Origin of the sequence: Streptococcus sp. DTU_2020_1001019_1_SI_AUS_MUR_006 (assembly GCF_032340315.1) — a bacterium.
Lineage (GTDB): Bacteria > Bacillota > Bacilli > Lactobacillales > Streptococcaceae > Streptococcus.
Genome location: NZ_CP135436.1, coordinates 345,737 through 461,079 on the forward strand (window position 1 = coordinate 345,737; position 115,343 = coordinate 461,079).

The 115,343-nt window shown below is 38.6% G+C and carries 105 protein-coding genes, 5 tRNA genes, 3 rRNA genes, 1 other RNA gene and 2 pseudogenes (2 of these 116 running past the window's edge); 64 read left to right on the forward strand and 52 right to left on the reverse strand.

Translation table 11 applies throughout. The annotated features are described in order from the left end of the window. The 4 genes from RRU92_RS01765 to RRU92_RS01780 all read right to left on the reverse strand — a co-directional run. On the reverse strand, positions 1-220 hold the start of the coding sequence (locus tag RRU92_RS01765) for an NUDIX hydrolase (protein WP_194251812.1). It extends 236 nt beyond the left edge of the window; the window shows 220 of its 456 coding nt (coding positions 1-220); its start codon is at positions 218-220; its stop codon lies off the left edge, out of view. A 140-nt stretch (positions 221-360) separates the two neighbouring features. Further along, a complete protein-coding gene (gene mnmA / locus RRU92_RS01770; RefSeq protein WP_315640162.1) occupies positions 361-1,482 on the reverse strand; it encodes a tRNA 2-thiouridine(34) synthase MnmA in 1,122 nt (373 codons plus the stop codon). A gap of 22 nt (positions 1,483-1,504) precedes the next feature. After that, the gene (locus RRU92_RS01775) at positions 1,505-1,639 is read right to left on the reverse strand and encodes a hypothetical protein (RefSeq protein WP_315640935.1); all 135 of its coding nucleotides are present in this window, start codon (positions 1,637-1,639) and stop codon (positions 1,505-1,507) included. 6 nt (positions 1,640-1,645) lie between these two features. Continuing rightward, positions 1,646-1,852 carry a hypothetical protein gene (locus RRU92_RS01780; RefSeq protein ID WP_315640896.1) on the reverse strand — a complete coding sequence of 69 codons (207 nt, stop codon included), beginning with the start codon at positions 1,850-1,852 and terminating at the stop codon, positions 1,646-1,648. A gap of 845 nt (positions 1,853-2,697) precedes the next feature. On the opposite strand from RRU92_RS01780, the gene RRU92_RS01785 reads away from it, so the two are divergent. Beyond that, positions 2,698-3,561 (forward strand): helix-turn-helix transcriptional regulator, encoded by an 864-nt coding sequence (locus RRU92_RS01785; RefSeq protein WP_315640163.1) that lies wholly within the window; start codon positions 2,698-2,700, stop codon positions 3,559-3,561. Positions 3,562-3,613: 52 nt separating this feature from the next. Here the strand turns inward: RRU92_RS01785 and RRU92_RS01790 are convergent, their stop codons facing one another. Next, positions 3,614-4,240, reverse strand: a complete 627-nt coding sequence (locus tag RRU92_RS01790; protein WP_000843474.1) for a LysM peptidoglycan-binding domain-containing protein — start codon at positions 4,238-4,240, stop codon at positions 3,614-3,616. A 241-nt stretch (positions 4,241-4,481) separates the two neighbouring features. Between RRU92_RS01790 and sdaAB the strand changes: the two genes are divergently transcribed. The 3 genes from sdaAB to RRU92_RS01805 are packed head-to-tail and all read left to right on the forward strand — an operon-like array spanning position 4,482 to position 6,699. Beyond that, positions 4,482-5,153 carry an L-serine ammonia-lyase, iron-sulfur-dependent subunit beta gene (gene sdaAB, locus RRU92_RS01795; protein ID WP_001191178.1) on the forward strand — a complete coding sequence of 224 codons (672 nt, stop codon included), beginning with the start codon at positions 4,482-4,484 and terminating at the stop codon, positions 5,151-5,153. Between the two features lie 8 nt (positions 5,154-5,161). After that, positions 5,162-6,034, forward strand: coding sequence for an L-serine ammonia-lyase, iron-sulfur-dependent, subunit alpha (gene sdaAA, locus RRU92_RS01800; RefSeq protein ID WP_315640166.1), 873 nt, complete (start codon positions 5,162-5,164; stop codon positions 6,032-6,034). 23 nt (positions 6,035-6,057) lie between these two features. Then, on the forward strand, positions 6,058-6,699 hold the full coding sequence (locus tag RRU92_RS01805; protein WP_153224677.1) for an HAD hydrolase-like protein: 642 nt from the start codon (positions 6,058-6,060) through the stop codon (positions 6,697-6,699). Positions 6,700-6,791: 92 nt separating this feature from the next. Here RRU92_RS01805 and RRU92_RS01810 read toward each other — a convergent pair whose 3' ends face one another. The 4 genes from RRU92_RS01810 to RRU92_RS01825 form a co-directional block, all read right to left on the reverse strand. Next, entirely contained in the window at positions 6,792-7,208 is a 417-nt protein-coding gene (locus tag RRU92_RS01810; RefSeq protein WP_315640167.1) for a DUF805 domain-containing protein, read from the reverse strand. Positions 7,209-7,383: 175 nt separating this feature from the next. Beyond that, entirely contained in the window at positions 7,384-7,818 is a 435-nt protein-coding gene (locus RRU92_RS01815) for a DUF805 domain-containing protein (protein WP_315640168.1), read from the reverse strand. A 144-nt stretch (positions 7,819-7,962) separates the two neighbouring features. Continuing rightward, complete coding sequence (locus RRU92_RS01820; RefSeq protein ID WP_315640169.1) at positions 7,963-9,816, reverse strand: nucleoside-diphosphate sugar epimerase/dehydratase; 1,854 nt, start codon at positions 9,814-9,816, stop codon at positions 7,963-7,965. A 70-nt stretch (positions 9,817-9,886) separates the two neighbouring features. Next, a complete protein-coding gene (locus tag RRU92_RS01825) occupies positions 9,887-10,687 on the reverse strand; it encodes a glycosyltransferase (RefSeq protein WP_410530772.1) in 801 nt (266 codons plus the stop codon). A 248-nt stretch (positions 10,688-10,935) separates the two neighbouring features. Here RRU92_RS01825 and RRU92_RS01830 point away from each other — a divergent pair, with 248 nt between their 5' ends. The 5 genes from RRU92_RS01830 (at position 10,936) to RRU92_RS01850 (ending at position 15,093) form a co-directional block, all read left to right on the forward strand. Beyond that, the gene (locus tag RRU92_RS01830; protein ID WP_315640173.1) at positions 10,936-12,102 is read left to right on the forward strand and encodes an MFS transporter; all 1,167 of its coding nucleotides are present in this window, start codon (positions 10,936-10,938) and stop codon (positions 12,100-12,102) included. Between the two features lie 139 nt (positions 12,103-12,241). Continuing rightward, complete coding sequence (locus RRU92_RS01835) at positions 12,242-12,568, forward strand: PadR family transcriptional regulator (protein WP_000273853.1); 327 nt, start codon at positions 12,242-12,244, stop codon at positions 12,566-12,568. Further along, the gene (locus RRU92_RS01840; protein ID WP_315640176.1) at positions 12,555-13,148 is read left to right on the forward strand and encodes a DUF1700 domain-containing protein; all 594 of its coding nucleotides are present in this window, start codon (positions 12,555-12,557) and stop codon (positions 13,146-13,148) included. Before RRU92_RS01835 ends, RRU92_RS01840 begins: the two co-directional genes overlap by 14 nt. After that, positions 13,141-14,088, forward strand: coding sequence for a DUF4097 family beta strand repeat-containing protein (locus RRU92_RS01845; RefSeq protein ID WP_315640179.1), 948 nt, complete (start codon positions 13,141-13,143; stop codon positions 14,086-14,088). The genes RRU92_RS01840 and RRU92_RS01845 overlap by 8 nt, the downstream gene beginning before the upstream one ends. A 30-nt stretch (positions 14,089-14,118) precedes the next feature. Then, complete coding sequence (locus RRU92_RS01850) at positions 14,119-15,093, forward strand: DUF6574 domain-containing protein (RefSeq protein ID WP_315640180.1); 975 nt, start codon at positions 14,119-14,121, stop codon at positions 15,091-15,093. A gap of 157 nt (positions 15,094-15,250) precedes the next feature. On the opposite strand, the gene RRU92_RS01855 is transcribed toward RRU92_RS01850, so the two are convergent. The 11 genes from RRU92_RS01855 to RRU92_RS01905 form a co-directional block, all read right to left on the reverse strand. Next, a complete protein-coding gene (locus RRU92_RS01855; RefSeq protein ID WP_153224670.1) occupies positions 15,251-16,108 on the reverse strand; it encodes a DUF4299 family protein in 858 nt (285 codons plus the stop codon). A 122-nt stretch (positions 16,109-16,230) separates the two neighbouring features. Continuing rightward, positions 16,231-17,217, reverse strand: coding sequence for a rhodanese-related sulfurtransferase (locus tag RRU92_RS01860; protein WP_315640183.1), 987 nt, complete (start codon positions 17,215-17,217; stop codon positions 16,231-16,233). Between the two features lie 132 nt (positions 17,218-17,349). Further along, entirely contained in the window at positions 17,350-18,039 is a 690-nt protein-coding gene (locus tag RRU92_RS01865) for a CPBP family intramembrane glutamic endopeptidase (RefSeq protein WP_315640184.1), read from the reverse strand. Positions 18,040-18,197: 158 nt separating this feature from the next. After that, complete coding sequence (locus RRU92_RS01870) at positions 18,198-19,682, reverse strand: ABC transporter substrate-binding protein (RefSeq protein ID WP_315640186.1); 1,485 nt, start codon at positions 19,680-19,682, stop codon at positions 18,198-18,200. Positions 19,683-19,791: 109 nt separating this feature from the next. Further along, complete coding sequence (locus tag RRU92_RS01875; protein ID WP_311522884.1) at positions 19,792-20,712, reverse strand: carbohydrate ABC transporter permease; 921 nt, start codon at positions 20,710-20,712, stop codon at positions 19,792-19,794. Positions 20,713-20,725: 13 nt separating this feature from the next. Next, positions 20,726-21,655 carry a sugar ABC transporter permease gene (locus RRU92_RS01880; protein ID WP_315640188.1) on the reverse strand — a complete coding sequence of 310 codons (930 nt, stop codon included), beginning with the start codon at positions 21,653-21,655 and terminating at the stop codon, positions 20,726-20,728. Between the two features lie 214 nt (positions 21,656-21,869). After that, positions 21,870-22,985, reverse strand: coding sequence for a DUF4767 domain-containing protein (locus RRU92_RS01885; RefSeq protein ID WP_153224666.1), 1,116 nt, complete (start codon positions 22,983-22,985; stop codon positions 21,870-21,872). A 219-nt stretch (positions 22,986-23,204) separates the two neighbouring features. Next, positions 23,205-25,085 carry a beta-N-acetylhexosaminidase gene (locus tag RRU92_RS01890; protein WP_315640189.1) on the reverse strand — a complete coding sequence of 627 codons (1,881 nt, stop codon included), beginning with the start codon at positions 25,083-25,085 and terminating at the stop codon, positions 23,205-23,207. Next, positions 25,079-25,948 (reverse strand): ROK family protein, encoded by an 870-nt coding sequence (locus RRU92_RS01895; protein WP_315640190.1) that lies wholly within the window; start codon positions 25,946-25,948, stop codon positions 25,079-25,081. The genes RRU92_RS01890 and RRU92_RS01895 overlap by 7 nt, the downstream gene beginning before the upstream one ends. Positions 25,949-26,031: 83 nt before the next feature. Beyond that, on the reverse strand, positions 26,032-28,677 hold the full coding sequence (locus RRU92_RS01900; protein WP_315640192.1) for an alpha-mannosidase: 2,646 nt from the start codon (positions 28,675-28,677) through the stop codon (positions 26,032-26,034). Between the two features lie 241 nt (positions 28,678-28,918). Beyond that, positions 28,919-30,199: a glycoside hydrolase family 125 protein gene (locus tag RRU92_RS01905; protein WP_315640193.1), complete on the reverse strand. Its 1,281-nt coding sequence runs from the start codon at positions 30,197-30,199 to the stop codon at positions 28,919-28,921. Between the two features lie 171 nt (positions 30,200-30,370). Between RRU92_RS01905 and RRU92_RS01910 the strand changes: the two genes are divergently transcribed. Both RRU92_RS01910 and RRU92_RS01915 read left to right on the forward strand, forming a co-directional pair. Next, entirely contained in the window at positions 30,371-32,455 is a 2,085-nt protein-coding gene (locus RRU92_RS01910) for a GH92 family glycosyl hydrolase (protein WP_315640194.1), read from the forward strand. 426 nt (positions 32,456-32,881) lie between these two features. Continuing rightward, on the forward strand, positions 32,882-34,330 hold the full coding sequence (locus tag RRU92_RS01915) for an APC family permease (protein ID WP_315640195.1): 1,449 nt from the start codon (positions 32,882-32,884) through the stop codon (positions 34,328-34,330). Positions 34,331-34,447: 117 nt separating this feature from the next. Here the strand turns inward: RRU92_RS01915 and polA are convergent, their stop codons facing one another. From polA to RRU92_RS01960, 9 genes are all read right to left on the reverse strand, one after another. Next, the gene (gene polA / locus RRU92_RS01920; RefSeq protein WP_315640197.1) at positions 34,448-37,081 is read right to left on the reverse strand and encodes a DNA polymerase I; all 2,634 of its coding nucleotides are present in this window, start codon (positions 37,079-37,081) and stop codon (positions 34,448-34,450) included. A gap of 64 nt (positions 37,082-37,145) precedes the next feature. Further along, positions 37,146-38,279: an N-acetylmuramoyl-L-alanine amidase family protein gene (locus RRU92_RS01925; protein WP_315640199.1), complete on the reverse strand. Its 1,134-nt coding sequence runs from the start codon at positions 38,277-38,279 to the stop codon at positions 37,146-37,148. 100 nt (positions 38,280-38,379) lie between these two features. Further along, complete coding sequence (locus tag RRU92_RS01930; RefSeq protein ID WP_000128621.1) at positions 38,380-38,646, reverse strand: Veg family protein; 267 nt, start codon at positions 38,644-38,646, stop codon at positions 38,380-38,382. Continuing rightward, complete coding sequence (gene dnaB, locus RRU92_RS01935; protein WP_315640201.1) at positions 38,643-40,001, reverse strand: replicative DNA helicase; 1,359 nt, start codon at positions 39,999-40,001, stop codon at positions 38,643-38,645. The genes RRU92_RS01930 and dnaB overlap by 4 nt, the downstream gene beginning before the upstream one ends. A 42-nt stretch (positions 40,002-40,043) precedes the next feature. After that, entirely contained in the window at positions 40,044-40,496 is a 453-nt protein-coding gene (gene rplI, locus RRU92_RS01940) for a 50S ribosomal protein L9 (RefSeq protein WP_000864205.1), read from the reverse strand. Then, entirely contained in the window at positions 40,493-42,466 is a 1,974-nt protein-coding gene (locus RRU92_RS01945; protein WP_315640203.1) for a DHH family phosphoesterase, read from the reverse strand. The genes rplI and RRU92_RS01945 overlap by 4 nt, the downstream gene beginning before the upstream one ends. Positions 42,467-42,614: 148 nt before the next feature. Then, positions 42,615-43,157: a ribosome hibernation-promoting factor, HPF/YfiA family gene (gene hpf / locus RRU92_RS01950; protein ID WP_045762429.1), complete on the reverse strand. Its 543-nt coding sequence runs from the start codon at positions 43,155-43,157 to the stop codon at positions 42,615-42,617. A gap of 79 nt (positions 43,158-43,236) precedes the next feature. Then, on the reverse strand, positions 43,237-43,899 hold the full coding sequence (locus RRU92_RS01955) for a ComF family protein (protein WP_315640204.1): 663 nt from the start codon (positions 43,897-43,899) through the stop codon (positions 43,237-43,239). Further along, complete coding sequence (locus tag RRU92_RS01960) at positions 43,896-45,194, reverse strand: DEAD/DEAH box helicase (RefSeq protein WP_281335419.1); 1,299 nt, start codon at positions 45,192-45,194, stop codon at positions 43,896-43,898. The genes RRU92_RS01955 and RRU92_RS01960 overlap by 4 nt, the downstream gene beginning before the upstream one ends. 55 nt (positions 45,195-45,249) lie before the next feature. Here RRU92_RS01960 and RRU92_RS01965 point away from each other — a divergent pair, with 55 nt between their 5' ends. From RRU92_RS01965 to cysK, 3 genes are all read left to right on the forward strand, one after another. Continuing rightward, positions 45,250-45,885 carry a YigZ family protein gene (locus RRU92_RS01965; protein ID WP_315640205.1) on the forward strand — a complete coding sequence of 212 codons (636 nt, stop codon included), beginning with the start codon at positions 45,250-45,252 and terminating at the stop codon, positions 45,883-45,885. A gap of 16 nt (positions 45,886-45,901) precedes the next feature. After that, positions 45,902-46,345 (forward strand): PH domain-containing protein, encoded by a 444-nt coding sequence (locus tag RRU92_RS01970; RefSeq protein ID WP_281335421.1) that lies wholly within the window; start codon positions 45,902-45,904, stop codon positions 46,343-46,345. Positions 46,346-46,441: 96 nt separating this feature from the next. Then, positions 46,442-47,368, forward strand: coding sequence for a cysteine synthase A (gene cysK, locus RRU92_RS01975; RefSeq protein WP_315640206.1), 927 nt, complete (start codon positions 46,442-46,444; stop codon positions 47,366-47,368). A 124-nt stretch (positions 47,369-47,492) separates the two neighbouring features. Here cysK and tsf read toward each other — a convergent pair whose 3' ends face one another. From tsf to yfmF, 12 genes are all read right to left on the reverse strand, one after another. After that, entirely contained in the window at positions 47,493-48,533 is a 1,041-nt protein-coding gene (gene tsf / locus RRU92_RS01980) for a translation elongation factor Ts (RefSeq protein ID WP_000808094.1), read from the reverse strand. Between the two features lie 78 nt (positions 48,534-48,611). Beyond that, positions 48,612-49,394: a 30S ribosomal protein S2 gene (gene rpsB / locus RRU92_RS01985; protein ID WP_000268462.1), complete on the reverse strand. Its 783-nt coding sequence runs from the start codon at positions 49,392-49,394 to the stop codon at positions 48,612-48,614. 610 nt (positions 49,395-50,004) lie between these two features. Beyond that, positions 50,005-51,210 (reverse strand): peptidoglycan hydrolase PcsB, encoded by a 1,206-nt coding sequence (gene pcsB, locus RRU92_RS01990; protein WP_153224650.1) that lies wholly within the window; start codon positions 51,208-51,210, stop codon positions 50,005-50,007. Positions 51,211-51,301: 91 nt separating this feature from the next. Beyond that, positions 51,302-51,796 (reverse strand): rod shape-determining protein MreD, encoded by a 495-nt coding sequence (mreD, locus tag RRU92_RS01995; RefSeq protein WP_153224649.1) that lies wholly within the window; start codon positions 51,794-51,796, stop codon positions 51,302-51,304. After that, on the reverse strand, positions 51,793-52,614 hold the full coding sequence (gene mreC / locus RRU92_RS02000) for a rod shape-determining protein MreC (protein ID WP_315640208.1): 822 nt from the start codon (positions 52,612-52,614) through the stop codon (positions 51,793-51,795). Before mreC ends, mreD begins: the two co-directional genes overlap by 4 nt. A gap of 21 nt (positions 52,615-52,635) precedes the next feature. Continuing rightward, positions 52,636-53,430: an energy-coupling factor transporter transmembrane protein EcfT gene (locus RRU92_RS02005; protein ID WP_315640209.1), complete on the reverse strand. Its 795-nt coding sequence runs from the start codon at positions 53,428-53,430 to the stop codon at positions 52,636-52,638. After that, positions 53,423-54,262, reverse strand: coding sequence for an energy-coupling factor transporter ATPase (locus tag RRU92_RS02010; protein WP_315640211.1), 840 nt, complete (start codon positions 54,260-54,262; stop codon positions 53,423-53,425). Before RRU92_RS02010 ends, RRU92_RS02005 begins: the two co-directional genes overlap by 8 nt. Next, on the reverse strand, positions 54,247-55,074 hold the full coding sequence (locus RRU92_RS02015) for an energy-coupling factor ABC transporter ATP-binding protein (RefSeq protein WP_315640212.1): 828 nt from the start codon (positions 55,072-55,074) through the stop codon (positions 54,247-54,249). The genes RRU92_RS02010 and RRU92_RS02015 overlap by 16 nt, the downstream gene beginning before the upstream one ends. Positions 55,075-55,076: 2 nt before the next feature. Further along, positions 55,077-55,616: a CDP-diacylglycerol--glycerol-3-phosphate 3-phosphatidyltransferase gene (pgsA, locus tag RRU92_RS02020; RefSeq protein WP_061863869.1), complete on the reverse strand. Its 540-nt coding sequence runs from the start codon at positions 55,614-55,616 to the stop codon at positions 55,077-55,079. Between the two features lie 12 nt (positions 55,617-55,628). Further along, positions 55,629-56,453, reverse strand: coding sequence for a cytoskeleton protein RodZ (rodZ, locus tag RRU92_RS02025; RefSeq protein ID WP_315640213.1), 825 nt, complete (start codon positions 56,451-56,453; stop codon positions 55,629-55,631). A 37-nt stretch (positions 56,454-56,490) separates the two neighbouring features. Then, positions 56,491-57,774, reverse strand: coding sequence for an EF-P 5-aminopentanol modification-associated protein YfmH (gene yfmH, locus RRU92_RS02030; RefSeq protein WP_315640214.1), 1,284 nt, complete (start codon positions 57,772-57,774; stop codon positions 56,491-56,493). Further along, positions 57,771-59,021, reverse strand: a complete 1,251-nt coding sequence (gene yfmF, locus RRU92_RS02035) for an EF-P 5-aminopentanol modification-associated protein YfmF (protein WP_315640215.1) — start codon at positions 59,019-59,021, stop codon at positions 57,771-57,773. The genes yfmH and yfmF overlap by 4 nt, the downstream gene beginning before the upstream one ends. A 161-nt stretch (positions 59,022-59,182) precedes the next feature. Between yfmF and yaaA the strand changes: the two genes are divergently transcribed. Beyond that, entirely contained in the window at positions 59,183-59,551 is a 369-nt protein-coding gene (yaaA, locus tag RRU92_RS02040) for a S4 domain-containing protein YaaA (protein ID WP_153224640.1), read from the forward strand. 2 nt (positions 59,552-59,553) lie between these two features. Next, on the forward strand, positions 59,554-60,645 hold the full coding sequence (gene recF / locus RRU92_RS02045) for a DNA replication/repair protein RecF (protein WP_153224639.1): 1,092 nt from the start codon (positions 59,554-59,556) through the stop codon (positions 60,643-60,645). 52 nt (positions 60,646-60,697) lie between these two features. Here the strand turns inward: recF and guaB are convergent, their stop codons facing one another. Continuing rightward, on the reverse strand, positions 60,698-62,176 hold the full coding sequence (gene guaB / locus RRU92_RS02050) for an IMP dehydrogenase (protein ID WP_153224638.1): 1,479 nt from the start codon (positions 62,174-62,176) through the stop codon (positions 60,698-60,700). A gap of 162 nt (positions 62,177-62,338) precedes the next feature. Then, on the reverse strand, positions 62,339-63,364 hold the full coding sequence (trpS, locus tag RRU92_RS02055) for a tryptophan--tRNA ligase (RefSeq protein WP_001039667.1): 1,026 nt from the start codon (positions 63,362-63,364) through the stop codon (positions 62,339-62,341). Positions 63,365-63,569: 205 nt separating this feature from the next. Here trpS and RRU92_RS02060 point away from each other — a divergent pair, with 205 nt between their 5' ends. Together RRU92_RS02060 and RRU92_RS02065 are read left to right on the forward strand one after the other, a co-directional pair. Continuing rightward, complete coding sequence (locus RRU92_RS02060) at positions 63,570-65,192, forward strand: ATP-binding cassette domain-containing protein (RefSeq protein WP_000958799.1); 1,623 nt, start codon at positions 63,570-63,572, stop codon at positions 65,190-65,192. Positions 65,193-65,253: 61 nt separating this feature from the next. Beyond that, complete coding sequence (locus RRU92_RS02065) at positions 65,254-67,803, forward strand: YfhO family protein (RefSeq protein WP_153224636.1); 2,550 nt, start codon at positions 65,254-65,256, stop codon at positions 67,801-67,803. A 31-nt stretch (positions 67,804-67,834) separates the two neighbouring features. Here RRU92_RS02065 and RRU92_RS02070 read toward each other — a convergent pair whose 3' ends face one another. Further along, on the reverse strand, positions 67,835-70,495 hold the full coding sequence (locus tag RRU92_RS02070) for a YhgE/Pip domain-containing protein (RefSeq protein ID WP_153224635.1): 2,661 nt from the start codon (positions 70,493-70,495) through the stop codon (positions 67,835-67,837). Between the two features lie 130 nt (positions 70,496-70,625). On the opposite strand from RRU92_RS02070, the gene RRU92_RS02075 reads away from it, so the two are divergent. After that, positions 70,626-71,168, forward strand: coding sequence for a TetR/AcrR family transcriptional regulator (locus tag RRU92_RS02075; protein WP_061863863.1), 543 nt, complete (start codon positions 70,626-70,628; stop codon positions 71,166-71,168). Between the two features lie 235 nt (positions 71,169-71,403). On the opposite strand, the gene RRU92_RS02080 is transcribed toward RRU92_RS02075, so the two are convergent. The 6 genes from RRU92_RS02080 to rlmH all read right to left on the reverse strand — a co-directional run bounded on the left by RRU92_RS02080 (position 71,404) and on the right by rlmH (position 74,584). Next, a tRNA-Asn gene (locus RRU92_RS02080) sits at positions 71,404-71,477 on the reverse strand. A gap of 119 nt (positions 71,478-71,596) precedes the next feature. After that, entirely contained in the window at positions 71,597-72,349 is a 753-nt protein-coding gene (gene comE, locus RRU92_RS02085) for a competence system response regulator transcription factor ComE (protein WP_049530388.1), read from the reverse strand. Beyond that, the gene (comD, locus tag RRU92_RS02090; protein WP_315640220.1) at positions 72,346-73,665 is read right to left on the reverse strand and encodes a competence system sensor histidine kinase ComD; all 1,320 of its coding nucleotides are present in this window, start codon (positions 73,663-73,665) and stop codon (positions 72,346-72,348) included. The genes comE and comD overlap by 4 nt, the downstream gene beginning before the upstream one ends. Positions 73,666-73,687: 22 nt before the next feature. Further along, positions 73,688-73,822, reverse strand: a complete 135-nt coding sequence (locus RRU92_RS02095) for a ComC/BlpC family leader-containing pheromone/bacteriocin (protein WP_315640221.1) — start codon at positions 73,820-73,822, stop codon at positions 73,688-73,690. 165 nt (positions 73,823-73,987) lie between these two features. Then, positions 73,988-74,061: transfer RNA gene (locus tag RRU92_RS02100), tRNA-Arg, on the reverse strand. A 43-nt stretch (positions 74,062-74,104) separates the two neighbouring features. Beyond that, positions 74,105-74,584: a 23S rRNA (pseudouridine(1915)-N(3))-methyltransferase RlmH gene (gene rlmH / locus RRU92_RS02105; RefSeq protein WP_153224633.1), complete on the reverse strand. Its 480-nt coding sequence runs from the start codon at positions 74,582-74,584 to the stop codon at positions 74,105-74,107. Between the two features lie 183 nt (positions 74,585-74,767). On the opposite strand from rlmH, the gene RRU92_RS02110 reads away from it, so the two are divergent. The 26 genes and pseudogenes from RRU92_RS02110 (at position 74,768) to ffs (ending at position 100,878) form a co-directional block, all read left to right on the forward strand. Next, entirely contained in the window at positions 74,768-75,952 is a 1,185-nt protein-coding gene (locus tag RRU92_RS02110; RefSeq protein WP_315640222.1) for a S1C family serine protease, read from the forward strand. A 56-nt stretch (positions 75,953-76,008) separates the two neighbouring features. Next, positions 76,009-76,767 (forward strand): ParB/RepB/Spo0J family partition protein, encoded by a 759-nt coding sequence (locus tag RRU92_RS02115; protein ID WP_153224631.1) that lies wholly within the window; start codon positions 76,009-76,011, stop codon positions 76,765-76,767. A 221-nt stretch (positions 76,768-76,988) separates the two neighbouring features. Then, the gene (gene dnaA / locus RRU92_RS02120) at positions 76,989-78,344 is read left to right on the forward strand and encodes a chromosomal replication initiator protein DnaA (protein ID WP_153224630.1); all 1,356 of its coding nucleotides are present in this window, start codon (positions 76,989-76,991) and stop codon (positions 78,342-78,344) included. A gap of 157 nt (positions 78,345-78,501) precedes the next feature. Beyond that, positions 78,502-79,638 carry a DNA polymerase III subunit beta gene (gene dnaN, locus RRU92_RS02125; protein WP_248035104.1) on the forward strand — a complete coding sequence of 379 codons (1,137 nt, stop codon included), beginning with the start codon at positions 78,502-78,504 and terminating at the stop codon, positions 79,636-79,638. A gap of 66 nt (positions 79,639-79,704) precedes the next feature. Further along, positions 79,705-79,899 carry a DUF951 domain-containing protein gene (locus RRU92_RS02130; RefSeq protein ID WP_000285188.1) on the forward strand — a complete coding sequence of 65 codons (195 nt, stop codon included), beginning with the start codon at positions 79,705-79,707 and terminating at the stop codon, positions 79,897-79,899. Between the two features lie 85 nt (positions 79,900-79,984). Next, a complete protein-coding gene (gene ychF / locus RRU92_RS02135; protein WP_045762398.1) occupies positions 79,985-81,100 on the forward strand; it encodes a redox-regulated ATPase YchF in 1,116 nt (371 codons plus the stop codon). A gap of 72 nt (positions 81,101-81,172) precedes the next feature. Next, positions 81,173-81,742, forward strand: coding sequence for an aminoacyl-tRNA hydrolase (gene pth / locus RRU92_RS02140; RefSeq protein ID WP_281335679.1), 570 nt, complete (start codon positions 81,173-81,175; stop codon positions 81,740-81,742). After that, the gene (gene mfd / locus RRU92_RS02145) at positions 81,735-85,238 is read left to right on the forward strand and encodes a transcription-repair coupling factor (RefSeq protein ID WP_281335680.1); all 3,504 of its coding nucleotides are present in this window, start codon (positions 81,735-81,737) and stop codon (positions 85,236-85,238) included. Before pth ends, mfd begins: the two co-directional genes overlap by 8 nt. A 63-nt stretch (positions 85,239-85,301) precedes the next feature. After that, positions 85,302-85,568: an RNA-binding S4 domain-containing protein gene (locus tag RRU92_RS02150; RefSeq protein ID WP_001234970.1), complete on the forward strand. Its 267-nt coding sequence runs from the start codon at positions 85,302-85,304 to the stop codon at positions 85,566-85,568. Next, a complete protein-coding gene (locus RRU92_RS02155; RefSeq protein WP_075228438.1) occupies positions 85,561-85,929 on the forward strand; it encodes a septum formation initiator family protein in 369 nt (122 codons plus the stop codon). Before RRU92_RS02150 ends, RRU92_RS02155 begins: the two co-directional genes overlap by 8 nt. 6 nt (positions 85,930-85,935) lie before the next feature. Beyond that, the gene (locus tag RRU92_RS02160; protein WP_045762396.1) at positions 85,936-86,058 is read left to right on the forward strand and encodes an SP_0009 family protein; all 123 of its coding nucleotides are present in this window, start codon (positions 85,936-85,938) and stop codon (positions 86,056-86,058) included. After that, entirely contained in the window at positions 86,051-87,319 is a 1,269-nt protein-coding gene (locus RRU92_RS02165) for a serine hydrolase (protein WP_315640224.1), read from the forward strand. Before RRU92_RS02160 ends, RRU92_RS02165 begins: the two co-directional genes overlap by 8 nt. Continuing rightward, positions 87,316-88,590, forward strand: coding sequence for a tRNA lysidine(34) synthetase TilS (gene tilS / locus RRU92_RS02170; RefSeq protein ID WP_315640225.1), 1,275 nt, complete (start codon positions 87,316-87,318; stop codon positions 88,588-88,590). The genes RRU92_RS02165 and tilS overlap by 4 nt, the downstream gene beginning before the upstream one ends. An 8-nt stretch (positions 88,591-88,598) precedes the next feature. Next, entirely contained in the window at positions 88,599-89,141 is a 543-nt protein-coding gene (gene hpt, locus RRU92_RS02175) for a hypoxanthine phosphoribosyltransferase (protein ID WP_000890190.1), read from the forward strand. A 16-nt stretch (positions 89,142-89,157) separates the two neighbouring features. After that, positions 89,158-91,116: an ATP-dependent zinc metalloprotease FtsH gene (ftsH, locus tag RRU92_RS02180; RefSeq protein WP_315640227.1), complete on the forward strand. Its 1,959-nt coding sequence runs from the start codon at positions 89,158-89,160 to the stop codon at positions 91,114-91,116. Between the two features lie 498 nt (positions 91,117-91,614). Further along, positions 91,615-91,686 (forward strand) — tRNA-Glu (locus RRU92_RS02185). A gap of 241 nt (positions 91,687-91,927) precedes the next feature. Further along, a 16S ribosomal RNA gene (locus tag RRU92_RS02190) occupies positions 91,928-93,473 on the forward strand. Positions 93,474-93,523: 50 nt separating this feature from the next. After that, positions 93,524-93,596, forward strand: a tRNA-Ala gene (locus tag RRU92_RS02195). Between the two features lie 125 nt (positions 93,597-93,721). Next, positions 93,722-96,625, forward strand: a 23S ribosomal RNA gene (locus tag RRU92_RS02200). A 77-nt stretch (positions 96,626-96,702) separates the two neighbouring features. After that, positions 96,703-96,818, forward strand: a 5S ribosomal RNA gene (rrf, locus tag RRU92_RS02205). Together the 16S, 23S and 5S rRNA genes with 3 tRNA genes alongside form the textbook arrangement of a ribosomal RNA operon. Positions 96,819-96,823: 5 nt before the next feature. Then, positions 96,824-96,897, forward strand: a tRNA-Asn gene (locus RRU92_RS02210). Between the two features lie 218 nt (positions 96,898-97,115). Next, positions 97,116-97,474, forward strand: a pseudogene (gene tnpA / locus RRU92_RS02215) (IS200/IS605 family transposase); the annotation flags it as partial. A gap of 614 nt (positions 97,475-98,088) precedes the next feature. Continuing rightward, positions 98,089-98,325, forward strand: coding sequence for a sigma(X)-activator ComW (gene comW, locus RRU92_RS02220; RefSeq protein ID WP_315640228.1), 237 nt, complete (start codon positions 98,089-98,091; stop codon positions 98,323-98,325). Between the two features lie 231 nt (positions 98,326-98,556). Then, a complete protein-coding gene (locus tag RRU92_RS02225) occupies positions 98,557-99,843 on the forward strand; it encodes an adenylosuccinate synthase (RefSeq protein ID WP_311522515.1) in 1,287 nt (428 codons plus the stop codon). A 437-nt stretch (positions 99,844-100,280) separates the two neighbouring features. Next, complete coding sequence (gene tadA / locus RRU92_RS02230) at positions 100,281-100,748, forward strand: tRNA adenosine(34) deaminase TadA (RefSeq protein WP_315640230.1); 468 nt, start codon at positions 100,281-100,283, stop codon at positions 100,746-100,748. Positions 100,749-100,781: 33 nt separating this feature from the next. Beyond that, an RNA gene (gene ffs / locus RRU92_RS02235) (signal recognition particle sRNA small type) lies at positions 100,782-100,878 on the forward strand. A gap of 308 nt (positions 100,879-101,186) precedes the next feature. Here the strand turns inward: ffs and RRU92_RS02240 are convergent. Beyond that, entirely contained in the window at positions 101,187-102,353 is a 1,167-nt protein-coding gene (locus RRU92_RS02240; protein ID WP_315640232.1) for an IS30 family transposase, read from the reverse strand. A 209-nt stretch (positions 102,354-102,562) separates the two neighbouring features. Between RRU92_RS02240 and RRU92_RS02245 the strand changes: the two genes are divergently transcribed. The 8 genes from RRU92_RS02245 to RRU92_RS02280 all read left to right on the forward strand — a co-directional run bounded on the left by RRU92_RS02245 (position 102,563) and on the right by RRU92_RS02280 (position 108,604). Further along, positions 102,563-103,006 (forward strand): dUTP diphosphatase, encoded by a 444-nt coding sequence (locus RRU92_RS02245; RefSeq protein WP_000701995.1) that lies wholly within the window; start codon positions 102,563-102,565, stop codon positions 103,004-103,006. Further along, positions 102,966-103,523, forward strand: a complete 558-nt coding sequence (locus RRU92_RS02250) for a histidine phosphatase family protein (protein WP_315640234.1) — start codon at positions 102,966-102,968, stop codon at positions 103,521-103,523. The genes RRU92_RS02245 and RRU92_RS02250 overlap by 41 nt, the downstream gene beginning before the upstream one ends. A gap of 16 nt (positions 103,524-103,539) precedes the next feature. Continuing rightward, positions 103,540-104,031 carry a hypothetical protein gene (locus tag RRU92_RS02255; RefSeq protein WP_315640236.1) on the forward strand — a complete coding sequence of 164 codons (492 nt, stop codon included), beginning with the start codon at positions 103,540-103,542 and terminating at the stop codon, positions 104,029-104,031. Positions 104,032-104,072: 41 nt separating this feature from the next. Further along, positions 104,073-105,437, forward strand: coding sequence for a DNA repair protein RadA (radA, locus tag RRU92_RS02260; protein ID WP_315640897.1), 1,365 nt, complete (start codon positions 104,073-104,075; stop codon positions 105,435-105,437). Positions 105,438-105,508: 71 nt separating this feature from the next. Then, positions 105,509-106,204, forward strand: coding sequence for a TIGR00266 family protein (locus RRU92_RS02265; protein WP_153225591.1), 696 nt, complete (start codon positions 105,509-105,511; stop codon positions 106,202-106,204). Positions 106,205-106,364: 160 nt separating this feature from the next. After that, a complete protein-coding gene (locus RRU92_RS02270; protein WP_315640238.1) occupies positions 106,365-106,859 on the forward strand; it encodes a carbonic anhydrase in 495 nt (164 codons plus the stop codon). Positions 106,860-107,075: 216 nt separating this feature from the next. Continuing rightward, on the forward strand, positions 107,076-108,044 hold the full coding sequence (locus RRU92_RS02275) for a ribose-phosphate diphosphokinase (RefSeq protein ID WP_000010179.1): 969 nt from the start codon (positions 107,076-107,078) through the stop codon (positions 108,042-108,044). A gap of 122 nt (positions 108,045-108,166) precedes the next feature. Then, positions 108,167-108,604, forward strand: a complete 438-nt coding sequence (locus RRU92_RS02280; protein WP_315640239.1) for a CoA-binding protein — start codon at positions 108,167-108,169, stop codon at positions 108,602-108,604. A gap of 28 nt (positions 108,605-108,632) precedes the next feature. On the opposite strand, the gene RRU92_RS02285 is transcribed toward RRU92_RS02280, so the two are convergent. Beyond that, positions 108,633-109,643, reverse strand: a complete 1,011-nt coding sequence (locus tag RRU92_RS02285; RefSeq protein ID WP_315640240.1) for a YeiH family protein — start codon at positions 109,641-109,643, stop codon at positions 108,633-108,635. 153 nt (positions 109,644-109,796) lie between these two features. Here RRU92_RS02285 and RRU92_RS02290 point away from each other — a divergent pair, with 153 nt between their 5' ends. The 11 genes and pseudogenes from RRU92_RS02290 to RRU92_RS02345 all read left to right on the forward strand — a co-directional run. Continuing rightward, complete coding sequence (locus RRU92_RS02290) at positions 109,797-110,966, forward strand: pyridoxal phosphate-dependent aminotransferase (protein WP_315640241.1); 1,170 nt, start codon at positions 109,797-109,799, stop codon at positions 110,964-110,966. Next, positions 110,963-111,733: a DNA repair protein RecO gene (gene recO, locus RRU92_RS02295; RefSeq protein WP_311522407.1), complete on the forward strand. Its 771-nt coding sequence runs from the start codon at positions 110,963-110,965 to the stop codon at positions 111,731-111,733. Before RRU92_RS02290 ends, recO begins: the two co-directional genes overlap by 4 nt. After that, positions 111,730-112,722 (forward strand): phosphate acyltransferase PlsX, encoded by a 993-nt coding sequence (gene plsX, locus RRU92_RS02300; RefSeq protein ID WP_311522408.1) that lies wholly within the window; start codon positions 111,730-111,732, stop codon positions 112,720-112,722. The genes recO and plsX overlap by 4 nt, the downstream gene beginning before the upstream one ends. Before the next feature lie 5 nt (positions 112,723-112,727). Beyond that, the gene (locus RRU92_RS02305) at positions 112,728-112,964 is read left to right on the forward strand and encodes an acyl carrier protein (RefSeq protein ID WP_311522409.1); all 237 of its coding nucleotides are present in this window, start codon (positions 112,728-112,730) and stop codon (positions 112,962-112,964) included. A 447-nt stretch (positions 112,965-113,411) separates the two neighbouring features. Then, positions 113,412-113,555, forward strand: a complete 144-nt coding sequence (locus RRU92_RS02310; RefSeq protein ID WP_075229712.1) for a class IIb bacteriocin, lactobin A/cerein 7B family — start codon at positions 113,412-113,414, stop codon at positions 113,553-113,555. A 17-nt stretch (positions 113,556-113,572) separates the two neighbouring features. Then, on the forward strand, positions 113,573-113,722 hold the full coding sequence (locus tag RRU92_RS02315; protein ID WP_311522410.1) for a class IIb bacteriocin, lactobin A/cerein 7B family: 150 nt from the start codon (positions 113,573-113,575) through the stop codon (positions 113,720-113,722). A 12-nt stretch (positions 113,723-113,734) separates the two neighbouring features. Further along, positions 113,735-113,911, forward strand: a complete 177-nt coding sequence (locus RRU92_RS02320) for a hypothetical protein (RefSeq protein ID WP_000793176.1) — start codon at positions 113,735-113,737, stop codon at positions 113,909-113,911. 208 nt (positions 113,912-114,119) lie between these two features. Then, positions 114,120-114,275 (forward strand): hypothetical protein, encoded by a 156-nt coding sequence (locus tag RRU92_RS02325; protein ID WP_162837517.1) that lies wholly within the window; start codon positions 114,120-114,122, stop codon positions 114,273-114,275. Positions 114,276-114,592: 317 nt separating this feature from the next. Next, positions 114,593-114,781: pseudogene (locus tag RRU92_RS02335) on the forward strand (hypothetical protein). A gap of 24 nt (positions 114,782-114,805) precedes the next feature. Continuing rightward, entirely contained in the window at positions 114,806-115,015 is a 210-nt protein-coding gene (locus RRU92_RS02340; protein WP_315640242.1) for a bacteriocin immunity protein, read from the forward strand. 106 nt (positions 115,016-115,121) lie between these two features. Then, positions 115,122-115,343: the 5' portion of a hypothetical protein gene (locus tag RRU92_RS02345; RefSeq protein WP_315640244.1), read on the forward strand. The gene runs 15 nt beyond the window's last position; 222 of the gene's 237 nt are visible here — the first part of the coding sequence; its start codon is at positions 115,122-115,124; its stop codon lies beyond the right edge, outside the window.

Here is a 115,343-nt window from a genome sequence, read left to right on the forward strand (position 1 = left end):
AAGCTAGTTGCCCAGCTTGAGCTTTGACACCCAGTTCTTCCTTCACTTCACGGACTACCGCATCTTCCGTTCTCTCATTGACTTGAATCGCACCACCAATAGTGTAATACTTGCCCTTGTCTTTGGTAACTAGAAGCTTGTGATTTTGGACAATCAAGGCTGTCGCCCGAACTCCAAAAACCGTATTTTCTACTTTTGTCCGAAAGTCTTGTTGAATCATCTTTTTCCTTTCCTCTAAACGACACAAAAACAGTCAAAACTCCAAAGAAGTGCAGGACAAAAAAGCCTGCAACATCCATGAGCTTTGACCATCATTTCTATTGCTTTTATTATTGTAGCAAATTGAGAAAATTTGTCAATCTAAATGTACTGACAAACCTTACCATCGCGGTAGGCATTGTCAATCAAACCACCACCGAGACATTCTTCACCATCGTAAAAGACAACTGCCTGTCCTGGTGTGATCGCACGCTGTGGCTCCGCAAAGATGACCTCTGCCTTGTCTCCTTTGACATGTACTGTCACCTTAGAATCAGGCTGACGATAGCGGAATTTGGCTGTGCATTCTAGCGTAAATTCCTCTGGCATGTCACGGGTAAAGTGGACTTGACTAGCCTCAAGGCTGGTTGACATGAGCGAATCATGGTAGAATCCTTGGCCGACATAGAGGATATTCTTGCTCAGATCTTTTCCGACAACGAACCAAGGGGCATTGTCACCACCGTGTTGACCACCGATACCGAGTCCCCCACGCTGACCAATCGTATAATACATCAGACCAGCATGCTCACCCATATCGCGACCATCCACAGTCATCATTCGACCAGGTTGAGCTGGCAGGTAGTTGCTGAGAAATTCTTTAAAGTTCTTTTCTCCGATAAAGCAAATCCCTGTCGAGTCTTTCTTCTTAGCCGTCGCAAGTCCTGCTTCTTCAGCTATTTTTCGTACTTCAGGTTTTTCCAAATGTCCCAGTGGGAACATGGTTTTTTGGAGTTGTTCTTGCGAAAGTTGACTGAGGAAATAGGTCTGATCCTTGCCATTGTCCACACCACGAAGCATGTGAACGATGCCATCCTCATCACGCACAACTCGAGCATAATGCCCAGTCGCTACATAGTCTGCGCCTAAGGTCATAGCATAGTCCAAAAAGGCCTTGAACTTGATTTCCTTGTTACACATAACATCTGGATTTGGCGTGCGCCCTGCACGGTATTCCGCTAGGAAATACTCAAAGACGCGGTCCCAGTACTCTTTTTCAAAGTTGACAGAGTAGTAAGGAATGCCCAGTTGGTCTGCCACCGCAGCCACATCCTTGTAATCTTCGGTCGCCGTACAGACGCCGTTTTCATCTGTGTCATCCCAGTTCTTCATGAAGATACCGATCACATCGTAGCCCTGCTCCTTAAGCAAAAGAGCCGTCACTGACGAATCGACACCACCACTCATCCCCACGACAACACGTGTTTTAGAGTTATCACTCATGGTAGTTCTCCCATCTATTCGTTTATTCACGATTGAAGGTCGTGTGTGCTTCACGATTGAAGGTCGTTTGAGCAGTTTTCATTATAACATGCTTGGTTGGAGAAGACAAGGAAGAGGCTGATAATCTACCAAGCTCTAGCATAAGACACTTTTTCATTCCAAACTATTCTTTATAGAAAAAACACCTATAAATTCGTGCAATAGTTAAAATACAAACAAATATAATTCCCAAAATAGATAACACTATTTTCATAAAACTCATTTCAGAACCTATAACATATATATGAAAAAGAGGGGCTAGTCCTACACATAGAGACAATAGATAACTAATAAATCTTATCTCACCAATTCCTGCAAAAAAATGTTTCATTTTAAATATCCCAATTTTACCTTCCATCTTTATAATCCACAAGCAAATCAATTGACTTCTCTTTTTTGAAAAATCTTGATAGCAAATTTACTCCACTTAAAGCCACTAAGATTTCAATCGTCAGAATTTCTCCAAGAAAAAATGCAAACTGACAAAATTCCTGCTAAAATACTATCCTCCCAGCAAATAGAGAGTCATCAAAAATAAAATAACCGAAATTGGCAGGAAAGCAGCTCGATTTGTTTTACAAAAAATGGCATAACAAAGACTACCTATCGAAAACGACAGAATAACTTCAATAGTTATCTTTAGAACAGGATAATATATATTTTTAATAAAAAGAATTAAAAGGATAAACAATACCAATGAACAAAGAACGGATTTGATATAAAATTTTAAATGAGTCATAATTTTTTTTTAGATTCTACCTACTATAGATAAAATCACCTTTCTTATTTTCTTCTCATGATATCCACTTTACTTTCTTGACTAGAATTTCTATGAATATAAATATGGTAAATAAAAAATCGGACTTCTAACTAAAAGAAATTGATGAAACATGTAAAGATTTGAGATCCTAATGAATCTACTCAATGCAGATTTTATTTTGACAGTAGTTCTATAACAACTCTAAATAACACTGGGGTTGCTAGAATCAACATAACCCCTACCACAAAGACAATGATTACCCGAAATATATCTCTATTTTTACGCATTGAAACAACCTCCAATCTATTATTTTCTAGCTACATGATACCCCATATTTACTTTCTATATTCTTATGATACAATATGTTTAATAGAATTCTATTTACTGTTAACTTTTTTCACGAAAAGGAGGAAATCATGCGCTATGATTTCGGAAAAGTATATAAAGACATCCGTGAGTCAAAAGGATTGACCCAAGAAGAGGTCTGTGGAAAGGTCCTTTCAAGAACCAGCCTTTCCAAGTTTGAAAGTGGCAAGGCGACTCCCAAATATGAAAACATGGAGTTTCTTCTCCGTCAAATCAATATGAGTTTTGAAGAGTTTGAATACATCTGCCATCTCTATCAGCCAAGCCAGCGAACAGAAATCATGCAAACCTATCTCAATACGAGTTCCATCTTTGGTACTAGGAGTCTAGTCAATTTATTTGAAACATGCCAAGACTATCTCAAGATTCATCACGATCTCCCTATAGAGGAAATCAGAGATATGCTGGAAGTTGTCATTTATATCCGTCAACATGGAACAGGACAACTTTCAATCCAAGTGGAACAAACAGTCAAAAAGCTTTGGGAAAAAATTGAAAAACAAGATACATGGTATGAAAGCGACCTAAAAATCCTCAACACCATACTTTTTAGCTTTCCCATCGAACACCTTCACCTCATCACTGAACAAATCTTGCAGCGCTTGGAAGAATATAAAAACTATCAACATTTATATGAACTGCGAATGACAATCCTACTCAATCTGTCCACCATCTACTTGTACAATCAAGATAAAAATACCTGTCAACAAATCTGCTACACCTTACTAGAGGATGCTAAGAAAAAGAAAAGATACGATATTTTGGCAATCACTCATGTTCGAATAGGTATTTGTACTAGTAATGATCATCTTATTCAAAAGGGCTTCTCCCTTCTGGAGTTAACTGATGAAACCTCAATGCTATCTCACCTCAAAAAGGAAGTAGAGACCTGTTATCAAGCAAAGGAAATATAAAAAAAGTCGAGGAAATCCCTCGACTTTTGCATCTTATTCTGCTAGTTGGTTCTTAGTACCAACCGTTGTTAAGCCAGAAGTTCTTAGCTGCAGTCCATGAACCGTAACGTCCTGCAACGTAGGCATCTGCTACACGTTCTTGGTTTTCTGCTGAATAGTCACCGTTCAAGTATGAATCTGTCAATTGGTAACGTCCGATGTAACGTCCGTTTGTAGCTGTGTAGCTACCGCCTGATTCTTTTTGAGCAATCCATTCTTTAGCTTCTGCTTCAGATCCGCTTACAGTTGAAGTTGATGCTGAAGTTTCTGTTGTAGCAACAGTTTCTTCTGCTACAGTTACACTTGCTGCTGGCGCTTCATAAGTTGTGGTTTCAGTAGCTGCAGGTGCTGCTACTGGAGCTTCTGCTGTCGCAGCTGAAGTAGTTGAAGTTGCTGGTGCTTCACCATCAATAACCAATACTTGGTCTACATAGATCAAATGAATATCTTTAATCTTATTTTTTTCTGCCAATTTTTCAACAGTTGTATTGTATTTTTCAGCGATTCCTGATAGAGTGTCACCTGATTTTACTGTGTAAGTTGTTGTTTCTTGTGCAAAAGTAAGTGATGGTGCAAGGAAAGCAAGCGCTGCTGCTACTCCTACAAGTCCTGTTTTAATTTTGTTAGTTGTTGATTTCATATTAAAAGATTCTCCTTCTTTCTTATATTTCCATCATATCCTACTATTATTACTGTTTCTTGACGGTTTTATGTAGAAATGTTACAAGACTATGTTTTATTTCGCTTAAATAGCCTCTTTTTGTTACAAAAGGCCTGATTTTATAGGCTTTATGGGGATTTTAGATATTTTACCATGGAATTGAGCGCTTGCATCTAATCTTTGATATAATAGAGTTAAGAATCTTTTTAAGGGGAAACAGATGCAATCACTTCGTTTTCAATCTGTCTTTGATATCATTGGCCCAGTCATGATTGGCCCATCTAGTAGTCACACGGCAGGAGCTGTTCGTATCGGTAAAATCGTCTCTTCTATCTTTGACGATACTCCAACCGAGGTCGAGTTCCAGCTTTTTAATTCTTTTGCAAAAACCTATCGAGGGCACGGAACTGATCTCGCCCTGGTCGCTGGAATCTTAGGAATGGATACAGATGATCCAGAAATTCCAAATAGTTTAGAAATTGCCCACAAGCGTGGCATCAAAATTGTTTGGACCATCCAGAAAGACAGTAACGCCCCTCACCCAAATACTACGAAAATCACTGTTAAGAATGAGCACAAGACCATCAGTGTGACAGGGATTTCAATCGGTGGTGGTAATATCCAGGTGACAGAGCTCAATGGCTTTGCCGTATCCCTCAACATGAACACCCCTACCATTATCATCGTTCATCAGGATGTTCCTGGTATGATTGCTCATGTAACAGAGGCCCTCTCTCGCTTTGACATTAACATCGCCCAAATGAATGTAACCCGAGAAAAAGCTGGTGAGAAAGCCATTATGATTATCGAAGTTGATAGTCGCAACTGTGATGAATCTATCGAAGAGATTCGTAAAATTCCTCATTTGCATAATGTCAATTTCTTTCAATAGGAGAAAATATGTTTTACTCTATCAAAGAATTAGTCGAACAAGCCGAACTTGATTTTAAAGGTAATGTTGCTGAGCTCATGATTAGGACTGAGTTTGAATTGACTGGTCGTGAACGCGAAGAAGTTCTCCTTCTCATGGAACGCAACCTTGAAGTCATGAAAGCTTCAGTTGAGCTTGGTCTTAGTGAAAAAAAATCTCGTAGTGGCTTAACAGGTGGAGATGCTGCCAAGCTCGACCACTACATCAAAAAAGGAAAGACCCTATCAGACTTCACTGTCTTGTCTGCAGCCCGTAATGCTATCGCAGTTAATGAACACAATGCCAAGATGGGACTGGTCTGTGCAACACCTACTGCTGGTAGTGCAGGCTGCCTTCCAGCAGTTCTCACTGCTGCTATTCAAAAGTTGGATTTAACTCATGAACAACAACTAGACTTCTTATTCGCTGCAGGTGCTTTTGGACTCGTGATTGCTAACAACGCTTCTATCTCGGGAGCCGAAGGTGGCTGCCAGGCCGAAGTCGGTTCAGCTTCAGCCATGAGTGCCGCTGCCCTAACCCTAGCTGCAGGCGGAACGCCTTATCAAGCTAGCCAAGCTATTGCCTTCGTTATCAAAAACATGCTCGGTCTCATTTGCGACCCAGTTGCAGGCTTGGTTGAAGTTCCTTGCGTCAAGCGGAATGCCATGGGAGCAAGTTTTGCCTTCATCGCAGCCGATATGGCTCTGGCTGGTATCGAATCAAAAATTCCAGTTGATGAAGTCATTGACGCCATGTATCAAGTAGGATCTAGCTTACCAACTGCCTTTCGTGAAACTGCTGAAGGGGGGCTCGCTGCCACACCTACAGGTCGTCGCCTTCAAAAAGAAATCTTCGGCGAATAATTTCATCATTATGAGGAGAATCAATGTCATCTATATCTGCTATCTTTTTTGACTTAGATGGAACGTTAGTTGATAGTTCTATCGGTATCCATAATGGTTTCACCTATACCTTTGACCAACTTGGAGTTTCTAGTCCTGGTGCCAAAACCATTCGAGGTTTTATGGGGCCCCCACTAGAAACCAGCTTTGCTAGTTGTTTGCCAGCTGAGCAGATAGAGGAAGCCATCCAGCTCTATCGTTCTTATTATAAGGAAAAGGGTGTGTACGAAGCCCAACTCTTTCCACATATCAAAGATTTACTCGTAGAACTAGCTGAGCATTATCCTCTTTATATCACTACTACGAAGAATACACCAACCGCAGTTGACATGACTAACAATTTTGGGATTGACCACTTCTTTGATGGCATTTATGGTTCAAGCCCTCAAGCCCTACACAAGGCAGATGTCATCCGTCAAGCTTTGACAACTCATAACTTGGAGCCAGAAAAAGTGGTTATTATCGGAGATACCAAGTTTGATATGATTGGTGCCCAAGAAACTGGCATTAAGAAATTAGCGGTAACCTGGGGATTCGGTGATGAGAAAGACCTCATGGGCTATAATCCTGACTGGATCGCTCACCAAACAGAGGATATTTTAAATCATTTACAAAAGAAAGATTAAGCAAAAGACCCCCAAATCTAGCATCTCCTAGACTTGGGAGTCTTTTTGTTTGTACTTGACTAGGAAAAATGCCTTTCACCACACTGGTTACATTACTCAAAGGGGGAAACTTCTTCGGTTTCAACTTCTTTAGATCTGTCGATAGTGACTATTTCTACTTCCTTAGTGGGCATAGCTAACAAGACTAGTAAAGCAATTCCTCCAACCACGGGAATAAAATGTACAAAAATCAGAGCCCAGTGAAAACCAGCATCACGGAGACGGCGAACTGTCAAAGCTAACATAGGTAAGATTAGGGCAAGACCGAAAATCATATAGACAATAGCGAGTCCACCCAAGGCAAGAAAAGCACCCTCTTCTCCTTCGCTAAATATAGCATTAAAGTATGCTGAATAAAGAGGGATAAGAAGTAGTATGTTTGTTAGCCAAATCCACCAATACTCTGAACGTGTTGAACGGCCTGTAAAATCTACATAACCTTTAAAGAAATTTTTATATGCCTGAATCATAAGTTACTCCTAATTGTTTAGTTGTATATTTTAGTCTATCAGATACTGCTAGAAATCACAAATATTTACAAAATAAAACACTCCTCAATCCACAAATGGATATGGGAGTGTTAGTGATTTACCTACTAGTAGGAAGAATGCTAGTCAGCTAAATAGATGGTAAAGTTTGACTATCCTATTTGTTGTCTGGTTCTTCGAAAGGTGAAACTTCCACAACTTCTTCAACTTCTTCAGCTTTATTAAGGATTACTACCTCTACTTCCTTGCTTGGCATAGCTAACAAGACTAGTAAAGCAATTCCTCCAACCATTGGGATAAAGCCAACGAAAATGAGTGCCCAATGGAAACCAGCGTCACGGAGACGACGAACTGTCAACGCAAGCCAAGGCAAGAAAAGTGCCAGACCAAAAATCATGTAAATAATAGCAAGGCCACCCAAGGCAAGAAAAGCACCCTCGCTTCCTTCGCTAAATATAACATTAAAGTATGCTGAGTAGAGAGGGATAAGAAGTAGTATGTTTGTTAACCAAACCCACCAAAACTCTGAACGTGTTGAACGGCCTGTAAAATCTACATAACCTTTAAAGAAATTTTTATATGCTTGAATCATAAGTTACTCCTAATTTTTTATTTACTATATCTATTCAATAACAAGTTTGTTCAAAAAACTCTGAAAGTCTCTCCAAATCTAGAAAAAAGATACTATCCCTTCCCTCCTGTCAAAAAGAATTCTAGGGATAATACCTTACTTTTATTATGAATCAGCGTGAGTTGTTTCATTGGCAAAACCGATAATGGCTTGCTTCAACTCTGAACCTTGCAAGGCACGGAATTCTTCAATCTTTTGATTGATGACTTCAAGTGGCATGACATTAACCTTACCAACAAAAATCTTATCCATGACTTGATTATCAACCAATTCAGTAGATACCAACAACTCCTCATAGAGTTTCTCACCTGGACGAATTCCCACTTCTACAATCGGAATTTCATTTTCAGTACGTCCGCTGAGAAGAACCATTTTCTTGGCCAAATCATAAATCTTAACTGGTTTGCCCATATCAAGGATAAAGACTTCCCCATCTTTAGCATAAGCTCCTGCATGGATCACCAAACGGCTAGCTTCTGGAATGGTCATAAAGTAACGAGTCATACGGAAGTCCGTCACAGTCACTGGACCACCCTCTGCAATCTGACGCTCAAAGACTGGAATCACACTACCACGGCTACCAAGAACATTCCCAAAACGAACCGCACAATAGGTAGACTGACTACGTTGGTTGAATCCTGTAACAATCAACTCTGCCACACGTTTGGTAGCTCCCATTACGTTTGGTGGATTAACGGCCTTATCGGTCGAAATCATAACCATCTTCGGTACCTTAGCGGCGTCAACTGCCTTGGCAACATTGTAAGTTCCAAGGATATTATTTTTAAAGGCTTCTTTGGGATTGCGTTCCATCATTGGCACGTGCTTGTGGGCAGCAGCATGGTAAACAATGGCTGGTTGGTACTGCTCAAATACTTGAAGCAAGCGATCGTAGTCTTGGATGTCTGCAATCACAGGAACATAGTCAATTCCTTGGAAGCTACGAATCAATTCATGATAGATCAGATAAATAGAGTTTTCCCCATGCCCCAAGAGAACCACGCGCTCTGGATTAAAGCGACTAACCTGACGGCAAATCTCAGACCCGATAGAACCTCCTGCACCTGTCACTAAGATGGTTTTTCCAGTAATTTCTGAGCCTAGGCGTGACTCATCTAGTTGAATTTCTTTACGTCCCAAAAGGTCAGTAATATCGATTTTTTGGAAACCACCTACCTGAGGATGCAATCCTTGTACAACTGACTCAATCTTGGGCATCTTATAACACTTCAAGCCAAGTTGGTTACACATTTTTAGGATACGCTCATACTCGGATGGATCAAGAGAAGGAATCGCAACGATAACTTTTTCAATCTGATGACGTTTTGAGAGTTCTGGTAACTGTTCATAAGATCCTAAGACTGGGATTCCACCTAGTTTTTGACCTTTTTTCTTCTCATCATTATCCAAAATACCCACTAACTCAAGATCACTCGTAGGATGTTGGTAGCTGTTCATAAAGAGAGCTCCACCGTCTCCCGCACCAATCAAGAATGTACGACGATGTTCCCCTTCTCCATCACCCTTTTTGCGTCTTGAATAGATCAACTGCCAAGTAATACGTGGGAGCAAGATCAAGAAGGTGCTGAGCAAGATAAAGAGAACGATGAAACGCACTGAGAAAAGTGGCAAGAAGGCATAGCAAAGGAGGTAGGACAAGACACTGCTGACACTTACTCCAATGAATATCTTCATAAAGTCTGTGATTTTGCTATAACGACTAATGCTAGCATTGAGCCCCCAGAATCCAATCATGATTTGATAGAAAAGGAAGGTCAAGCTTGTATAGATGACATAGTCCACAGGAGCTGGATTGATCAATCCATAAAACAGGATATAAGAAACAATGATAGAGGAAATCATGCTGGCAGCATCAAAAATCCCCCAAAAGACTTGTTTTTGTTGTTTATTTAGTACTTCAACCAGATCAATTACATAATCTGTCATTTTTTTGTTCATGTGAATGGAATCCTCCTACACAAAATCACATTTTCTAGTAATTACAAGACGTTTTTTTCAAACTGATTAGCTATTTACTTTTTCTCAATAGTTTTAAAAATATAAACTGTCGGACAAATCCTGGGCAGAGGGCAACAACAACTTGGATTAAGACACTTTTCAGATATTCACCGTAAGAAATCTGTCCACGCTCGTGCATTCTCTTTCGTGCCTGGCGATAGAGTTTGAGATAGCGAAGGCCACCACGGCGTTCAAACATCCCCGCTCCCACGCGCACCTTACAAAGAATCTGATCCACATTCCCAGTTCGAGCTCCAGCGCTAATCATATTGAGCCAAAGCAGGTCATCTTCCATATACAGACCATCTTCGTAGTTGCCTGCCTTTAGAACCATCTCTCTTTTGAACATAACAGTCATGTGATTAAAGGCACTTCTCATACGTTGGTAAGCAATGATATCCTCATGCTTAATTGGTACACGACGGTAAGACACAATCTCGTCAGGTTGGTCGATAAATTCTGCGATATGACCACCCAGCAAGTCCAAGTTTTCCTTTTCCATCAAGTCAAACTGTTGTTCAAAACGATCTTCAACAGCGATATCGTCAGTATCCATACGGGCAATAACATCATACTGACACTGCAAAACACCATACTGTAGTGCCAAGCCCAGGCCACGGTTTTGCTCCAGTGGACAACGTTTGATTGGAATACTTGACTGTGCTGCCAAGTTTTCCAACACTTGATATAGTTCAGGTGTCAGTGGACCGTCTTCAACGATAACCACTTCACTAGGTTTGAGCGTTTGATGTAAGATACTTTTTACAGCCTCTTCTAAAAAGACAGGATTTTCTTTGATGTAGACTGACATCAAGACGCTAAATTTCCTATTTTCAGACACAGTTTTTCTCCAATGTATATATTTTCTTTCACTATTTTATCACAATTTTTCAGACTTTCCTATTTTTATTTGAATCCCAGAAAAAAACTAGTAAATCTCTCCTTCTTTTTACCCATGATTTCACTGAGCTAAATAGCCGATTCCCTCACACCATCTTGACATCTATGGGAAAAAGCCTTAAAATAAGCTGTTATCAAAATCAGTTTATTGAGGTGCACATGAACAAACGATCACTCTTTTTTATTCTAGGAATTATCTTAATCGGAGCGGTCTTAAGAGCTCCTTTTACGGCCTTACCAACTGTTTTGGGAGATATTGCTCAAGGTTTAGGAGTTGAGGTCAGTTCACTTGGGGTTTTGACCAGCCTTCCTCTCTTGATGTTTGCTCTTTTCTCCTCTTTTGCGACGCGTTTGGCTCAAAAGATTGGACTTGAGCATCTTTTTACCTACAGCCTCCTCGTCTTAACCATCGGTTCAGTGATTCGTATCTTCAATCTTCCCCTTCTCTATCTGGGAACCTTACTCATCGGAGCAAGTGTCGCTATTTTTAACGTACTTCTTCCTAGTATGATTCAGGCAAACTACCCACAAAAGATTAGCTTCCTGACAACGGTTTATGTTACGACTATGGGAATCGCGACAGCACTAGCTTCCTACCTCTCTGTACCCATTACTCAGGCAACATCTTGGAAGGGGCTGATTCTCTGCCTGTCCATGGTCTGCCTGCTAACCTTATTGGCCTGGTTCCCCAACCATGGCCACAATCATTTTCTAGAAGGGCATGAAGAGAAAACAGAAAAAGAGAATATCCTAAAAAGCAAGCAAGTTTGGGCTATTATTGTCTTCGGTGGACTACAGTCCTTACTCTTCTATACCAGTATGACCTGGTTACCAACCATGGCCATCAGTGCAGGGCTAGCTCATACGGACGCTGGTCTTCTGGCTTCTATCTTTTCACTGATTAGTATCCCCTTCTCGATGACCATTCCAAGTTTAACAACTCATTTGTCCAATCGTCACCGTCAAATCATGCTGACAGTCATCTCTCTGGCTGGTATGTTAGGAATTGCCATGCTTTTATACCCAAGCAATAGTTTCCTTTACTGGTTAGTAGCCCATCTCTTGATTGGTACTGCTTGTAGCGCTCTTTTCCCTTACCTCATGGTTTGTTTCTCCATCAAAACCAGCTCTCCTGAAAAGACAGCCCAATTATCTGGGTTTGCCCAGACTGGTGGTTACATTCTAGCCGCCTTTGGTCCTACCTTGTTTGGCTATAGTTTTGACATGTTCCAATCTTGGGTCCCAGCTGTAATGGCTCTCCTCATCATTGATGTCATCATGACGGTCGCCCTCTTTATGGTGGATAAAACTGAGAAAATCCTCTAATCTTCTAGTTTTCACTAGAAGATTTTTTATATATAAAATTTTTACACATATTGCTTGACAGGGCTTACATTTAGATGTATGATGTATGTGTAGAATAATTATATATAAAATTTTTACATACTAAAAAAGGAGGTGCCCCATGTATTTTCCAACATCATCGGCTTTGATTGAGTTTCTCATCTTGGCCATCCTAGAACAAGGGGATTCCTATGGTTATGAGATTAGCCAAACCATTAAACTCATCGCCAAAATCAAGGAATCTACCCTCTACCCCATCTTAAAAAAACTGGATACCAACCGCTATTTGACTACATACTCTCGCGAATACCAAGGTCGGATGCGGAAGTACTACTCCTTGACAGAGATTGGGGAGGAGCAACTATTTGTACTCAGAGAAGAGTGGACACTCTACACTGACACGATCAATGGCATCATAGAAGGGAGCATTCGCCATGACAAGAACTGAATATTTGAATCAGCTTGAAGCCTATCTGATGAAGCTGCCTCAATCTGATCGCATCGAAGCCATGGATTACTTCAAAGAACTCTTTGATGATGCTGGTCCAGAAGGTGAGGAGGAGCTAATGACTAGTCTGGGAAGTCCAAAAGAGGCTGCCCATGACATCCTGACCACTCTTCTTGATAAAAAGATCAATGAAGAAAAGTCCCCTAAAAACGACCGCCATATTTTACGTATCGCTCTACTAGCCCTTCTTGCAGCTCCTATCGGAATTCCGGTCGGGATTGCTATTATCATGGCTATCATCGGGATTTTTATCGCTGCTGTCAGTATACTTATAGCCTTCTTTGCTGTATCAGTAGCTGGACTAATCCTAGGAGGCATTCTCCTATTTGAAAGCTTCTACGTTCTGGCTGAATCTACATCTGCCTTTGTGCTGATTTTTGGGGGTGGTTTACTGGCGATTGGAGCTTCATCCCTAGTCTTACTAGCCACTTCCTACGTAACCCGTTTCTTTGGATTACTAGTTCTTCGACTCATCCAATGGATTCTTAATAGAGGAAAGAGAGGTGAAAGACATGCGTAAATGGACAAAAGGATTTCTTATCTTTGGTGTTGTTACCAGTATCATCGGTTTTTCAATGATGATCATCGGTATCCAAACAGATGGTGTCAGAAGCCTCCTTGCAATGTCTCAAAATCCAGTATTTGAAAGTCGAATGGAAGAGCTCGTTTTTGACCAAGATATTGAAAATCTAAACATCTCACTAACAGAACATTCGCTCGTCATTACGGAGTCAAACGATGATAAGATTCACATCCAGTATCATCCAACCATCTCTGAAAAAGAAAATCTTCAACACTCTATCAAAGAGAAAAGTCTTGAAATAACTGATACCAAATCAACTACACGTCGCTCTATAGGTTCTAGTATCGAAGGTATCCTCTATATCGCAAGCGGAATTTCCAGCCGCAATGATGAAGTTGTTCTCTCATTACCAAGAGGAAAAGACTTAAAAAATCTAACTGCCCAGGTAAACCATCGTATCCTTTCAATTGCCAATGCAAAACTCAGCAATGCCAAGATTCTGTCAAATGGCTATCTTCTTCGTATCACTGATAGCGAGATTAAAAATAGCCAACTGATCACAACTGGAATTGTCAATGTATTTGAAACCAGTCTAACAGATAGCCTCATCCAAGCAGACCATGAACATATCTCTGCTGAGGATATTCAAGTACATGGTAAGGTAGAGCTAAAGTCAAAAAAAGATATGGTCATCAAACTAGCTAAAAAAGAACTTGAGAGAATTAATGTAGAACTTTCTTCTGACCATGGTTCCATCTATCATCGTAGTCGGGAAGGATATAATCCAAACGAGGAAAACAAGGAAGATGAAGAGTTCTCTAATCCTTACAAATCAGAGAAAAAAGATACACAAGATTTACTTGTCGCAAAAGCTAGTCAAGACATCAATCTACCAAAAGAGGGTGTTCGCTCGCCTTCTTATAGACATCATGAATAAAAAGTTACTAATCAAAAGGGAGGTCTCATCATGACTCAAGAATGGTTCGAAAGTGCTGATTTCGAGAAAACAGCCAACAATGATAAAAAAGATAGCCCATCCGACTCAGTTCTCCTTGAAGAAGATTCAGATACAAAGGAAGAATCACCAGTAGTCGAGGAAAATTCCCAAGCTATTCCAGAAGATAAAGATGCTGATTTAGAAAAAGTAGAGGCTGAAGAGCAAGAAGAAACTGAAGAAGAACTGGCAACAAAAACAGATAAGTCAGAAGAACCTGTTAAAGAAGTTTCTCAGATCAGCAAACCTTTAACCAGCAAATCTTTGGAAAGCCCATTTTTACCAGATCCTACACCTACAAAAACTGCAATCTTCAAAGAAGAATTGGCTGATTTTTGGACTTGGCTACTAGGTGCTCTTAAAGAGCCGACAGCTCGTTTTGATACAGATAAAAAACATAGTTATAATGCCTTTGCACTCCTAACTATCTTTTCTACTACGAGTTTCCTCTTTACTGTTTACCATGCCAAACATAGCTACTACGGCCGTATGGTAAGTATCGATGCTCACTTCGTGGAACAATTCCCATCTCTCAATCTCTTTTCTATCTTCTCTATCTTAGTAGCGACAAGCCTCTTCTTCTTTTCAATCCTCATGGGTGGATTCGTAGTCAAACGTTTTGTCGATCAGGACAGCGATTGGACACTGGAAAGAGCCTTTCAAGAGTATGGCAGGCTCTTCGCCCTTCCTATCCTACTGACAGGCGTCTCTAGCTTCTTTGCCTTCTTTAACGGCCTACGCTTTGCGGCTCTTCTCTGTCTCATTAGTATTGGTATGGTTCTACTTGGCAACCTCTACATCATCTCAAGACCGAGTAAGGATAGTAAAACTGATCCTTTCTACCGTCTTCTCTTCGCAGTCCTCGTCAACGGAAGCGTCCTATTTCTCTTTTTCCTAGCAGAAATGGCACTGGTTTTTGATTATCTCCGAATTCTAGCTTTTATGTAAGATAAAGGTAGCGAGATAGAAAGATATTAGCTTTAGAGGATCATTACTATAAAATTTTAGAAACAAAAAAGCGAACTAGACAGAATTCTGATAATCAGAAAACTAATCTTGTTCGCTTTTTAACTTTATAGAAACTTTTGTTTCACAGATTCCTTATTTATCTATTTGCTAAGACTTCAAAATCCTCTCCTGAAACTGGTCCTACCTCTATTTGGTTAGCGTCCAAATCCTGACAAAGTTCCTTTGGAAGAGCTTCTAAGAAGGCTTGATAATCCAGTCTAGCTACTGCTTCATAGTCTTCTGGTTTTGAGCCATCTCCAGAGATTTTCACCAAGTCAATCTCCCAAACAAGCTCCTTGCCAACCAATTGCTCCACGTAAGGAGCTGGAATCACCGGCTCTTTTGGTAAAATGGTTTTTACTCCCTGAGCCAGGTGGTAGATACCATGAACCTTACCTTCACCATCTGGATAGAATTTAGCGCTGGAAGGATAGGCATCTGACCCTTGAACTCTCTTAACTAGCTCTTCAAAACGTGTCAAGCCATCTTCTTCTAAGAAACTTTCCAAATCTTTCTTATCAAAGTAGACAGGTGATAGAATACCCTGGCAGAAACCTAAACGAGCAGCTTTATCAGCTAGATAATTCTTAACAGTTTCTTGGAAATAGTTTTCCAAATCAAAGTCTGCCAAGCCTTCAACTGCTTCACCAACCTTGCTAGACAAAGCTCGTAAGAGTCCTTCTACAATCTCCCAGTCAGCTCTTGTAATCAAGTCAGGAATGATTACTTGATAGCCTTCTTGAGTATCTAGATATCGAACTTTAAAGAGAAATTGAGACTTGCCTACGATTCCACACTCGATATATTCAAGGCGATTGAGAGGTTGACGGAGGTAAACAGCATCATAACTATGGGACTCTAAGCCTTCTATCAAACCTAAAATTGATTTAGCTGTAAGAATCTCCTGTTGTCCTAAAATACTTTGTTTATTTGGAATAAAAAATATTTTAACCATAATGGTCTCCTTTGAAATCGTTTACATATAGTATACACCATTTTCCTGAAAGATGCAGAAACAAATTTAAGATTTTTTAGTCAAAAGCATAGAAAAAACAGCCCATCAGGACTGTTTGCTTTTTATACTGCTGTTGCTTGATCTAAGCTCTCGCCAATCGCCGCAAGACGCTCGATAACTTGATCTTGTGTCAATTCATGTTCTAAAACATAGCGATTACGTGGGTGAACACGACACTCGTGTGAGCAACCACGAAGATATTTGTCTTCGTTGTCTTCTGATGCCAAGATACGGCGGTTACAGAAAGGATTTCCACAGTTGACATAACGTTCACATGGTGTTCCATCAAACCAGTCTTTCCCTACGATAGTTGGATTGACATGGTTGACATCGACTGCAATACGCTCGTCAAAGACGTACATTTTCCCATCCCAAAGCTCTCCTTGAACCTCTGGATCTTTCCCATAAGTGGCAATTCCGCCGTGTAATTGACCGACATCTTTGTAGCCTTCACGGACCATCCAACCTGAGAATTTCTCACAACGGACTCCACCAGTACAGTAAACTACGACACGTTTGTCCATGAATTTTTCCTTGTTATCACGGACCCATTGTGGCAACTCACGGAAGTTGCGGATGTCTGGACGAATAGCCCCACGGAAGTGTCCAAGGTCGTACTCATAGTCATTACGAGTATCAAGGACAACTGTATCTTCGTCTAGAAGAGCTTCTTTAAATTCTTTTGGAGACAAGTAAGCACCTGTTGTTTCAAGAGGGTTGATATCATTATCAAAGTTATCATCCTCTAAACCAAGGTGGACGATTTCCTTTTTATAGCGAACAAACATCTTCTTGAAGGCTTGCTCACTTTCCTCGTCAATCTTGAACCAGAGATCTTCCATACCTGGAAGGCTGTGGACATAGTCCATGTATTTTTGCGTAGTCTCATAGTCACCAGAAACAGTTCCATTGATCCCTTCGTCTGCGACTAGGATACGGCCCTTGAGACCAATCGACTTACAGAAAGCCAAGTGGTCTGCAGCAAATTGTTCCGCGTTTTCGATTGGAACATATTTATAGTAAAGTAAAACTCGAATATCTTTTGACATAAGATTGATTCTCTTTTCTAAGATTAAATTATCAGAATTTTTCATTCAACTACACCAGTATACTCCCTCAAGAAAGCGAATGCAATTTATTTGACCGAAAAATGAAAAACAAGACCCAGTTTCAGATCTTGTTTAGCCGAATATTCGCTGAAGAAAGGTTACCAAAAACGGTAAGGTTGCGACAATATTATTGATAACATGAACGATATAACCAGGATAGATACTCTTTGTATAGCGAGTTAAACCCGCATAAAAGATTCCAAATGACGAAAAAACAAGAATATCTAGGAAATTGGGAAAGCTTGAAAAGTGAGGAAGAGCAAACAAAACCGAAGGAAGAATCAGGTCAAGCCCAAATTTCGAATCTTTAAAAAAGCCATGTTGGAACAAGCCCCTATATATCAACTCTTCCATCAGAGGACCTAGGAAAAATAAGGTCAAGTAGAGACCCAACTCAGCAAAATTTGTCCCGCTATAGCCGATTAGTACAGCCCACCCTTCAGAAGTTGATTGTACATGTCTCGCAATTTTAAAATTAAAAGATATGGAAAGTACAGTTACGAGAATCGTCAAAACTGTATACCATAGCCATTTTTTCTTTGGAATAACAAAAAGGTAGCCATGTCCTGTCTTGACTAAAATCCATATCATGAGGCCAATAAAGACAAGACTGATAAGATTTTTAATCCAGAAAAAATTGCCAATCTGAGAAGAAAATTGCCAGTAATTTTGAACCACCAGTGTTAGCTGAGAGAGTCCATATACGAAAAATAAGTAAGATAAGATTGCACTGATTTTAAAGAGTAGATGGTATTTTTTCATATGTCTGTGTCCAACGTTATATGTAAGAGTAAATATCTGATTCTAAATACAGATAATTATATGCAAATACTAAAAAAAGAATCACCACCTTATCTAGAAGACTCTAGACAAGGCAGTGATTGCAATTTTTAGGAATGAATACACGAAATCAATTATTCTTATGATTTTTTGCTTTTCAAGAATTCGTCGTATTGTTTTTGCATTTCATCCAATACTTTTTGGTAAGCACCTTCAGATTTAAGTTTTTCCATCAATTCTGGAATAGCTTTTTCTGGGTCTACAGTACCAGTGTTGATAGCTGTATCGAATTGTTGCATAGTGTTAGTGATAGCTGAAATTTCAGATTTCACGCTGTCAGTGTTAAAGATGAATCCAAGAGCTGGAGATTCTTTTGCAGTTTCCAAGTCTTTCTTAGATTGTGCGATTTGCTCATCTGTAACGTTTTCATTGATGTAAAGAATCCAGTTGTTACCAGTGTTCCATCCTGACATGTGAGTGTTTCCTTTGTATCCATCAAGGACTTTAACACGGTTTTCTTTACCTGCAACTTTTTCCCAGTTCTTGCCTTCTGGTCCATAAACAAGTCCGTTCAAGAGTTCTGGGTTAGTGTTCAAGAGGTTCAACACTTCCATTGCTTTTTCTTTGTTCTTAGAGTTGTTTGAAATTACAAAGTTTGCAACTTGAGTTGTTTGGTTTTTCTTGATGAAGTTAGTAAATGGTTTGATTTGGATGTCTCTGTTAGCAACACGAGAAAGCAAGCTGCTACCGTAGTCAGCTGGTCCTACTGTCTCTTCGCGAACAAACCAAGTATCTTGAGTAAGGTCATATGAAGTATCGCTAGTTGCTACGTCTTTTGGAATGTATCCTGCTTCATAGAATTTGTGAAGAGTCTTCAAGTGTTCTACGAAACGAGGAACTTCGTAACGGTTAACGATCTTAGTAGTATCGCCTTCAAGGTCGATGACGAATGGAAGTCCGTTTGCAACTGGGTAGTCAAAGTTTTCTGATGGGATAAAGTTTTTACCAACAGCGAATGGCATTACATCTGGAGCTTTTTCTTTGATTTGTTTCAATACTGGTTCAAGTGTTTCGTATGAAGTTACACCTGAGATATCAATTCCATATTTTTCAAGAAGTGGGCCGTTGAAAGCAAAGTTTTGTGAAGATGCAACATTGGCTGCAACTGGAACAGAATAAATCTTACCGTTTACAGTGTTACCTTTGATGTAAGCTGGGTCAAGCGCTTTATAAAGATCAGCCCCTTCTTTCTTGTACAATTCTGTCAAGTCAGCATAAGCACCTTTTTGAGCGTTTACTACGTAGTTATCTGCAAATGCGATATCATAGTTTTCACCTGATGAAGTGATAACTGACATTTTCTTACCGTAGTCACCCCAACCAAGATATTGGATATCCAATTTAGCACCAACTTTTTCTCCGATGATTTTGTTTGCATTTTCTAGCAATTCATCCAAGTTATCTGGTTTGTCACCGATTTGGTACATTTTGATAACAGTTTTGTCACCTGATGCTGAGTCAGCAGCTTTTTGGTTGTTTCCTTTAAGGTTTCCACAAGCTGCAAGGCTAGCAGCTAAAGCGACAAGGCTAGCAGATGCAAAAGCATATTTTTTCCAGTTTTTCATTATAAAAACTCCTTTTTTTATTTTTAAAGTTATTAACAAATTGAGATTGTTGATTTTCCTTTGCCAGAAAAATCAGCGTTAGAGAAGAAACATTGTTTCTTAGACTTCCTTATTCTTTAACACCACCGATAGTCAAACCTTTTACAAAGTAGCGTTGGAAGAATGGGTAGAGGATCGCAATCGGAACAGTCGCAACAACGACCATGGCCATACGACCTGTTTCTTTTGGTAGGGCAACCGCAAGTTGTCCTGACATACCAACTGACTTGGCAATGTAATCCATGTTGTTTTGGATTTGCATGAGCAAATATTGCAATGGATACAAGTTATCACTCTTGATGTAAAGAAGGGCGTTAAACCAGTCATTCCAGAACCCAAGCGCTGTCAATAGGGTAATAGTTGCGATACCTGGTAGTGAGAGCGGTAAACAGATTTGGAAGAAGATACGAGCTTCACTAGCTCCATCGATACGAGCTGATTCGAGGATTGCTTCTGGGATGGTCTTCTTGAAGAAGGAACGCATCAACATGATATTGAATGGTGATAGAAGCATCGGAACAATCAAGGCCCAAATGGTATCACCAAGGTGAAGCAACTGAGTTACCACGATATAACCTGGTACCAAACCAGCATTGAACAACATACTAAGCAAAGCGAAGATTGTAAAGAATTTACGATACTTAAATGTTGAACGTGAGATGGCATAGGCGTAAGTTGTAGTGATAAAGACGTTTGTCAATGTACCTACAACTGTCACAAACACTGAGATAAAGAGCGCTTGTAAAATCTTATCTTTAAACTGAGTCAAAAACTCAAAACCATCTAATCCAAATTGTGATGGGAAGAAGCTATATCCATATTGAACAATACTCTTCTCATCTGTAACTGAGATAATGATGACAAAGATAAAAGGCAAGATACAAGAGAAGGCTAGCAAACCAGATATGATACTAAAGAAGATATCTGCTTTCTTGCTGAAGGAGTGTATGCCAACATTATCAATTTTTTCTTTTTGAATTTTTTTTGCCATATGCTCCTCCTTTCTAGAATAGGGCTGAGTTAGGATCTACACGTCTTGCAAGTAAGTTTGATAGGATAACCAGAATCAAACCGACAACTGACTGATAGAGACCCGCTGCTGAAGCCATACCGATATCTGCTGTCTGAGTCAAACCGTTAAAGACGTAGACGTCCAATACGTTTGTTACACTATAGAGCTGACCAGCGTTGTGAGGGATTTGATAGAAAAGACCGAAGTCTGCACGGAAGATGTTTCCGACTGCAAGGATGGTCAATACTGTCACAAGTGGTGTCAACTGAGGAATCGTTACGTTGCGGATACGTTGCCATTTGCTAGCACCGTCCACTGTCGCTGCTTCGTAGTAAGTTGGATCAATCCCCATGATTGTTGCGTAATACATAACACTACTATATCCAAACCCTTTCCAGATACCTAGGAAGAGGAGAAGATAAGGCCAGATACTGATGTCAGCGTAGAAGTTAATTCCCTTTATGCCAAGAGTTTCCAAGGTGTGGTTAATAAGCCCTTTATCGATATTTAGGAAAGCATCTGTAAAGAAACTGATGATAACCCAAGATAAGAAGTAAGGGAATAACATAGATGTTTGGTAGATTTTAACCATTTGCTTAGAGCGAAGTTCACTAAGGATAATGGCGATACCAACTGACACAACCAAACCGATAAAAATAAATCCAAGGTTGTAAAGCACAGTGTTTCGAGTGATGACAAAGGCATCTTTCGAACTAAACAAGAATTTAAAGTTATCTAGTCCAACCCATTTACTATTTATAATACTGTGGACGAATCCTTCACCAGTCATATGGTAGTCTTTGAAGGCAACCACATTTCCAAATACTGGGATGTAGAAGAATAGAGTCAACCAAAGTGTCCCTGGTAAAACCATTAAGAGAAAAATCCAATTATCTCTCAAAGTTTTTGAAAACTTGTTCATAATTTCCTCCCTTTTTATTTTTCTAAAACTTAATAATCTCACAATTTTTAGATTTGATAACGTTTACAAAAATAGTATACTCTTATTTTAAGGATAGTTTAAACTACTAATTATAGAAAAAACTCCACAAATTATTTTATGTGGAGAACTTTTTTATATAAGAAGGATGTTTCACGAGAAACGTCTTGCTTGCAAGAGGAGTTGCCCATCTCTACTAATTGAAAACTCCTTCCAATATCGGTTGGTGAAAACTAGCAAAATGAACCTGGGCATTTATAATGGTACCTGCTTCGTTTTTCTCAATCTCCGGTTGCCCCTCAGTATGTAAAATAGTAGGGCGACCATCTTTGTATCCAAATAGAATCACCTCTGTCCCTGCTTCATTCAGATAGCAGGCTAAGATTTCAAACCGTTTTTCACCAACACCAGCAATATAGTCGAGCCATTTAAAAGTATAATTCTCTCCATCCACTTGCCCAAATTGCATAATCTGATCTGGGACTGCAAGCCCATAATAACGACCATATGTTGCTAGGTTAGTCGACTTAAATTTTTCACCTTTACTATCTGAATAGGATTCCATGGCTATTTTTATCTTGTCTGTTAGAGCACTATAGTCTGTATCTGGCTCATCATCTGTAGATACGCCCGTTTTTAAGAGAAATTCCTTAAAACCTTGCGCTAAATCTGTGTTTTCAGTCTCTTCAAAATTCGCAGCACTGATAGTTTCTAGTGTCTTATCAGCATACAAAACCTGCGCTTGCCCATCCTTGAGTGTAAATAGGTAGAAATGTCTGGCTTGATCGTCATAGTAGGCATCCAAAACCAAGTAATCATAGGCGTTGTCACTGGATACCCCGAAAATATTCCATCTGACTTTTTTCTGAGAAACAGTTGTTATTTTTAATTTTTCAATGAGTTCATTTTTTTCATCAAAGTTTCTATGATCTAGTCTATGATAGGACTGCCCCATAGAAGAAGCCCAGCTTACAAACTCTTCCTGCCACTTTTCGGTATTGTACTGGACCAGCTTCTGAAAATCTGAGTAATTCTTCATAATCAAGGCTTGGTCAGTAGGATGAGATAACTGGAGTTCTTCCATGGCTACAAGAGTAGCAGCCATAGGTGATTGAACAGTTGCGTCCTTGACTTCTTTTTCGTGCGAAAGAGCCTTCTGATAGGAATCTGCTAGGTAGTGAAAATAGTTGGTTACTTCTTTTGCTTGTTGTTCCCTCGCTGTTGATGGACTAGTTGCGCTATCTTCTGTCGTCTTTTGACAAGCAGATAAAACTAGCATACTCGCACCTAGGACTAGTAGTAGCTTTTTCATGGCCAGACCTCCAAACTATCCTTATACTCAATGAAAATCAAAGAGCAAACTAGGAAGCGAGCCGCAGGCTGTACTTGAGTACGGCAAGGCGAAGCTGACGTGGTTTGAATTTGATTTTAGAAGAGTATTATACCTTCATTATACTCCTTCCCAACCTCCAAATCAAAAAACATCTCCATTTATTTAAAAGGAGATGTTTAGCTATCTGTTATAAATTTCCTATGTTGTATAAATAGTCGAAGCTGTCGCAATAGTATGCCACTGGTTGGCTGTTGTTGCTGCGAAGTCCTTGTCTCCGTAGAAATCATTGAATGGCAAGATGTCTACTTCTAGTTCTTCGATGCGGTCAATTTGACCAGCAAGATAAGCCTCAATACGACTCTCTGCTCGCTTGATCCGCTGCAAGAGTCCACCCATACGGATGTCCACTGTATCCAAGCCAAAGACCTTGTTCTCTTTTAGCCATTGTTGGCTAAAGAGCTTGTGGAAGTTTTCAATCTCGCTTCGGAGTTTTGGTAATTCTTCTCTAGCAATTTGTTGCAAGCTCTCTTTATCGCCTGCTTGATAGGCTTGACGGATACGTCGTCCCACATCAACCTTACTACTTAAAATGGCATTCAACTGTGCCTGAGTTTCGAAAAGATAAGCGTAGGCACCAGCTTTTTCTTTGATTTCAGCAAGCGTCTCAGCGGCCTGTACGAAGTGCGGCTTGTCCTGTTCAGGTGTCATGTGCTTATCAAGAATCGGGCAGAGAACATCCTGATAAAAAACATAGCGGTTGGGGTTGATCCCGCTGAGATTACCTGGTAGGTCTGGTAAGAGGTTGGCAAGATCAAGTTGCATAAAGTCCTCAACGGATAGACCTGTATTAGTCTTGAAGTGATCTGACAAACGCTCTAAATCATTGCGATAGCTGAGTTCTGCCCAGATTTGTAAGCTCGGTAGGATCGAGAACTGGGCTGTTTCACCACCATTATCTCCCCAACCAGTCACAATGACTTCTTTGATCTGATTGGCACGGCAGGCTTTGTTTGCTTCAAGAGCAATGAGACGGCTGAAATGGTTATGAGGTGTAAAGCCAATCCACTTCCAAGCACCACCTGCAAAGGCGATATCCTGGCTAATCTTGTGGTGGTTACTGAAGTTACGATTGTATTTTTCTTCGCTATCCTGATAATAATCCCAGTAAACCAAGTTCACACGGTCTTTGAGACGTTCTAGATAAACTCGTGTTTCCTCTGGAATTTCCACATCTCGGTCGTACTGGCCGTCTGCTGACATGAGTTTGAAGAACATATCGCTCCACATCTGGCAGTGGAAACCATACTTGTCTGCAATATCCAGCACGCGCTCCAAGTGTTGGCACATGAGGAGACTACGATCAACCACACCGTTCAGGATAAGATAACGCCCCAAACCAACCAAGTGAGCTTCGTCCATTCCGATGTTGACCTTGCGAGTTTGCAGTTTAGATAGAGTTGCAAACATACCGTCAATCAGGTCATAGACTTTTTCCTCACCGATGAGGAGAATGTCTTCTACATCACGAAGTTGCTGGACTTCTTTGACTCCCCATTTGACAAAGGCTGATAAGTGAGCCAAGGTCTGGATACATGGGACAAAAGTCATATCAAACTGCTGGGCGTATGCTTCAATTTCCTGTAACTCTTCAGCTGAATAAGCCCCGCGGAAATAACCAAAATAAGGTTGCCCTTCAATCTGATAGGTGTCTTCCATGTAGAGCTCAAAGGTTGAATAACCCATGAGAGCCAAGACCTCAATCATCTGCTTGGCAGATGCAACATTTAGAACTGCATTTCGCGAACAGTCAGCCATGTAGGCTAAATCTTCGTAAGCAGCCTGTTCTTCAATCTCGACCTTGTCTCCTTCTGCTAAAGCTGTTGCTAGCACAGACAAGGCACGGTAGAGTTGATGAGGTTTTCGATAGGTCAATTGATACTGCCCCTTCTCACCCTTGATAGAGATGGAGGCTTGGTCAGACTGAGCGACTGCCACTTCTACATCCGGTAGGGAGATGTGATTTTTTAATACTTCAACAGCTTGCGCTTGTTTGGGACTAAGTCCTGTAAATCTTACCATTGGTTTTCCTCCTGTAACCAGTTGACAAGGGCACCGTAGAGATTGGCATCTGCGTGATAGGTGCAAGCTTGAATGACTGGAGCAATTGTATATTCTTCATATCTTTCCACAAAGGTATCTACTGCTTCTTGCACACCCTTAATAAAATCAGGGTTCTGACTGATAGAGCCACCTAGGCTAATGACATCTGGGTCGATCAGGTACTGAATATTGAGTAGTCCTTGAGCTAGATTACGATTCATACGCTCAATGGCTTCTTGGCAAAGGACATTGCCTGCTGCAGCCTCTTGGTAAACCTTACGGCCATCCCAGTCTGACTGACCAGACTTTTCGATCACATAGCGAACCATATTTCCTGTAGAAGCTAGTTGTGACCAGTTATTGAGTTTTTCTGCTGGTTCGATGGTGGTCATGTAGCCAAACTCACCACCCAAGCCATGGCGACCACGGTGAAGCTTGCCATTGATAATCATGGCCCCGCCAATCCCTGTGCCAATGACAACACAGGCGGCATTTTCAATTTCAGGATGAGCTAGCAGTTCACTAAGTCCAACACAGTTGGCATCATTTTCTAGATGGACAGGTAGATGGTGATGAGCAAGGGCCTGGTACCATGAAAATCCATGAATGTAAGGAATGGCACTAATTCCCTCAACCACTCCTGTTTCTTGATTGACCGCTCCTGGAACACTCATAGCAATCCCACGATAGTCCTGTTCTGACAAGCGTTGGTCCAACCAAGCCAATAAATCTTCTAGAGTTTCTGGAGTTGGAGTGCTGGTCTTATCTAAAATCTTTCCATCAGAAGTTAGACTAGCAAACTTAATGCCAGTCCCTCCGATATCAATCGTTGCAATGGTCATTGCTTTCACCTGCAAAAGGAGCGAATCAGCAGTTGGTTCTTACTTTTTCGCTCCTCCTTTCTGTTTATGTTTACTTTTTGAAACTAAATTTCTTCTTTTTGAATCAATTCTGTACGAATTTCTTGTGGTGCCAATAGTCCTGAATGGACTGGGTATGGGCGTTCCAACAAGTCAAGAATGGTTTGTTGTTTTTCAGACACACGGATATTTTCTTGACTCATGTTGTAGTAACGAAGGACATAACCTTCTTCATTCTCAGCTACCTTAAAGGATGTCGGGCAGACTTGTGGCAAGTTCAGTGCCGGATGGTTAAAGAGGCTACCCGTTGCTGCAACGCTCCCCTCTTGTTTTGCAACTTGAAGAGCTGTAAATGGCACCTGGAAGGCTTTGGCACGACGGAAAGCGGAGAAGCGTTCCCCTGCTTGGTGACATTCTACTGCAAACTCAACTTCGATAGCTCGCAAGCACTGAGCTTCTGGTGTTGGGAAATAGCCCCAGTCACCGAGTTCGCCTGAAGCACGAAGAAGGGTTACAGCCATGGTGTCATCTCCAAGAATTTCATATTCGTGCAATCCTTTATTGGATACGGTCACTCCTTTAACATCATCATACAAGCTGACAAAAGCTTGTTGGTGTTGTGGATTTTCAGGATTTTCCCAAGAAGCTGCTGGTTTATTTGGTCTTGTCACAACTTCATAGATGCTTTCAGAAGCATTGCTTGGACGAGTGTTATGAGTTTTCACCAAGAGACGAATGCGGTGGTCTTTGGCTGTATTAGTAAAGCGAGTCTTGAAGCGAATCTGTGGATTGTCCACAAAGACAGTCATTTCTGTTTCAAGAGGAATGGTTGTCAACTCTTCTGAACGACCTGCATCTCGTTTCATGAACTCGATGATACCTCTTTGTTCTGCATCCAATTTTTCATCTGCGCTAACTGGAACAGTCAAGTCATGTTTGAGCAAGATTTTGGCATAGCGAGCATTGTTTTCTAAGACTTCATAACCTTTCAGTTGAGCATAAATTGGCTCAGTTCCTTTCGGCTGGAAGTAAATGTACTCGTTACCAATATCTCCACGGTCCTCGAATTGGATGAAATCTTCGTAGGCTTCATTCGTAGTCTTGTCGTAAACTGTAATTCCTTCATCTACACTCACTGTTACGAATGGGGTATCAATGACTCCATTTTGATAAATACCATCTCGGTATTCTACTTGGCCTTCAACTAATTGGAAGCTTGCCCAAGAAAGCGGAGCAAGGTGGACCGGGATTGTCACGCGCACTTGACGAGCAATATAGGGTTGGCGGAACTTGTCTTTTGGTAAAGTATAACCAAAACTTGCTCCCAAGTCTTCAATCTTAGCTTCAATGACATGACCATCCAAATCTTCAACATGGTAGGTTGGTAAGGTCACGGCTGCCATCTTCTTGTAACCTTCAGTCGGATGCAATTCTTTGAAATCACAAGTAGCCACATCCACTACAACACTAACTGTATCAACCTTGTCATGTAAAGCTGTGTTGACAACGGTAAAGAGGTAGTCGCTTTGCGCATTTTGAGTAGCTAATTTACCCTTCCATTCGTTAAGAAGATTGGTCTTAACAAAATTCCCGACTTGATTAACCTTGGCAAAACGAACTTCCATTTCACGGTGAACTTCGTCAATACTACATCCACAGATGCTATCGTGTGGCGCATTTTGCAAGAGCACTTTCCATGCATAGGTCAATTGATCCTTATGGTTATGACCGCCAGTGATGATGGTCAACGGTTCCACAACCTGCTCTAACAAGTTGCTATTTTCTTGAAAGGCTTGTTTGAGGTAAATACGGGATGAAGAGGTGTTAGCAAGAGTATACCAACCATCCGTTTCCTGACTAGTCAACTCACCTGTAACCGTTGATAGGTGTTCAGGAAGTGCACTTTCCACTGCTTGCACATATTCGTCAAAAGAACTGTGAATAAAGGTCACGTCAGGGAAGAGTTCGTTTGCCACACGAATCGCTTCGCTAATATTTCTCTGTACAGGCTGGTGGTCACAGCCGTTCATCATCAACCATTGGTTGGTCGATGCATAGTCACGGACATCTGCTAATTTTTGCTTCCAGAAAGTCAAAGCCTCGTCTTTATCCACTGGAATTTCATTCCCGTTACTGTACCAGTTAGCAAAAAGAATGCCGAGTACACGGCTACCATCAGCTCCCTGCCAGTACATCTCAGAAAATTGAGAGGTAAACTGTTCATCTTCAAGGACTTGATTGTCAAATCCGATTGGCTTCACACCACGTCCAAAGGCTGCGACGTGAATACCTGATTTTTGAAGGATTTGAGGAGCCTGCCCCATATTTCCAAAGGTGTCTGGGAAGTAACCAATTTGAGTAGATTTGCCCCATTTAGCACATTCCGCTTGTCCAATCAAGGTATTGCGGACGTTAGCTTCACTGGAAATCAAGTAATCATCCTGCAAGATATAAAAAGGACCAATCTTCAATTTGCCTTCGTCGATATAACGCTGCACCTTGTCACGGTTTTCAGGACGAATTTCTAAATAGTCATCGAGGACGATGGTTTGTCCATCCAAGTGGAAGCTCTTGAATTCAGGGTCATTTTCAAAAAGATCAAACAGATTGTCAAAAAGTTCCACCAATTGCATACGGTGACTTTCAAAAGGTAGATACCACTCACGATCCCAGTGGCTGTGAGAGATGATATGTACAACAACATTTTCCATGAGTAAAACCTCATTCTAACTTAAATTTTTAATGTTTTAAATATAAACTTGTAATTCTAACAAGAATCAGTGAAGCTAAAGCGTGCTCCTTATACTCAATGAAAATCAAAGAGCAAACTAGGAAGCTAGCTGCAGGTTGCTCAAAGCACTGCTTTGAGGTTGTAGATAGAACTGACGAAGTCAGTAACATATATACGGCAAGGCGAAGCTGACGTGGTTTAAATTTGATTTTCGAAGAGTATTAGCGAATATCCAAGTAATCCAAGACTAATTCGCAGAACATCATGTTGGCCCATGAGAACCATTCGCGTGAGTAGAGTGTCGGATCGTCTACGTGGAAGCTTTCGTGCATCACACCTGTTCCACCATCACAGGCAACCAACTGATCTAGCAAGAATTTCTTCTCTGCCTTATCCGTTGTTGTCAATCCTTGGATAGAAAGGGCAATCGGCCAGATATAGCGGTAGAAGGTATGAGAACTTCCAAGTCCACTTGCGTACTCTCCTTGGTAGAAGTATGGATTTTCAGGGCTCAGGATAGTGCGACGAGTTGCTTGATAGACTTCATCGTTAACATCACAGTAACCCAGATACGGAGCGGCTAATAAGCTTGGTACGTTTGGATCATCCATGATACTAGCATTTCCTAAACCATCTACCTCAAAGGCATAGATTTTCTCGCCCTTGCTGTTTGTTGTGTAGGCATAATTTTCGATTCCTTCTTGAATCTCAGCTTGGAGTCGTTTGGCATCAGCAATAATACTTTCGCTATCTACTAGATTTAATTCTGCAAAGATTTCCTGGACATAACCCAAGACAACCACTGCAAACATATTTGACGGAATCAAGTAACTGTATTGACAGCAGTCATCACTTGGACGAAAGGCTGACCAGGTCATCCCTGTCACAGCAAAGTCTGGCCCAAAGCCGTCATTTACCAAGGTATCTTCCTTGCGATCAGTATCACGAACAAAGCGATAAGGAGAGTTCCTGTGATCTTGCTCCACCGTCCAAAGATGAAGGATTTCCTTAGTCGCTGTAACAAAAGTCTCATCAAACTGGCTAGTCTCACCAGTTTCCTTCCAAAGGAGATAAGCCAATTGCAAGGGATAGCAAAGCGAATCCACTTCATATTTGCGCTCCCAAATCCAGCCATTGAGGTCTGTATGATCTGTCTCGTGGTGACCCTTCCAGTTCTCTTCAATGTTGAAGGAGTTGGCATAGGGATCTTTGAGAATCAAAGTCATCTGACGTTTGACCAACCCAGCAATGGTTTGACGTAAACGAGGATCTCTTTTAGCCACATGGAGGTAAGGTCTCAGCTGAGCAGTTGAGTCACGAAGCCACATGGCTGGAATATCTCCTGTCAGTACAAAAGTTGAGCCGTCTTCTAAGATCTCAACTGTATTGTCTAAAGTGTCTGTGTAGCAACGTTCAAAGACATCTACCCATTCAGGATGATCTTTAGCACGCTCTGCCACCTCATCTAGCCACTCTCTGACAATTTCTTTTGAATATACCATAAACTATTTTGCCTCTTTCAAACAAATTTTCATTTTCAGTATATAGCTTTTAGTCCAGAAAATATATACACAAATGTTAGTCATTATTCTACAAAATTGTTATATTTTGAAGTCGCTTTCTAAAAGTCTCCTTTTTCTGATATAATGTAGAAAACTACTGAAGGAACTGCTATGAAACCCATACTTGAAACCATTGATACGCGTTTTGGAACAGCCAGTAAACATGCATTTTCACGAGGTAATACACTACCATACACTGGAGTGCCTTTTGGGATGAATTACTTCGTTCCACAAACTAGTGACCAGGAAGGTTCTTGGTTTTTTGATCCCCATCTTCCCATATTTCAGGGTGTTCGACTAACCCACCAGCCTAGTCCTTGGATTGGCGATTATTCTTGGTTACTACTGACTCCTGTTACAGGAGAAATCAGTGGTGACACTCTCTTCCATCGTCAGTCTTCCTATAACCTTGGTCGTGCTATTTTCAATCCCCATTATCTCAAAATTTTTTCTGAGCGTTATCAGATTGAAACTCAGTTAACTCCTACTTGCTACGGTGCTTCTGCCCAACTAAGACAGACACAAGGAAAAGCCCTATCCATCTATCTGCATGCGAATGATGATTTGACAGTGGAGCAAGTGGATGAGCGTACTGTCAGCCTTGGCCAAAGCGGATTAACCGAAACAAATAAGAGCCCTCTCGCCATGTTCACCGCCCTCGCATTCTCTAAGGACATTCTATCTGTCAATCAAGTGGGGCAAGACTGGCGTATTGACTTGGCTGGAGCGGAAGTTCAAGTTCAACTGGCAACTTCTTTTATTTCCAAAGAACAGGCCCTCTTTAATCTTCCTAAACAGGATTTTGAAGAAACAAAACAAGACGCCAAGACAAGTTGGGAAAACCTTCTAGGCCGCTTTGATGTCGTGGAAACCGGCTCAGTAGACCGAACATTTTTTGACCACTGTCTTTATAGACTCTTTCTCTTCCCGCAAACATTTTATGAGGTAAATGAGCAGGGTGAAAACATCCATATGGACCTTGCTTCGAGAACTATCAAGCCTGGTCTACTCTTCACCAACAATGGTTTTTGGGATACTTTCCGCACTTCATTCCCACTCTTTGCCTTGATTATTCCGGAATACTATCGCCAGTTTCTCGAAGGCTTCCTCAATAGCTACCGTGACACCGGATACCTCCCTAAGTGGCTGGCTCCTGACGAACGAGGCATGATGCCTGGTACTTTGATCGATGGTCTTATTGCAGATAGCGCCTGCAAAAACATGGCTCCTGAACTTGAGGAGGAATTTCTCAAAGCCATGCTTGAAACTGCGACCAAGGCAGATCCAAAAGCTATCAACGGACGACACGGCCTGGCACAATACCAAAAGCTAGGATATCTATCCACAGACCACCACGAAAGTGTCAGTCACACACTAGACTATGCTTACAGTGATTTTTGTATCTCTACTTGCGCAGCAAAATTAGATCAAGCAGATCTAGCTCAGACCTATACTCAATATTCTAAGAACTATCAAAACCTATTTGACCCTGAGACAGGTTATATGAGGGCGCGTGATGTAGATGGTAACTTCCGTCCTGACTTTTCTCCTTACAGTTGGGGCCGTGATTATGCTGAGTGTTCAGCCATTCAAGCAAGCCTAGGCGTCTTACATGACATTTCTGGACTTAGTCAACTAATGGGTGGAAAAGAAGCCTTTAGCAACTATCTCTTAAAAGCTTGTCAAAGTATCCCACTCTTTGAAACGACGGGTTATGGATATGAAATTCACGAGATGAGTGAAATGGCAACAGCGCCATTTGGTCAACTAGCCATTTCAAACCAGCCAAGTTTCCACATCCCTTATCTCTTCCGCTACAGTAATTATCCCCAATATACCAGTCTCTTAATCAAGACTCTCCGTCAAAAAGCCTTTCGAGCTGGCTGGGATGCTTATCCAGGAGATGAGGATAACGGTAGTTTATCGGCTTGGTATGTCTGGTCCACTCTTGGGCTTTACCCAACCTGCCCAGGAAAAGCAAGCTATGATCTTGGGATTCCGCTCTTTGATCACCTTCGTGTCTATCTTGCAGAAAAAAAACAGTGGTTGGATATTCGTACTCAACAAAATCATGAACACTTCCACTTTGTACAAGACTGTCATCTTGACGGAAAAGAAGTTCAGAGTATTGGTCACCAGGATTTGCTAAACGCCCAATCTCTCGACTTTACCCTCAGCTGGTTACCAAATCACTAATAGTTCAAATCCCTTTGTCATGTACAAGGGGATTTTCTAATTTATACCAAATCCTCCACAAAGTTATCCACAGATTGTGTATAACTTTCAATCAACTTTCAAATCAATTTCATATACTTTCAAACGATTTCTCTCAACTATTTTTTTGACATCCTAAACTAAAACACCCTCAATATCCTGTTCTATCAATCTTTATAACCGACTAGCTTAGTACCCAACTCACACATTCTATCTCTTTTTTCTAAACTAACATTTGGAAAACAATTTTTTATTTCACAAAGTTATCCACAGATTGTGTATAACTTTTACTCAAGTACAAACTCCATCTGATAAATTCCCCCCTACATTTTTTATAGTAAATTTCAAATTTTGTTAGGCGCTTTCAAAAAATCATGATATACTGAAATTATAAGAAAAGGAGACATTATGAAAAAAGATCAACACCAACTTAATTGGCTGATGGTTTCTCTGATTGCCTTCAACATGGTTTGGGGGCTAGGAAACGTCGTCAACAACTATTCTCAACAGGGAATTTCAGTCGTCGTATCTTGGATTTTAATCCTCACACTCTACTTTATCCCCTATTCCCTCATCGTTGGACAACTAGGTTCTACCTTTAAGGAAAGCGGAAGCGGTGTTAGTGACTGGGTTGAAAAAACATCAACCAAACGTTTAGCCTACTTTGCTGCTTGGACCTACTGGGTTGTACATATCCCGTATCTCGCACAAAAACCTCAAGGAATCCTTATTCCGCTTGGTTGGGCCTTGCAAGGTAACGGACAATTCCTTAAACAAATCGACATCCACTGGATCGTTATTCTCTGCTTGCTAATCTTTGGACTTTTCCTCTACCTTTCTACAAAGGGATTGGCAACTCTAAAAGTCATTGGTAGCTTGGCAGGAAGTGCTATGTTGATTATGTCTTTACTCTTTGTGCTTTTGGCTGTCGGTCTGCCTTTCATTAAACCAGACATCCAATTTGCGACACCGCACATGGATCAACTGAGCACCTACATTCCAAATTTTGATTTTTCTTATTTTACAACGATTTCACTACTGGTCTTTGCCGTTGGTGGTTGTGAAAAAATTTCCCCCTATGTTAATCAAACCCGCAACCCTGCGAAAGAATTTCCAAAAGGTATGATTGTCATGGCCATCATGGTGGGTCTATCTGCTATCCTCGGATCAGTTGCCATGGGAATGCTATTTGATGGCAATAACATCCCTGAAGACCTCATGCGTAATGGCGCTTATCAAGCCTTCCAAATGTTAGGAAATTCTTGGGGAGTTGGAAACCTCTTTGTCGTGATCTACGCTCTTACAAACATGGTCGGACAAATCGCAGCACTTGCCTTCTCTATTGATGCACCATTACAAATCCTTCTCAATAATGCTGATGAGAACTATATCCCAAGCTGGCTTCGTAAACGTACTGAGAAAGGTGTCCTCATTAACGGCTACCTTCTTACAGGTGTCCTCGTTAGCCTTATCATCATCCTTCCAATTTTTGGTATTCAGGAAATTGACGGACTTGTAAAATGGATGACCAACCTCAATTCTATCGTGATGCCGATGCGTTATCTCTGGGTATTCCTTGCCTATATGATGCTCAACCGTGCTTGGAAAACATACAAAAATGCCGAATACAAGTTTGTGAACAATCCTAAACTTGGCTTTGTTATTGGTACTTGGTGCTTCCTCTTTACTGCCTTCGCTTGTATCCTTGGTATGGTTCCAAAAATTAACTATGCTGAGAATCCAACTGCTTGGCAATTCTCTCTTCTTACAAACATCTTAACCCCAATTATCCTGATTGGATTAGGTGTGATTCTACCAGTACTTGCCAAAAAAGAACAAAAGAAACAAATCAAATAATGCTACTATTAGTTAGATAAAATCGATTTTATCTTTGCTTACAAAAATTTTCTCACCAAAAATCCCCTTTGAACCATGATGTTCAAGGGGATTTCTTTTTGTTTAATAGTCTATTTTTTACTTGGCCTCATACCAAGTTACGCCTTCATTTTCATCAGCAATCAGTGGCACACTAAGTTGAATGGCTCCTTCCATGGTTTGCTTGACGAGTTTTTTGATGGCAGCTAATTCTGACTTAGGCACTTCAAGAACGATTTCATCGTGTACTTGTAACAGCATCTTGGTTTTATAACCACCCTCTACCAAGGCTTTATCTAGCTGAATCATAGCGATTTTGAGAATATCTGCAGCTGATCCTTGGATAGGTGAGTTGATGGCTGTACGTTCCGCAAAACCACGAATGTTAAAGTTGCGCGAATTGATATCTGGCAACTCACGACGACGTTTAAAGAGGGTCTCCACATAGCCCTTATCACGCGCCTCACGCACCACTTCATCCATGTAGTTTTTAATACCTGGGAAGCGTTCAAAGTAAGTATCAATATAGGCTTTTGCTTCCTTACGGCTGATGCCCAGATTATTAGACAAGCCAAAGTCGGAAATCCCGTAAACCACTCCAAAGTTAACCGCCTTGGCATTACGACGGTCGTTTGGAGTCACATCCTCAGGACGTTCAATTCCAAAGACCCGCATGGCTGTTGAGGTATGGATGTCAGCTCCCTCTTGGAAGGCCTTAATCAAGTGCTCATCTTTAGAAATATGGGCCAAAACTCGTAGCTCAATCTGTGAATAGTCCGAGCTGAGAAGGACACTGTCCTCCCATTCTGGCACGAAAGCCTTACGAATGAGGCGCCCTTGTTCCAAACGAACAGGGATATTTTGCAAGTTTGGATCGACACTAGACAGACGACCTGTCTGAGTCAAATCTTGCACATAGCGCGTGTGAATCTTGCCATCAGCTAAAATCCAATCCTGCAAACCAATCACATAAGTGGATTGAATCTTAGCAATCTGACGGTAGTCGAGGATTTTCTTGACAATCGGCGCAATAGGAGCTAGACGCTCCAATACATCCACGGCTGTCGAATAACCTGTCTTGGTTTTCTTGGTATATTCGAGAGGGAGACCTAGTTTTTCAAAAAGAAGGACACCCAACTGTTTAGGTGAATTGATATTAAATTCCTCACCTGCTAGGTCATAAATCTCTTGCGTCAGCTTTTCAATGACAAGCTCATTTTCAGCCTGCATCTCAAGCAAGGTTTCTTTTTTGACCTTGATCCCAGCGATTTCCATCTTAGCAAGGACAAAGGCTAGAGGTTGCTCCATATCATAAAGAAGGTCAAGTTGTCCGTTTTCGCTTAATTTTTCAAGTAAAACAGGCTCTGTCTCAACCAATACAGCAACCTTACGAGCCAAGTGTTCCAAGAGTTTCTCTCGCTCTGGAATAGCTTTTTTGACACCTTTACCGTAGAAGGTTTCATCATCGACTAGGTAAGTTTGACCATAGAGACTAGCAATAGTTGAAATTTCATTATTCTCGACAGTAGAGAGAAGGTATTTGGCCAAACGACTGTCAAAAGCAGGAGCCTGCAAGTCCAAACCAAAGCGATTTAAGAGGACTTTTGCTTTCTTAAAGTCGTATACTTTCAGAGGTGTTTTTTCTAGAAAATCCTTAAGAATCGGCTCCTGCAGAAGTTCCAGCTTATCTGTAGCATAGAGTTTGTCTCCGCAAGACCAGGCAAAGCCAATCAAGTCATCTGTATGGTAGTTTTCTCCAAAGAGTTCAAAGTGGAAGATGGAGTCCGCACTTAGCATATCTTGACTGAATTTGTCAACCATAGTAAAGTCCAAACTCTCAGCCACATCAGCTGATGATACATTTAAAGCCTGCTTGAGTTGTTTGAAGCCCATCTCATCGTAGAATTTCCCAAGATTTTCCACATCTGGACCGCTATAAAACAAGTCATCCAGTCCAATCTCAATCGGCGCTTTCGTGTCGATGGTAGCCAGTGTTTTAGATAGGAAGGCTTGTTCCTTGTCATTAATGAGATTTTCCTTCATCTTCGATGCCTTCATCTCATCAATATTTTCATAAATACCTTCAAGCGAGCCATATTCTAACAATAGCTTGATACCCGTCTTTTCACCAATCTTAGTTACACCAGGGATATTATCCGACTTATCTCCCATGAGGGCTTTAAGATCAATGAACTGAGCTGGTGTGATGCCCATCTTTTCCATGAGATATTCTGGTGTAAATGCCTCAAACTCAGCTACACCTTTCTTAGAAATCTCAACCACTGTATGTTCATCTGTCAACTGGATCAAGTCCTTGTCTCCACTGACGATAGTTACATCAAATGAATCCTTTTCAGCCAAACGACCAAGAGTCCCGATGATATCATCTGCTTCATACTGGGCTAACTCATAATGGCGAATTCCAAGATGGTCTAGCAACTCACGAATAAAAGGAAATTGTTCTCTAAACTCATCTGGAGTTTTAGCACGACCACCCTTATAGTCTGCATACATCTCTGTACGAAAAGTCGTCTTCCCCGCATCAAATGCCACCAAGATATGGCTAGGCTCAACACGCTCTAGCAAATGATTCAACATAAGTTGAAAACCATAGATAGCATTTGTATGAAGACCGTTAGCATTTTTAAAACGATCCAGTTGCTGGTAAAGTGCAAAGAATGCCCGAAAAGCAACTGAAGATCCGTCAATTAGTAATAATTTTTTCTTGTCCATACACCCATTATAAAGGAAAGCAGGGAAAAATACCATTAGGAAGAGCCCAAATACTGAATAACACTTATGATGCTGGATTTTCTACTCGTGCACCACTGCTATCAACTTGGAAACCATCGATAGTCGTATTGACTGCTAAAGCTCCCGATGCATTCACATAGTAATATTTCCCTGAAACCTGAAACCACTGGCTAGCCTTCATAGCACCTGAGCTTTCAAGATAGTACCATGTTCCATTATCCTTTAACCAGCCTGTCTGCATTTCGCCAGACGACTTCAGATAATACCACTTAGAACCATCTTTTAACCAGCCTGTCGTCATTGTACCATCAGCTTGCAAATGATACCAGTTTCCATTAATCTTCTTCCAACCGACTGCTTTCTGACCATTTTCATAATAATACCAAACAGTTCCTTCTTTTTCCCAACCATTTTTAGAGCTACTTGTTTTAGTTAAGGGGATATAACGTCTGTTCCCGCTTCGTGAAATATAACTAATCCATTTATGCCCATCTTTTTCAAGAGTTTGATCATAATGAACACTTTCTCCCGCATAGTAATAATCGATAATCGTTGCTGTTAGTGATGGCTGATCCATAATGGCTGCTTTTTCTGTAAAAATATGTGTCCCGCTAGAGACAGGAGCAGACTGATAATTCCCTGCGCTAGCATTCCCCACGTCTTTAAAATGAATGAATCCAGTCATAGAATTGGCCTTTACCGTTCGTCGATTGTACCTTTCTCTGACTCCATAATTGTATTCTTCAATTTCAATCATATCACCAAAAACATTGGATACCCAAGCGACATGACCATACTGTCCACTCGTATCCCAAGCGATAGAACCAATTGCTGGGCGCTGATCTACGCGATAACCTTCTCGTTTAGCACGATATCCCCATTCATTAGCATTTCCATAAGCCGCCGGAATTTCAAAACCATTGATATTGCTCAAACGAAAGGCTGCAAAAGAAGTACACTGACGAGAATACATGCGCCATTTATCAATCTCCTGACTCCCATTTTTATAATAAGTAGGATAATCATCTCCTCGTGCTAGTGATCCATTGTTTGCCTGGTTGGCATGAACAGTTCCTCCACTAAATAAAAAAATACCTGCTAAAACTAGTGAAGCTGAGCCTACAGCTGTCTTTCTGAGAAAAGTTCCCTTTTTATGTCCTGCTTTAGTAAATGTCATGCATTCTCCTTCAAATAATTAGATTTTTGAGGTTGACCTCATCTATATCATTCGAAAGAAAAAGAAAAAAGTGAGAAACTTCCCACTTTCATGAATATCCTTAATCTAAATAATGAATTAAGTTCTTTTCCGTTAAAATATCTGAATAAGTGAAAGATTCAACATAGACATTAGCCTGTTTGTCTCCTTCAACATTTCCAAACTCAACGATGAAGAGCGATGGGTAAACCTCAATTAGTTTTCCTAAACGATTTTTTTGGCGTTTACGACCATTTTCTAAGGTCATTTCTACCACTTGTCCCTCATGCGCCTTAATTTCTTCTTTGATTTTTTTCATTTTAGCCACATCTGTAAATGCGTCTGTCATCTTGGTTCCTCCATCTTCGAAATACTTGAAAATTTATTATATTCTTTTTGGAAAATCAATTCTACCGTTCCGCGAGCACCGCTACGGTTTTTCTCGATAATCACTTCTACTTTATTATTTGGAATGCCTTCCTCCTCTTCACCACCGCGCTCATAATAGTCATCACGATAGAGAAAGGCTACGATATCAGCATCCTGCTCAATAGATCCAGATTCACGAATATCAGACAAAACTGGTCTCTTATCTTGACGTTGCTCTACACCACGAGAAAGCTGACTGAGAGCTATAACTGGAACTTTGAGTTCTTTTGCTAGGATTTTCAACTGACGGGAAATCTCAGATACTTCTTGTTGACGATTTTCTCGACCAGTCCCTGTGATCAGCTGAAGATAGTCAATCAAAATCAAGCCTAGATTACCTGTTTCCTGAGCCAGTTTACGGGAACGAGAGCGAATTTCTGTGATTCGAATCCCTGGTGTATCATCAATGTAGATACTTGCATTAGCCAGATTACCCTGAGCAATCGTATACTTGCGCCATTCTTCCTCAGTCAATTGACCTGTACGGATAGAATGCGACTCTACCAACCCTTCCGCAGCCAGCATACGATCGACCAAGCTTTCAGCACCCATTTCCAGAGAGAAAATAGCAACTGTCTTGTCTAATTTGGTTCCGATATTTTGCGCAATATTCAAAGCAAAAGCTGTCTTACCAACCGCAGGACGAGCTGCCAAAATAATCAATTCTTCCTCATGCATACCTGTCGTCATGTGATCTAAATCTCGATAACCTGTCGCAATACCCGTGATATCCGAAGTCTGTTGAGAACGAGCTTCTAGATTTCCGAAGTTGATATTCAATACATCGCGAATATTTTTAAAGCCATTTCGATTGGCATTCTCACTGACATCAATCAAGCCTTTTTCTGCACGAGCAATAATTTCGTCCGCAGGTTGAGAAGCTTCATAGGCTAGGTTTACAGACTCTGTCAACTTAGCAATCAGGCGCCGAAGCATAGCCTTTTCTGCTACAATTTTAGCATAGTATTCCGCATTGGCAGAGGTTGGCACTGAATTGACAATCTCAACCAGATAAGACAAGCCTCCAATAGTTTGTAAATCACCCTGGCTATCTAGTATCGTCCGAACTGTGGTTGCGTCAATAGCATCTCCACGATCAGACAAATCAACCATAGCTTGAAAAATCAAACGGTGAGCATACTTAAAGAAGTCCTGTGAATCGATATATTCTCGGACAAAAACGAGTTTAGTCTCATCAATAAAAATGGCTCCTAAAACAGATTGTTCTGCTAGGATATCTTGAGGCTGAACACGCAGTTCTTCAACTTCTGCCATCAGACTTTCCTTCCTTTTACAATATTGTCAACCAATCGTAAATTAAGCTTCCTTGACACGAAGATTGATTACACTTGTTACATCTTGATAAATCTTAACCGGAACATCAATCAAACCAACTGCTCGAATTGGTGATTGAACTTGAATATGGCGTTTATCAATTTTAATACCAAATTGTTTTTGTAATTCTTCTGCAATTTTCTTGTTGGTAATAGATCCAAAAGTTCGTCCATCTGGACCAACTTTTTCAACAAATTCAACGATTGTTTCTTCTGCTTCCAGTTTTTCTTTAATTTCCTTCGCTTCTGCAAGCATCTCTGCATGTGCTTTTTCTTCTGATTTTTGCTTACCACGCAACTCACCAATGGCTTGAGCTGTAGCTTCCTTAGCAAGGTTTTTCTTAATTAAAAAGTTTTGTGCATATCCAGTTGGTACTTCTTTAATTTCACCTTTTTTCCCTTTACCTTTAACATCTGCTAAAAAGATTACTTTCATTCTTCTGACTCCTTTTCTTTTGTTTCATTAAAAATAACTGTTTTCAGTTTATCTCCTGCTTCTTGCAGGCTCATATCTGTCAAACGTGCCGCAGCTAAGTTAAAGTGACCACCGCCACCTAACTCTTCCATAATTCGTTGGACATTGATCTTACTTCTGCTTCGCGCAGAAATGGAGATTGCTCCTTGACTATTCTTAGCAAGTACAAAGCTGGCCTCTATACCAGACATGGCAAGCATAGCATCAGCAGCCTTACTAATAACAACCGTATCGTACTCTTTATCCTCCAAAGCTTGAGCAACCAGGATTGATGGTTGTACCATTTGCCCCTGCAAAATGAGTTCATTTACCAATCGATATTCTTCAAAATCAGTGGCCGAAATTTCCTGAATGACAATGCTATCACTCCCTCTCGTTCTGAGATAACTTGCAACATCAAAAGTTCGACTAGTTACCCGAGAGGTGAAATTTTTAGTATCCAACATCATTCCCCCCATAAGAACACTAGCCTGAATACGACTCAAACGTTTCTTCTTAGAGTTTTGAAATTGAATCAACTCAGTTACAAGTTCACTAGCACTACTAGCTCCACTCTCGATATAGGTAATGACCGAATTATCTGGAAAATCTTGGTCACGACGATGATGGTCAATGACAATCGTCTGGGTAAACAAGTCATAAAACTCTTTGGATAAGGTTAAAGCTGTCTTAGAATGGTCAACCATCACCAGTAAGGAGCGTTTGGTAACCATTGTCATCGCTTGATTTAAAGGAAGAAGTTTTGAAACACCCTCATCTTCCAAATAATTGACCGCTCGAGCGATATCTGGAGACATCTGTGTAGGATCATAAATCACATAACTATCTTCCAGTACATTACTCGAAAACAACTGCATTCCAACTGCTGAACCAAGAGCATCCATGTCAAGATTCTTGTGACCAACAACAAAAACTCGATCGACACTTTTAAGTTTATCTGAGATAGCTGTCATCATAGCACGAGTTCGTGTCCGAGTACGTTTAACAGATGCTGCTGAACCGCCTCCAAAGTAGATTGGATTTTTGGTTTCATCATTCTCTTTTACAACTACTTGGTCACCACCACGAACTTCCGCTAAGTTGAGATTGAGGAGAGCAACCTTCCCAATCTGGTCATGATTCCCATCACCATAGGAAACTCCTATACTCATCGTTAGTGGCAAATTTCGTTGCTTAGCTTCCTCACGAAAGGTATCAATAACAGAAAACTTATCCTGCATCAAGTGATCAAGTACAGTGTAGTCAGTAAATAGATAAAACCGATCCATGCTCACTCTACGAGAAAACATGGCATGTTTTGTACTAAATTCTGAAACAAAATTTGCAACAAAGCTATTAATATGACTAATGTCTGATTCAGACGTTTCATTTTCCAAATCATCATAGTTATCAACTGAGATAATCCCGATTACCGGTCTACTTGTCACAAGCTCAGCAGTAGCCTCATACTCACCAGAAACATCAAAAAAGTATAAGACACCTGAATTTCTATCTAAATGCACTGCATATCGTTTCTCCCCAACAATGGCATAAGCCCCTGGAGTAGAAATCGAACTCTTTAAAATCTTTTGAAATTGAGGAAAATCAATTTCTCCATCCTCAGTTGTTAAAATTAATTCCGCATAGGGATTGAACCATTCAATCTCACTGCTGTTCATGTTTAATTTAACAACTCCGACAGGCATTTGCTCTAGGAGGGCACTCAAACTATCAGTAGCCTGATGATTGACATACTGGATTTGCTCGATATCTGTTTTTTTGTAATATTTTTTCTGGAAATTAAATAGCAAAACATAGAATACAATAAATAAAAATAGACTTGCTATAGTGATCAGATTATCCTTTACTAATACAATCAAAATGGTCATAATCGTAAAGGTTACCATAGCAATCAGATACATAAAAAAGGGATTTATTTCATTTTTTTTCATTACAAACCTCTTGCGCATTATTATACCACAAATGTAGCCAAAAAGCGACTTTTAAAGAGGGAACCCTATATTCAGATAATCGTAAAATATCCAAACTAAAAAGTGGTTTACACTAGTGTAAACCACCTTTACAGACTAATTTTTTTGATTATTTAACTTCTAGAAGACCAATGTCTCCATCTTCACGACGATAAATAACATTTGTTGTTTCATCTTCAACATCTACATAGATGAAGAAGTCATGTCCCAATAAATCCATCTGTAAGATAGCTTCTTCCAAATCCATTGGTTTCAAATCAATTTGTTTTGAACGAACAACTTTTGGTTGTGCTACATCTAAGTCCTCAACTAAAGCATCTGTAAAGAGTTGACTTGTAGATACTTTATTTCTGTTCTTACGTTCAATTTTAGTTTTGTTTTTACGAATCTGACGTTCAATCTTATCTGTCACCAAATCAATAGAACCGTACATATCTTGAGAAATATCTTCTGCACGAAGAGTAATAGATCCAAGCGGAATGGTTACTTCAACTTTAGCAGTCTTTTCACGGTAAACTTTCAAGTTAACACGCGCATCCAATTCTTGGTCTGCTTGGAAGTATTTTTCGATCTTTTCGAGTTTAGAAACTACATAATCACGAATTGCTTCTGTTACTTCTAGGTTTTCACCACGGATACTATATTTAATCATATAAGTACCTTCTTTCTAAACATATTTGTTTTTCTAATTATATTATAACGCTTTCATATTTTTTTTGCAAACTTTTTCCTCATCTTGCGAGGGAAAAAGTTTTAATATTCTGACAACCAGCTTCTAATAGCATACTTTTAAGACGATTCAAGGTAGTTCCAGTTGTATAAATATCATCAAAGAGTAAGATATTTTCTGGGAGCTTCACTCCCTCTTTCAATAAAAAAGGAAAGTCTGTAAGTAAACGATCTGCTCGATTTTTTGAAGAACTAGCCTCCACTTCTTTTTTAACCAAAATATCCAGATATGCTAACCCAGTATCCTTTATCAAACCCTCTACTTGATTAAAGCCTCTACTTTTAAAACGCTGCTCACTCAGAGGTACGATCACAATCTGGTAATCCTTATACTTTTTTAACTCTGTTTGCAAAATTTTAGAAAATACCTTTCTAAGAAGATAATCACCATCAAATTTGTAGCGACTAAAATATTCTTTCATGACCTGATTATAGGAATAAAGAGCTACATGATCAACCTTTACACCTTTTTTACACCAAAATTGACAATCTTGACAGATGATTGACATTCCTTTTTTAAAACAAGTAGGACAATGATTACTACCGATACTCTCGAAAGACGAAATACAGGATTCACAGACTATTTCCTCCTCCTTTTTAAAACAGAGCAGGTTAGTAAAGGTTATCTCTGTTTGCAAGCTTTTACCACACAATAAACACTTCATACTCCTGCCTCCTGATTCATTTGTTTAATCTCCTTTATGGCTTTCTTAATGGACAGATTGAGTCCGTCATGGAAAAATATCAGTTCTCCAGTAGGACGATCCATGCTTCTTCCAACTCGCCCACCAATTTGTACTAAACTTGACTTGGTAAAGAGTTGATGATTGGCTTCCACCACAAAAACATCTACACGAGGGAAGGTAACTCCACGCTCTAATATAGTTGTGCTTATTAATATCGTTAAGTCTCCATCTCGAAAGGCTTGTACCTGCTCTAATCGGTCTGCTGTGATTGAAGATACAAATCCTATTTTCTCATTTGGAAACTTCTCCTGCAAAATTTCTTTTAGCTTTTCTCCCTTTTTAATCTCAGAGGCAAAGATTAGTAAGGGATAGGCCGTCTTTCTCTGTTTCTCGATGTAAAGTTTTAATTTTGGAGGTAAACCATTTTTTTCTATATATTTATTAAAATTTGATAACCAGATTGGCTTGGGAACAATGAGAGGATTTCCATGAAAACGACGAGGTAAACTGAGACGCTTTAACTCCCCTTGTTTAACTTTTCTATCTAACTCATCAGTTGACGTTGCTGTTAAAAATATTCTCAATCCGGTCTCCTTTACACAATTATTGACAGCATGGTAAAGCACTGGATTATCAACATAAGGAAAGGCATCCACTTCATCCACAATCAATAAATCAAAAGCTTGATAAAATTTTAGTAGTTGGTGAGTGGTTGCTACAACTAAAGGTGTACGAAAATAGGGATCCGACTCCCCATATAATAGTGCAATCTCACATGAAAAATCATTTTGTAATCGTTTATGGAGCTCTAAGCAAACATCTATCCTTGGACTGGCCAAACAAACAGCTCCACCTTGATCAATTACCTTGGCGACAACTTGGTAGATCATCTCTGTCTTACCAGCTCCTGTCACTGCATGTACCAAGGTAGCCTCCTTCTTATCTACCGCCTGAAGGAGTCCTTGTGATACCCGCTCTTGAAATGGAGTCAGTTGACCTGACCATTTGAGTACATCTTGCTGTGGAAACCTTTCTTGCGGAAAATAATAGAGATTTTGATCACTTCTTATTCGCTTCATAATCAAGCATTCTCGGCAATAAAAAGCACCAATAGGCAAATGCCATTCTTCTTCTATCTGACTACCACAACGCTGACAATATTGTTGATCCTTTTCTTTTTTCATGGATGGAATTTGTTTTGCTTGTTGTCTCTCCTCATGACTTAATTCTTGCTCGGTAAAAAGGCGACCGAGATAATTTGGATTTACTTTCATATTTCTTTATTCGTAAAAGGTAGCACTTTATGTTAATTTTTAGTACAATAAAACTATGGAATATAGAACTATAAAAGAGGACGGTCAAGTCCAAGAAGAAATAAAAAAATCACGCTTTATCTGTCATGCAAAACGTGTCTATAGTGAGGAAGAAGCTCGTGATTTTATCACATCTATCAAGAAAGAACACTATAAAGCTACTCACAACTGCTCTGCCTTTATTGTAGGTGAACGCAGTGAAATCAAGCGAACCAGTGATGACGGAGAGCCTAGTGGAACTGCTGGTGTTCCTATGCTAGGAGTTCTGGAAAACCACAACCTTACTAATGTCTGTGTGGTAGTTACTCGTTATTTTGGTGGTATCAAACTAGGGGCTGGTGGTTTGATTCGCGCTTATGCTGGTAGTGTTGCCCTAGCAGTTAAGGAAATTGGCATTATTGAAATCAAAGAGCAAGCAGGGATACAGATTCACATGACCTATGCCCAGTATCAAGAATATGGGAATTTTCTTAAAGAGCATAATCTCATAGAATTAGAGACAAACTTTACAGACCAAGTTGACACAATGATTTTCGTTGACAAAGAAAGGAAAGACGATATCAAGGCTGATCTCATTGAATTTTTCAATGGAAAAGTTACTCTAACTGACAAAGGTTTACGTGAAGTTGAAGTACCTGTAAACCTATCGTAAAGAAAGGAAATATCACATGGCTTTTGGAAGATTAATTCAGGGACTCGCTGGAAACTTCAGTGAGCAAAGTAAAGAAGCTCTTACCAAGGAGTTTAGACAATATTTATTAGAAAATGAAGAAATTCAAAGCGGATATAAACTCATTCGTGACTCAATTATCTTTACAAATATCCGAATCATCTTTACAGATAAACAAGGGGCAACCGGACGGAAGATGTCTATCAAATCAATTTTCCTCATGAACATTGTCAATGTTGAAATGGAAACTGCTGGACTTGGGATTGATGATAGCGAGATTACGATTACTTATTTAGAAAATGCCTTTTTAAAATCTCACAATGAGCATTTTAATTCTCACAAATTTGAATTTCCAAAGAAAACTGATATTGTACCTCTTTACACCTATCTATTTGACTTAGCTTATCATAATCGTTTGAATATGAATGGTTTGAATCACTGATATAAAAAAATCCTATCACTCCGATAGGATTTCTATATTTTACAAAAGTTAAAGTTAGCGTTATACTAATAGCATCTTATATAAAGAGGTGCTAATATGACAATTTATAACAATATCACAGAACTCATCGGTAGAACACCGATTGTTAAATTAAATAACATTGTACCAGAAGGTGCAGCAGATGTTTATGTAAAACTTGAAGCTTTTAACCCAGGATCGTCAGTTAAGGACCGTATCGCCCTAAGCATGATTGAAAAAGCAGAACAAGAGGGTAAACTCAAACCTGGTTCTACCATTGTAGAAGCAACTAGTGGGAACACTGGTATTGGTCTCTCATGGGTTGGTGCCGCTAAAGGTTACAAAGTTGTCATCGTTATGCCTGAAACAATGAGCGTGGAACGTCGTAAAATTATCCAAGCTTATGGAGCTGAACTAGTCCTCACTCCTGGTAGCGAAGGAATGAAAGGTGCAATTGCAAAAGCGCAGGAAATTGCTGCTGAGCGTGATGGTTTCCTACCATTACAGTTTATTAACCAAGCTAACCCAGAGGTTCACGAAAGAACAACAGGCGCTGAAATTCTAGCTGATTTCGGAGCTGATGGTTTAGACGCCTTTGTTGCTGGTGTTGGTACTGGAGGAACTATTTCTGGTGTTTCTCATGCTCTTAAAACTGCTAACTCAAACATTCAAGTTTTTGCAGTTGAGGCAGACGAGTCAGCAATCTTATCAGGTGAAAAACCAGGACCTCACAAAATTCAAGGTATCTCTGCAGGATTTATCCCAGAAACACTTGATACAGAAGCTTATGATGGTATCGTTCGCGTGACATCAGACAATGCTCTTGCACTTGGTCGCGAAATTGGTGGAAAAGAAGGCTTCTTGGTAGGTATTTCTTCTGCCGCAGCTATCTATGCAGCAATCGAAGTTGCTAAAAAACTTGGGGCAGGTAAAAAAGTCCTTGCGCTTGCACCAGATAACGGAGAACGTTATCTATCTACAGCACTCTATGAGTTTGAAGTATAGTCTCCTAAATACATTAAGCCCTAAGTATGGGGCTTTTTGTTTACCGTTTAAAATAAAAAAAGGATTCCTATGAGTCCTCATCCAACAAAAGAAAAGGAAGCAAATTAGCTTCCTTACTTTTTTATTAGTTATTCAAGGCTGCTGCCATTGTAGCTGCAACTTCTGCTTCAAAGTCGTTTGCAGCTTTTTCGATACCTTCACCAACTTCAAAGCGAGCGAATTCAACTACTGAAGCGTTAACTGATTCAAGGTAAGCTTCAACTGTCTTGCTGTCATCCATGATGTAAACTTGTGCAAGAAGTGTGTATGCTTGGTCAACTTTAGTGTTGTCAAGCAAGAAACGATCCATTTTACCTGGGATGATTTTATCCCAGATTTTTTCTGGTTTGCCTTCTGCAGCCAACTCAGCTTTAATATCAGCTTCAGCTTGAGCAATCACTTCATCAGTCAATTGAGCTTTTGATCCATATTTCAAGTGTGGAAGAGCTGGTTTACCAACCATAGCACGGCTTTCATTATCTTGGTCGATAACGTGGTTCAATTGTGCCAACTCATCTTTAACAAATTGCTCATCCAATTCTTTGTAAGAAAGAACTGTTGGTTTCATCGCTGCAATATGCATTGAGATTTGTTTAGCAAGTGCTTCGTCTCCACCTTCGATTACAGAGATAACACCGATACGTCCACCGTTGTGTTGGTATGCTCCGAAGTGTTGTGCATCTGTTTTTTCAATCAAAGCAAAGCGACGGAATGAGATTTTTTCTCCGATAGTTGCTGTTGCAGACACATAAGCTGCTTCAAGAGTTTCACCTGAAGGCATTGTCAAAGCAAGAGCTTCTTCGTTATTAGCTGGTTTTCCTTCAGCGATTGCTTTAGCTGTTGCGTTTACCAACTCAACAAATTGAGCGTTTTTCGCAACGAAGTCAGTTTCAGCATTTACTTCAACAACTGCTGCAACGTTACCGTCAACATAAACACCAGTCAAACCTTCTGCAGCAACACGGTCAGCTTTCTTAGCTGCTTTTGCCATACCTTTTTCGCGAAGCAATTCGATCGCTTTTTCGATATCGCCTTCAACTTCAACTAATGCTTTTTTAGCGTCCATGACACCAGCACCAGATTTTTCACGCAACTCTTTAACAAGTTTAGCTGTAATTTCTGCCATTTTGATTCTCCTATATTTTTTAAAAATAGGAGAGCCGGGCTAAGCCCCGCCCTCCTAGGTAATTACTATTTATATGAATTAAGCGTTGTCGCCTTCTACAACTTCAACGATTTCTTCGATTGAGTCTGCTTGAGCTTCTGAAGCTGCAAATTCTGCTTCAACTGCTGCAACAGCATCTTCACCTTGGCGACCTTCGATGATAGCGTCTGCCAATTTAGCTGTAATCAACTTAACTGCGCGAATAGCATCATCGTTAGCTGGGATGATTACATCGATATCGTCTGGATCTGTGTTTGTATCAACCATCGCTACAACTGGGATTCCCAATTTTTTAGCTTCTTTAACAGCGATTTGCTCTTTATGTGGGTCAACTACGTACATTACATCTGGAATACGAGGCATATCTTCGATACCACCCAAGAATTTTTCAAGACGTGCACGTTGTTTGTTAAGAAGTGCAACTTCTTTCTTAGGAAGAACTTCAAAAGTTCCATCTTCTTCCATACGTTTGATTTCTTTCAAACGAGCGATACGTTTTTGGATTGTTCCCCAGTTTGTAAGAGTTCCACCCAACCAACGGTGGTTGATGAAGTATTGACCTGAACGTACTGCTTCTTCAGCAACTGCATCAGCTGCTTGTTTCTTAGTACCAACAAACAATACAACTGCATCGTTAGCTGCAGCATCACGCATGAAATCGTATGCTTGGTCAGCGTATTTTACAGTTTGTTGCAAGTCGATAACGTGGATTCCGTTACGTTCAGTGAAGATGTACTTAGCCATCTTAGGGTTCCAGCGACGAGTTTGGTGACCAAAGTGTACACCAGCCTCAAGAAGTTGTTTCATTGAAATTACTGCCATGAGTATTTCTCCTTTTTGTTTTTTTCCTCTTCTTGATTTCAGCTTGCAAAACGACCTGAAGGCAACAGCTTCACAATTCATCAAGAATGAGTATTATCGTTTACACGACAAATTACATTGTATCATAGTTGAGCCTTTTTTTCAAGTAATTTTGCTAGTTTTTCAATGAAAACTCAAACGTCTCAGACTAACTTCTACCATAGTGGAACTTACTCTGACACGGAATTCCACTGTTTTTTACAATTTTTATCAGATTAACTTCCACTCGTACTAGCGGTGGAACTTATAGTGAAATGAAATAGAATCTGAACAAATTTACCAGAGTAGTTAAGTCAATTTCTAGCATTTTTTAGAATTCACAGTGTACCGTTTTGTATTTGATCTACTATAAATTTAAAATTGAAAAAATGTTTATATAGTGGATTGAAATAAGATGCGAACAGAGAGATTAGGAAAGTCAAACTAATTTCTAGAAATATTTTTAGCAGTTGTAGTGTACTGTTCTAGATTCAATCTACTATAGTTTGGGTATTTAGCGAAAACTCAAACTTGGGATTTCACCATCTTATAAATAAGAAAAGAGACTCAAATTGAGTCTCGGTTTTTTTCATTAGTTTGGATAGATGTAAGTAACATAACCTTCAGAAGTCGTAGTTGGGTTGAACCATCCACGTTTGTTACCAATTGTACGATCTCCACCGTAGTTAGATTCAGATACCTGAATACTTGATGATGATGAAACAGCTGTAACAACCGCTACGTGTCCATATCCTCCATCATTCCAACATGCAATCGCACCAACTTGTGGTTGAGAACCAGTACGGAATCCTGCTGCAGCTGCACTTGTTGCCCACTGCGCTCCGTTACCCCAATAATCTCCAGCCCAAGGTGCCAATGTTTTAGCTCCCCAAGTACATTCACCAGTTGGATAACTTGAAGCATTTGTACTATATGTTGGACGTGATGTTGTACGAGTAGCTACAGGTGTGTAGCTTGAATCATCATCTGATGATGAAGAACTTGAAGTTGCTTGCACTTGTGCAGCAAAGCTTGTATTTGCTGATGCTGCAACTGATTGTTGTTGACTTGCTTGTCTAGCTTTATAAGCTGCTTCTGCCTCTGCTGCCGCTTTAGCTTCTGCCTCTGCTGCTGCTTTTTGCTCCAACAAGCTAGTTTTTTCATTTTCTGCTGTAGCTTTTTCAGCTGCAAGATTTAACTCAGCTACTTTCAATTCTGCTTGTTTTGTTGTCAAAGCTTGAGCATCGTCAGCAAGTGTTTGTTGGTTAGCAATGACTGTATTGATTGCTTCGTTGTTTGCAACTTGTTTTTCAGAGATAGCTTTCTTATCTTCTTTTTGTTGCTGCAACATTTTATTGTTTGCTGATACGATTTCACTCATAGCTGCTACACGAGAAATAGCTTCTGTGATTGAGTCAGAGTTAATAATCGTATTGATGTAGCTTGTAGCAGTTCCGTTCGTTTGTGCACTACGAGCTTGGTTTTCAAGCGATGCATTACGAGCTACAATATTTTTTGAAAGCTCTGCGATTTCACCTTCAAGTTTTTTAGATTCTTCTTGAAGTTTTTCGTTTTCAGATTGCAATTTTTCTTGCTCTGATTGAATAGCTGAAACTTTAGTTTGAATTTCGTCTACTTGTTTTTGAGCTTCTTTCTGTTGAGCTGTCAAGTTACTAATTTTACTATCTTGAGCAGCAATCTTTTCATCTGTTGTATTTGCTTTAACACTTGAAAGAACAGCTCCTTGTGAGACCAATACTGTACTTAACAAAAGTGATGCTAGGATTTTTTTCTTCATAAGTGTGAATACTCCTTCTTTTAAGACAATACTAGTATATCAAAAAAAGGCCTAATAAATATTACGCCTTTATTACAGTTTTGTTTCTTTCTTATAGATATATTTTTTCAAAAATAAACTGGAAAACTAACATCCATAGACAGTTTAATATCATTGACGGAACTAGACCATAAACGATAAAGACTGTTATACTTTCAGCAGTTAATCCAATCATTTGCGCTAGAAGAAAACTACCAAATTCAAAAGAGAAAGTCATCATTAAAATAGCTAATAGTCTAGTCCATCTATTTGATAAAATAATCGCATTATTTTTATAAATGATCGCACCAATAATCACAAAAAGAAGACTAGCAATCCCTACTAAATGGAAAAAATAAATATCGTATATAAGACCAATAAATAAGCAATAAACTAAAAATAGATACTCCGATACTTCAATAGTTTCAAACAACAAGAAGATGAAGATAAAGTGACTCACAATTTGAAAATGTGGAAAAAAACTATTTACAAATTGCCCTAAATGACTGTCTATTAAGACAACTATAGGCAAGAGTAAAAACATCCCTATCTGCTTCAACAGTCTCATGATTGGTTCCCCACTAACTCTACGACTTTGGTATTCATTGAATCAGACTGAAGTTTGACTAACACCTCTCTTGTCAGATAGTCATTGCTATGCGTCACAGATTCGACCTCACCTACTGGAATGTCAGTAGCATTAAAATTACCAAGACCACCAGTTACTACCTTGTCTCCTTGACTGATATCACTACTACTATTTAACTGGCTTATTTTAAGCAAGTCTTTTTCTTTGTCGTACCCAATGATAATACCATATATACTAGTAGAACCGTGCTGAATTTTAACGGAGATTTTCTCCGTATTTTCCGCGTTGGTCAATAAGTTGACCACAGTAGAGTTATCTTCAATCTTTCCCACGCTTCCAATCAGTCCCCCACCAGCAATCACAAGCATATTACTGGTCACGCCTTGTTGAGAACCTGCATCAATTGTCAACTCTTGTTTCCAGGTTGCAGGAGTTCTCATGATGACGTCAGAAGCAATTAACTTGGTTGCACTCAATTTTGACTTCATATCCAATAACTGACGTAGTTGCTCATTTTCTTCCTTCAAACTTTCTGCTTCATTCGTTTCCTTCTTCATCTGATAGAGTTCTTTTTTGAGAGTTTCATTCTCGTTATAGGTTCTGGTCAAACGACCTAAATCAGATTTTACGGAAGAAAGCCATTGAAAAGGCTTTTGCACTATTCTATCGACTAATGAAATGCCATCTCCAGCTTTTGTTACAACTGCACTTGATTGTGTTGTTACTAAAAAAACGGATACTACTAATACAACGACAAATAGAACAATGATATATTTTGATTTTTTAAAACGGTTCATACCTCTACCTTATATTACATTCTAAGATTTTAGCAAAAATAGAATTGCACCCAATACACAAACAAATAATAGCGCTATACTGTCTCTGTTCATCCAATTTAACTGTCGATACTGGCTACGTCCATTACCACCTTGATAGCCTCTAGCTTCCATGGCTGTAGCAAGAGAATCCGCTCGTTTCAAACTTGTAGCGAACAAAGGAATCAAAATAGGAATCATAGCCTTAACCTTTTGAATTACATTACCTTCTCCAAAATCAACACCACGCGCCTTTTGAGCATTCATAATTCGAATCGTATCATCCATCAAGGTTGGCACAAAACGTAAACTCATTGACAACATGAGTCCAATCTCATGAACTGGAACCTTAAATCTTTTTAAAGGTCCAAGCAAGGATTCAACCGCTGTTGCCAAGCTCAATGGCATGGTTGTCAAAGTAAGCAAGGTTGAGAAAAAGATAATCAACACAAAACGACAAAAAATAATTCCTGCCTGCTCAATACCATAGCTTGTAATTTTTATAAATCCCATCTCGAACAAGACTTGACCACCAGAGATAAAGAACAGTTGAAAAAGGGTTGTAAAAGCAATCAGAAAAAACATAGATCGCAATCCTTTTATAAAAAAAGATAAGGGAACTGCTGATAAAACGACAAATATGCCTGTTGCAATGAAGAGTATGAGATTTGTAATTGGATTATTGGCCCAAAAAGCGATGATGATCAATAAAATCATTGCTACTAACTTACTACGAGGATCCAAACGATGAATAATCGAATTTCCTGGTATGTATCGACCTAAAATCATATTATCCATTGATAAACTCCTTAAACTCCTCTATCGTTATCGGCAATTGTTTGAAAGAAATTCCTCTGTCAACTAGCCTTTGAGCAAATCGTGTGATTTTAGGAACACCCAATTGGATTTTTTCCATAAATTCGACATTTTGAAAGACAAGACTTGGCTTCCCACCCTTAACTAGTTTCCCTTTTTCCATCACATAAACTTGGTCAGCAAATTCGGCCACATCATCCATAAGGTGGGTTACTAGAACAATTGTTATGCCATCTTGATGAAGCTTTTTAAACAAGGCCATCAACTCTTTTCGACCAATTGGATCCAAACCAGCTGTTGGTTCGTCTAAGACCAAAATGCTAGGCTCCATCGCCAAAATTCCAGCAATAGCAACCCGCCTCATTTGTCCACCTGAGAGTTCAAATGGACTTCGTTCAAAGAGTGATTCATCGATTCCTACTAAAGCTAGTTTTTCACGCGCAATAGCTTCTGCCTCTTCTACAGAAACTCCAAAATTTTGAGGTCCAAAAGCCACATCTTTTAGGACAGTTTCCTCAAAAATTTGGTTCTCTGCAAACTGAAATACCAAGCCCACTTGTTTGCGAATTTGACGAATTTGCTTATTGACGGATGTTGGTGTAATCAATGTATCAAAGACACGAACACTTCCCTTTGTAGGGACCAACAAACCATTCAAGAGTTGTAGAATTGTAGATTTCCCACTTCCTGTATGCCCAATAATCGCAGTATAAGAGCCATCCTCTATTGACAAACTGACGTCGGACAAGGCAGCTGAGGCAAACGGCGTTCCTTCTTGATACGTATAACTAACATTGTCTAGAATAATTCCCATAAAGCCTCCTCGAGCTCCTCCTCGGTCAGGTAGTGCTCTGGTAATTTCAAGCCACTAGTACGTAGCGAATCTTTTAATTGGTTGACAAAGGGTTGATCTAAGCCAATTTGATCTAAATCCGATCTAGAAAATAACTCTCTAGGAGTGCTAGTTGACTCGACTTCTCCTTTTTTCATCACTAAAACTCTGTCACTCATGGCCACCTCATCCAGATCATGCGTAATGGAGATGACTGTCATCTGATGGTCTTTGCGAATCTTCTGGACTATATTAATCAACTCTAATCGTCCCTCAGGGTCCAACATACTTGTAGCCTCATCCAAGATTAAAATATCTGGTCGCAGAGCAACAACACCTGCAATAGCTACTCTCTGCTTCTGACCTCCTGACAAGCGAGCTGGTTCCTTTTTAACAAATTCGGCCATACCAACCAATGATAAAGCCTCAGAAACGCGTTTCTTCATCTCTTCAAGTGGGATTCCTTGATTTTCCAGTCCAAAAGCAACGTCGTCTTCAACAGTTGCTCCTACGAATTGGTTATCAGGATTTTGAAAGACCATACCAATCTTACGTCTTTTTTCCCAAACATTTTCTGGAGTTAGGCAATCACCGTCTATCCAAATTTCTCCAGATTCAGCCTCGAGCAAACCATCAATCAAGCGAACTGTCGTTGATTTACCACTACCATTATGACCAACGATTGACAACCATTCTCCACGTTTCACGTGAAACGAAATGTTATGAACATCATAATGTTCTTGATCTGCCTGATATCGAAAAGACAGGTCTTTTATCTCAATAATCGATTCCATATCTAACGAAAGGTTCCTTTAAACAAATATGCGCTTCCCTTGAAATAATCATAACCAGAATAAACTGTGAAGAACAAGGCAATATAAAGAGTTATCTGACCAAGCACATTCCAGTGAAGTAGTAAAAATATTATCGCAAACATCTGACTAAATGTCTTGATTTTTCCAGGCATGGCAGCAGCTAGAACGGTACCTCCTGTTTCAACTAAGAGCAGGCGCAAACCAGTGACAGCAAGTTCACGACAAATAATTATTGCTACCACCCAAGCTGGTGCCATCTTTAGACCAACCAACATAATAAAGGCTGACATGACCAATAATTTATCAGCCATTGGATCTGCAAACTTTCCGAAATTACTAACCACTTGCCATTTTCTAGCTAAATAACCATCTAGATAGTCAGTGATACTGGCAATAGCAAAAATAACTGCTGCTATTTTATGTAACACAGGAGATGGTCCAACTGATAGAAGGAGAATAAAAATCGGAATAAATAAAATTCTACCAAGCGTAAGCATATTAGGAATATTCTCTTTTTTCATGTTATCCTTCCTTTAGTTTGAACTTAATGTTAGAGTAATCCAACCAGTTTGACCAGTTAATTTTGAAGTGTCAATTTCCTTATTATCAATTTTCACTGACACTCCTTTAACAACACCCAATGTTATGGTTACTGGAGATCCTTTAGAAATGGTTGTTTTAGCTATTTTATTATTAGGTTCAAGAGTCACTCCTCCTGCTAAATCAGTATCCGAAACACTAATCCAACTTGCTGCATCTGTTACAGATAATTGAAGATCCGCAGAATCTTTAAATGTCTTATATTCCACTGATAAAGCATCTCCCTGACCTGAAACAGTCAAAGTAGTTGCCTCACTCGAACTTGATGAATTAGTAGCTTGACTACTACTTGATGCTACACTACTAGAGCTACTTGTTGAACTCACAACACTATAAGTTGCTGCAGAAGACGCAGTTGGTTGGGTTTTAATATAATTCCACACATAGTAGGTTACAAAAATTAAAATTGATAAAGAAAAAAGAACAAAGTAAAATAGCGGGAGAAATGAATTTTTCTTTCGATTAGACCGTCTACGTCCTGAAAGTTCAATCTCATCTACATCAACTTCTTCATAAGTAATCATACTTCCCGAATCATAGGCATCTAGAACGATATTTTCATCTAATTCAACAGCCCAAGCATACTTTCTCAAAAATGAACGAGCATAAAAAGTACTCGGTAGTTTGTCAAAATCATCTGACTCCATTGCCTCCAACAAATCCAGCTGAATATCTGTCTTTCTGTGCAATTCCTCTAAGCTCAGTCCTTGGTTAATCCTTGCAAGGCGTAAGACCTCGCCAATTGTTTTTTTTCTCATACTTAACATTCCTTCTTTCTAGTGTATTTTCTAGCGATTATATCGGAAAAATTGTACAATCAATCATATCGCTATTATCTATCAAATCATGTCCTGCTTCTAGAACATCCTCAAGAGTAATTTCCTGCAAAAGTTTAGGAAGGTCAAACAGGGTAGAACCTGTATCGGTTGGATGATACTGAGTGGCAATGTATTCTAGGGAATCCATACTATGAAGAAATTCTCCATACATCTCAGTTTTCACAATATCCAAGTGATCCTCAGTTACATCCTCATCTTTCATAAAATTGCGAATAGCTTTACGAAATTGATGAGAAAGTGCCACAGGTTCCTTTGTATCCATTGTTAATATCACAAAATGGAAACGAGGATCAACTTCTATTTCTAGAGACAGGGAAGCATCCAGTTTACCTGTCTCATATAATTTTTGAAATCTTTGTGAAGTCCAACCAAACATCATTGTAAACAACAATTTCAATAAAAGATGATAACGATACTGATCTCGACTTCCGATATCTTCATTTCCTCTAATACCGATTGCTAGTTTTGGAGAAGCCACGTCCATCCGTAAACTTTCAGTAGTCTTTACAGGATGTAAAGGTATTTTTTCTCTCTTAAACTCATGTTTTTTTTCTTGAGGATGAGATTTCTTAGCAAAATAATCTTCAAGGAGTTCAAAATCAAAATTCCCCACTAAAAAGATATTACTATTGACAGGTCTGTAAAACTCTTTAAAGTTCTCTTTTAAATCCTCCAAACAAATAGCATCAATAGAGTTTTCACTACCAACAATATCTGAAGCTAAAGAACTTTCTGGATAGAGATTTGCCAAAGTCTTGAAAAATAGACAAGAATCCGGATCATCCTGATACATTTCTCTTTCCTGTTGAATGATATCCTTTTCGCGTTCCACAGATTCTTCAGTCATATTGAAAGTAGTGACAAGTTCTTCTAGCAAATCTAAACACTCTAGAACATTTTCAGAAGTCGAGAAAAGATAGCTAGTGTTCGTAAAGCTCGTAAAGGCATTACTTTCAGCACCCAACTCTGTAAAAGCTGCCATAACATCTCCAGAATCTTCTCTTTCAAAAAGCTTATGTTCTAAGAAATGAGCGATTCCTTGTGGATATTGTTGTAAGTCCTTATCATCCACTGTAAACCTTGTGTCAACAGAACCGACTTGGACACTTACAACGCCATAAACCTCGTTAAAGTCCTTTTTAGGTAGTAAAGTAACTGTCAAACCATTTTCTAATCTAGTTTGATACAAAGTTTCTTTTACAGCAGGATAATATTTCTTTTGAAAAGTAGGTCTGGTCATTCTGCTCCTTCCATAAAATAAATAGCCTGCAACTTAAAACTGTTTGCTGCTTCACAAATTGCTTCTCTATCAACTTGTTCAAGCTTATCGATTAAAGATTTTGTGTCAAGATTCGCCTTCCCAAAAAAAGTTGACAGATAATATTTATCGACGATAGAATCTTGATTATCCTGAGCAAGTAGTAAGGATCGACGAATCATTTGTTTGGTCTGATCAATTTCCTTATCTGTAAACTTGCCATTTTTTATGTCAAGTAACTGATGATTCATCAATTTTCTTACTTTGTTTCGATTTTGCCGATCAATTCCAGCAAACAATCGTAAAAATCCACTAAAGAGATCCAAATGACTTGATACCGTATAGGCCAGTCCTTCTTTTTCTCGCACTTGGGTAAATAGTTTCGAATGAGGAAAGGCTCCTAACAGACCATTGACAAGAAGCACTGCCATCTGTTCTTCATCACCATATACTACTGAACTATGGTAGCCCATCTCTAAAACAGACTGTCCTAATCTCTTTCTAACAATACCTTCTCTAAGAACATTAGAATAGGGTTGCTGATATTGAATGTTTACAGCTAATTTACGACCTGTTAAAGGAAATTTATGTAAAAACTCTAAAACTTCAATTTCATTAAAATCCCCTAAGAAGAAAATATCTATTTGGTCTTCTTTTAGCATTTTTTGATAGCTTGAAAAACATGTTTCTGGAGTCTCTTCTGAAATTCTAGAAATCAAATCTTTAGGAACTAGCTGCATTGATTCTTCTTGGAAAAACAATTGATCTAACTCTTTATGTGCAAAGAAGAATGGGTCTTCCAATTCTGATTCTAGCCTTGATAAGATCTGTTTTTTCTCGATGTCAAAAGCATTTTTCTCAAATTCATCCTCATCTGACAATGGTGTAAAAAGAACCTGGTGCAGTAATTCTAAAATTTGAGAAGTTAATACATTTTTCTTACTTAAAAATTCATCACGCACATAGGAAATACTCAAATCCACAAGATGACTTTGTCCTCTTCGATAGGCGTGCGCTGACAAATCAGTTCCATACAAGGTTGCTAAACGTTTTCGAAACAGTTGTGCAGTTGGATAACTTTGGTTGGCAGTTTCAAGCATACTGGCACTTAACATGCGACTTGAAATTGAATCCAAAGACAATGGAGCTGTGAAACGCACAGTAATTTTATTAGTTTTAAATTTTTTTGATTGGATAAAATGCACTGCAATTCCAGGTACTAACTCCATCGCTTACCTCCTTCTACATAGAGTTCTATTATACCATGAAAAGAGAAATTTTTCTTGTTCTCTTTACCCCTTTTAGAATTAAAATCGCTTTCATTTCTAACGAATTTACCTCTGCCATTTCAAGGTAAAATATGGTATAATACCAAAGATTGAGGTGAACTATGGAATACAAATTATTTGAAGAATTTATCACTCTCCAAGCTCTCTTGAAAGAACTTGGTATTATACACAGTGGCGGAGCTATTAAATCCTTTTTAGCTGAGCATCATGTCTACTTTAATGGGGAATTAGAAAATCGTCGTGGGAAAAAAGTAAGAATCGGAGACTCTATCGACATTCCTGACATGAAAATCCAAATCATTCTGACGCAACCGAGCTTAGAAGAACAGGAAGAATATGTCAAAGAAAAACTTGAGAAAGAACGTGTGGCTAAACTTGTTAAAGAAATGAATAAGACGGCCAAAAAAAATCCAACAAAAAAGACCCAGAAAGCTGAAACAAAAACTGCACCACGTTTCCCAGGTAGATAAGTATGTGGCTAAAAAACTTATCCATCAAGCAATTTAGAAACTATCAGGATACTGAGATTGAATTTAATCCTAAATTGAATGTATTTGTTGGTCGAAATGCACAAGGAAAAACCAATCTTCTGGAAAGTATTTACTTTTTAGCTTTAACTAGAAGTCATCGGACAAAGACAGACAAGAATTTAATTCAATTTGAAAAAGAACAACTTCAAGTTTCTGGAATTCTTCAAAAACGAACGGCTACTGTTCCACTTGAGATTGACTTAACACCAAAAGGTCGGATTACTAAAGTCAATCACTTAAAGCAAGCTCGGCTATCTGACTATATTGGACACATGAATGTTGTCCTATTTGCACCCGAAGATTTACAACTTGTCAAAGGAGCACCAGCTATCCGACGTAAGTTTATAGATATGGAACTGGGACAGATTAAACCAATTTACTTGTCAGACTTGTCAAGCTACAATCATGTGCTTAAACAAAGAAATACCTACTTAAAGTCAGCAAATCATATCGACGAGACATTTTTATCTGTTCTCGATGAACAGCTGGTCGACTACGGTTGTCGAGTGATGATTCACAGAGCAGAATTTATCAAAAAAATGGAGTCTTTTGGTCGTAAAAAGCACTTTGATATCTCAGACCAATTGGAAGAGTTGTCAATACGTTATCAACCATCTGTAAACTTTACTGACAAGGAACACCTAGCAGAATCTTTCTATGCAGCTCTTCAAAAAAGTAGAGCAAGAGATTTATCTAAAAAGAATACTGGAGTTGGTCCTCATCGAGATGATATGATTTTCTTAATCAACGGTATAGAAGCAAGTTTTGGCAGTCAAGGACAGCATCGTAGTCTTGTCCTCTCTATCAAACTAGCTGAAATTGAGTTGATGGAGAGTATTACCAAGGAAGCGCCTATTCTTTTACTTGACGATGTTATGAGTGAACTTGACAATAATCGTCAACTAAAATTATTAGAGACTATATCTCAAAACATTCAAACCTTTATTACTACAACTAGTTTAGAGCATCTTCAGAACTTACCTGATAATCTCAGTGTATTTACAGTAAAAGATGGTCAATTGTCTGTAAACTAAGATTTACAATATTGTAAACAAAAAAATCTCCTGTCAAACAGGAGATTTTTTATTACATTGAGTAGTTTGGTGCTTCATTTGTGATTTGCACATCGTGTGGATGGCTTTCTTTTAGACCAGCACCAGACATTTCGATAAATTGAGCATTGTCATGCAATTCTTTAAGGTTAGCAGCACCACAGTAACCCATACCAGAACGGATACCACCAATCATTTGGAAGACAATATCAGCTGCTGCTCCTTTATAAGCAACACGCCCTTCAATTCCTTCTGGAACAAGTTTATTTGCTTCATTGACAGAACCTTGGAAGTAACGGTCGCTTGAACCTTTTTTCATCGCAGCGATTGAACCCATACCACGGTAAGTCTTGAACTTACGTCCTTGGAAGATTTCAGTTTCACCTGGAGCTTCATCTGTTCCCGCGAACATTGAACCAAGCATTACTGCATTTCCACCAGCAGCAAGAGCTTTAACAATATCTCCAGAATACTTGATTCCACCGTCGGCAATAATTGTTTTGCCATATTCACGAGCAACTGCCGCTGCATCATAGATAGCTGTAACTTGTGGAACTCCGACACCTGCGATAACACGAGTTGTACAGATTGAACCTGGCCCAATACCAACTTTAACAACGTCAACTCCTGCGTCATAAAGGGCACGCGCACCTTCAGCAGTAGCGATATTTCCGGCAATCAGTGTACGGTCTGGGAAATGCGCACGGATTTCAGCGATTTTACGAAGAACACCCGCTGAGTGTCCGTGTGCTGTATCGATGACAATGGCATCAGCCCCTGCTTCAAAGAGTGCTTCTGCACGTTCAAATGTATCAGAAGTAACACCTACCGCACCAGCAACAAGAAGGCGACCAAATTCATCTTTTGCAGCATTTGGAAATTCAATTACTTTTTCAATATCTTTGATTGTGATCAAGCCAGAAAGACGACCTTTTTCATCAACCAGTGGAAGTTTTTCAATACGGTGTTCTTGAAGAATGCTCTCAGCAGTTTTTAAGTCTGTACCAACTGGAGCAGTAACCAAGTTTTCACTGGTCATGTGTTTTGAAATTGGTTGGTTGTAGTCAGAAATAAAGCGAAGATCTCGATTGGTCAATATACCAATTAACTTACGATTTTCAAGAGTTTCAACCACTGGAACACCACTGATACGGTAACGTCCCATGAGTTCATCTGCTTCTGCAATTGTATGCTCTGGAGTCAAGAAGAATGGATCAATGATAACACCATTTTCAGAACGTTTTACCTTACGAACTTCATCTGCCTGCTGTTCAATAGACATATTTTTATGGATAACACCAAGACCACCTGCACGCGCAATAGCAATAGCCATTTGGCTTTCTGTTACAGTATCCATGGCTGCTGTAATAATTGGGATATTTAAAGTCAAATTATCTGCCAATTTTGTTGTTAAATCCGCATCATTAGGCAATACATGACTCTCTGCTGGAATAAGCAATACATCATCAAAGGTAAAACCTTTTTTCAAAAATTTAGTGTCCCAATTAGACATTGAAGTTTCCTCTTTTCTTTCTTTTTGAGCTTGACGCTTTTTGTATTGTATCTATCATACCATTCTATGAAAATTTGTCAATTATATTGATAATAGATAATATAAAAAAACTATCCCTTTAATTTTAAAGAAGAGATAGTTTTAGAGTTCGTATTTTATCTATTAATGAAAGTAATTTAGACCCATTGCTGATTTTACTTCTGATAGCGTTTGGCCAGCAACTTCTCGAGCTTTTTCACTACCTTTTTGTAACATATTATACACTTCACCCATATCTTTAGCATATTCTAGGCGACGTTCACGGATTGGACCAAGTTCACGTTCTAGGATTTCAAGTAGATACCGTTTTGTCTTAACATCACCTAGACCTCCACGTTGATAATGCTCTTTCATGTCAGCAATTTCTTGAGCATCTTCAGGACGTCCGAATACGTCTAAGTAATGGAAAACCATATTTCCTTCAATCTTACCTGGATCCTCAACACGAATGTGATCTGGATCTGTATACATACTCATTACTTTCTTACGCAAAGTATCTGCATCATCTGACAAGTAGATACCATTATTAAGCGATTTAGACATTTTGGCATTTCCATCAAGACCAGGTAAGCGACCTGCTCCTTCATTTTCAGGATAGATCCCTTCTGGCTCTACCAAAACATCACAATTGTAGGCATGGTTGAATGAACGCACAATCTCACGCGTTTGTTCAATCATCGGTTTTTGGTCTGTACCTACAGGAACATAGTTAGCCTTAAAAGCTGTGATATCTGCTGCTTGAGCAATTGGATAAACTAAAAATCCAGTTGGAATACTTTCTCCAAATCCTTTCTGAGCAATTTCTGTCTTTACAGTAGGATTACGCTCCAGACGAGCCAAAGACACTAGATTCATGTAATACATAGAAAGCTCTGCCAATTCTGGAATCTGGCTTTGAATGAAAATCGTTGATTTGTTAGGATCCAATCCCACTGCAAGATAGTCCAAAGCAACATTCCCAATAGACTCTACAATTGTTTGTGGATCTTTTGCATGGTCAGTTAAGGCTTGCTGGTCAGCCAAAAAAACAAACATGTCATATTTATCTTCTTGCTGTAATAAGACACGATTTTTTAAACTACCAACGTAGTGCCCAATATGTAATTTACCCGTTGGACGATCTCCTGTTAAAATAATGGGTTTATTCATCTTATTCTCCTTTGATATGGTCCTTTCAATTATAGCATTTTTTTGATAAAAAGACAGATAATTTTTTTATCAAATAATTACGATTTCAACTCCTCAACCGTAAACTATCTGTAAACATGCTTTACAAATAATTGACAGAGAAAAATTTGAATATTTGCTGATTTTCTAGTAGAATTATAGTATTACATATAATAGGAGAAAAAAATTGCTAACAGTATCTGATGTTTCACTACGTTTTAGTGATCGCAAACTTTTTGATGAGGTCAACATCAAATTTACAGAAGGAAATACATATGGTTTAATTGGTGCTAACGGTGCAGGTAAATCAACATTTTTAAAAATCTTAGCTGGGGATATTGAACCTACAACTGGTCATGTTTCTCTTGGACCTGATGAACGTCTTTCTGTGCTTCGTCAAAATCACTTTGACTATGAGGATGAACGTGTTATTGATGTTGTTATCATGGGTAATGAAAAACTATACAACATCATGAAAGAAAAAGATGCTATCTATATGAAGGCAGACTTTACTGATGAAGATGGAGTTCGTGCAGCTGAGCTTGAAGGTGAATTTGCTGAACTAGGTGGTTGGGAAGCTGAGAGTGAAGCTTCACAACTCTTGCAAAACTTGAATATTCCTGAAGATCTTCATTACCAAAATATGAGTGAACTCGCAAATGGAGACAAAGTGAAAGTACTCCTTGCTAAAGCTCTATTTGGTAAACCAGATGTCCTTCTTTTGGATGAGCCGACCAACGGTTTGGATATCCAATCTATTACTTGGTTAGAAGATTTCTTGATTGACTTTGATAACACTGTTATTGTCGTATCCCATGACCGTCACTTCTTGAACAAAGTATGTACTCACATGGCCGACCTTGACTTTGGAAAAATCAAACTCTATGTCGGAAACTACGACTTCTGGAAAGAATCTTCTGAGCTTGCTGCTAAATTGCTAGCAGACCGTAATGCTAAAGCAGAAGAAAAAATTAAGCAATTACAAGAATTCGTTGCTCGTTTCTCTGCTAATGCTTCTAAATCAAGACAAGCAACATCACGTAAGAAAATGCTTGATAAGATTGAACTTGAAGAAATTGTGCCATCTAGTCGTAAATATCCATTTATCAACTTTAAAGCTGAACGTGAAATCGGAAACGATCTCTTGACAGTAGAAAATCTATCTGTCAAGATTGATGGTGAAACTATTCTTGACAACATCAGCTTTATCTTGCGTCCAGGTGACAAGACAGCTCTTATCGGACAAAACGATATCCAAACAACTGCATTGATTCGTGCGATCATGGGTGATATCGACTATGAAGGAACTGTCAAGTGGGGAGTTACAACTAGTCGCTCTTACTTACCAAAAGACAATTCAGCTGATTTTGCTGGGAGTGAATCTATCCTTGACTGGCTCCGTCAATTTGCAAGTAAAGAAGAAGATGACAATACCTTCTTGCGTGGTTTCCTTGGTCGTATGCTCTTCTCTGGAGATGAGGTTAACAAACCTGTAAACGTCTTGTCAGGAGGAGAAAAGGTGCGCGTGATGCTATCGAAACTCATGCTTTTGAAATCAAATGTTCTAGTACTTGACGATCCTACTAATCACTTAGATTTGGAATCTATTTCAAGTTTGAACGATGGATTGAAAAACTTCAAAGAATCTATCATTTTCGCCAGTCATGACCATGAATTCATTCAAACATTGGCTAACCACATTATTGTCCTATCTAAAAACGGTGTAATCGACCGTATCGATGAAACCTATGATGAATTCTTAGAAAATGCTGAAGTACAAGCAAAAGTCAAAGAACTTTGGAAAGACTAAATAATACTTTAAAACTCAGTTGGATTAACCAACTGAGTTTTCTAACATTCTATGAGGTAACATGAAAACATTTTTCAGAAACTATTGGACCTATCTTATTTCTTTCATTATTCCCCTAGTAATTATATTCGGAGTCTATCTTTCTCAAGGTATCTACTGGAATAGTGATACTTCACCTTTATTGGGGGATGGATTTCATCAATATGTTATTTTTGATCTAAATCTTCGTAATATTTTACATGGGAGTGATAGCCTATTTTATACTTTTACCAGCGGTCTAGGTCTCAATTTTTATGCCTTGTCCAGTTATTACCTTGGTAGTTTTCTATCTCCTCTTGTTTATTTTTTTGATGTATCAAGCATGCCAGATGCAGTTTATTTGTCAACCTTGTTGAAATTTGGCTTGATAGGTCTGTCAACCTTTTTTAGCTTGAGTAAAATATTCAAAAATATATCTGCCCTACTTCGATTAGCTCTATCTACCTCATATGCATTAATGAGCTTTACAGTTAGTCAAGTAGAGATTAAGACCTGGTTGGATGTTTTTATTTTAATCCCCTTAATTTTAACTGGTTTACATCTACTCATAACGGAAAAAAAACGTATTCTATACTTTACAAGCTTGTCAATCTTATTTATCCAAAACTACTATTTTGGTTATATGACTGCCCTGTTTTTGGTAGTTTGGTATTTTTGCCAACTTTCCTGGGATTTTAAAAGTCGCAAGTATTCTTTCCTTGATTTTTTCCTAACATCCTTACTCGCTGGTTTAATAAGTTTCATCATGACACTCCCAACCTTGTTTGATTTAAGAACTCATGGTGAAAAACTAACCGCTATTACAAAAATAAAAACAGATGCCAGTTGGTATCTAGATCTATTCGCTAAACAATTTATTGGTGCTTTCGATACAACTAAATATGGTTCTATCCCAATGATTTTTGTAGGCCTCCTTCCTTTTATCTTAACAATTGTATTCTTTACATTAAAATCAATTAAGTTTCACGTGAAACTATGCTATGCAACTCTACTCATTCTCATCATTGCTAGTTTTTATCTAGAAGCCTTAGATTTATTTTGGCAAGGAATGCACGCACCAAATATGTTTCTTCATCGCTATGCTTGGATTTTCTCTACTCTCTTGATTTATATTTCAGCAGAAGTTTTAAATAGATTTAAGGATATTAAATTATGGAATATTTTATTCTCAATGACCTTCCTTTTATTTGGCTATCTGGCAACCATTTATTTTAAAAATCATTATTCATTTCTAACTAAATTAAATATACTCTTAACGCTTGAATTCTTAGTGGTATACTTACTGTTACTATTGGCACTTATTAAAAAAATGATTTCTCTAAAAATCTTTTCAATTCTTATTTTGATCTTTACAATAAGTGAAATTAGTTTTAATGCTTCATCTCAACTAAATGGAATTACGAAAGAATGGGGATTTGCTTCTCGTAGTACTTATGATAAAGATATTCCAAGTATGGAAGCTATTTTGGAGTATACCAAACAGCAACCAGATACATTTACACGAACTGAAAAGTTACAAACTCAAACTGGAAACGATAGCATGAAATTTAACTACAATGGCATCTCACAATTTTCATCTGTTCGTAATCGTTCTGCAAGTACAACGTTAGATAAGTTGGGTTTTAAATCTTCAGGTACCAACCTTAATCTTCGTTATGCAAATAATACTATCATTGCAGATAGTTTATTTGGAATCAGCTACAATATTTCTGAAACCTATCCAGATAAATATGGTTTTCATCCAAGCTATCAAAAAGATAATCTAACCCTTTATAAAAATCAATTCGCTCTCCCAATTGCTTTTGCTACACAGTCTCTTTACAAAGATGTCACTTTTAATGACCATACTCTTGATAACCAAACTCAATTTTTAAATCAAATTGCTGGCTTAAATGAAGAGTACTTTTATCCGATAAATCATCATACAGACTCTGGTGACAACGTGGTCAATCTAAACGGAACTGATACTGAAGATGCAACTATCAGCTACAGCATTGAAGTACCAGATAATAGTCAGGTTTACCTTTCCATGACCAAGATAAATTTTTCAAACGATAAGAAAAAGCAAGTTGACATCATTGTCAATGGTGAAAAAAAATCCTTTACCACAGATAATGTTTTTACATTTTTTAATCTTGGATATGCAGAACATAAACAAACTTTTGATATCCAAGTTAAGTTTCCAGGAAATGCTCAAGTATCATTTGAATCTCCAACTTTCTATCGCTTAGATACTAAGAAATATACGGAGGCTATACACAAAATAAAAGAAAATCCAGTAGAGGTGAGCTCTTATAAAAATAAGGTCACTGTAAATTATAAGGTAAAGAATGATACATCAATCTTTTTCACAATTCCATACGATCAAGGATGGTCTGCTTATCAAAATGGTAAAAAATTACAAATTGAACAGGCACAAACTGGATTTATGAAAATTGATGTTCCTGAAGGTGAAGGAACTATTACCCTTTCCTTTATTCCAAAAGGATTTGTTGCTGGTGCAAGTTGTTCTCTTATAGCCATTATTGTCTTTATTTTTTATGATATTCAAAGAAAAAAATATTCTAGATAAAAAAACTATCGACCAAATCGGTCGATAGTTTTTAGTCTTCTTCAACTTTTTTAGGTTGGTAGGCAAGCATTCCTAAAGCAACAAAAATCATTACTGTAAAGATAAGGAAAATAATCTGACTATGAATATTGCCTGTCATAGAAATGGTTTGTCGTAAACCTGAAACTGAATAACTCATAGGTAACCATGGATTAATAGTTTTAAAGAATTGATTCGTTAAAGCTAAAGGATAAGTTCCTGCACTTGATGCTAATTGAAGGAGTAATAAAATTAAGGAGAAGAAGGCGCCTAGGCGAGAATTCCAGGTTGTCAATGCTGTTACCATCGCCATGAAAGCAAGACTAGTTAAAATAATCAAAGCAAAGGTTTTGAATTCGTGAACTGCAGTAAGTCCAATTAAATGTACTCCACCATAAACTAATACTCCTGCCAAACCAGCAATGATACCGTTAATTTCAAAGCGAGACTTAAACCAAGCCCAGCGACTTTCTGGATGGCGCCCAGAAGGCAATTTAGCAAAAATCATATTAGTTGAAATAGCAGCAACAAAAAGAGCAACTGATATCATATACGGAGCCATGGCAATCCCATTAACAGCAACTTGATCCGTATCAGTTTTTGAAAGACTTAAAGGATCAGCCAGTAAGTCTGCATTTTTTGGTTCAGTTGAAGCCTTATTCAATTGTTTATCAGCATCTGTCAACCCTTGATTTAATTGACTTGAACCATCACTTAATTTTCCGAGTCCTGATTGTAAAATTTCAGATCCTTGAGCAAGTTTATCTGCTCCACTAGCTATTTTTTCAGAACCATTAGCTAGTTGATTTGCTCCTGAAACTAGCTGGTCTGATTTATCAGCTAATTGTTGAGAACCCACTTGTAATTGATTAAATCCAGCAGTTAAATCTGATGTTTTATTGTTTACTTGGTTGACACCTGATGCAAGTTTATCAATTCCTGTTGCTAATTCTGGCCCATTCGCTGCTAACTTAGCAGTAGCACCTGTCAATGTAGAAGATTTTTCTGTCAACTGACTAGAGCCTTGTAGCAACTTATTGAAACTTCCTGTCAAGTTCGAATTTTTCGAACTCAACTGACTTGCTCCTAAAGCTACTTGGTCTACAGATTTTGTATAGCTGGCAATACCAGATAGAGTTTGACTAGCTGGCAATAACTGACCATCAATTGCTGTTTGAATCTGTGTTAATCCACTTGACAAACTTGTCAATGTTGAAGAAGCAGTTGGTAATAATTTACTTGACTGATTCTTTAATTGAGTTAAACTATTTGTTTGAGTGGTTACATTTTCTAAAGAAGATTGTAACGTTTGAACTGTATTTAAAATTGTTCGTGCTGACTCACTAGCAGAAGATGATGGATTAGAAACCACAGAAGTTATCTCTGCCTGTTGTTCAGGAGTTAAGCTTTGATAAGCACTCGTAGATTGAATAGCTGATAAAGTAGTTTCTTTTTCAGATTGATTTGAAGTAACGATGCTTTGTGCTGAATTTGCAATCGTTGATAAACTACTAGAAAGCTGGTTTGTTACTTGTGTTATCTCTCCACTATCTGCTGTTTGAATATTTTGAATATCTTGATTAAATTGCTCTAAACTAGTTGCTAATTGTTTAATCTGATCTTTTTGTTGGGTTGTCCCATCTAATTGAGTAGAAAGTTTTTGAATACCTTGATTAAGTTGCGTTAGTCCTGTACGTAGAGTCTCTGATTTTGTAGAAATCTGATTTGTACCTGATGATAGACTTTGAACTCTATTTGTATAAGTATCAATACCAAGTGAAAATTGATTTAATCCTGAATTGAGTTGAGAAACACCACCTGTATAGGCTTGTGTGCCTGCATCAAGTTGATTCAATCCTGATACCAGTGCCGGTGTCTTTGAGTTCAGTTGGTTTAATCCATTATCAATTTGTGAAATAGCGCTGGTATATTGATTTAAACCAGTATTAAAATTACCAAGACCAAGATTTAACTGATTTACACCAGCTGTATAGGTTCCTAATCCTGTAGATAATTGATCAGCACCGTTAGAAAATGTGAGACTCGATTGAGCTAAGGTTTGAAGATTGGTTGATAAGGTTTGACTCCCATCAGAAAGCTTATTCGAACCATCAGCCAACTGTAAACTTGCATTTGCCGCTTGAGATAAACCAAGTTTTAAATCCCCCATCTTATCAAATAAAGCTTTGGTATAAGATTGAGTAACTTTAGTAGCCACAGTCTGTTTGATTTGTGTCATGGCAGAATCACTCATCTTGCTTGCAATAAAACTATGACCACTTGATGTCTGATAGTCAATCGTCATCTGTTCAGGATGATTTGTAAGGATAGAAGAAGCTTTCTCAGAAAGATTACTTGGCAATGTTACAACCATGTAATAATCCCCATCTCGTAGTCCTCTTTCTCCCTCACCTTCATCTACAAAATGAAAATCCAGACTATCACTATCTTTCAAATTAGACACCATGTCTTCACCAATAGTGAGTTTTTCATCATTATAAGTAGCAGCTTGGTCCTTATTAACAATTGCTACAGGTAACTCCGAAAGTTTACCGTATGGATCCCACATTGATGATAAGAAAATGATATTGTAAAGAGCTGGAATTAAGGAAATTCCTATCATGACAATAATAAATGTCGGTTTTTTAAAGATTGCTTTCCATTCTTTAAACATATTGTCTCCTTTTTTTAAACTACTTGTCTAAATTTCTGATATAATAGATTATACATAAAAAAATTAAAAAGACAAGATAAAAAAATCTATTTTTAAACACATTGTCTAAAATTGTTCATCTGGAGGGAACATGCAAGAAAGTAATAAACGATTAAAAACCAAGCGCATTATCGAAAATGCTATGGTAGAATTATTGATGGAACAACCATTCGATCAGATTACAACTGTTAAATTAGCGCAAAAAGCTGGAATTAGCCGCTCCAGTTTCTATACTCATTACAAAGATAAATACGACATGATTGAACATTACCAAAGTAAACTATTTCATACCTTCGAATATATCTTTCAAAAACATGCTAATCACAAACGAGATGCTATTCTAGAAGTATTTGAATACTTGGAATCAGAACCGCTTCTAGCAGCTCTTTTATCTGAAAATGGAACCAAGGAAATTCAAAATTTCCTGAGAAATAAGCTTCACATCCTACTGAGCACGGACCTTCAAAAACGTTTTATGCAACTCAAACTAAATGAAGTAGAATTAGAATATAGTAGCGTCTACCTAACAAATGCTCTCTTTGGAGTCTGTCAAACCTGGATTGCCCATGGAAAAAAAGAAAGTCCACAAGAAATCACGAACTTTTTAATGAAAATGTTAGGAGATACAAATTAACAAAAAAGCTCTATAATATTTAGGCTCTATAATTTCTGTAGTGGGTAAAACCACCATAGGAATGATGGAGCCTATTTTGTTGTTCTTATTAGGCTAATACTAATGCAATACAATTTCCTTAGTTTTATTTTCGGACACAAATCATTATCTCTCCGTATGTTAGGTATGCCTCCCCTCATTACATCGGACAAAGAATCAAAAAAAGGAACACCAAATTAGTGTTCCTTTCATCTGACTCCGCCAGTAGGACTCGAACCTACGACATCATGATTAACAGTCATGCGCTACTACCAACTGAGCTATGGCGGATTAAATAGTCCGTACGGAATTCGAACCCGTATTACCGCTATGAAAAGACGATTTCTTAACCACGGACCCTCTACCTGTAGCAGATATAACCATTATATCAATTTATCAAAAATTGTCAATTACTTTTTTTGGTTTTTAGCCATTAGTTCTCTCAATTTTTTAGTTTTTAGGCGAGAGATAGGACAACGATGATCTTCATAAAATACAACTTCCATTTTTTTACGATCAATTTCTCTCACATTACCGATATTGACTAAAAATGACTTGTGAGCTAGATAAAAACGTTGGGTTTCCTTATCCTTTTCTTGAATATCTGTCATTGTTCCATAGAATTCTTTGGCAAAATTCTTACCTACAATTCGTAATTTATGAGAAGTTCCCGTTGTTTCAATGTAGAGAATATCATGATAAGGAATACAAAGATCATTTCCTTTATAACTATAATCAAAATAATCAACGACTGATTGGTTTTCAAGTAAAGTAGTCTTAGTGTAAAGCACACAGTCGGCAACTCTATTTTTAAAAACTTGATCACTGGTTTCTTTATCAATGAAATCCAATGCTGAAACTTTGTATTTATAAGTCAAAGTAGCAAATTCAGATCGACTTGTAATAAAAACAATAATCGCATAAGGATTGCGATGGCGAATAAATTGAGCAACCTCAAATCCTTTTCTCTCAATCCCATTGATATCAATATCTAGAAAATAAAGCTGATTGACTTCATCATGCTCTACATATTCCATAAACTCTCTCACTTTTCCTGTTGTTTTATAGGAGATAGGAATATTTGTTTCCTTAGAAATTTTATTTAGAGTTGTTTCCAACCTTACTTGGTGTTCTATAATATCTTCTAAAATCAATACTTTCATATCAGTTCCCTCTTAAATCTAATTACTTGTTTAAATACATCATTATCAATTTCTGTTTCTAAAATAACATTGTCATATTTTCCTAAAATTTCTTTAACATTATTAAGTCCAAGTCCTCTATGTCTTCCTTTAGTTGAAAATCCTAATTCAAATAAATCTTCGGATTTTACCTTTCTTTTTTTACAAGAGTTTTGGATGACAACTAGGGTTTCAAGATCCAACTTGATGATAGCTACCTCTAGTTGTTTTTGATAGCTTTCAACTGCCCCTTCAACAGCATTATTGAGCAGAACGCTCATCACGCGCACCAAATCTAACAATTCCATAGATAAAGGTGTAATAATATCTTTTACCTCTAATGTGTACTCTACATCATTAGTTTTCGCATTGACAATAGATTGGGCAATCAAACTTCGAAGCGCTGAGTCCTCAATATTGTTCAAATCGAAATAGGTATACTTATCTGAACGTAATTTTTGATTTGCTTTGACAAGAACTTCACTGTAAACTCTGTCAATCTCTTGTAAATCTTTACTTTCAATCGCCATTCTTAAGCTGATAAGCATGCCTGTATAATCATGACGAAAACCACGAATTTCATTATATAAAGTAACAATCTCATCCGTGTAAGTTTGTAAATGTTTTTGCTCAAACTTCTTTTGTTCCAATTCAATCTCTTTTTCTATCTGAACCTTGTGAGAATTCATAGAAAAGAAAGTCAAAAGTAGGCCAACAAAAATAATGGATGATAAAATACTTCCAAAACCATTTAAGTGACGAATCGTACTCACAATATCTGAAGTGAAAGAGACAACGTGTAGAAAAATAAATGTAAAGAGCACTTTTTTCAGAAAAGGATATAGATAGTCTTTATCAAAATATTTAAATTCGAGATGGAAATAAGAAACAACAACTTTAATAACCAAATAAGTTAAGATCAGGATAAATAGAGAAAAATAATTGTTATACTTCAATGCAAACTCATCTCCTGTAATAGATGATAAGGTTACCGATAAAAAGTTATTAGTACTATTATATAAAAGAGAAAATAATAGACTGATAAAAATTCCCTTAGATTTCTCATACTTCTTAAATCCAACAAAGTAACCAAATAGGAGGAAAGGAAATAAAAATTTAGACAAACCAAAACTATCTAAGTTCAAGAAATGGAGAGTTACTTCTAATACTAATGGTAGTAGAAAGATATAAAGACTAAAAAAATATTGGTCTTTTCTAGTTGCTTTACAAACCCATTCATGAATTTTACTAATAATAAAAACATAAACAATAGCAATTACTAATCCGAATAAATCCATTATTTCCCACCTTTATTTTTACTTACTTACTTTTTGAAAAAAGAAAATTATTTATTGTATACATAGGTCTCCATTCCCCACCTCTAATTTCCTGCAGTTCTTTTTCGTTCAATTGTTGGAAATCTTTCATTTGAGCAAAATCTGTATTCTTTTTCATAATATAAACTCCTATAATGTTTTTCTTGTAAATTAACTTACAAAAATATTATATAAAATCTACGATACCTATAGAGAATTATCTCTCAAATGCTCAAATTTTATTCTGAAGTGTCAAATTTTTACAAAAAAAGCCGGGATTTTTTCCCAGCTTACGATTTTACACTGATCCCAGCAGGATTCGAACCTGCGACCGTTCGCTTAGAAGGCGAATGCTCTATCCAGCTGAGCTATGAGACCTTACTAATCTATCTTATCAAAAAAATCTAGCTTAGTCAATCATCTATTTATGATAGGGAGAGCCCTGTTGAATCGAAAACGCTCTATAAATTTGTTCTACTAAGACTAATCTCATTAGTTGATGAGGAAGCGTCAATCTCCCAAAACTAACAGAGAGATTGGCTCTTTTTTTCACCTCTGGAGATAGTCCTAAACTCCCACCAATGATAAAAATGATTGTCGAAAATCCATTGATAGAAGCCCTTTCAAGCTGCTTACTGAACTCTTCAGAAGAAAAAGTTGTTCCTTCAATAGCTAAAACAACTACAAAATCACGTTCCCCTACTTTAGCAAGAATGCGGTTCCCTTCCAACTCCAAAATCTTTTGATTTTCAGATTCGCTGGCCCGATCTGGTGTTTTTTCATCAGCCAACTCAATCATTTCTAGATTAGCAAATCGTGAAATTCTCTTGGAGTATTCTGCTATGCCATCTTTGAGATATTTTTCTTTCAGTTTTCCAACTGTTACCACTTTAATTTTCATTCTTCTATTCTAACATATTCACACTCAATTTCACATCTTATTCACAGATAAGATTTTGAAAAACTTTAATAAATTCACAGGTTTTTGAAAGTTATCCACAAGTTGTGAAAAACTTTTTGTTTTTAAGCTTGGATTAAGCTAGCTATTTTATACTTTCATTGATTAAAAAACATGGAGGCTTCTATGAAAAACTTAAAAACTAGTTCCAAAAAATGGGGACAACTTTTAGTAGTCATTCTCATTAGCTTTTTTAGTGGTGTTTTAGGTACTTTTACGACATTGCAGCTAAGTCAAAAACAAAACACTAATCCAACAAATACCACCACTGTCAGCAAAACAGCTGTAAAAAATGAAAACTCAACCACACAGGCAGTCGATAAAGTTAAAGATGCTGTAGTATCTGTCATTACTTACTCCGCAAACTCCCAAAATAGTTTATTTGGATCTACAGAGACTGATACAGATACAAATACTGAGCAAGTATCTAGTGAAGGTTCTGGAGTTATTTATAAAAAAGAAGGTAACTTTGCTTACCTCGTAACCAATACTCACGTTATTAATGGCGCTAAAAAAGTTGATATTCGTTTAGCAGATGGGACTAAAGTTCCAGGTGAAATTGTTGGTTCTGATACTTATTCTGACATTGCAGTTGTAAAAATTGCTGCAGATAAGGTGACTACAGTAGCCGAATTTGGAGATTCTGATCAACTAACAGTTGGAGAAACAGCTATTGCAATCGGAAGCCCTCTAGGTTCTGAATATGCCAATACCGTGACACAAGGCATCGTGTCAAGTTTGAATAGAAATGTTTCTTTAAAATCTGAAGATGGACAAGCTATCTCTACAAAGGCTATCCAAACAGATACAGCCATCAACCCTGGAAACTCTGGCGGTCCCTTAATCAATATTCAGGGACAAGTAATCGGAATTACATCTAGTAAAATCGCCACAAACGGTGGAACGTCTGTGGAAGGACTTGGTTTTGCCATTCCTTCAAACGATGCCATCAATATTATCAATCAATTGGAAAAGAATGGAAAAGTCACTCGACCAGCCTTGGGCATTCAAATGGTCAACCTTTCAAATCTTAGTAGCACTGATTTACAAAGATTGAATGTACCATCAAGTGTCACTGCAGGAGTAGTTGTTCGTTCTGTTATAACTAGTATGCCTGCCAATGGACATCTACAACAATATGACGTCATTACAAAAGTGGATGATAAAGCTATTTCTTCAACTACTGAATTACAAAGTGCTCTATATAGCCATTCTATCGGAGATAGCATGACCATTACATACTACCGTAATGGCAAGGAAGAAACAACTACCATTAAATTAGATAAGAGTACTAGTGATTTGGAACAATAGTTTACAGATATGTAAAGTTGCTTTACAGAATATCTAAGTTGTGTTAATGTAGAATTATGGAAGAATTTAAAATTGTTCAAATAAAAGATATTCAAAAAAATCCCTATCAACCTCGGAAGGAATTTTCAGAAGAAAAAATACAAGAACTGGCCCATTCTATTAAGGAAAACGGCTTGATTCAGCCAATCATCGTTAGAAAATCTCCAGTACTTGGATATGAAATTCTAGCTGGAGAAAGACGGTATCGCGCTTCAATAGCTGCTGGACTTTCAGAAGTTCCAGTCATTGTTAAGCAACTTTCTGATCAAGATATGATGCTTCATTCTATCATTGAGAATCTCCAACGAGAAAATTTAAATCCTATCGAGGAAGCTAAAGCATATCAATCCTTAATTGATAAAGGTTTTACCCACACAGAAATTGCTGAAAAAATGGGAAAATCTCGACCTTATATTACAAACCTAGTTCGATTATTAGGACTACCTAAACATATCCTGATAGAGGTTGAAAGTGGTAGACTTTCTCAAGCTCATGCTAGACTCCTCATTCAATTATCAAGTGATAAACAAGACAAACTCTTGAATCGTATTCAAACTGAAAATCTCTCTGTTCGACAAGTTGAACAAATACTACAAAAAACGAAGAAGAGCAGCAAAAAAGAAAAAGACCACTTTGTCAAAGACGAAGAGCAAAAATTGAAAAAAATACTCGGATTAGATGTTCAGATTAAGCTACAAAAAAAAGATAGTGGTAAAATTTCAATTTCCTTCCATAACCAAGATGAATACCAACAATTTATTAACAGCCTGAAATAAGGCTGTTATTTTAGTATTCTTAACGAACATAGTTATCCACTGCATTTTAGTTTTTAAAAGCCCAGTATTTCAGAATTTTTCTTAGTTATCCACATTTTGTGGATAACATTTAAAAACATTGTTAATTGTTTTCCACAACTTGTGGAAAAATAATCTTATCTATGGTAAAATGATTCTATCAATAAACCTTTTAAATTCTATAGTAAAGGAGGAGAAAATCATTGAAGGAAAAACAATTTTGGAATCGTCTTTTAGAACTTGCACATGATAAATTAACTCAGTCAGTTTATGATTTCTATATTTTAGACGCAAAACTGGTTAAAGTTGAAGAAAATACTGTAACGATTTTCTTACCCCGCGATGAAATGCAGATATTCTGGGAACGAAATATCAATGGGATGCTTTTAGCAGCAGGTTTTGAAATCTATGATACTGAAATAAAAGCTCATTATATCTTCACGAAAGTTGAAGAAGCGAGCTCACAAGTAGCTTTCGAGTCTGAACCTGGCAACGATTATCAACCAAGTCAATCCACTATTCCATATTCTGAAACTGGACTCAAGGAAAAGTATACTTTCGATAATTTTGTTCAAGGGGATGGTAATGTTTGGGCTAAGTCTGCTGCTTTGGCTGTTTCTGAAGATCCAGGATTAACTTACAATCCTCTATTTATCTACGGAGGGCCTGGACTTGGAAAAACTCACCTGTTAAATGCCCTTGGAAATGAAATTCTAAAAAAGAGCCCAAATGCGCGTGTAAAATACATACCTGCTGAAAGTTTTATTAATGAATTTCTAGAGCATTTGAGACTTAATGATATGGAAAAATTCAAGAAAACTTACCGTAGTTTAGACCTCCTACTCATTGATGATATTCAATCACTTAGTGGAAAGAAAGTACAAACTCAGGAAGAGTTTTTCAATACATTTAACGCCCTTCACAATAATAATAAACAGATTGTTTTAACGAGTGACCGTAGACCTGAACATTTAGAGAGTCTACCTGAACGTCTGGTCACGCGCTTCTCGTGGGGATTAACGACAGATATCACACCACCTGATTTTGAAACACGTATTGCGATTTTACAGAGTAAGACTGAACATCTCAACTATCATTTTCAGAATGATACACTCGAATATTTGGCTGGACAATTTGACTCTAACGTGCGAGAACTCGAAGGAGCACTCAACGATATCAGCCTAATGGCCAAAGTCAAAAAAATTAACGATATCACAGTTGACATTGCAGCTGAAGCTATTCGTGCTCGTAAACAAGACGTTAGCAAAATGATCGTGATTCCAATTGATAAAATCCAGACAGAAGTTGGAAACTTCTATGGTGTTAGTGTCAAGGAAATGAAAGGAACTAGACGTGTTCAAAATATCGTTTTAGCCCGTCAAGTTGCCATGTATCTAGCCAGAGAAATGACTGATAATAGCCTTCCTAAGATTGGAAAAGAGTTTGGTGGTAAAGACCACACAACGGTCATTCACGCTCATGGAAAAATCAAATCCATGCTTGAAACAGATGATAATTTACGTATAGAAATTGAAAACATCAAAAAGAAAATTAAATAACTTGTGGATAACTTTTTAAAAAATCTCTTATTTATCCACATCTTTTAAACAAGGCTCTGTCCTTGAGTTTTCTTGATTACAAGTGTTTTTCCACAGATTTCACACGCTCTATTATTACTATTATCCTTCTAATAATAAAAAGAATAAAGGAGAATCCATGATTCATTTTTCAATTAATAAAAACTTATTTTTACAAGCCTTAAATACAACAAAGAGAGCTATTAGCTCAAAGAATGCAATTCCTATTTTATCGACTGTAAAAATTGATGTTACCAATGAAGGAATTACCTTGATTGGATCAAATGGTCAAATCTCAATCGAAAATTTTATCTCGCAAAAAAATGAAAATGCAGGTCTCTTGATTAACTCTTTAGGTTCAGTTCTACTGGAAGCTTCTTTCTTTATCAATGTTGTTTCAAGCCTTCCAGATGTAACACTTGATTTTAAAGAGATTGAACAAAAGCAAATTGTCTTAACTAGTGGAAAATCAGAGATTACTCTTAAAGGAAAAGATAGTGAGCAATATCCACGTATTCAGGAAATTTCTGCAAGCAATCCTTTACTTCTTGAAACAAAACTTCTTAAAAAGATTATCAATGAAACAGCTTTTGCAGCTAGTACCCAAGAAAGCCGTCCTATTTTGACAGGTGTCCACTTTGTTTTAAGCAACCACAAAGAATTAAAAACAGTTGCGACAGACTCTCACCGTCTTAGTCAGAAAAAGTTGACTCTTGAAAAAAATAGCGATGATTTTGATGTTGTCATCCCAAGTCGTTCGCTACGCGAATTTTCAGCTGTTTTTACGGATGATATCGAAACAGTGGAGATTTTCTTCGCCAATAATCAAATTCTCTTTAGAAGTGAAAATATTAGCTTCTACACACGTCTCTTAGAAGGAAATTATCCAGATACCGATCGATTGATTCCAACAGATTTCAATACAACAGTGACTTTTGATGTTGCTAAACTACGCCAGTCTATGGAACGTGCTCGTCTCTTATCAAGTGCGACACAAAATGGTACTGTTAAATTAGAAATCAAAGAAGGAGTTGTAAGTGCCCATGTCCATTCTCCAGAAGTAGGGAAAGTAAACGAAGAAATTGATACTGAAAATGTAAGTGGTGCTGATTTGACGATTAGTTTCAACCCAACTTATTTGATTGAAGCACTAAAAGCTTTGAATAGCGAAAAAGTTACAATCAGCTTTATTTCAGCAGTTCGTCCATTTACTCTAGTTCCAGCTGATACAGATGAAGATTTCATGCAGCTCATCACACCAGTTCGTACAAATTAATGGAAAGAGGTTGAGCCTAGCTCGCCTCTTTTATGATATAATCGAAAAAGAAAAAGGAGACTAACTATGTATCAAGTTGGAAATTTTGTTGAAATGAAAAAACCTCATGCTTGTACGATTAAGTCAACAGGCAAAAAGGCAAATCGCTGGGAAATTACCCGTGTTGGTGCAGATATCAAAATAAAATGTAGCAATTGTGATCATGTGGTCATGATGAGTCGCTATGATTTTGAAAGAAAAATGAACAAAATCATCGACTAGGAACCCCATAGTAAGAGGGTTAGCAAGTTTTCCCTTTTTGTGTTATAATATTGAAGATTGAAATGTGAACGGAGAATGAGAAACTATGGCTTTAACAGCAGGTATTGTAGGTTTACCAAACGTTGGTAAATCAACCCTATTTAATGCAATTACAAAAGCAGGAGCAGAGGCTGCAAACTATCCTTTTGCGACCATTGATCCAAACGTTGGAATGGTAGAAGTTCCAGATGAACGCCTCCAAAAATTGACGGAAATGATTACTCCTAAAAAGACAGTTCCAACAACCTTTGAATTTACAGATATTGCAGGGATTGTAAAAGGAGCATCAAGAGGAGAAGGTCTTGGGAATAAATTCTTGGCCAACATCCGTGAAGTTGATGCGATTGTTCATGTGGTTCGTGCCTTTGATGATGAAAATGTCATGCGTGAGCAAGGTCGCGAAGATGCCTTTGTGGATCCGCTAGCAGATATTGATACCATTAACCTAGAGTTGATTCTTGCTGATTTAGAATCAGTCAATAAACGCTATGCGCGTGTAGAAAAAATGGCGCGTACGCAAAAAGATAAGGAATCAGTTGCAGAATTTAACGTTCTCCAAAAGATTAAACCTGTTCTTGAAGATGGAAAATCAGCTCGTACCATTGAATTTACAGATGAAGAGCAAAAAGTAGTTAAAGGCCTTTTCCTTTTGACCACGAAACCAGTTCTTTATGTAGCAAATGTTGATGAGGATGTGGTTGGAGATCCAGAATCTATCGATTATGTGAAACAAATTCGTGAATTCGCAGCAACAGAAAATGCAGAAGTAGTAGTCATTTCTGCGCGTGCTGAAGAAGAAATTTCTGAGTTAGACGATGAAGATAAAAAAGAGTTTCTTGAAGCCATTGGTTTGACAGAATCAGGTGTGGATAAGTTGACTCGTGCAGCATATCATTTGTTAGGACTTGGAACTTACTTCACAGCCGGTGAAAAAGAAGTTCGTGCTTGGACCTTTAAACGTGGCATGAAAGCTCCTCAGGCAGCTGGTATCATCCACTCTGACTTTGAAAAAGGTTTTATTCGTGCAGTGACTATGTCTTATGACGATTTAGTAAAATACGGCTCTGAAAAGGCTGTAAAAGAAGCAGGACGTTTGCGTGAAGAAGGAAAAGAATATGTCGTGCAAGATGGCGATATTATGGAATTCCGCTTTAACGTTTAATCAGTATTTAAAATAATGTCAATTAGGTTGGAAAAAAATTCCAACCCTTTTGGCTTTTGAAAGGAAATTTAAATGACAAAATTACTTGTAGGATTGGGAAATCCAGGAGATAAATATTTTGAAACTAAACATAATGTTGGCTTTATGCTGATTGACCAACTAGCAAAAAAACAGAATGTTACCTTTACACACGATAAGATATTCCAAGCTGAATTAGCTTCATTTTTCCTTAATGGGGAAAAAATTTATCTGGTGAAACCGACGACTTTTATGAATGAAAGTGGAAAAGCTGTTCATGCATTGTTAACTTATTATGGTTTAGATATTGAAGATTTACTGATCATTTACGATGACCTTGACATGGAAGTCGGAAAAATTCGTCTTCGTGCTAAAGGATCAGCTGGTGGTCATAATGGAATTAAGTCGATTATTCAACATATTGGTACACAGGTTTTCAATCGTGTAAAGATTGGTATTGGTAGACCTAAAAAAGGAATGTCTGTTGTTCACCATGTTTTGACTAAGTTTGATCAGGAAGATTATATCGGTATTTTACAGTCAATTGACAAGGTTGACGATGCTGTAAATTATTATTTACAAGAAAAAAACTTTGAAAAGACGATGCAGAAATATAATGGATAAGGAAATGGCATTAATCGATTTCTTTTTAGAGAATAAACAAATTCTATCTTGGCATGAGAACTTACCACAGAAACAAAGACAATTATTGCTAGGACTTTCTGGATCAGCAAAATCGTTAGCGATTGCTAGTAGTCTGAAGAGTCAGGATAAGGTTTTAGTGATGACTTCCACATATGGAGAGGCTGAGCGTCTGATTAATGATCTAATCTCCATATTAGGTTCGGATCTGGTTTATCCATTTCTAGTAGATGATTCACCAATGGTTGAATTTTTGGTATCATCTCAGGAAAAGATTTTTTCTCGGGTTGAAGCTTTGCGGTTTCTAAGAAATGAGTCTCAAAGAGGGATTTTAGTTTGTAACGTCGCAGCTAGTCGAGTATTCTTGCCGAATCCTCAAGTTTTTGATGATAGTATCTTAGAACTTCAAGTGGGGCAAGAATGCGAACAAAGAGAATTAAAAAATCACTTGATTTCTCTTGGTTATAAGAAAGTTACACAAGTTCAAAGTCAGGGAGAATTTAGCCTTCGTGGAGATATTCTAGATATATTTGAAACCTCTCAAATTTGTCCTTATCGGATTGAATTTTTCGGTGATGAGATTGATGGCATTAGAGAATTTGATACTGAAACTCAATTATCAAAAGATAGTAAAACTCAAGTACTAATCTATCCAGCTAGTGATATTTTATTAACGAATGAAGATTATCATCGTGGTCAGAAATTTTTAGAACATGAGATTGATAAGGCACTTTCTCCAACTTTAAAGTCTTACCTAGAAGAAGTTTTTAGTTGTACGAAAGAGCAAGTTCTTCATGCAGATATTCGCAAGTTTTTGTCTGTATTTTATAAAAAACAGTGGACCTTGATAGACTATTTGAATCAAGTTCCTGTTATATTTGATGATTTTCAAAAAATCATGAACCAGTACGATGCTTTTGATAAGGAAACAGCTAGCTACTTTACAGATGATTTACATAATAGTAAAGCAGTATCAAGTTTACAATATTTTGCTGATGTAGAAAGTCAATTTAAAAAATATGTACCAGCGACTTTCTTTTCAAATTTTCAAAAAGGGCTTGGAAATTTGAAATTTAATAATCTGTACCAGTTCAATCAATATCCTATGCAGGAGTTCTTTAATCAGTTTTCTTTTCTGAAAGAAGAAATTGAACGTTACAAAAAATTAAAGTATACGATTGTTCTTCAATCAAGTAGCAAAACTGAACTAAAGAAACTGTCAACGATCCTTGATGAATACGATATTAAAGTTGATAATAGCAATGAAAGTGAAATCTGTAAAGGAACTGTCAATCTTATTGAAGGAAATCTGCGACATGGGTTTCATTTTGTAGATGAGAATCTTGTATTTATTACTGAATATGAAATTTTTAAAAAGAAGATTAAACGCAAGTATCGAAGACAAAATATCAGTAACGCTGAACGATTAAAGGATTATAATGAACTCCAAAAAGGAGACTATGTTGTTCATCAAATCCATGGTATTGGTCAATATTTAGGGATCGAAACGATTGAAATCAAAGGGATTCATAGAGACTATGTAAGTGTTCTATATCAAAATGGAGACCGTATTTCTATCCCTGTGGAGCAGATACAGACTCTTTCTAAGTATGTTTCTAGTGATGGTAAGGCTCCAAAGTTAAACAAATTAAACGATGGACGTTTTAAAAAAGCGAAGCAAAAAGTAAAGAGTCAAGTTGAAGATATTGCAGATGATTTAATTAAGTTATATGCAGAGAGAAGTCAACTTAAAGGTTTTGCATTTTCAAAAGATGATGAAGATCAAGTTGCTTTTGACGAAGCATTCCCATATGTAGAAACTGAGGACCAACTTAGAAGTATCGAAGAGATTAAGAAAGATATGCAGGCTTCTCAACCGATGGACCGACTTTTAGTTGGAGATGTGGGTTTTGGTAAGACAGAAGTAGCAATGCGAGCTGCGTTTAAGGCTGTCAATGATCATAAACAGGTTGTCGTTTTAGTGCCAACAACCGTTCTTGCTCAGCAACATTACAGTAATTTTAAGGAAAGATTTGAACAATTTGCTGTCAACGTAGATGTTTTGAGTCGTTTCAGAAGTAAAAAAGAACAGACTGAAACACTTGAGAAGTTAAAAAAAGGTCAAGTAGACATCTTGATAGGGACCCATAGAGTCTTGTCTAAAGATGTTGAGTTTGCTGATTTGGGGTTGATGATTATTGATGAAGAGCAACGTTTTGGTGTTAAGCATAAGGAAGCTTTGAAGGAATTAAAAAAGAAGGTTGATGTCTTAACTTTGACAGCGACACCAATTCCTCGAACTCTTCATATGTCTATGCTAGGTATCCGAGATTTATCAGTCATAGAGACTCCTCCAACAAATCGATATCCTGTTCAAACCTACGTACTTGAACAGAATGATCGTATCATTCGTGATGCTGTATTGAGAGAAATGGATCGTGGTGGTCAAGTTTACTATCTTTACAATAAAGTTGACACGATTGAAAAGAAGGTTTCAGAGTTACAAGAACTTATTCCAGAAGCTTCTATTGGATTTGTCCATGGTCAAATGAGTGAAATTCGCTTAGAAAATACACTTCTTGATTTCATTGAAGGACAATATGATATTTTAGTAACTACAACAATCATCGAGACAGGAGTAGATATTCCAAATGCTAATACCTTGTTTATAGAAAATGCAGATCATATGGGATTGTCAACCTTGTATCAATTAAGAGGTCGTGTTGGTCGTAGTAATCGAATTGCTTATGCTTATCTCATGTATCGTCCAGATAAAACTTTGACAGAAGTTTCTGAGAAAAGATTAGATGCCATCAAAGGTTTTACTGAACTAGGTTCTGGTTTCAAAATAGCTATGCGTGATTTATCCATTCGTGGAGCTGGAAATCTATTAGGAAGCTCTCAGTCTGGATTTATCGATTCTGTTGGTTTTGAGTTGTACTCTCAGTTGTTAGAAGAAGCAATAGCTAAGAAAAATGGAACTGACAAAAAACGTGAAAAAGGAAATGCTGAGTTAATTCTACAAATCGATGCCTATCTTCCAGATGAGTATATTTCAGATGAACGACATAAAATTGAAATTTACAAGAGAATTCGTCAGATTGATAACCGTGTCAACTATGAGGGATTACAAGATGAGTTGATCGATCGTTTTGGAGAATATCCAGATGTCGTTGCTTACCTTTTAGAAATTGGATTAGCTAAAGCATATCTTGATAAAGTATTTGTCAATCGTGTAGAAAGAAAGGTTAATAAGCTGGTCATTCAGTTTGAAAAAATATCGCAACAATTATTTTTAACACAAGATTATTTCCAGGCTCTTTCTCAGACAAGTTTGAAGGCAAATATTTCAGAAAATCAAGGTTTAATCGAAGTTGTTTTTGATATTCGTAATAAAAAGGATTATGAGATTTTAGAAGGTCTTTTAACTTTTGGAGAATCATTAGCAAACATAAAAGATTCAAAAGAGTCGAATTAGGTATGACATTTTTCTTCTATAAAAGGGATAAAAATGGTACAATAATAATTTGAGGTAATAAAAATGAGATTAGATAAATATTTAAAAGTATCAAGAATTATTAAGCGTCGTACAGTAGCTAAAGAAGTTGCAGATAAGGGACGTATCAAGGTAAATGGTATTCTTGCAAAGAGCTCTACAGATTTAAAAATCAATGACCAAGTTGAAATTCGTTTTGGAAATAAATTGTTGCTCGTAAAAGTGTTAGAAATGAAAGATAGCACTAAAAAAGAAGATGCTGCAGGTATGTATGAAATTATCAGCGAAACAAGGGTAGAAAACGATGTATAAAAAAATTGTACAAATGAATAATTCTTTTATTCAAAATGAACACCAACGTCGTAAATACTTGATGGAAGAACGACAAAGACGAAATCGTTTTATGGGCTGGGTTTTGATTTTGATTATGTTATTGTTCATCCTACCAACCTATAATTTGACTCAAAGTTATCAGCAACTACTCGAACGTCGCCAACAGTTAGCCAATCTGAAAAAACAGTATCAAGAATTGAGCGATGAAAAAGATAAAGAATCAAATCTTGCAACCAAATTAAAGGACGAAACATACGCAGCCAAGTATTTGCGTGCAAAATATTACTATTCAAAATCATGGGAGGAAGTTTATACTATTCCAGACTTACTTCCTAGGTAATGTAAAATGGAAAATTTATTAGATATTGTAGAAAAGTTTTTAAGTCAATCAGATGAAAAATTAGAAGAGTTAGCTCAAAAAAATCATCTGTTACGGCTACAGGAAGAAGAGGAAAAAAAGAATGCGTAAATTTTTAGTGATATTACTACTTCCTATTTTTTTTAAAAGTGTCCAAGTAGTAAGCACTGAGAATCCAGTTATCATTCCAAACCAAGAAGTTTATTCCTTAACCCACGCTTCGTATCATTTTTACTATCAAGATGTTATAGAATCTCCAAAATTTTATGGTGAAACGTCGGTTTATTCTACAGAAGATTTGATTAAAGAATCAGGAAAAGTCAATGCAGATACAACATTATCTGTTTTAGAATGGAGATTAAATAAACAAGGACAGCCTGTGTTTAAATTGTCAAATAATCAATTTGTGATGGCTGATAAACGACTTTTATACGATAGTTCCATCGTAAACGATTTTTCTAAACGAGTATGGTTAGAACCAGGATTTGTCGTTTATAATAGTCCTTATGATCAACAAGAATTAAAGTCTACTTTAGCAGCTTATCAAGAGGTTGAAGTAGATATGTCTATTTTTGCTGGTGGTCATGAATTTTTACATATCAAACAAATTGGTTGGATTTCGACGGATTACATTTCCAACGATGACAATCGTATCCAGAAAGTACAAGAGTTGTTATCTGCGAATTATCAAAATGAACAGTTTTCTATTTATGTTAAACAATTGAGCACGGGTAAGGAAGCTGGAATTAATGAAGATCAAAAAATGTACGCTGCTAGTGTTATGAAATTGCCTTATCTTTATTATGTTCAAGAAAAAATTAATCAAGGTGATTACCAACTTGACACGAAATTGAAGTACGTTTCTGAAGTAAATGATTTCCCTGGTTCTTATAAACCCGAAGGAAGTGGAAGCCTCCCTAAAACAGCGGACAATAAAGACTACACTCTCAAAGATTTAATTGCAAAGACAGCGAAAGAATCTGACAATGTAGCTCATAATATTCTTGCTTATTATATTACCAATAAATCAGATGAAGCCTTTAAAAACGAAATGACTGCTATCGCAGGTGAAGAGTGGAACGTAACAGAGAAGTTAGCTTCAGCTAAAATGGCTGGTCAGGTTATGGAATCTATTTATAATCAGAATGGTTTTGTTTTAGAATCACTATCGCAAACAGCTTTTGATAATCAGCGGATTGCTAAGAATATTTCTGCTAAGGTAGCCCATAAAATTGGGGATGCAGATGAATTTAAACACGATGTAGGAATAGTCTATACAGATTCTCCTTTCATTATTTCAATCTTTACCAAAAATTCTGATTATGATACCATTTCTAAAATTGCTAAGGATGTCTATGAGGTCTTAAAATGAGAGACCAAGATTTTTTAAATGATTTTCTAGAAAAAGGTTATTTTAAAGATCATTCACGAGTTGTACTAGCCTTGTCTGGTGGATTGGATTCGATGTTTCTCTTTCACCTCCTATCAACCTATCAAGAAGAACTCGGGATTGAATTATTTTTAGCTCATGTAAACCATAAACAACGACTAGAATCGGATAATGAAGAATATGAATTAAGAAAACTAGCTGAACAAGTTGGAGTTCCAATTTACGTAGCTCATTTTACTGGAGATTTTTCAGAAGCAAATGCTCGTCAATTTCGCTATGATTTTTTTAGAGAAGTAATGGAGAAAACTTCCTCTACAGCTCTTGTAACAGCTCATCATGCAGATGATCAGGCTGAAACGATTTTTATGCGATTGATTAGAGGTGTTAGACTACAACATTTATCAGCTATAAAAGAGAGACAAATGTTTGATAAGGGAGAGTTAATTCGTCCTTTGCTATCTTTTTATAAGAAGGATTTTTCTGAAGTTGAGCATTTTGAAGATAGGACGAATAAAGAAAATCATTATTTTCGCAATCGAGTTCGTAATATTTACTTACCACAACTGGAAAAAGAAAATATTCAGTTAAAGAGAGCGTTTTTAGAGTTTGGAAAAGAAGTATCTGACTATCAAATTGCTCTGACTGAATTATCTCAAACAGTTAATGTGGAAGATTTAACTCAGTTTTTATCTTTTAGTGAAGCAACACAGCGAGTTTTACTACAACAATACCTTAGTCGTTTTGCTGATTTAAATGTAACAAGAGAACAATTTCAAGAAATTCATCATATTTTAAAAACTAAGAGCCAATATCGCCATAGTATAAAAAATAGTTATGAACTTATAAAAGAATACCAGCACTTTCAAATTGGTAAAATCAGACCAAAGTCTGATGAAAAAAGTAGTGAGTGTGTGTTAAACTATCAAAATCAAGTTCATTATGAAGGTTATTTATTTTCATTTGGAATCCCTCTAAAAGGGGAAAATGTTCAAAAGATGAATGTTTCTCGTGAAACATCATTGATTTTGCGACATCGACAGCCAGGTGATTATTTGATAATAGATGGTCATCGAAAAAAAATAAGGCGACTTTTTATTGATTTAAAAATTCCTGCAGAAAAACGAGAAAAAGCTATTATCATTGAGCAATTTGGAAAAATTTGTTCAGTTTTAGGAATTGAAATCAGTGATTTGAGTAAAAAAATGAAAAATGATATAATGAACACTGTACTTTATATAGAAAAAAATAGATAGGTAAAATCATGTTAGAAAAAGATATCAAGAAAATTTTGATTTCACAAGATGAAATTACAGAAGCAGCTAAAAAATTGGGTGCTCAGTTGACAAAAGATTATGAGGGAAAAAATCCGATTTTAGTTGGAATTCTAAAAGGTTCTATTCCTTTTATGGCAGAATTGGTGAAATATATTGATACACATCTTGAAATGGACTTTATGATGGTCTCTAGCTATCATGGTGGGACTGTAAGTAGTGGTGTCATTAATATTAAACAAGACGTAACTCAAGATATTAAAGGTCGACATGTTGTCTTTGTAGAAGATATTATTGATACTGGTCAAACCTTGAAGAGTTTGAGAGATATGTTTACTGCAAGAGAAGCAGCTTCTGTTAAGATTGTCACAATGCTTGATAAACCAGAAGGTCGTACAGTAGAAATCGAAGCAGATTATACATGTTTTACAATTCCAAATGAATTTGTTGTAGGCTACGGTTTAGACTATAATGAAAACTATCGTAACCTTCCTTATGTAGGTGTATTGAAAGAGGAAGTTTACTCAAAATAGAAGGGTAAGTGTTTGAATGCAAAAACAAAATAATGGTTTCATAAAAAATCCATTTCTTTATTTGTTGATGATTTTCTTGCTAGTGACAGGATTCCAGTACTTTTTTGCTGGCAGATCTGCTGGTCATAGTCAACAAATTAAGTACTCAGAATTGGTTCAGGAAATCACTAACGACAATGTAAAAGAAATGACCTACCAACCAAGTGGTAGTGTTATTGAAGTGTATGGTGTCTACAAAACTGCTAAGACAGAGAAACAGGAAACGGGAATTCAATTTTTTACACCCTCTGCTACAAAAGTAGAGAAATTTACAAGTATTGTCCTCCCATCAGATACAACTGTAGCGGATTTGCAAAAGTTAGCAAGTGAACATCAAACAGAAATTGAAGTGAAACACGAAAGCTCAAGTGGTATGTGGATTAACATCCTGGTTTCAGTAGTACCATTTGCTATCTTATTCTTCTTCCTCTTCTCTATGATGGGAAATATGGGCGGAAATAGCGGACGTAATCCAATGAGTTTTGGACGTAGTAAAGCTAAGGCTGCTAATAAAGAAGATATCAAAGTTCGCTTCTCAGATGTCGCAGGCGCAGAGGAAGAAAAACAAGAACTTGTTGAAGTTGTTGAATTCTTAAAAGATCCAAAACGATTTACAAAATTAGGTGCTCGGATTCCAGCTGGTGTTCTCTTAGAAGGACCTCCGGGAACTGGTAAAACATTACTTGCCAAAGCAGTCGCAGGAGAAGCTGGTGTACCATTCTTTAGTATTTCAGGTTCTGACTTTGTAGAAATGTTCGTCGGTGTCGGTGCGAGTCGTGTACGTTCTCTCTTTGAGGATGCAAAAAAAGCAGCACCAGCTATTATCTTCATTGATGAAATTGATGCCGTTGGTCGACAACGTGGTGTCGGTTTAGGTGGAGGTAATGATGAACGAGAACAAACCTTAAACCAACTCTTGATTGAAATGGATGGTTTTGAAGGAAATGAAGGAATTATTGTCATTGCGGCAACAAACCGTTCAGATGTTCTTGATCCGGCTCTACTTCGTCCAGGCCGTTTTGATAGAAAAGTATTAGTTGGTCGTCCAGATGTTAAGGGACGCGAAGCAATTTTGAAAGTCCATGCTAGAAATAAACCTTTAGCTGAAGATGTAGATTTGAAATTGGTAGCACAACAAACTCCAGGTTTTGTTGGTGCCGATTTGGAAAATGTATTGAATGAAGCAGCCTTAGTTGCAGCTCGTCGTAATAAATCAGTGATTGATGCTTCTGATATTGATGAAGCTGAAGATCGTGTTATCGCTGGACCATCTAAGAAAGACAAGACAGTTTCACAAAAAGAACGTGAATTGGTTGCCTACCATGAGGCAGGACACACCATTGTCGGTCTAGTATTGTCAAATGCCCGTGTTGTTCATAAAGTTACCATAGTACCACGTGGACGTGCAGGCGGATATATGATTGCACTTCCTAAAGAAGACCAAATGCTTTTATCTAAAGAAGATATGAAAGAGCAATTAGCTGGCTTAATGGGTGGACGTGTAGCTGAAGAGATTATCTTTAACGTCCAAACAACTGGAGCATCTAATGACTTCGAACAAGCTACTCAGATGGCGCGTGCGATGGTTACAGAGTATGGTATGAGTGAAAAACTTGGTCCAGTACAATATGAAGGAAGTCATGCCATGTTTGGTGCACAAAGCCCTCAAAAATCAATTTCAGAACAAACAGCTTATGAAATTGACGAAGAAGTTCGTTCATTATTGAATGAAGCACGAAACAAAGCTGCTGAAATTATCCAGTCAAATCGTGAAACTCACAAGCTAATTGCAGAAGCATTATTGAAATACGAAACATTGGATAGTACACAAATTAAATCTCTATACGAAACAGGAAAGATGCCTGAAACAATAGAAGAGGAATCACATGCACTATCTTATGATGAAGTAAAATCAAAAATGAGTGAAGAAAATTAATTATCTTAAATACTATAAACAGAGGAAGCGCAAGTTTTCTCTGTTTTTTTAAAAAAAGTTGAGGAAACTCGAATTTATAGTGAATGGAACCTAGAATAGTACACTAAGGATTCTAAAACGTATCTAGAAATTAATTTTACTTTCCTAATCTTTTTGTTCATATCTTATTTCAATCCACTATAAATCAAAGATTTCGATATATAGAAAACAAAATACAAGTTCACTTATTTCAATGCTCTCTTAGAGGAAATGATTCAAATTTTCTGAAAATAAGAATGCAACAGTTACTTGAATAATATGAAGAAATGTTTTTAAAAAACGATTATTGTAAGAAAAAATATTATCCGAAACTCTGGGCAGACGAACGGTTTAAAGGCCGCAAAGCCCTTCTCAGAGAGCTGAAGGAAACATTACAAGACTTCTAAAAAAAAATTAAAAAAAGGTGTTGACAAAGTAAGAAAAGTCGGTATAATAGTAAGAGTTGAAAATAACAACTCCGGTCCGTTGGTCAAGGGGTTAAGACACCGCCTTTTCACGGCGGTAACACGGGTTCGAATCCCGTACGGACTATGGTATGTTACAGATGAAACACTAGATGAAAAAAATTAAAAAAAGTTTCAAAAAAGTGTTGACAAGCGAAAGCGACTGTGATATACTAATATAGTTGTCGCTTGAGAGAAGTGAGTGACAAAGACCTTTGAAAACTGAACAAGACGAACCAATGTGCAGGGCACTACAACTAAGGTTGTAGTACTGAACAATGAAAAAACAATAAATCTGTCAGTGACAGAAATGAGTGAGAACTCAAACTTTTAATGAGAGTTTGATCCTGGCTCAGGACGAACGCTGGCGGCGTGCCTAATACATGCAAGTAGAACGCTGAAGGAGGAGCTTGCTTCTCCGGATGAGTTGCGAACGGGTGAGTAACGCGTAGGTAACCTGCCTGGTAGCGGGGGATAACTATTGGAAACGATAGCTAATACCGCATAACAGTAGATATTGCATGATATCTGCTTGAAAGGTGCAATTGCATCACTACCAGATGGACCTGCGTTGTATTAGCTAGTTGGTGGGGTAACGGCTCACCAAGGCGACGATACATAGCCGACCTGAGAGGGTGATCGGCCACACTGGGACTGAGACACGGCCCAGACTCCTACGGGAGGCAGCAGTAGGGAATCTTCGGCAATGGACGGAAGTCTGACCGAGCAACGCCGCGTGAGTGAAGAAGGTTTTCGGATCGTAAAGCTCTGTTGTAAGAGAAGAACGAGTGTGAGAGTGGAAAGTTCACACTGTGACGGTATCTTACCAGAAAGGGACGGCTAACTACGTGCCAGCAGCCGCGGTAATACGTAGGTCCCGAGCGTTGTCCGGATTTATTGGGCGTAAAGCGAGCGCAGGCGGTTAGATAAGTCTGAAGTTAAAGGCTGTGGCTTAACCATAGTACGCTTTGGAAACTGTTTAACTTGAGTGCAAGAGGGGAGAGTGGAATTCCATGTGTAGCGGTGAAATGCGTAGATATATGGAGGAACACCGGTGGCGAAAGCGGCTCTCTGGCTTGTAACTGACGCTGAGGCTCGAAAGCGTGGGGAGCAAACAGGATTAGATACCCTGGTAGTCCACGCCGTAAACGATGAGTGCTAGGTGTTAGACCCTTTCCGGGGTTTAGTGCCGCAGCTAACGCATTAAGCACTCCGCCTGGGGAGTACGACCGCAAGGTTGAAACTCAAAGGAATTGACGGGGGCCCGCACAAGCGGTGGAGCATGTGGTTTAATTCGAAGCAACGCGAAGAACCTTACCAGGTCTTGACATCCCTCTGACCGCTCTAGAGATAGAGTTTTCCTTCGGGACAGAGGTGACAGGTGGTGCATGGTTGTCGTCAGCTCGTGTCGTGAGATGTTGGGTTAAGTCCCGCAACGAGCGCAACCCCTATTGTTAGTTGCCATCATTCAGTTGGGCACTCTAGCGAGACTGCCGGTAATAAACCGGAGGAAGGTGGGGATGACGTCAAATCATCATGCCCCTTATGACCTGGGCTACACACGTGCTACAATGGCTGGTACAACGAGTCGCAAGTCGGTGACGGCAAGCTAATCTCTTAAAGCCAGTCTCAGTTCGGATTGTAGGCTGCAACTCGCCTACATGAAGTCGGAATCGCTAGTAATCGCGGATCAGCACGCCGCGGTGAATACGTTCCCGGGCCTTGTACACACCGCCCGTCACACCACGAGAGTTTGTAACACCCGAAGTCGGTGAGGTAACCATTTGGAGCCAGCCGCCTAAGGTGGGATAGATGATTGGGGTGAAGTCGTAACAAGGTAGCCGTATCGGAAGGTGCGGCTGGATCACCTCCTTTCTAAGGATAAGGAATGCACATTGGTCTTGTTTAGTCTTGAGAGGTCTTGTGGGGCCTTAGCTCAGCTGGGAGAGCGCCTGCTTTGCACGCAGGAGGTCAGCGGTTCGATCCCGCTAGGCTCCATTGGTGAGAGATCACCAAGTAATGCACATTGAAAATTGAATATCTATATCAAATAGTAACAAGAAAATAAACCGAAAACGCTGTAGTATTAATAAGAGTTTATGACTGAAAGGTCAGAAAAATAAGGTTAAGTTAATAAGGGCGCACGGTGGATGCCTTGGCACTAGGAGCCGAAGAAGGACGTGACAAACGACGATATGCCTTGGGTAGCTGTAAGTAAGCGATGATCCAGGGATTTCCGAATGGGGGAACCCAACAGGTACTACCTGTTACCCATATCTGTTAAGGATATGAGGAGGAAGACGCAGTGAACTGAAACATCTAAGTAGCTGCAGGAAGAGAAAGCAAAAGCGATTGCCTTAGTAGCGGCGAGCGAAACGGCAGGAGGGCAAACCGAAGAGTTTACTCTTCGGGGTTGTAGGACTGCAATGTGGACTCAAAGACTATAGAAGAATGATTTGGGAAGATCAGCCAAAGAGAGTGATAGCCTCGTATTCAAAATAGTCTTTGTACCTAGCAGTATCCTGAGTACGGCGGGACACGTGAAATCCCGTCGGAATCTGGGAGGACCATCTCCCAACCCTAAATACTCCCTAGTGACCGATAGTGAACCAGTACCGTGAGGGAAAGGTGAAAAGCACCCCGGGAGGGGAGTGAAATAGAACCTGAAACCGTGTGCCTACAACAAGTTCGAGCCCGTTAATGGGTGAGAGCGTGCCTTTTGTAGAATGAACCGGCGAGTTACGATATGATGCGAGGTTAAGTTGAAGAGACGGAGCCGTAGGGAAACCGAGTCTGAACAGGGCGAATTAGTATCATGTCGTAGACCCGAAACCATGTGACCTACCCATGAGCAGGTTGAAGGTGCGGTAAGACGCACTGGAGGACCGAACCAGGGCACGTTGAAAAGTGCTTGGATGACTTGTGGGTAGCGGAGAAATTCCAAACGAACTTGGAGATAGCTGGTTCTCTCCGAAATAGCTTTAGGGCTAGCGTCGACATTAGAGATTCTTGGAGGTAGAGCACTGTTTGGGTGAGGGGTCCATCCCGGATTACCAATCTCAGATAAACTCCGAATGCCAATGAATTATGGTCGGCAGTCAGACTGCGAGTGCTAAGATCCGTAGTCGAAAGGGAAACAGCCCAGACCACCAGCTAAGGTCCCAAAATAATTGTTAAGTGGAAAAGGATGTGGGGTTGCACAGACAACTAGGATGTTAGCTTAGAAGCAGCTATTCATTCAAAGAGTGCGTAATAGCTCACTAGTCGAGTGACCCTGCGCCGAAAATGTACCGGGGCTAAAACAATTTACCGAAGCTGTGGATACCTTTATAGGTATGGTAGGAGAGCGTTCTATGTGTGAAGAAGGTGTACCGTGAGGAGTGCTGGAACGCATAGAAGTGAGAATGCCGGTATGAGTAGCGAAAGACAGGTGAGAATCCTGTCCACCGTAAGACTAAGGTTTCCAGGGGAAGGCTCGTCCGCCCTGGGTTAGTCGGGACCTAAGGAGAGACCGAAAGGTGTATCCGATGGACAACAGGTTGATATTCCTGTACTAGAGTATGTAGTGATGGAGGGACGCAGTAGGCTAACTAAAGCAGACGATTGGAAGTGTCTGTCTAAGCAGTGAGGTGTGAATTGAGTTAAATGCTTAGTTCTATAACATTGAGCTGTGATGGGGAGCGAAGTTTAGTAGCGAAGTTAGTGACGTCACACTGCCAAGAAAAGCTTCTAGCGTTTAAACATACTCTACCCGTACCGCAAACCGACACAGGTAGTCGAGGCGAGTAGCCTCAGGTGAGCGAGAGAACTCTCGTTAAGGAACTCGGCAAAATGACCCCGTAACTTCGGGAGAAGGGGTGCTGACTTTAAGTCAGCCGCAGTGAATAGGCCCAAGCAACTGTTTATCAAAAACACAGCTCTCTGCTAAATCGTAAGATGATGTATAGGGGGTGACGCCTGCCCGGTGCTGGAAGGTTAAGAGGAGTGCTTAGCGGAAACGCGAAGGTATGAATTGAAGCCCCAGTAAACGGCGGCCGTAACTATAACGGTCCTAAGGTAGCGAAATTCCTTGTCGGGTAAGTTCCGACCCGCACGAAAGGCGTAATGATTTGGGCACTGTCTCAACGAGAGACTCGGTGAAATTTTAGTACCTGTGAAGATGCAGGTTACCCGCGACAGGACGGAAAGACCCCATGGAGCTTTACTGCAGTTTGATATTGAGTGTCTGTACCACATGTACAGGATAGGTAGGAGTCTAAGAGATCGGGACGCCAGTTTCGAAGGAGACGCTGTTGGGATACTACCCTTGTGTTATGGCCACTCTAACCCAGATAGGTGATCCCTATCGGAGACAGTGTCTGACGGGCAGTTTGACTGGGGCGGTCGCCTCCTAAAAGGTAACGGAGGCGCCCAAAGGTTCCCTCAGAATGGTTGGAAATCATTCGCAGAGTGTAAAGGTATAAGGGAGCTTGACTGCGAGAGCTACAACTCGAGCAGGGACGAAAGTCGGGCTTAGTGATCCGGTGGTTCCGTATGGAAGGGCCATCGCTCAACGGATAAAAGCTACCCTGGGGATAACAGGCTTATCTCCCCCAAGAGTTCACATCGACGGGGAGGTTTGGCACCTCGATGTCGGCTCGTCGCATCCTGGGGCTGTAGTCGGTCCCAAGGGTTGGGCTGTTCGCCCATTAAAGCGGCACGCGAGCTGGGTTCAGAACGTCGTGAGACAGTTCGGTCCCTATCCGTCGCGGGCGTAGGAAATTTGAGAGGATCTGCTCCTAGTACGAGAGGACCAGAGTGGACTTACCGCTGGTGTACCAGTTGTCTTGCCAAAGGCATCGCTGGGTAGCTATGTAGGGAAGGGATAAACGCTGAAAGCATCTAAGTGTGAAACCCACCTCAAGATGAGATTTCCCATGATTTTATATCAGTAAGAGCCCTGAGAGATGATCAGGTAGATAGGTTAGAAGTGGAAGTGTGGCGACACATGTAGCGGACTAATACTAATAGCTCGAGGACTTATCCAAAGTAACTGAGAATACGAAGTGTGAAGGTTTTCTTGGAATTTGATAGATATTCAATTTTGAGTAGGTATTACTCAAAGTTAAGTGACGATAGCCTAGGAGATACACCTGTACCCATGCCGAACACAGAAGTTAAGCCCTAGAACGCCGGAAGTAGTTGGGGGTTGCCCCCTGTGAGATAAGGAAGTCGCTTAGCTTTAATCCGCCATAGCTCAGTTGGTAGTAGCGCATGACTGTTAATCATGATGTCGTAGGTTCGAGTCCTACTGGCGGAGTATGTAGACGTTCCTTGGAACGTCTTTTTTTATGTGACTGTCAGTCTGTCTTGCACCTCACGGAGCGAGACAAATAAACCACCCGCTATGCGGGTGCGCGTCGAAGGTTATACCAAAAAAACTCCAAACGCGATACAATAAAGGTATTCAAGCCAATTGTAAAGCGAAAGGAGAAAACCATGGCATAAAAGTCTCATAGTTTATCACACACAAAGTGGATGTGTAAATATCACATTGTGTTCACCCCTAAGTATAGACGAAAAGTAATCTATAATTAATATAGAAGTAGTTTGGGAGAAATATTCCACCGATTATGTAGTTATAAAGGTGTTGAGATTATCGAAGGTCATTTAATGCCTGATCATGTACATATGTTGGTAAGTATTCCACCGAGGATAAGTATTTCAAGTTTCATGGGGGATTTAAAAGGCAAAAGTGCACTCATGATGTTCGATAGATGTTCGATAAACGCGCCAACCTCAAGTACAAGTTTGGTAATCGCCATTTCTGGGCGGAAGGTTATTATGTGAGTACAGTAGGGCTTAATGAAGCTACAATTAAGAAATATATTCAAGATTAAAGAAGTTATCCAGTTGATGATTTCTTCACGAGTATGAAAATTTGAGAACGAGTAAAGCATGATATAGCACTAGATAAATTGAGTGTAAAAGAATATGAGGATCCCTTTAGGGATAGTGGTAAGTAATACCAAGGCCTCTTTAAGAGGCAAGTGACGAGCCAGCTTGAACAAGGTGAAAGCCAGCGTCTTTAGGCGCTGGCTGGTAATTTGGGCTTATAGTCCTGGTTCAAACCACCTGTTAGACGGGTTGTCATGATTTATCTTTCAGAGGTCATTTTTGTCTTTTTATATTTGCCACTTTATTAATATTTAATATTTTTATAAGTTTGTTAGATTTGAGTGTTTTATTTTAAGTTTTTTTTAATAGGTCTTATAAGTAATTCTTTAGTGGATTGTGTGGTCTTGCCATCATAGTTTAGACAGTATTTGTTTCTCTTTCATTAGGAAAATTTTAGATCTTTTTTGAAATGTAGGATTGTTGAGCTGAACTGTTAATTTTTTTATCTGTTATTTATTTGGCTATTCATTATAGTACATGATAGAAGTATCTTCCCAGGTTCTTCTATTTTTTTGTTATACTCATTTTATCAATAGAAATGGAGTCAAATAAAATGATTGAACAGATTTATGAACAATATCTTGATTTTTATGATGTTATCGAAAAGGAATATAGTTATTTAGTAGATAATGATTTAGAATGGGAAGTTTTTCATCTTCGATTTTTACTCTATTATTTAGTTCGGTACAAGCTTGATATTATGCATCCTTTATTTTCTTACCACTATAGAGCTTGCTACCGTTTGTACATTGAACAGCTATTGATTTCAAATGACTGTGTTGGGGGATAATTTATAATTTTCATATTTCCGAACGATTTTATGTTTTTTTCTTTTCATAATATAAATTTACAATATTTTTTTAATATTAATTTTCTAATTTTCTCTAATTCCCTAATGTTTCTGGTCTTTGGTCTTGAAAAAATTGAGAATCTTTATTATAATAAATTGTAAGATATAATTGCAGGTGAGATTCCTGCCATGTATGTGAGAAAGGAAGAGCCTAAGGGCTCAGACAAGATTATGACTTCAGTTGTTGTTGTAGGTACCCAGTGGGGTGATGAAGGTAAAGGGAAGATTACAGACTTCCTCTCAGCTAATGCAGAAGTGATTGCACGTTACCAAGGTGGTGATAATGCTGGTCACACAATTGTGATTGATGGAAAGAAATTTAAGTTGCACTTGATTCCTTCTGGAATTTTCTTCCCTGAAAAAATTTCTGTCATTGGGAATGGGATGGTTGTAAATCCTAAGTCACTTGTGAAAGAGTTGAGCTATCTTCATGATGAAGGTGTTACAACAGATAATCTACGTATTTCTGATCGTGCGCATGTTATTTTGCCGTACCACATCGAGTTAGACCGTCTGCAAGAAGAAGCTAAGGGTGAAAATAAAATTGGTACTACTATCAAGGGTATCGGACCAGCTTATATGGATAAGGCTGCTCGTGTTGGAATCCGTATTGCAGATCTTTTGGATAAAGAGATTTTCCGTGAACGTTTAGAACGCAATCTTGCTGAGAAAAATCGTCAATTTGTAAAATTGTATGATAGCGAACCTATTTCATTTGATGATATTTTTGAAGAATATTATGAGTATGGCCAACAAATCAAGCAATATGTAACAGATACTTCTGTTATCTTGAATGATGCACTTGATAATGGCAAACGTGTTCTTTTTGAAGGTGCACAAGGGGTCATGTTAGATATTGACCAAGGAACTTATCCGTTTGTTACTTCTTCAAACCCTGTTGCTGGTGGTGTGACAATTGGTTCTGGTGTTGGTCCAAGCAAGATTGACAAGGTTGTAGGTGTATGTAAGGCCTATACAAGTCGTGTAGGAGATGGGCCTTTCCCAACTGAGTTGTTTGATGAAGTGGGAGAACGCATTCGTGAAGTAGGTCATGAGTATGGTACTACAACAGGTCGTCCACGTCGTGTAGGTTGGTTTGACTCAGTGGTTATGCGTCATAGTCGCCGTGTTTCTGGCATTACGAATCTTTCTTTGAACTCTATCGATGTTTTGAGTGGTTTGGATACAGTTAAAATCTGTGTTGCTTATGATCTTGACGGTCAACGCATTGACTACTATCCAGCTAGTCTTGAACAATTGAAACGTTGTAAACCTATTTATGAAGAATTACCAGGTTGGTCAGAAGATATCACTGGAGTACGTACTTTGGAAGATCTTCCTGAAAATGCACGTAACTATGTTCGTCGTGTTAGCGAATTGGTTGGCGTTCGTATCTCTACTTTCTCAGTAGGTCCTGGTCGTGAACAAACAAATATTTTAGAAAATGTTTGGTCATAAGAGATTTTTTAAGATTTGTTTAAGTTAGGTCGGGTATACTATAGACAGTTACAAGAAGACCTCCTAACTTGTTGTAACAAATATCCTAAACTTTTCTTTTTCATAATAATCTCCCTATAAAGTCACCGCATTCGGTGGCTTTTTTTATGTAGTGAAACATGGTATAATGATAAAATTGATGATAGTCAGTGAAAATTAAAGAGTAAATTATAGTGGATTGAACTTAGAGTAGTACAATATAGATTCTAAAATATTTTTAGAAATTAATTTGACTTTCCTAACCTCTTTGTTCACATCTTATTTCAATCAACTATAGTTATGAATCGATAAAGATATTGTTTTGAAGTTGCAGATGTTGGTATTACATTAATGCTAAGGGAATTCTGATATATTTGGAAGAGATTTTAAAAGATAATAAGCAGGAAAAGAGGGAAGCCATGGATTATACAGTTGAAGAAAAAGAAGCATTTATGAGAGAGGCCTTAAAGGAGGCAGAGATTGCTCTGGAACATGATGAAATCCCAATAGGTTGCGTAATTGTAAAGGATGGAGAAATTATTGGTAGGGGCCACAATGCCCGCGAGGAGTTGCAACGTGCGGTTATGCATGCAGAGATTATGGCCATAGAGAATGCTAATTTGAGGGAAGAAAGTTGGCGCTTACTCGAATGTACACTTTTTGTGACTATAGAGCCTTGTGTCATGTGCAGCGGGGCGATTGGGCTTGCCCGTATCCCAAAGGTAGTCTATGGGGCTAAAAATCAGAAATTTGGTGCAGCTGGAAGTCTGTATGATATCTTGACAGATGAGCGTCTTAATCATCGTGTAGAGGTTGAGACGGGCATTTTAGAGAGTGACTGTGCTGGCATTATGCAGGAATTTTTCAGAAATCGACGGAAAAAATAATTTCTCTTTTAAAATCTTTGGGAATGTGGTATAATAACTAATGGAGCAACAGTTCTGCGTGAAGCGGGTCAGGGGAGGAATCCAGCAGCCCTAAGCGAAGTGAATTGTGTGCTCTTTTTTTCGTGCTTTAAAGAAAATAGTTTAAGTGTGGCTAAAAAAGAATGAGTTTGTTAATAGAAGGGAAAATAAGTGACACTTGAAATATCTTTAAATTTTTTTGTATGATTTTATTGTTTGCTTTTTGATAGGACACTTTTCTTGCTAAATTCCCAAACTAAGTTCCACTGGTTTTAATAATGCTTGATTTCATCGTTTTTGTATCCGAAAAGAATCGAAAAAAAGAGCGCACAAAATCCCCACATCTGAAAGCGTTTCAAATTAAGTTCTGCTATGGTGGAAGTTAGTGTGAGACGTTTGAATGGGGTTGAAGGTTAGTTTTTAGATCTTATGTTGGAGTAATTTAGAAGACTGACAGACGTCTTCTGCAGGTATTTTAGAAATGCCGAGAAGCTTAGGAATTTCTTCTCCGTAAGTAAAAGCAAAGAGTTCATAGGCTGATTTTCCATTCAAAGCAGCGCGCTTGACGCTATTGACATGTGAACAAACGAGATTGATGTCCTCTTGAGTTAAATTGTTAAAGGAAGTTCCCTTAGGTAGAATGTCGCGAATCAACGTGTGATTTTTCTCAATTCTCCCTTTCTGGTCAGAGCGATTAGGGTCACAAAAGAAGAGTTTACTCTCTCCTCGGACATCCATTTCGATGCCATCGACCCTGGCAAACTCACCACCATTATCTGTGAGGATGACAGGAAAGAGTTGGAAGAAATCTTTGTCCGCTTGGTGAAGAGTGTTCTTGATTTTATAAAGGTGTTTGGTAACCTCAAGGGCAGTTTTATTCTCCAGAAGCCTAGCGAAGATAAAGTTACAGAAAGACAGGTTGAAGGTAAGTAGGACTTTACCTCCCATTATGCCCATAACTGTGTCCATTTCCAACCAAGAGTCTAGTTGATTAAGTGCTAAATAGTTTTGGAAATCCTCATAGGAACGGCCTTCTTTAGCTTCTTTAGGGATGGAAGGTAGCTTACTTTTTCTTCTTTCTTTAAATTTAACGGCTCTGGCTAGATCAATAGGAGCGATAGACAGGTATCCTTTTCGGATGTGTCTATAGACGGTTGAGGAGCTGACATTAAGGTTATGAGTCTTGAGGATATGATAGATGTGTTGGCCCTTTTTAACCCCATCAGAAATGACTTTGTCCATGTCCCAGAGAGTCTGAGAGTTGAGAGGAGTTCCTTCACGAGCTTCGACAAGAGTTTGTTCGTAGTGCTTTTGAGCTTGTTTAGCGAGGTAGAAGATTTTTTGATAGCCACAGTTTTGTCTTCTTTTAGAGCACCCATTACAGACAAAGGGAGCTTTATCAAGTAGAGGGCAAGGAAGGTTGTTAGAGGTAGAGTCTCTAATTTGTTTGTTTCGTTTGACTTCTTTAGAAACAGTAGTCGGGTCTTTTAGAATAAGTTGCCCAATAGCTTTGAAGGTTTCACTGCGCTCTAAACCTAGTTGGATATCATGACGGTCTGAAAGTGTAAGGTGTTTATGTTTTGTCATAGTGGACCTCATTTCTAACTCAAACGTCTCACACTTAATTCCACCATAAAAATCCGTTTTAGACTGATTTCCACTTTGGTCAGGAAAGTGGAAGTTACTTTGAGAAATTACCGGACGCTTTTCTTTATTTTATATAGAAGATTTTTCGTGCTTTTTTCGAATAAATAAGATAAAATAGCCTAGAATGAAAGATTAAAAAGAGGGAAAATATGAAAATTCGTGGTTTTGAATTAGTTTCTAGTTTTACAGATGAGAGTTTGCTACCGAAGCGTGAGACAGCACATGCAGCTGGTTACGACTTAAAGGTTGCTGTGCGTACGGTCATTGCTCCAGGTGAGATTGTCCTTGTTCCGACAGGGGTCAAGGCTTATATGCAACCGACAGAAGTGCTTTATCTCTATGATCGTTCTTCAAACCCTCGTAAGAAGGGCTTGGTTTTGATTAACTCTGTGGGTGTCATCGATGGGGATTACTATGGTAATCCTGGGAACGAGGGACATATCTTTGCACAGATGAAAAACATTACTGACCAAGAAGTGATTCTTGAAGTTGGGGAACGCGTGGTTCAGGCTGTCTTTGCTCCATTTTTGATTGCGGATGGCGATGCGGCAGATGGTGTTCGGACCGGTGGATTTGGATCAACTGGGCACTAAGATGAAGATTATCTTTGTACGTCACGGGGAGCCAGATTACCGTGAGTTAGAGGAGCGTTCCTATACTGGATTCGGGATGGATTTGGCGCCCTTATCAGAGGAGGGAAGACAGCAAGCTCAGGAACTGAGCAAAAATTCTTTGCTACACTCAGCTGATCTACTAGTTTCTTCTGCAGTCACAAGAGCTTTAGAGACTGCTAGCTATGTGGCTTGTGCTACTGGACTTCCTTTGAGAGTGGAGCCATTATTGCATGAATGGCAAGTCTATGAAAGTGGCGTAGAGAATTTTGAAAAAGCTCGTACTCTGTTTCTAGGAAATAATGGGGAGTTATCTCCTAATAGTCCTATTCAATATGAGACAGCTGAGGAAATGAGGTCTCGGTTTCTAGAATCTATGCGCAAGTATCGAGACTATCAGACAGTCGTTGTTGTCACTCATCGAATGCTCATGCGCCAGTTTGTGTCAAATGAGAAGATTGATTTTTGCCAAGTGATTGAGTGTGAGATAGAGATATAGAAAGAAGCACAATTAAATGAGCTATAAGGATTTTCAAGCTTTTACCGCAGAAAATTGTCAAGGGTATAAGAAGGTGTCTGAGATTAGTATTGGAGGTTTTCTTTACTTGGCTTTTCTTCCAGTAGACTATCAAAAAATCCTTTGCATTTCTTCAGAATATATGTCCATCATCGATAGTGAAAAAAATCAAGTCACTCCAATAGATGGGGATTACGATGAGATAGAGTTAGTAGCTATGTGTGAAGTTTACGACTCTCCTATCCCTATTGCTGGACAATATGGTGGAAACCTTCCTTTGTATAATGGTAAAGACATCCGAGTGACAATGGCTAAAGACCAATCTGAAGAATATCCGATTTTAACCATTTATTGGGAAGAGAATAAAGAAACTAGGACTCAAATTTATCAAGGTTATTTACCCTATATTTTTGGTTTTAGTCCTGATGGGAAGTATTATGTCCATGCGGATGATGGTGGACTGATTGTTCTGAAAAGAAATAGTTACTGATTTGGAAAATTAATAAGAGATTTTAAAATGAAAGGATTAGAATCATCGCAAAGAAAAAAGCGACATTTATATGTCAAAATTGTGGGTATAATTCCCCTAAATATCTAGGACGTTGTCCAAACTGTGGGTCTTGGTCTTCTTTTGTAGAAGAGGTTGAGGTTGCCGAGGTCAAGAATGCGCGTGTGTCCTTGACAGGTGAGAAAACCAAGCCCATGAAACTGGCTGAAGTGACCTCCATCAATGTCAATCGAACCAAGACAGAGATGGAGGAGTTTAACCGAGTTCTTGGTGGAGGTGTGGTACCAGGAAGTCTTGTCCTGATCGGTGGGGATCCAGGGATTGGGAAATCAACTCTGCTCTTACAAGTCTCAACCCAGCTGTCTCAAGTAGGTACTGTTCTCTACGTTAGTGGGGAGGAATCAGCTCAGCAAATCAAACTCCGTGCAGAGCGTTTAGGTGATATTGATAGCGAGTTTTATCTCTATGCAGAGACCAATATGCAGAGCGTACGGGCAGAAATAGAGAGAATTCAGCCAGATTTTCTCATTATCGACTCTATCCAGACTATCATGTCTCCTGAGATTTCTGGAGTTCAGGGTTCTGTTTCCCAGGTGCGTGAGGTGACTGCAGAACTCATGCAGTTGGCTAAGACTAATAACATTGCCATCTTTATTGTCGGGCATGTGACCAAGGAAGGAACCTTGGCTGGGCCTCGGATGTTGGAGCATATGGTGGATACAGTGCTTTACTTTGAAGGAGAACGCCACCATACCTTCCGTATCTTGAGGGCGGTCAAAAACCGTTTTGGTTCGACCAATGAGATTGGGATTTTTGAGATGCAATCAGGTGGCTTGGTTGAGGTTCTCAATCCGAGTCAAGTTTTCCTAGAAGAACGTTTAGATGGAGCAACTGGTTCGTCCATCGTGGTGACTATGGAAGGAACCCGTCCTATTCTTGCGGAGGTTCAGGCCTTGGTAACACCGACTATGTTTGGGAATGCCAAGCGGACTACAACAGGCCTTGATTTCAATCGTGCTAGTCTGATTATGGCTGTTTTAGAGAAACGGGCAGGTTTGCTCCTCCAAAATCAGGATGCCTACCTCAAATCTGCAGGTGGCGTCAAATTAGATGAGCCTGCTATTGACTTGGCAGTTGCGGTTGCTATTGCTTCGAGTTACAAGGATAAACCAACCAACCCGCAGGAATGTTTTGTAGGAGAATTAGGTTTGACTGGAGAGATTCGGCGCGTAAATCGTATCGAGCAGCGCATCAATGAGGCTGCTAAGCTTGGATTTACAAAAATCTACGTACCGAAAAATTCCTTGACTGGTATCAAACCACCTAAAGAAATTCAGGTGATCGGAGTGACCACTATCGGAGAAGTCTTGAAAAAAGTCTTTTCCTAATAGTCTTACTCAGTTTTAGATTGCAAAACACTTTATAGCCGATATTTATTAAAAACAAGGAGGAATTTCTGATGAAATTTTCTATGGACAGTCATATGCAATTTCCTTTGGTAGAGTTGTCACTCAATCAAGGAGAAACCGTCTATATCCAGCGAGGTAGTATGGTCTACCACACGCCTAACGTAAGCCTCAATACCCAGCTCAATGCTAGTGGTTCTGGTTTGGGACGTTTTGTCAAAGCTGTAGGACGTTCAATGGTTTCTGGCGAAAGCACCTTCATTACTCAAGCAGTTGCAGAGTCTGACAACGGCAACCTTGCTTTAGCACCAGATACTCCTGGTCAAGTGATTGCTCTCGAGCTAGGAGAAAAGCAATATCGATTGAATGATGGAGCCTTTCTAGCTCTTGATGGTACAGCTTTCTATACAATGGAGCGCCAATCTATTGGGAAAGCTCTTTTCGGGGGTCAAGGTGGTCTTTTCGTGATGACTACTCAAGGTCAGGGAACGCTTTTGGCAAATGCATTTGGTTCGATTAAAAAAATTGAACTCCAAAACCAAGAAGTGACAATTGACAATGCCCATGTGGTGGCTTGGAGTCAATCTTTGGACTATCATATCCACTTAGAAAATGGTTTCTGGCAATCTATTGGTACAGGCGAAGGAGTAGTAAATACCTTCCGAGGTACTGGTGAGGTTTATGTACAAAGTCTCAATCTTCAAAGCTTTGCAGGCTCTCTCAACAAGTATATCCAAAAAGAATCATAACAATAAAAACTAGGATAGGGACCCAAGCTAGATGCTAGAAGTTTCTGTTCTAGTTTTTTTATATGGAAGTTGAAAACTGACAAGACAAAGAAAAGATGGTAAGATAGAAGATAAATAATTTGGTTTTCAAATTATCTTAAAAGTAAGAAAGTGTGTTGTCATGTCGTATTTTGAACAGTTTATGCAAGCCAACCAGGCTTATGTTGCCCTGCATGGGCAGTTAAATCTGCCAATCAAGCCGAAAACAAGAGTAGCCATTGTGACTTGTATGGACTCACGTCTGCACGTTGCACAAGCTTTGGGGCTAGCACTTGGAGATGCTCACATTTTACGGAATGCGGGCGGTCGAGTGACAGATGATATGATTCGCTCACTCGTGATTTCCCAGCAACAAATGGGAACAAGAGAGATTGTGGTTCTTCATCATACAGACTGTGGTGCTCAGACATTTCAAAACGAAGAGTTTCAAGAACATTTAAAAACAGAATTAGGGGTTGATGTCTCGGGTCAAGATTTTCTCCCTTTTCAAGATGTTGAGGAGAGTGTTCGTGAGGATATGAAATTACTTCGAGAATGCCCATTGATTCCAGATGATGTGGTTATTTCAGGGGCTGTTTATGACGTGGATACAGGCAGTATGAGAGAGATATACTAACTTTTCCTTTGTGAGTTCCTATCTTCCTATGAGATAGAATGTCTAAGTTGTCACATTTCAACTTGAATATAAGGAATATAAATGAGCACAAGGCAAGGGGATAAATGTCTACTCTTGTCTTATTTTTTATTGAAAAATCAAGAAAAAAACGCTACAATGGTAGTTGGAAAAATGTTGTGAAAAAACACAAGTGATACATAAATACTGGAGGAAATCATGTCTTTTTCTGATTTAAAGCTGTTTGCCCTTTCTTCAAATAGAGAATTGGCAGAGCGTGTGGCGCAAGAGATTGGGATAGAGTTGGGAAAATCGACCGTACGTCAATTTTCAGATGGAGAAATTCAAGTTAATATCGAAGAATCGATCCGTGGAAAACACGTCTTTATCTTACAATCAACTAGCTCACCTGTAAATGACAATCTGCTAGAAATTTTGATTATGGTAGATGCTTTGAAACGTGCCAGTGCAGAATCTGTCAACGTTGTTATGCCTTACTATGGTTATGCACGTCAGGATAGAAAGGCGAGAGCGCGTGAGCCAATCACTTCAAAACTTGTAGCAAATATGCTTGAAGTAGCTGGAGTGGATCGTTTGTTGACGATTGACTTGCACGCTGCGCAGATTCAGGGATTCTTTGATATTCCTGTCGATCACTTGATGGGTGCTCCTTTGATTGCAGACTATTTTGAGCGTCGTGGCATGGTTGGTTCTGACTATGTGGTTGTCAGCCCAGACCATGGTGGGGTGACTCGTGCTCGTAAATTAGCAGAGTTTTTGAAAACTCCGATTGCTATTATTGACAAACGTCGTAGCGTAGATAAGATGAATACTAGTGAAGTGATGAATATCATTGGTAAGGTAGAAGGTAAGACTTGTATCTTGATTGACGATATGATCGATACAGCTGGAACTATTTGTCATGCGGCAGATGCACTTGCTGAAGCTGGTGCTGTCGAAGTTTACGCAAGCTGTACGCACCCAGTTCTTTCAGGGCCTGCTATGGATAATATCCAAAAATCAGCTATTAAAAAATTAGTTGTTTTGGATACTATCTACCTACCAGAAGAGCGATTGATTGATAAGATTGAGCAAATCTCTATCGCACATCTCTTGGCAGATGCTATCATCCGTATCCACGAAAAACGTCCTCTATCTCCATTATTTAGTATTGAGAAAAAAATCTAACGAATTCGTTGGATCAGACAAAACTCCTAACAAAGTGATAGGCCTTGTTGGGAGTTTTTTGGTAGCAGAATTCTGCAAACCCTTTCAAAATGTGCTATACTGATGGAAAAAGGAGAATTTTTATGACTCAAGAATTTATCAATCCAAGTGATGGCGTGATCCGTCAGTATCTAGCAACTAGTAAAACTCTAGCAGTAGTAGGCTTGTCTGATCGTGAAGAAACAACGAGCAATCGAGTGACAAAGGAAATGAAGGCTCGTGGCTATAAAATCATTCCAGTAAACCCTAAGGCTGCAGGTGGGGAAATCTTGGGAGAAAAGGCTTATGCCAGTCTAGCTGAGATTCCTTTCCCTGTAGATATCGTCAATGTCTATCGTCGTAGTGAATTTCTGCCTGATGTAGCACGTGATTTTCTCAAGGCAGATGCTAAGATTTTCTGGGCGCAACTAGGACTTGAAAGTCTAGAAGCGGAAGAAATCTTGCGTGCTGGAGGTTGCGATGATATCGTGATGAATCGTTGTATTAAGAGAGAACATACACGCTTAATTATTGAACAATAAAAAGGTAGCTTGCGGGCTACCTTTTGTCTTAGAAAATACCGATGAGTGTTTGCATACCCAGGCTAGTCAGGATGATGGCAATCCAGCAGAAGGCACCAAGAAGAATGGATTTACCGCTGGACTTAATCATAGCAATGAGATTGGTTTTGAGACCGATAGCGCTCATGGCCATGATGATGAGGAATTTAGATAGTTGTTTGAGAGGTGCAAAGAAGCTACTGCTGACACCGAAGGAAGTAAGGATGGTGGTTAGCAGGGAAGCTAGGATGAAGTAGAGAATGAAAACAGGGAAGATTTTTTTAAGTTTTACTCCTTGGTTGTTGTCTCGTTGATGACTTTGCCAGTAAGAGAGGAAGAGAGTGATAGGGATAATAGCTAGGGTACGGGTCAATTTGACGATAGTAGCAGACTCAAGAGTGTTTGTGTGGTAAAGACTATCCCAGGCGCTGGCAGTGGCTGTTACAGAGGAAGTATCATTGACCGCAGTACCTGCAAAGAGGGAGAAGCCCTCATTTGATAGGTGAAGCCAGGTTCCTAGGGTTGGGAAAATAAGCGCTGCTAAGACATTGAAGAAAAAGATAACAGAGATGGATTGGGCGACTTCTTTTTCCTTGGCATGGATGACGGGAGCTGTCGCTGCAATGGCAGAACCTCCACAGATAGAGGAACCAACACCGATCAAGGTAGCTAGTTTTGTATCTAAATCAAAAAAGCGTTGGAAAAGATAAGCTACAATCAAGGCTATAGAAATGGTAGATAGAATGACAGGAAGGGAAGATTTTCCTACTGCAAAAACTTGAGAGATATTGAGTCCAAACCCAAGCAAGATAACAGCATACTGAAGCAATTTCTTGGAGCTGTAAGTCAAACCAGCATCTAGTTGTTTATAGGAAGTGAGAAATGGGTGGAGAATCATGCCAATAAAGATGGCAAAAACAGGAGCTCCTACAACAGGCAGAAAGCCTCCTAAAACCCAAGAGATGATAGAAATGATCAGACAGGCTAACAGTCCTGCCCAATTTTTTGATAGAAATGACATAAAAACCTCCGAAAATAAATACTCCTTATTATAATCTTATCTCGGAAAAAAGTAAATAGAAAGCCTTTGGAAGGCTAATTCTGGATGTAATTTTGCGGTCAGAGAGCTTTTGTAGTATAATAGACATATGTTCTTTAAGCAAGGAGGGTATCTATGGACTTAACCAAGCGATTTAATAAACAATTAGATAAGATTCAAGTTTCCTTGATTCGTCAGTTTGACCAGGCTATTTCAGAGATTCCTGGAGTCCTGCGGTTGACCTTGGGAGAACCAGATTTTACAACGCCAGATCATGTCAAGGAGGCTGCAAAGCGAGCCATCGATCAAGACCAATCCTACTATACAGGGATGAGCGGTTTGTTGACCTTACGCCAAGCAGCTAGTGATTTTGTAAAAGAAAAGTATCAGTTGGACTACAATCCTGAAAATGAAATCTTGGTTACAATTGGTGCGACAGAAGCTTTATCAGCTACTTTGACAGCCATTTTGGAGGAAGGAGACAAGGTTCTCTTGCCAGCTCCTGCCTATCCTGGCTATGAGCCAATAGTTAATCTAGTTGGTGCAGAGATTGTCGAAATTGATACAACTGAAAATGGTTTTGTTTTGACGCCTGAGATGTTGGAAAAGGCAATTTTGGAGCAGGGGGACAAGCTCAAGGCAGTTATTCTCAACTATCCAGCCAACCCTACAGGAATCACTTATAGTCGCGAGCAATTAGAAGACTTGGCAGCTGTTTTACGTAAGTATGAGATTTTCGTAGTCTGTGATGAAGTCTACTCAGAATTGACCTATACAGGGGAAAATCATGTATCGCTGGGTACTATGCTGAGAGATCAGGCCATTATCATCAATGGTCTATCCAAATCCCATGCCATGACAGGTTGGCGTTTAGGTTTTATCTTTGCACCAGCAAACTTTACAGCTCAACTCATCAAGAGTCACCAGTACTTGGTCACTGCCGCAAACACCATGGCTCAACACGCAGCGGTAGAAGCTTTGACAGCTGGTAAGAATGATGCGGAACCTATGAAGAAGGAATATATCCAACGTCGGGACTACATTATCGAGAAGATGACTGCACTTGGTTTTGAGATTATCAAACCAGATGGTGCTTTTTATATCTTTGCTAAGATTCCAGCAGGCTATAATCAAGATTCCTTTGCTTTTCTGAAAGATTTTGCCCAGAAAAAGGCTGTCGCCTTCATCCCTGGTGCTGCCTTTGGACAGTATGGAGAGGGCTATGTTCGCCTATCTTATGCAGCTAGCATGGGAACCATCAGAGAAGCTATGAAACGACTTGAGGAGTACATGAGAGAAGCATGATTCAATCTATCACAAGTCAGGGTTTAGTACTTTACAATCGAAATTTTCGAGAGGATGATAAGCTTGTTAAAATCTTTACAGAACAGGCAGGCAAGCGCATGTTTTTTGTGAAACACGCTGGTCAATCAAAACTGGCTCCGGTTATTCAGCCCTTGGTGCTAGCTCGTTTTCTCTTGCGCATCAATGATGATGGACTCAGTTATATTGAGGATTATCATGAGGTGATGACCTTTCCAGGGATCAATAGTGATCTCTTTACCATGGCTTATGCGACCTATGTGGCAGCCTTGGCTGATGCGAGTTTGCAGGATAATCAGCAGGACGCTCCTTTATTTGCTTTTTTGCAGAAGACATTAGAGCTGATGGAAGAGGGCTTAGATTATCAGGTCTTGACTAATATTTTTGAAATTCAGATTTTGACACGGTTTGGGATTGGTCTAAACTTTAATGAGTGTACTTTTTGTCATCGAGTAGGTCAGGCCTTTGACTTTTCTTTCAAATATGGAGCCTGTCTTTGCCCAGAGCATTATCATGAGGATGAGAAACGATGTCATCTAAATCCCAATATTCCTTATCTGCTCAATCAATTTCAAGCCATTGATTTTGATACTCTGGAGACTATTTCGCTCAAGTCAGAAATTAAGCAAGACTTGCGTAAGTTTATGGACCAGATTTACGAAGAGTACGTCGGGATTCACCTAAAATCAAAGAAATTTATTGATTCCCTAGCCGATTGGGGACAATTACTAAAAGAGGAAGACAAATGAAAAAAATCGCAGTAGATGCAATGGGTGGCGATTATGCACCTCAAGCTATTGTAGAGGGAGTCAATCAAGCTCTTGCTGACTTTTCAGATATTGAGATTCAACTTTACGGAGATGAAAGTAAAATTAAGCAATATCTAACAGCTACAGAGCGCGTTAGTATTATCCATACTGATGAAAAAATCGATTCAGACGATGAGCCTACAAGAGCCATCCGTAAGAAGAAAAATGCCAGTATGGTCTTGGCGGCCAAGGCTGTCAAAGATGGAGAGGCAGATGCTGTTCTTTCTGCAGGAAATACAGGTGCTTTGCTTGCGGCCGGATTTTTCATCGTAGGTCGTATCAAGAATATCGATCGACCTGGGCTTATGTCAACCTTGCCAACTATTGATGGGAAAGGTTTTGATATGCTAGATCTCGGTGCCAATGCAGAAAACACAGCCCATCACCTTCATCAATATGCCATCCTAGGTTCTTTCTACGCTAAAAATGTTCGTGGAATTGCAAAACCACGAGTTGGTTTGCTTAATAACGGGACCGAGAGCAGCAAGGGAGATCCACTCCGCAAGGAAACTTATGACTTGCTAGTAGCTGATGAGAGTTTGAACTTTATCGGTAATGTGGAAGCGCGTGATTTAATGGATGGCGTTGCTGATGTAGTCGTAACAGATGGTTTCACGGGAAACGCTGTGCTCAAATCCATTGAAGGTACAGCCATGGGAATCATGGGCTTACTAAAAAATACCATTACAGGTGGCGGTTTGCGAGCTAAATTAGGTGCTCTTCTTCTTAAGGATAGTCTTAGAGGTTTGAAAAAGCAGCTCAACTATTCTGACGTTGGAGGTGCAGTCTTGTTTGGTGTCAAGGCGCCGGTTGTCAAGACTCATGGATCAAGTGATGCCAAGGCTGTGTACAGTACGATTCGTCAGATTCGTACCATGCTAGAAACAGACGTAGTTGCTCAAACTGCGCGTGAATTTTCAGGAGAATAATATATATGACAGATAAAGAAATTTTTAACCGTATCGTGACCATCATCCAAGAACGTCAAGGAGAAGACTTTGTAGTCACAGAGGCCTTGAGCTTGAAGGATGATTTGGATGCTGATTCGGTAGATTTGATGGAATTCGTACTAACCATTGAGGATGAATTTGGAATTGAAATCAGTGATGAAGAAATCGACCATCTTCAAAGTGTGGCAGATGTATTAAAAGCCATTAAAGATAAAATCTAACATATAGCAACATGCAAGTCATGTTGTTTTTTTGTTTTTCGAAAAAGATAAGATTTTGAAATTTTATAGTTGAGTTTACGAATAAAGAGATAAGAACAAAAAAGGAGGATTGCTGATGTATGTGACAGGTCTTTATCCGTGGTTGATCAAGTGGTTTTTAAAATAAATTTGATTTAATTGTTTATTTTAAAATGATTTCTCGAATAGACAAGTGAGAAGAAGAGGAAGGAGATTACTTCATGTTTATACCAAGCTTGTATCCATGGTTAATTAAGTGGTTTTTGAAATAAATAAATTTATTTTAAATTATTTTTCGAATAGATAAGTAAGAAGAAAAGGAAGGAGATTAGAAATGATTATTTCAGTTATTTATCCAATTTGGCTTTTAAAATGGTTTAAAGGTTAAAAATTGCAAACAAAAAACTATAAAAATAAAGGAGAAAAAAGATGACAAACTTTGACAAAATGGAACAGAACTTTGTAGCTCTTACAGAAGAAGAGCTAATGGAAGTGGATGGGGGGTCGGTTACCGCCGTAGTTGTAGGAGGTGTCTTACTAATTGGTGGTATTGCTTGGGGCTATTTTATGTAATAATAAGGAGAGAAAAAATGAATTTAAATAAATGGACAGAATTGACAGAAGAAGAATTGATGAATACAGAAGGTGGATCAATTACCATAGCCACGGTTGGTGCAGGATTGGCAATTTTCCTTGGTGGTCGATTAATTGGTCAAGATTTAAAACGTAAATTTGGATAGAAGTGAACTTGTATGAAAAATCTAAAAAATGTAATGGGAGCCTTTTTAATTATTTTTGGAGTGCTTTGTATATTGGGGGATTTACATGTAATCACCTTTAATGTTGAAAAATATTTCCAAACAGAGTTATTTGTTCCGATGCTTATTTTGATGATGAGTTATTTAGATTCAGGTAAAGACAAGGTTTAAAGAGAACTATTATTAGTATGTGGCAAATGCTATAGAATAATCATCTTTTAGTTGTTATCAATGAAATAAGAACTAAAAAAATGGAGAAATAAATGAATATCTCAGAAGAATGTGCGGCTATAATTATATCAGCCTCAGGAATAGTAGGACTTTTGGTTGGAGTAGCTATTGGATTAGCTAGTATTATTTAAAAAGGAGTAGATGAAAGATGAAGAAACTGGATGAAAAATTTGCTATTATGACAGAGGAAGACTTGGCTGTAACTAAGGGAGGTTTCATTGTTACTACTTCTACAGCAGTGGCTTGGGGTGTTTTAGGAGTCGTTACCTATATGTATGGGCGTCATTTGGGAAGTAGACGTTAATTTAAAAATTTGTGGCAAATCGTAAAAGAAAATCAAGTATGAATCGCAACACTGATCTCAATACATTGTTACCATAGTTCCTTTGGTGGCAATGGGTCTCAATCTCGTACTTCATGTAATTCGTACAGGTTCGTTGTTATCCTTTGATTGGAAATGGTATTTAGTTGGATTGATTGCCTCAGGCTATTTTGGGATTTTTTGCAACGATTTGTCAAAAAATAATCCAAACTATAAATGATGAATCTGAATGAAAAGATTTTGTGCGTGTGAATGGCGGAAAAACTCTGCCATTCTTGTCAGATAAATAGGAGTCTGCTATGAAAAAATTTTTATTGGGATTTGCTGAAGGTTATTTTATCGTGTCAGTCATTATCTATATTGTAACGTATTTGATTCTGAAAAAACCGATCAATACCTTGTTTTATCTATAAGCCTATCCAATTCTGCTTGGGTTGGTTTATGTAGGATATAAGTACAAAACAAAAGAAAGTAAGATTGGAAATTGATGGAACATCAGATTGGGGTTTGAGATGAAAGTCGTTCAAGTGTTACAAAAAGCTTGGCTAGAGTTTACTGTATGCTGCAGTTCGATGGTTTATATCATTGTTAGAATAGTCGCTGATGTAAACAAAATAAATCTACCTGAATGGTTTGAAAATTTTGACATACCTACAATTTCACTATTCTTGATGGCATTTATTTTACTTTATAGAAGTGAAGAAAAATATGATAAAGGATGATAAAATGAATCTGAACTTTGTGGCTCCAGTATTAGGGCAATCTTGGGGAATATTGGGGTGTTAAGCTGATGAACTGTTGTCTGATTTTAGTTAGAAAGATATTCGTATGTTTAAAAAAGAAGTGATATTATTAGGGCTGCTTCTGCTAGTACGTATTGTACTTTCTATCATGCAAGTTTTAATGGATTTTAAACTATTGCTAGGAAAGTATAGTGTAAATTTCATGGAACTTTCAGATTTATTCTCTTATCCCCTACTTTTTTTAATCATTTACATAGCGGTAAAATATCATGCTATCCAGAAAATAAGAGGTAAAGAAGATAATCAG

Bases quoted from the DNA above. Each gene is read 5' to 3' on its own strand.
- RRU92_RS02130 (WP_000285188.1), top strand. From the start codon at position 79,705: ATGTATCAAGTTGGAAATTTTGTTGAAATGAAAAAACCTCATGCTTGT.
- RRU92_RS01775 (WP_315640935.1), bottom strand. From the start codon at position 1,639: ATGAAAAAGTGTCTTATGCTAGAGCTTGGTAGATTATCAGCCTCTTCC.
- tadA (WP_315640230.1), top strand. From the start codon at position 100,281: ATGGATTATACAGTTGAAGAAAAAGAAGCATTTATGAGAGAGGCCTTA.
- RRU92_RS02265 (WP_153225591.1), top strand. From the start codon at position 105,509: ATGAAATTTTCTATGGACAGTCATATGCAATTTCCTTTGGTAGAGTTG.
- RRU92_RS01880 (WP_315640188.1), bottom strand. From the start codon at position 21,655: ATGAACAAGTTTTCAAAAACTTTGAGAGATAATTGGATTTTTCTCTTA.
- mreC (WP_315640208.1), bottom strand. From the start codon at position 52,614: ATGAACCGTTTTAAAAAATCAAAATATATCATTGTTCTATTTGTCGTT.
- RRU92_RS02110 (WP_315640222.1), top strand. From the start codon at position 74,768: ATGAAAAACTTAAAAACTAGTTCCAAAAAATGGGGACAACTTTTAGTA.
- RRU92_RS01890 (WP_315640189.1), bottom strand. From the start codon at position 25,085: ATGGTAAGATTTACAGGACTTAGTCCCAAACAAGCGCAAGCTGTTGAA.
- recO (WP_311522407.1), top strand. From the start codon at position 110,963: ATGATTCAATCTATCACAAGTCAGGGTTTAGTACTTTACAATCGAAAT.
- RRU92_RS02280 (WP_315640239.1), top strand. From the start codon at position 108,167: ATGACTCAAGAATTTATCAATCCAAGTGATGGCGTGATCCGTCAGTAT.
- RRU92_RS01845 (WP_315640179.1), top strand. From the start codon at position 13,141: ATGCGTAAATGGACAAAAGGATTTCTTATCTTTGGTGTTGTTACCAGT.
- RRU92_RS01805 (WP_153224677.1), top strand. From the start codon at position 6,058: ATGTCATCTATATCTGCTATCTTTTTTGACTTAGATGGAACGTTAGTT.
- RRU92_RS01830 (WP_315640173.1), top strand. From the start codon at position 10,936: ATGAACAAACGATCACTCTTTTTTATTCTAGGAATTATCTTAATCGGA.
- guaB (WP_153224638.1), bottom strand. From the start codon at position 62,176: ATGTCTAATTGGGACACTAAATTTTTGAAAAAAGGTTTTACCTTTGAT.
- RRU92_RS01900 (WP_315640192.1), bottom strand. From the start codon at position 28,677: ATGGAAAATGTTGTTGTACATATCATCTCTCACAGCCACTGGGATCGT.
- pcsB (WP_153224650.1), bottom strand. From the start codon at position 51,210: ATGAAGAAAAAAATCCTAGCATCACTTTTGTTAAGTACAGTATTGGTC.
- RRU92_RS02150 (WP_001234970.1), top strand. From the start codon at position 85,302: ATGAGATTAGATAAATATTTAAAAGTATCAAGAATTATTAAGCGTCGT.
- dnaN (WP_248035104.1), top strand. From the start codon at position 78,502: ATGATTCATTTTTCAATTAATAAAAACTTATTTTTACAAGCCTTAAAT.
- RRU92_RS02320 (WP_000793176.1), top strand. From the start codon at position 113,735: ATGAAAAATCTAAAAAATGTAATGGGAGCCTTTTTAATTATTTTTGGA.
- rplI (WP_000864205.1), bottom strand. From the start codon at position 40,496: ATGAAAGTAATCTTTTTAGCAGATGTTAAAGGTAAAGGGAAAAAAGGT.
- ftsH (WP_315640227.1), top strand. From the start codon at position 89,158: ATGCAAAAACAAAATAATGGTTTCATAAAAAATCCATTTCTTTATTTG.
- RRU92_RS01970 (WP_281335421.1), top strand. From the start codon at position 45,902: ATGGCTTTTGGAAGATTAATTCAGGGACTCGCTGGAAACTTCAGTGAG.
- RRU92_RS01820 (WP_315640169.1), bottom strand. From the start codon at position 9,816: ATGAACAAAAAAATGACAGATTATGTAATTGATCTGGTTGAAGTACTA.
- RRU92_RS01855 (WP_153224670.1), bottom strand. From the start codon at position 16,108: ATGGTTAAAATATTTTTTATTCCAAATAAACAAAGTATTTTAGGACAA.
- RRU92_RS01895 (WP_315640190.1), bottom strand. From the start codon at position 25,948: ATGACCATTGCAACGATTGATATCGGAGGGACTGGCATTAAGTTTGCT.
- RRU92_RS02005 (WP_315640209.1), bottom strand. From the start codon at position 53,430: ATGGATAATATGATTTTAGGTCGATACATACCAGGAAATTCGATTATT.
- RRU92_RS02115 (WP_153224631.1), top strand. From the start codon at position 76,009: ATGGAAGAATTTAAAATTGTTCAAATAAAAGATATTCAAAAAAATCCC.
- RRU92_RS01925 (WP_315640199.1), bottom strand. From the start codon at position 38,279: ATGACATTTACTAAAGCAGGACATAAAAAGGGAACTTTTCTCAGAAAG.
- tilS (WP_315640225.1), top strand. From the start codon at position 87,316: ATGAGAGACCAAGATTTTTTAAATGATTTTCTAGAAAAAGGTTATTTT.
- RRU92_RS02250 (WP_315640234.1), top strand. From the start codon at position 102,966: ATGGTGTTCGGACCGGTGGATTTGGATCAACTGGGCACTAAGATGAAG.
- RRU92_RS02155 (WP_075228438.1), top strand. From the start codon at position 85,561: ATGTATAAAAAAATTGTACAAATGAATAATTCTTTTATTCAAAATGAA.
- yfmF (WP_315640215.1), bottom strand. From the start codon at position 59,021: ATGGAGTTAGTACCTGGAATTGCAGTGCATTTTATCCAATCAAAAAAA.
- RRU92_RS01875 (WP_311522884.1), bottom strand. From the start codon at position 20,712: ATGGCAAAAAAAATTCAAAAAGAAAAAATTGATAATGTTGGCATACAC.
- RRU92_RS02270 (WP_315640238.1), top strand. From the start codon at position 106,365: ATGTCGTATTTTGAACAGTTTATGCAAGCCAACCAGGCTTATGTTGCC.
- RRU92_RS01965 (WP_315640205.1), top strand. From the start codon at position 45,250: ATGGAATATAGAACTATAAAAGAGGACGGTCAAGTCCAAGAAGAAATA.
- RRU92_RS02165 (WP_315640224.1), top strand. From the start codon at position 86,051: ATGCGTAAATTTTTAGTGATATTACTACTTCCTATTTTTTTTAAAAGT.
- recF (WP_153224639.1), top strand. From the start codon at position 59,554: ATGTGGCTAAAAAACTTATCCATCAAGCAATTTAGAAACTATCAGGAT.
- RRU92_RS01870 (WP_315640186.1), bottom strand. From the start codon at position 19,682: ATGAAAAACTGGAAAAAATATGCTTTTGCATCTGCTAGCCTTGTCGCT.
- RRU92_RS02240 (WP_315640232.1), bottom strand. From the start codon at position 102,353: ATGACAAAACATAAACACCTTACACTTTCAGACCGTCATGATATCCAA.
- RRU92_RS01850 (WP_315640180.1), top strand. From the start codon at position 14,119: ATGACTCAAGAATGGTTCGAAAGTGCTGATTTCGAGAAAACAGCCAAC.
- RRU92_RS02010 (WP_315640211.1), bottom strand. From the start codon at position 54,262: ATGGGAATTATTCTAGACAATGTTAGTTATACGTATCAAGAAGGAACG.
- RRU92_RS02305 (WP_311522409.1), top strand. From the start codon at position 112,728: ATGACAGATAAAGAAATTTTTAACCGTATCGTGACCATCATCCAAGAA.
- RRU92_RS02015 (WP_315640212.1), bottom strand. From the start codon at position 55,074: ATGGAATCGATTATTGAGATAAAAGACCTGTCTTTTCGATATCAGGCA.
- sdaAB (WP_001191178.1), top strand. From the start codon at position 4,482: ATGCAATCACTTCGTTTTCAATCTGTCTTTGATATCATTGGCCCAGTC.
- RRU92_RS02275 (WP_000010179.1), top strand. From the start codon at position 107,076: ATGTCTTTTTCTGATTTAAAGCTGTTTGCCCTTTCTTCAAATAGAGAA.
- RRU92_RS01810 (WP_315640167.1), bottom strand. From the start codon at position 7,208: ATGATTCAGGCATATAAAAATTTCTTTAAAGGTTATGTAGATTTTACA.
- RRU92_RS02325 (WP_162837517.1), top strand. From the start codon at position 114,120: ATGAAGAAACTGGATGAAAAATTTGCTATTATGACAGAGGAAGACTTG.
- RRU92_RS01910 (WP_315640194.1), top strand. From the start codon at position 30,371: ATGAAACCCATACTTGAAACCATTGATACGCGTTTTGGAACAGCCAGT.
- RRU92_RS01815 (WP_315640168.1), bottom strand. From the start codon at position 7,818: ATGATTCAAGCATATAAAAATTTCTTTAAAGGTTATGTAGATTTTACA.
- RRU92_RS01960 (WP_281335419.1), bottom strand. From the start codon at position 45,194: ATGAAAGTAAATCCAAATTATCTCGGTCGCCTTTTTACCGAGCAAGAA.
- yfmH (WP_315640214.1), bottom strand. From the start codon at position 57,774: ATGACCAGACCTACTTTTCAAAAGAAATATTATCCTGCTGTAAAAGAA.
- RRU92_RS02095 (WP_315640221.1), bottom strand. From the start codon at position 73,822: ATGAAAAAGAATACAGATTTTGCTCAAATGAAAGATTTCCAACAATTG.
- RRU92_RS02065 (WP_153224636.1), top strand. From the start codon at position 65,254: ATGAAAACATTTTTCAGAAACTATTGGACCTATCTTATTTCTTTCATT.
- RRU92_RS01945 (WP_315640203.1), bottom strand. From the start codon at position 42,466: ATGAAAAAAAATGAAATAAATCCCTTTTTTATGTATCTGATTGCTATG.
- RRU92_RS01790 (WP_000843474.1), bottom strand. From the start codon at position 4,240: ATGAAATCAACAACTAACAAAATTAAAACAGGACTTGTAGGAGTAGCA.
- RRU92_RS01825 (WP_410530772.1), bottom strand. From the start codon at position 10,687: ATGTCAGTCTACATCAAAGAAAATCCTGTCTTTTTAGAAGAGGCTGTA.
- comD (WP_315640220.1), bottom strand. From the start codon at position 73,665: ATGGATTTATTCGGATTAGTAATTGCTATTGTTTATGTTTTTATTATT.
- mnmA (WP_315640162.1), bottom strand. From the start codon at position 1,482: ATGAGTGATAACTCTAAAACACGTGTTGTCGTGGGGATGAGTGGTGGT.
- mfd (WP_281335680.1), top strand. From the start codon at position 81,735: ATGGATAAGGAAATGGCATTAATCGATTTCTTTTTAGAGAATAAACAA.
- RRU92_RS01930 (WP_000128621.1), bottom strand. From the start codon at position 38,646: ATGACAGACGCATTTACAGATGTGGCTAAAATGAAAAAAATCAAAGAA.
- RRU92_RS01835 (WP_000273853.1), top strand. From the start codon at position 12,242: ATGTATTTTCCAACATCATCGGCTTTGATTGAGTTTCTCATCTTGGCC.
- RRU92_RS02310 (WP_075229712.1), top strand. From the start codon at position 113,412: ATGACAAACTTTGACAAAATGGAACAGAACTTTGTAGCTCTTACAGAA.
- RRU92_RS02290 (WP_315640241.1), top strand. From the start codon at position 109,797: ATGGACTTAACCAAGCGATTTAATAAACAATTAGATAAGATTCAAGTT.
- yaaA (WP_153224640.1), top strand. From the start codon at position 59,183: ATGGAATACAAATTATTTGAAGAATTTATCACTCTCCAAGCTCTCTTG.
- RRU92_RS02075 (WP_061863863.1), top strand. From the start codon at position 70,626: ATGCAAGAAAGTAATAAACGATTAAAAACCAAGCGCATTATCGAAAAT.
- RRU92_RS02340 (WP_315640242.1), top strand. From the start codon at position 114,806: ATGAAAGTCGTTCAAGTGTTACAAAAAGCTTGGCTAGAGTTTACTGTA.
- sdaAA (WP_315640166.1), top strand. From the start codon at position 5,162: ATGTTTTACTCTATCAAAGAATTAGTCGAACAAGCCGAACTTGATTTT.
- RRU92_RS01840 (WP_315640176.1), top strand. From the start codon at position 12,555: ATGACAAGAACTGAATATTTGAATCAGCTTGAAGCCTATCTGATGAAG.
- pgsA (WP_061863869.1), bottom strand. From the start codon at position 55,616: ATGAAAAAAGAGAATATTCCTAATATGCTTACGCTTGGTAGAATTTTA.
- RRU92_RS01785 (WP_315640163.1), top strand. From the start codon at position 2,698: ATGCGCTATGATTTCGGAAAAGTATATAAAGACATCCGTGAGTCAAAA.
- RRU92_RS01905 (WP_315640193.1), bottom strand. From the start codon at position 30,199: ATGGTATATTCAAAAGAAATTGTCAGAGAGTGGCTAGATGAGGTGGCA.
- mreD (WP_153224649.1), bottom strand. From the start codon at position 51,796: ATGAGACTGTTGAAGCAGATAGGGATGTTTTTACTCTTGCCTATAGTT.
- RRU92_RS02160 (WP_045762396.1), top strand. From the start codon at position 85,936: ATGGAAAATTTATTAGATATTGTAGAAAAGTTTTTAAGTCAATCAGAT.
- RRU92_RS02245 (WP_000701995.1), top strand. From the start codon at position 102,563: ATGAAAATTCGTGGTTTTGAATTAGTTTCTAGTTTTACAGATGAGAGT.
- RRU92_RS01860 (WP_315640183.1), bottom strand. From the start codon at position 17,217: ATGTCAAAAGATATTCGAGTTTTACTTTACTATAAATATGTTCCAATC.
- comW (WP_315640228.1), top strand. From the start codon at position 98,089: ATGATTGAACAGATTTATGAACAATATCTTGATTTTTATGATGTTATC.
- rpsB (WP_000268462.1), bottom strand. From the start codon at position 49,394: ATGGCAGTAATTTCAATGAAACAACTTCTTGAGGCTGGTGTACACTTT.
- rodZ (WP_315640213.1), bottom strand. From the start codon at position 56,453: ATGAGAAAAAAAACAATTGGCGAGGTCTTACGCCTTGCAAGGATTAAC.
- rlmH (WP_153224633.1), bottom strand. From the start codon at position 74,584: ATGAAAATTAAAGTGGTAACAGTTGGAAAACTGAAAGAAAAATATCTC.
- trpS (WP_001039667.1), bottom strand. From the start codon at position 63,364: ATGAATAAACCCATTATTTTAACAGGAGATCGTCCAACGGGTAAATTA.
- RRU92_RS02070 (WP_153224635.1), bottom strand. From the start codon at position 70,495: ATGTTTAAAGAATGGAAAGCAATCTTTAAAAAACCGACATTTATTATT.
- RRU92_RS01885 (WP_153224666.1), bottom strand. From the start codon at position 22,985: ATGAAAAAGCTACTACTAGTCCTAGGTGCGAGTATGCTAGTTTTATCT.
- dnaB (WP_315640201.1), bottom strand. From the start codon at position 40,001: ATGGCAGAAGTTGAAGAACTGCGTGTTCAGCCTCAAGATATCCTAGCA.
- RRU92_RS01865 (WP_315640184.1), bottom strand. From the start codon at position 18,039: ATGAAAAAATACCATCTACTCTTTAAAATCAGTGCAATCTTATCTTAC.
- tsf (WP_000808094.1), bottom strand. From the start codon at position 48,533: ATGGCAGAAATTACAGCTAAACTTGTTAAAGAGTTGCGTGAAAAATCT.
- RRU92_RS02285 (WP_315640240.1), bottom strand. From the start codon at position 109,643: ATGTCATTTCTATCAAAAAATTGGGCAGGACTGTTAGCCTGTCTGATC.
- RRU92_RS02255 (WP_315640236.1), top strand. From the start codon at position 103,540: ATGAGCTATAAGGATTTTCAAGCTTTTACCGCAGAAAATTGTCAAGGG.
- hpf (WP_045762429.1), bottom strand. From the start codon at position 43,157: ATGATTAAATATAGTATCCGTGGTGAAAACCTAGAAGTAACAGAAGCA.
- hpt (WP_000890190.1), top strand. From the start codon at position 88,599: ATGTTAGAAAAAGATATCAAGAAAATTTTGATTTCACAAGATGAAATT.
- polA (WP_315640197.1), bottom strand. From the start codon at position 37,081: ATGGACAAGAAAAAATTATTACTAATTGACGGATCTTCAGTTGCTTTT.
- ychF (WP_045762398.1), top strand. From the start codon at position 79,985: ATGGCTTTAACAGCAGGTATTGTAGGTTTACCAAACGTTGGTAAATCA.
- RRU92_RS01955 (WP_315640204.1), bottom strand. From the start codon at position 43,899: ATGAAGTGTTTATTGTGTGGTAAAAGCTTGCAAACAGAGATAACCTTT.
- comE (WP_049530388.1), bottom strand. From the start codon at position 72,349: ATGAAAGTATTGATTTTAGAAGATATTATAGAACACCAAGTAAGGTTG.
- plsX (WP_311522408.1), top strand. From the start codon at position 111,730: ATGAAAAAAATCGCAGTAGATGCAATGGGTGGCGATTATGCACCTCAA.
- cysK (WP_315640206.1), top strand. From the start codon at position 46,442: ATGACAATTTATAACAATATCACAGAACTCATCGGTAGAACACCGATT.
- RRU92_RS02225 (WP_311522515.1), top strand. From the start codon at position 98,557: ATGACTTCAGTTGTTGTTGTAGGTACCCAGTGGGGTGATGAAGGTAAA.
- RRU92_RS01915 (WP_315640195.1), top strand. From the start codon at position 32,882: ATGAAAAAAGATCAACACCAACTTAATTGGCTGATGGTTTCTCTGATT.
- RRU92_RS01780 (WP_315640896.1), bottom strand. From the start codon at position 1,852: ATGAAACATTTTTTTGCAGGAATTGGTGAGATAAGATTTATTAGTTAT.
- pth (WP_281335679.1), top strand. From the start codon at position 81,173: ATGACAAAATTACTTGTAGGATTGGGAAATCCAGGAGATAAATATTTT.
- RRU92_RS02315 (WP_311522410.1), top strand. From the start codon at position 113,573: ATGAATTTAAATAAATGGACAGAATTGACAGAAGAAGAATTGATGAAT.